At 72.2% G+C, this 115,343-nt stretch carries 99 protein-coding genes and 1 pseudogene (1 of these 100 running past the window's edge); 57 read left to right on the forward strand and 43 right to left on the reverse strand.

Annotation, left to right across the window (positions count from 1 at the left end):
- Window positions 1-121: 121 nt before the first annotated feature.
- The 9 genes from pssA to RM812_RS23195 form a co-directional block, all read right to left on the reverse strand.
- A complete protein-coding gene (gene pssA / locus RM812_RS23155; protein WP_031037634.1) occupies window positions 122-940 on the reverse strand; it encodes a CDP-diacylglycerol--serine O-phosphatidyltransferase in 819 nt (272 codons plus the stop codon).
- A 22-nt stretch (window positions 941-962) separates the two neighbouring features.
- Entirely contained in the window at window positions 963-1,619 is a 657-nt protein-coding gene (locus RM812_RS23160; RefSeq protein ID WP_311575162.1) for a phosphatidylserine decarboxylase, read from the reverse strand.
- A 168-nt stretch (window positions 1,620-1,787) separates the two neighbouring features.
- A complete protein-coding gene (locus tag RM812_RS23165; protein WP_311575163.1) occupies window positions 1,788-3,002 on the reverse strand; it encodes an acyl-CoA dehydrogenase family protein in 1,215 nt (404 codons plus the stop codon).
- Window positions 3,002-3,517, reverse strand: a complete 516-nt coding sequence (locus RM812_RS23170) for a MaoC family dehydratase (RefSeq protein ID WP_311575164.1) — start codon at window positions 3,515-3,517, stop codon at window positions 3,002-3,004. Before RM812_RS23170 ends, RM812_RS23165 begins: the two co-directional genes overlap by 1 nt.
- A gap of 5 nt (window positions 3,518-3,522) precedes the next feature.
- Complete coding sequence (locus tag RM812_RS23175; protein ID WP_311575165.1) at window positions 3,523-4,542, reverse strand: HpcH/HpaI aldolase/citrate lyase family protein; 1,020 nt, start codon at window positions 4,540-4,542, stop codon at window positions 3,523-3,525.
- The gene (locus tag RM812_RS23180; RefSeq protein WP_311575166.1) at window positions 4,539-6,566 is read right to left on the reverse strand and encodes a protein meaA; all 2,028 of its coding nucleotides are present in this window, start codon (window positions 6,564-6,566) and stop codon (window positions 4,539-4,541) included. The genes RM812_RS23175 and RM812_RS23180 overlap by 4 nt, the downstream gene beginning before the upstream one ends.
- 10 nt (window positions 6,567-6,576) lie before the next feature.
- The gene (ccrA, locus tag RM812_RS23185; protein ID WP_311575259.1) at window positions 6,577-7,914 is read right to left on the reverse strand and encodes a crotonyl-CoA carboxylase/reductase; all 1,338 of its coding nucleotides are present in this window, start codon (window positions 7,912-7,914) and stop codon (window positions 6,577-6,579) included.
- A 397-nt stretch (window positions 7,915-8,311) separates the two neighbouring features.
- A complete protein-coding gene (locus tag RM812_RS23190) occupies window positions 8,312-9,127 on the reverse strand; it encodes a TetR family transcriptional regulator (protein ID WP_311575167.1) in 816 nt (271 codons plus the stop codon).
- 136 nt (window positions 9,128-9,263) lie between these two features.
- Entirely contained in the window at window positions 9,264-11,069 is a 1,806-nt protein-coding gene (locus tag RM812_RS23195) for a 3-hydroxyacyl-CoA dehydrogenase family protein (RefSeq protein WP_311575168.1), read from the reverse strand.
- A 388-nt stretch (window positions 11,070-11,457) separates the two neighbouring features.
- On the opposite strand from RM812_RS23195, the gene RM812_RS23200 reads away from it, so the two are divergent.
- Window positions 11,458-12,051 (forward strand): adenylosuccinate lyase, encoded by a 594-nt coding sequence (locus RM812_RS23200; protein ID WP_311575169.1) that lies wholly within the window; start codon window positions 11,458-11,460, stop codon window positions 12,049-12,051.
- 16 nt (window positions 12,052-12,067) lie between these two features.
- Here RM812_RS23200 and RM812_RS23205 read toward each other — a convergent pair whose 3' ends face one another.
- From RM812_RS23205 to RM812_RS23220, 4 genes are all read right to left on the reverse strand, one after another.
- Window positions 12,068-12,571, reverse strand: a complete 504-nt coding sequence (locus RM812_RS23205; RefSeq protein ID WP_311575260.1) for a GNAT family N-acetyltransferase — start codon at window positions 12,569-12,571, stop codon at window positions 12,068-12,070.
- 20 nt (window positions 12,572-12,591) lie between these two features.
- A complete protein-coding gene (locus RM812_RS23210; RefSeq protein ID WP_311575170.1) occupies window positions 12,592-12,990 on the reverse strand; it encodes a RidA family protein in 399 nt (132 codons plus the stop codon).
- 72 nt (window positions 12,991-13,062) lie between these two features.
- Window positions 13,063-14,646 (reverse strand): alpha/beta hydrolase, encoded by a 1,584-nt coding sequence (locus RM812_RS23215; RefSeq protein WP_311575171.1) that lies wholly within the window; start codon window positions 14,644-14,646, stop codon window positions 13,063-13,065.
- 136 nt (window positions 14,647-14,782) lie between these two features.
- Complete coding sequence (locus RM812_RS23220) at window positions 14,783-15,844, reverse strand: Rv2578c family radical SAM protein (protein ID WP_311575172.1); 1,062 nt, start codon at window positions 15,842-15,844, stop codon at window positions 14,783-14,785.
- Between the two features lie 182 nt (window positions 15,845-16,026).
- Between RM812_RS23220 and RM812_RS23225 the strand changes: the two genes are divergently transcribed.
- The 7 genes from RM812_RS23225 (at window position 16,027) to RM812_RS23255 (ending at window position 24,964) form a co-directional block, all read left to right on the forward strand.
- Entirely contained in the window at window positions 16,027-16,470 is a 444-nt protein-coding gene (locus tag RM812_RS23225) for an SRPBCC family protein (protein WP_311575173.1), read from the forward strand.
- A gap of 150 nt (window positions 16,471-16,620) precedes the next feature.
- Window positions 16,621-19,032, forward strand: a complete 2,412-nt coding sequence (locus tag RM812_RS23230; RefSeq protein WP_311575174.1) for an MFS transporter — start codon at window positions 16,621-16,623, stop codon at window positions 19,030-19,032.
- 239 nt (window positions 19,033-19,271) lie between these two features.
- Window positions 19,272-20,105 carry a M55 family metallopeptidase gene (locus tag RM812_RS23235; RefSeq protein ID WP_311575175.1) on the forward strand — a complete coding sequence of 278 codons (834 nt, stop codon included), beginning with the start codon at window positions 19,272-19,274 and terminating at the stop codon, window positions 20,103-20,105.
- Between the two features lie 13 nt (window positions 20,106-20,118).
- On the forward strand, window positions 20,119-21,456 hold the full coding sequence (locus RM812_RS23240; protein ID WP_311575261.1) for a M20/M25/M40 family metallo-hydrolase: 1,338 nt from the start codon (window positions 20,119-20,121) through the stop codon (window positions 21,454-21,456).
- Between the two features lie 20 nt (window positions 21,457-21,476).
- Entirely contained in the window at window positions 21,477-23,444 is a 1,968-nt protein-coding gene (locus RM812_RS23245; RefSeq protein WP_311575176.1) for a prolyl oligopeptidase family serine peptidase, read from the forward strand.
- Window positions 23,441-24,364, forward strand: a complete 924-nt coding sequence (locus tag RM812_RS23250; protein WP_311575177.1) for a S66 peptidase family protein — start codon at window positions 23,441-23,443, stop codon at window positions 24,362-24,364. The genes RM812_RS23245 and RM812_RS23250 overlap by 4 nt, the downstream gene beginning before the upstream one ends.
- 33 nt (window positions 24,365-24,397) lie before the next feature.
- Window positions 24,398-24,964: a GNAT family N-acetyltransferase gene (locus RM812_RS23255; RefSeq protein ID WP_311575178.1), complete on the forward strand. Its 567-nt coding sequence runs from the start codon at window positions 24,398-24,400 to the stop codon at window positions 24,962-24,964.
- On the opposite strand, the gene RM812_RS23260 is transcribed toward RM812_RS23255, so the two are convergent.
- The 3 genes from RM812_RS23260 to RM812_RS23270 form a co-directional block, all read right to left on the reverse strand.
- Complete coding sequence (locus tag RM812_RS23260; protein WP_311575179.1) at window positions 24,936-25,283, reverse strand: DUF6204 family protein; 348 nt, start codon at window positions 25,281-25,283, stop codon at window positions 24,936-24,938. The two genes, RM812_RS23255 and RM812_RS23260, sit on opposite strands and share 29 nt — an antisense overlap.
- A 151-nt stretch (window positions 25,284-25,434) precedes the next feature.
- Window positions 25,435-25,782, reverse strand: a complete 348-nt coding sequence (locus tag RM812_RS23265) for a VOC family protein (protein WP_311575180.1) — start codon at window positions 25,780-25,782, stop codon at window positions 25,435-25,437.
- Between the two features lie 37 nt (window positions 25,783-25,819).
- Window positions 25,820-26,782, reverse strand: coding sequence for an LLM class F420-dependent oxidoreductase (locus RM812_RS23270; RefSeq protein WP_311575181.1), 963 nt, complete (start codon window positions 26,780-26,782; stop codon window positions 25,820-25,822).
- A gap of 169 nt (window positions 26,783-26,951) precedes the next feature.
- Here RM812_RS23270 and RM812_RS23275 point away from each other — a divergent pair, with 169 nt between their 5' ends.
- The 13 genes from RM812_RS23275 (at window position 26,952) to RM812_RS23335 (ending at window position 37,197) form a co-directional block, all read left to right on the forward strand.
- Window positions 26,952-28,892 (forward strand): NAD(P)/FAD-dependent oxidoreductase, encoded by a 1,941-nt coding sequence (locus RM812_RS23275; RefSeq protein WP_311575182.1) that lies wholly within the window; start codon window positions 26,952-26,954, stop codon window positions 28,890-28,892.
- Window positions 28,889-30,736, forward strand: coding sequence for a transketolase (locus tag RM812_RS23280; RefSeq protein ID WP_311575183.1), 1,848 nt, complete (start codon window positions 28,889-28,891; stop codon window positions 30,734-30,736). The genes RM812_RS23275 and RM812_RS23280 overlap by 4 nt, the downstream gene beginning before the upstream one ends.
- Entirely contained in the window at window positions 30,733-31,692 is a 960-nt protein-coding gene (ligD, locus tag RM812_RS23285; protein WP_311575184.1) for a non-homologous end-joining DNA ligase, read from the forward strand. Before RM812_RS23280 ends, ligD begins: the two co-directional genes overlap by 4 nt.
- Window positions 31,693-31,794: 102 nt before the next feature.
- Window positions 31,795-32,214 (forward strand): gas vesicle protein GvpO, encoded by a 420-nt coding sequence (locus tag RM812_RS23290; RefSeq protein ID WP_311575185.1) that lies wholly within the window; start codon window positions 31,795-31,797, stop codon window positions 32,212-32,214.
- Between the two features lie 80 nt (window positions 32,215-32,294).
- Window positions 32,295-32,732, forward strand: coding sequence for a gas vesicle structural protein GvpA (locus RM812_RS23295; protein WP_311575186.1), 438 nt, complete (start codon window positions 32,295-32,297; stop codon window positions 32,730-32,732).
- Complete coding sequence (locus RM812_RS23300) at window positions 32,729-33,502, forward strand: GvpL/GvpF family gas vesicle protein (RefSeq protein WP_311575187.1); 774 nt, start codon at window positions 32,729-32,731, stop codon at window positions 33,500-33,502. Before RM812_RS23295 ends, RM812_RS23300 begins: the two co-directional genes overlap by 4 nt.
- A gap of 9 nt (window positions 33,503-33,511) precedes the next feature.
- Window positions 33,512-33,775, forward strand: a complete 264-nt coding sequence (locus RM812_RS23305) for a gas vesicle protein GvpG (RefSeq protein WP_311575188.1) — start codon at window positions 33,512-33,514, stop codon at window positions 33,773-33,775.
- Window positions 33,772-34,452: a DNA primase gene (locus tag RM812_RS23310; protein WP_311575189.1), complete on the forward strand. Its 681-nt coding sequence runs from the start codon at window positions 33,772-33,774 to the stop codon at window positions 34,450-34,452. Before RM812_RS23305 ends, RM812_RS23310 begins: the two co-directional genes overlap by 4 nt.
- The gene (locus RM812_RS23315; protein ID WP_311575190.1) at window positions 34,452-35,582 is read left to right on the forward strand and encodes an SRPBCC family protein; all 1,131 of its coding nucleotides are present in this window, start codon (window positions 34,452-34,454) and stop codon (window positions 35,580-35,582) included. Before RM812_RS23310 ends, RM812_RS23315 begins: the two co-directional genes overlap by 1 nt.
- Window positions 35,579-35,905, forward strand: a complete 327-nt coding sequence (locus tag RM812_RS23320; RefSeq protein ID WP_311575191.1) for a gas vesicle protein — start codon at window positions 35,579-35,581, stop codon at window positions 35,903-35,905. The genes RM812_RS23315 and RM812_RS23320 overlap by 4 nt, the downstream gene beginning before the upstream one ends.
- Window positions 35,902-36,732: a GvpL/GvpF family gas vesicle protein gene (locus RM812_RS23325; RefSeq protein ID WP_311575192.1), complete on the forward strand. Its 831-nt coding sequence runs from the start codon at window positions 35,902-35,904 to the stop codon at window positions 36,730-36,732. The genes RM812_RS23320 and RM812_RS23325 overlap by 4 nt, the downstream gene beginning before the upstream one ends.
- Window positions 36,729-36,911: a gas vesicle protein gene (locus tag RM812_RS23330; protein ID WP_311575193.1), complete on the forward strand. Its 183-nt coding sequence runs from the start codon at window positions 36,729-36,731 to the stop codon at window positions 36,909-36,911. The genes RM812_RS23325 and RM812_RS23330 overlap by 4 nt, the downstream gene beginning before the upstream one ends.
- On the forward strand, window positions 36,886-37,197 hold the full coding sequence (locus RM812_RS23335) for a gas vesicle protein K (RefSeq protein ID WP_311575194.1): 312 nt from the start codon (window positions 36,886-36,888) through the stop codon (window positions 37,195-37,197). Before RM812_RS23330 ends, RM812_RS23335 begins: the two co-directional genes overlap by 26 nt.
- Window positions 37,198-37,255: 58 nt before the next feature.
- On the opposite strand, the gene RM812_RS23340 is transcribed toward RM812_RS23335, so the two are convergent.
- The 3 genes from RM812_RS23340 to RM812_RS23350 form a co-directional block, all read right to left on the reverse strand.
- Complete coding sequence (locus tag RM812_RS23340) at window positions 37,256-37,426, reverse strand: hydrophobic protein (protein ID WP_311575195.1); 171 nt, start codon at window positions 37,424-37,426, stop codon at window positions 37,256-37,258.
- Between the two features lie 54 nt (window positions 37,427-37,480).
- Window positions 37,481-38,302 carry a class I SAM-dependent methyltransferase gene (locus RM812_RS23345; RefSeq protein ID WP_311575196.1) on the reverse strand — a complete coding sequence of 274 codons (822 nt, stop codon included), beginning with the start codon at window positions 38,300-38,302 and terminating at the stop codon, window positions 37,481-37,483.
- 90 nt (window positions 38,303-38,392) lie between these two features.
- Window positions 38,393-39,898, reverse strand: coding sequence for a bifunctional phosphatase PAP2/diacylglycerol kinase family protein (locus RM812_RS23350; protein WP_311575197.1), 1,506 nt, complete (start codon window positions 39,896-39,898; stop codon window positions 38,393-38,395).
- 124 nt (window positions 39,899-40,022) lie between these two features.
- Here RM812_RS23350 and RM812_RS23355 point away from each other — a divergent pair, with 124 nt between their 5' ends.
- Complete coding sequence (locus RM812_RS23355) at window positions 40,023-41,642, forward strand: ABC-F family ATP-binding cassette domain-containing protein (protein WP_311575198.1); 1,620 nt, start codon at window positions 40,023-40,025, stop codon at window positions 41,640-41,642.
- 17 nt (window positions 41,643-41,659) lie between these two features.
- Here RM812_RS23355 and RM812_RS23360 read toward each other — a convergent pair whose 3' ends face one another.
- Complete coding sequence (locus RM812_RS23360; RefSeq protein ID WP_311575199.1) at window positions 41,660-42,781, reverse strand: baeRF2 domain-containing protein; 1,122 nt, start codon at window positions 42,779-42,781, stop codon at window positions 41,660-41,662.
- 59 nt (window positions 42,782-42,840) lie between these two features.
- Between RM812_RS23360 and RM812_RS23365 the strand changes: the two genes are divergently transcribed.
- A complete protein-coding gene (locus RM812_RS23365) occupies window positions 42,841-43,119 on the forward strand; it encodes a DUF6158 family protein (RefSeq protein ID WP_311575200.1) in 279 nt (92 codons plus the stop codon).
- A 113-nt stretch (window positions 43,120-43,232) separates the two neighbouring features.
- Here RM812_RS23365 and RM812_RS23370 read toward each other — a convergent pair whose 3' ends face one another.
- The 3 genes from RM812_RS23370 to RM812_RS23380 form a co-directional block, all read right to left on the reverse strand.
- Entirely contained in the window at window positions 43,233-43,775 is a 543-nt protein-coding gene (locus tag RM812_RS23370; RefSeq protein ID WP_311575201.1) for a type 1 glutamine amidotransferase domain-containing protein, read from the reverse strand.
- A 73-nt stretch (window positions 43,776-43,848) separates the two neighbouring features.
- Window positions 43,849-44,280 (reverse strand): CBS domain-containing protein, encoded by a 432-nt coding sequence (locus RM812_RS23375; protein ID WP_311575202.1) that lies wholly within the window; start codon window positions 44,278-44,280, stop codon window positions 43,849-43,851.
- 22 nt (window positions 44,281-44,302) lie between these two features.
- The gene (locus RM812_RS23380) at window positions 44,303-44,710 is read right to left on the reverse strand and encodes a DUF2795 domain-containing protein (RefSeq protein ID WP_311575203.1); all 408 of its coding nucleotides are present in this window, start codon (window positions 44,708-44,710) and stop codon (window positions 44,303-44,305) included.
- Between the two features lie 272 nt (window positions 44,711-44,982).
- On the opposite strand from RM812_RS23380, the gene RM812_RS23385 reads away from it, so the two are divergent.
- The 7 genes from RM812_RS23385 to RM812_RS23415 all read left to right on the forward strand — a co-directional run bounded on the left by RM812_RS23385 (window position 44,983) and on the right by RM812_RS23415 (window position 53,145).
- On the forward strand, window positions 44,983-47,382 hold the full coding sequence (locus RM812_RS23385; protein ID WP_311575204.1) for an excinuclease ABC subunit UvrA: 2,400 nt from the start codon (window positions 44,983-44,985) through the stop codon (window positions 47,380-47,382).
- A 61-nt stretch (window positions 47,383-47,443) separates the two neighbouring features.
- A complete protein-coding gene (locus tag RM812_RS23390; protein ID WP_311575205.1) occupies window positions 47,444-47,872 on the forward strand; it encodes a helix-turn-helix transcriptional regulator in 429 nt (142 codons plus the stop codon).
- Between the two features lie 5 nt (window positions 47,873-47,877).
- On the forward strand, window positions 47,878-48,294 hold the full coding sequence (locus tag RM812_RS23395; protein WP_311575206.1) for a VOC family protein: 417 nt from the start codon (window positions 47,878-47,880) through the stop codon (window positions 48,292-48,294).
- Window positions 48,295-48,684: 390 nt separating this feature from the next.
- The gene (locus tag RM812_RS23400; protein WP_311575207.1) at window positions 48,685-49,479 is read left to right on the forward strand and encodes an RNA polymerase sigma factor SigF; all 795 of its coding nucleotides are present in this window, start codon (window positions 48,685-48,687) and stop codon (window positions 49,477-49,479) included.
- 210 nt (window positions 49,480-49,689) lie between these two features.
- Window positions 49,690-50,736 (forward strand): hypothetical protein, encoded by a 1,047-nt coding sequence (locus RM812_RS23405; protein ID WP_311575208.1) that lies wholly within the window; start codon window positions 49,690-49,692, stop codon window positions 50,734-50,736.
- A gap of 52 nt (window positions 50,737-50,788) precedes the next feature.
- A complete protein-coding gene (locus tag RM812_RS23410; RefSeq protein ID WP_311575209.1) occupies window positions 50,789-52,081 on the forward strand; it encodes an aminotransferase class I/II-fold pyridoxal phosphate-dependent enzyme in 1,293 nt (430 codons plus the stop codon).
- Complete coding sequence (locus RM812_RS23415) at window positions 52,078-53,145, forward strand: MBL fold metallo-hydrolase (protein WP_311575210.1); 1,068 nt, start codon at window positions 52,078-52,080, stop codon at window positions 53,143-53,145. Before RM812_RS23410 ends, RM812_RS23415 begins: the two co-directional genes overlap by 4 nt.
- A 213-nt stretch (window positions 53,146-53,358) precedes the next feature.
- Here RM812_RS23415 and RM812_RS23420 read toward each other — a convergent pair whose 3' ends face one another.
- Both RM812_RS23420 and RM812_RS23425 read right to left on the reverse strand, forming a co-directional pair.
- Complete coding sequence (locus RM812_RS23420) at window positions 53,359-53,994, reverse strand: DedA family protein (RefSeq protein ID WP_311575211.1); 636 nt, start codon at window positions 53,992-53,994, stop codon at window positions 53,359-53,361.
- Window positions 53,991-54,764, reverse strand: coding sequence for an MBL fold metallo-hydrolase (locus RM812_RS23425; RefSeq protein WP_311575212.1), 774 nt, complete (start codon window positions 54,762-54,764; stop codon window positions 53,991-53,993). The genes RM812_RS23420 and RM812_RS23425 overlap by 4 nt, the downstream gene beginning before the upstream one ends.
- Before the next feature lie 94 nt (window positions 54,765-54,858).
- Between RM812_RS23425 and RM812_RS23430 the strand changes: the two genes are divergently transcribed.
- The 4 genes from RM812_RS23430 (at window position 54,859) to RM812_RS23445 (ending at window position 59,520) form a co-directional block, all read left to right on the forward strand.
- A complete protein-coding gene (locus RM812_RS23430; RefSeq protein ID WP_311575262.1) occupies window positions 54,859-55,260 on the forward strand; it encodes a hypothetical protein in 402 nt (133 codons plus the stop codon).
- Window positions 55,261-55,366: 106 nt separating this feature from the next.
- The gene (locus RM812_RS23435; RefSeq protein ID WP_311575213.1) at window positions 55,367-57,541 is read left to right on the forward strand and encodes a phage holin family protein; all 2,175 of its coding nucleotides are present in this window, start codon (window positions 55,367-55,369) and stop codon (window positions 57,539-57,541) included.
- A gap of 83 nt (window positions 57,542-57,624) precedes the next feature.
- The gene (locus tag RM812_RS23440) at window positions 57,625-59,019 is read left to right on the forward strand and encodes an amino acid permease (RefSeq protein WP_311575214.1); all 1,395 of its coding nucleotides are present in this window, start codon (window positions 57,625-57,627) and stop codon (window positions 59,017-59,019) included.
- A 75-nt stretch (window positions 59,020-59,094) separates the two neighbouring features.
- Entirely contained in the window at window positions 59,095-59,520 is a 426-nt protein-coding gene (locus RM812_RS23445; protein ID WP_311575215.1) for an OsmC family protein, read from the forward strand.
- Between the two features lie 136 nt (window positions 59,521-59,656).
- On the opposite strand, the gene RM812_RS23450 is transcribed toward RM812_RS23445, so the two are convergent.
- Complete coding sequence (locus tag RM812_RS23450; RefSeq protein ID WP_311575216.1) at window positions 59,657-60,835, reverse strand: hypothetical protein; 1,179 nt, start codon at window positions 60,833-60,835, stop codon at window positions 59,657-59,659.
- 193 nt (window positions 60,836-61,028) lie between these two features.
- On the opposite strand from RM812_RS23450, the gene RM812_RS23455 reads away from it, so the two are divergent.
- The gene (locus tag RM812_RS23455; protein ID WP_311575217.1) at window positions 61,029-61,514 is read left to right on the forward strand and encodes a SigE family RNA polymerase sigma factor; all 486 of its coding nucleotides are present in this window, start codon (window positions 61,029-61,031) and stop codon (window positions 61,512-61,514) included.
- The gene (locus RM812_RS23460) at window positions 61,511-62,320 is read left to right on the forward strand and encodes a hypothetical protein (RefSeq protein WP_311575218.1); all 810 of its coding nucleotides are present in this window, start codon (window positions 61,511-61,513) and stop codon (window positions 62,318-62,320) included. The genes RM812_RS23455 and RM812_RS23460 overlap by 4 nt, the downstream gene beginning before the upstream one ends.
- Window positions 62,321-62,380: 60 nt before the next feature.
- On the opposite strand, the gene narI is transcribed toward RM812_RS23460, so the two are convergent.
- The 7 genes from narI to RM812_RS23495 form a co-directional block, all read right to left on the reverse strand.
- Window positions 62,381-63,103 (reverse strand): respiratory nitrate reductase subunit gamma, encoded by a 723-nt coding sequence (gene narI, locus RM812_RS23465; RefSeq protein ID WP_311575219.1) that lies wholly within the window; start codon window positions 63,101-63,103, stop codon window positions 62,381-62,383.
- Window positions 63,100-63,594 carry a nitrate reductase molybdenum cofactor assembly chaperone gene (gene narJ / locus RM812_RS23470; RefSeq protein WP_311575220.1) on the reverse strand — a complete coding sequence of 165 codons (495 nt, stop codon included), beginning with the start codon at window positions 63,592-63,594 and terminating at the stop codon, window positions 63,100-63,102. The genes narI and narJ overlap by 4 nt, the downstream gene beginning before the upstream one ends.
- Window positions 63,594-65,198 carry a nitrate reductase subunit beta gene (gene narH, locus RM812_RS23475; protein ID WP_311575221.1) on the reverse strand — a complete coding sequence of 535 codons (1,605 nt, stop codon included), beginning with the start codon at window positions 65,196-65,198 and terminating at the stop codon, window positions 63,594-63,596. Before narH ends, narJ begins: the two co-directional genes overlap by 1 nt.
- Window positions 65,198-68,893, reverse strand: a complete 3,696-nt coding sequence (locus RM812_RS23480; protein ID WP_311575222.1) for a nitrate reductase subunit alpha — start codon at window positions 68,891-68,893, stop codon at window positions 65,198-65,200. Before RM812_RS23480 ends, narH begins: the two co-directional genes overlap by 1 nt.
- 104 nt (window positions 68,894-68,997) lie before the next feature.
- Window positions 68,998-69,813, reverse strand: a complete 816-nt coding sequence (locus tag RM812_RS23485) for an SAM-dependent methyltransferase (RefSeq protein ID WP_311575223.1) — start codon at window positions 69,811-69,813, stop codon at window positions 68,998-69,000.
- Between the two features lie 101 nt (window positions 69,814-69,914).
- A complete protein-coding gene (locus RM812_RS23490; protein ID WP_311575224.1) occupies window positions 69,915-70,778 on the reverse strand; it encodes a helix-turn-helix domain-containing protein in 864 nt (287 codons plus the stop codon).
- 96 nt (window positions 70,779-70,874) lie between these two features.
- A complete protein-coding gene (locus tag RM812_RS23495; protein ID WP_311575225.1) occupies window positions 70,875-71,690 on the reverse strand; it encodes a helix-turn-helix domain-containing protein in 816 nt (271 codons plus the stop codon).
- 120 nt (window positions 71,691-71,810) lie between these two features.
- On the opposite strand from RM812_RS23495, the gene RM812_RS23500 reads away from it, so the two are divergent.
- The 3 genes from RM812_RS23500 (at window position 71,811) to RM812_RS23510 (ending at window position 74,821) form a co-directional block, all read left to right on the forward strand.
- Window positions 71,811-72,116: a 4a-hydroxytetrahydrobiopterin dehydratase gene (locus tag RM812_RS23500; RefSeq protein WP_311575226.1), complete on the forward strand. Its 306-nt coding sequence runs from the start codon at window positions 71,811-71,813 to the stop codon at window positions 72,114-72,116.
- A 5-nt stretch (window positions 72,117-72,121) separates the two neighbouring features.
- Entirely contained in the window at window positions 72,122-72,862 is a 741-nt protein-coding gene (locus RM812_RS23505) for a class I SAM-dependent methyltransferase (RefSeq protein WP_311575227.1), read from the forward strand.
- 87 nt (window positions 72,863-72,949) lie between these two features.
- On the forward strand, window positions 72,950-74,821 hold the full coding sequence (locus RM812_RS23510; RefSeq protein ID WP_311575228.1) for a rhamnogalacturonan lyase: 1,872 nt from the start codon (window positions 72,950-72,952) through the stop codon (window positions 74,819-74,821).
- A 64-nt stretch (window positions 74,822-74,885) separates the two neighbouring features.
- On the opposite strand, the gene RM812_RS23515 is transcribed toward RM812_RS23510, so the two are convergent.
- Complete coding sequence (locus RM812_RS23515; protein WP_311575229.1) at window positions 74,886-77,543, reverse strand: cellulose binding domain-containing protein; 2,658 nt, start codon at window positions 77,541-77,543, stop codon at window positions 74,886-74,888.
- A 218-nt stretch (window positions 77,544-77,761) separates the two neighbouring features.
- Window positions 77,762-80,683, reverse strand: a complete 2,922-nt coding sequence (locus RM812_RS23520; RefSeq protein WP_311575230.1) for a glycoside hydrolase family 48 protein — start codon at window positions 80,681-80,683, stop codon at window positions 77,762-77,764.
- A gap of 508 nt (window positions 80,684-81,191) precedes the next feature.
- Here RM812_RS23520 and RM812_RS23525 point away from each other — a divergent pair.
- The gene (locus tag RM812_RS23525) at window positions 81,192-82,916 is read left to right on the forward strand and encodes a glycoside hydrolase family 6 protein (protein ID WP_311575231.1); all 1,725 of its coding nucleotides are present in this window, start codon (window positions 81,192-81,194) and stop codon (window positions 82,914-82,916) included.
- Window positions 82,917-83,062: 146 nt separating this feature from the next.
- Window positions 83,063-83,965, forward strand: coding sequence for a class I SAM-dependent methyltransferase (locus RM812_RS23530; protein WP_311575232.1), 903 nt, complete (start codon window positions 83,063-83,065; stop codon window positions 83,963-83,965).
- 83 nt (window positions 83,966-84,048) lie between these two features.
- On the opposite strand, the gene RM812_RS23535 is transcribed toward RM812_RS23530, so the two are convergent.
- The 3 genes from RM812_RS23535 to RM812_RS23545 form a co-directional block, all read right to left on the reverse strand.
- Window positions 84,049-84,885: an aldo/keto reductase gene (locus tag RM812_RS23535; protein WP_311575233.1), complete on the reverse strand. Its 837-nt coding sequence runs from the start codon at window positions 84,883-84,885 to the stop codon at window positions 84,049-84,051.
- Between the two features lie 83 nt (window positions 84,886-84,968).
- A complete protein-coding gene (locus RM812_RS23540; protein WP_311575234.1) occupies window positions 84,969-86,795 on the reverse strand; it encodes an AMP-dependent synthetase/ligase in 1,827 nt (608 codons plus the stop codon).
- 212 nt (window positions 86,796-87,007) lie between these two features.
- Window positions 87,008-87,946 carry a LysR substrate-binding domain-containing protein gene (locus RM812_RS23545; RefSeq protein WP_311575235.1) on the reverse strand — a complete coding sequence of 313 codons (939 nt, stop codon included), beginning with the start codon at window positions 87,944-87,946 and terminating at the stop codon, window positions 87,008-87,010.
- 178 nt (window positions 87,947-88,124) lie between these two features.
- Between RM812_RS23545 and RM812_RS23550 the strand changes: the two genes are divergently transcribed.
- Window positions 88,125-89,135 (forward strand): bile acid:sodium symporter family protein, encoded by a 1,011-nt coding sequence (locus RM812_RS23550; RefSeq protein WP_311575263.1) that lies wholly within the window; start codon window positions 88,125-88,127, stop codon window positions 89,133-89,135.
- 152 nt (window positions 89,136-89,287) lie between these two features.
- Here the strand turns inward: RM812_RS23550 and fdhD are convergent, their stop codons facing one another.
- Genes fdhD through RM812_RS23575 form a run of 5 tightly spaced genes read right to left on the reverse strand, consistent with a single transcriptional unit; the run spans window position 89,288 to window position 96,006 of the window.
- Window positions 89,288-90,136: a formate dehydrogenase accessory sulfurtransferase FdhD gene (fdhD, locus tag RM812_RS23555; protein ID WP_311575236.1), complete on the reverse strand. Its 849-nt coding sequence runs from the start codon at window positions 90,134-90,136 to the stop codon at window positions 89,288-89,290.
- A 54-nt stretch (window positions 90,137-90,190) separates the two neighbouring features.
- Window positions 90,191-91,051 carry a 2Fe-2S iron-sulfur cluster-binding protein gene (locus RM812_RS23560; protein WP_311575237.1) on the reverse strand — a complete coding sequence of 287 codons (861 nt, stop codon included), beginning with the start codon at window positions 91,049-91,051 and terminating at the stop codon, window positions 90,191-90,193.
- Complete coding sequence (locus RM812_RS23565; protein ID WP_311575238.1) at window positions 91,048-93,006, reverse strand: NAD(P)H-dependent oxidoreductase subunit E; 1,959 nt, start codon at window positions 93,004-93,006, stop codon at window positions 91,048-91,050. Before RM812_RS23565 ends, RM812_RS23560 begins: the two co-directional genes overlap by 4 nt.
- Complete coding sequence (locus RM812_RS23570; protein WP_311575239.1) at window positions 92,987-95,038, reverse strand: molybdopterin oxidoreductase family protein; 2,052 nt, start codon at window positions 95,036-95,038, stop codon at window positions 92,987-92,989. Before RM812_RS23570 ends, RM812_RS23565 begins: the two co-directional genes overlap by 20 nt.
- Window positions 95,035-96,006, reverse strand: a complete 972-nt coding sequence (locus tag RM812_RS23575) for a 2-dehydropantoate 2-reductase (protein WP_311575240.1) — start codon at window positions 96,004-96,006, stop codon at window positions 95,035-95,037. The genes RM812_RS23570 and RM812_RS23575 overlap by 4 nt, the downstream gene beginning before the upstream one ends.
- 228 nt (window positions 96,007-96,234) lie before the next feature.
- Between RM812_RS23575 and RM812_RS23580 the strand changes: the two genes are divergently transcribed.
- The 15 genes and pseudogenes from RM812_RS23580 to RM812_RS23650 form a co-directional block, all read left to right on the forward strand.
- Window positions 96,235-97,575, forward strand: coding sequence for an OFA family MFS transporter (locus tag RM812_RS23580; RefSeq protein WP_311575241.1), 1,341 nt, complete (start codon window positions 96,235-96,237; stop codon window positions 97,573-97,575).
- Window positions 97,544-97,687: an MFS transporter small subunit gene (locus RM812_RS23585; protein WP_311575242.1), complete on the forward strand. Its 144-nt coding sequence runs from the start codon at window positions 97,544-97,546 to the stop codon at window positions 97,685-97,687. Before RM812_RS23580 ends, RM812_RS23585 begins: the two co-directional genes overlap by 32 nt.
- A gap of 138 nt (window positions 97,688-97,825) precedes the next feature.
- On the forward strand, window positions 97,826-98,773 hold the full coding sequence (locus RM812_RS23590) for a beta-ketoacyl-ACP synthase III (RefSeq protein ID WP_311575243.1): 948 nt from the start codon (window positions 97,826-97,828) through the stop codon (window positions 98,771-98,773).
- A gap of 127 nt (window positions 98,774-98,900) precedes the next feature.
- A complete protein-coding gene (locus RM812_RS23595) occupies window positions 98,901-99,578 on the forward strand; it encodes a GntR family transcriptional regulator (RefSeq protein ID WP_311575244.1) in 678 nt (225 codons plus the stop codon).
- A gap of 227 nt (window positions 99,579-99,805) precedes the next feature.
- Window positions 99,806-100,987 (forward strand): ROK family transcriptional regulator, encoded by a 1,182-nt coding sequence (locus RM812_RS23600; RefSeq protein ID WP_311575245.1) that lies wholly within the window; start codon window positions 99,806-99,808, stop codon window positions 100,985-100,987.
- Between the two features lie 138 nt (window positions 100,988-101,125).
- The gene (locus RM812_RS23605) at window positions 101,126-102,643 is read left to right on the forward strand and encodes a sugar ABC transporter ATP-binding protein (RefSeq protein ID WP_311575246.1); all 1,518 of its coding nucleotides are present in this window, start codon (window positions 101,126-101,128) and stop codon (window positions 102,641-102,643) included.
- The gene (locus tag RM812_RS23610; protein WP_311575247.1) at window positions 102,640-103,659 is read left to right on the forward strand and encodes an ABC transporter permease; all 1,020 of its coding nucleotides are present in this window, start codon (window positions 102,640-102,642) and stop codon (window positions 103,657-103,659) included. Before RM812_RS23605 ends, RM812_RS23610 begins: the two co-directional genes overlap by 4 nt.
- 17 nt (window positions 103,660-103,676) lie before the next feature.
- Entirely contained in the window at window positions 103,677-104,723 is a 1,047-nt protein-coding gene (locus tag RM812_RS23615; RefSeq protein WP_311575248.1) for a substrate-binding domain-containing protein, read from the forward strand.
- Window positions 104,724-104,809: 86 nt separating this feature from the next.
- Window positions 104,810-106,084 (forward strand): Gfo/Idh/MocA family protein, encoded by a 1,275-nt coding sequence (locus RM812_RS23620; RefSeq protein ID WP_311575249.1) that lies wholly within the window; start codon window positions 104,810-104,812, stop codon window positions 106,082-106,084.
- A gap of 16 nt (window positions 106,085-106,100) precedes the next feature.
- Window positions 106,101-107,099: a sugar phosphate isomerase/epimerase family protein gene (locus RM812_RS23625; RefSeq protein WP_311575250.1), complete on the forward strand. Its 999-nt coding sequence runs from the start codon at window positions 106,101-106,103 to the stop codon at window positions 107,097-107,099.
- A gap of 264 nt (window positions 107,100-107,363) precedes the next feature.
- Window positions 107,364-111,080 carry a ThuA domain-containing protein gene (locus RM812_RS23630; protein ID WP_311575251.1) on the forward strand — a complete coding sequence of 1,239 codons (3,717 nt, stop codon included), beginning with the start codon at window positions 107,364-107,366 and terminating at the stop codon, window positions 111,078-111,080.
- Between the two features lie 136 nt (window positions 111,081-111,216).
- A complete protein-coding gene (locus tag RM812_RS23635; protein WP_311575252.1) occupies window positions 111,217-112,416 on the forward strand; it encodes an inositol-3-phosphate synthase in 1,200 nt (399 codons plus the stop codon).
- 191 nt (window positions 112,417-112,607) lie between these two features.
- Window positions 112,608-113,201 (forward strand): annotated as a pseudogene (locus RM812_RS43095) (SCO3242 family prenyltransferase); the annotation flags it as partial.
- Window positions 113,202-113,884: 683 nt separating this feature from the next.
- Complete coding sequence (locus RM812_RS23645; RefSeq protein WP_311575254.1) at window positions 113,885-114,799, forward strand: sugar phosphate isomerase/epimerase family protein; 915 nt, start codon at window positions 113,885-113,887, stop codon at window positions 114,797-114,799.
- A 14-nt stretch (window positions 114,800-114,813) separates the two neighbouring features.
- Window positions 114,814-115,343: the 5' portion of an EboA domain-containing protein gene (locus RM812_RS23650; protein ID WP_311575255.1), read on the forward strand. It continues 217 nt past the right edge of the window; the window shows 530 of its 747 coding nt (coding positions 1-530); the start codon lies at window positions 114,814-114,816; the stop codon falls past the right edge of the window.

Genomic DNA, 115,343 nt, shown 5'->3' on the forward strand with positions numbered 1-115,343 from the left:
GGTGGGCACAGGCCGGGGGTCTGGGGGCGGAGCCCCCAGCGAGGCCCCCACCGGAGCCGGACGCGGGCGAACGAAAGGGCCCCGAACCCAACCCGGGTCCGGGGCCCCACTCAGCGGAGCGCTACGGCAACTGCGCCGCCCGCGCCTCCCGCCGGTTGTCGCGGAAGTTGTTCACCCTGCGAGCCGTGGCGAACAGCGGAATCACCGCGCCCATCACCAGCTGCAGCGCACACCCGGTCTGCAGCAGCAGCTGCCCGCTCGGGGCGTCGAAGGCCCAGCCGGCCAGCAGCCCCATCGACAGGACGATCCAGGAGAGCATCGCCACCGCGAGGCGCCCCCGCGGCTTCGGGTACTCCACGCGGCTCACCATCAGCCAGGCGGTGCCGATGATCGCGAGGAGCGTCGCCACGAAGGGCAGCTCCAGCAGCACGATCGACACCACGGTCAGCGCCCCGAACGGCGACGGCATGCCCTGGAAGGTGCCGTCCTTGACCGTGACGCAGGAGAACCGCGCGAGTCTCAGCACCACCGCCAGCAGCACCACGATCGCCCCCACCGCCGCCACCCGCTGGTAGGCGTCGTCCGCGACCATGCCGTAGACGAGGACGAAGTACGCCGGCGCCAGCCCGAAGCTGATCAGGTCGGAGAGGTTGTCCAGCTCGGCGCCCATGGGCGAGCTGCGCAGCTTGCGCGCCACCAGGCCGTCGAACAGGTCGAAGATCGCCGCGCACAGCATCAGGATGACCGCCGTGGCCGCGCTGTGCCGGGCCATGCCGGACTCGTCGCTGCCCATGAGGTGCGGGATCAGGATGCCGGTGGTGGTGAAGTACACCGCCATGAAGCCGCACGTGGCGTTGCCCAGGGTGAGGGTGTCCGCTATCGACAGGCGGAGCGAGAGAGGCATCTCCTCCTCGTCGTCCACCTCGTCGGCCTCGGGCACCCACCCGGCCTGGGTCTGTGGATCAACCACGGTCAATTCGAGTCACCCCAGCCACCGTCTTCTGCCCCACCTCGACCGCGACCTCCACACCCTCCGGCAGGTACAGGTCGACGCGCGAGCCGAAGCGGATCAGGCCGACCCGGTCGCCCTGCTCGACCTTGGTGCCCTGGGGCACGTAGGGGACGATGCGGCGGGCCACCGCGCCGGCGATCTGGATCATCTCGATGTCGCCGAGCTCGGTGTCGAAGTGCCACACCACCCGCTCGTTGTTCTCGCTCTCCTTGTTGAAGGCGGGAACGAAGCCACCGGGGACGTGCTCGACCGACGTCACCGTGCCCGACAGGGGGGCGCGGTTGACGTGGACGTTGAGCGGGCTCATGAAGATCGCGACGCGGGTGCGGCCGTCCTTCCAGGGCATGATGCTCTGCACCACCCCGTCGGCGGGCGAGATGACCCGGCCCTGGGTGATCTCGCGCTCGGGGTCGCGGAAGAACCACAGCATCCCCGCCGCGAGCGCGGTGGCGGGGACGGCGACGGCCTTGGCGGCGCCGGAGCGACGGGCACGGAGGAGGCTGACGGCTGCGGTGGCGACGGTCGGCAGAAGCCACGGCGATGCTCCGCGCGCGAGGCGTACGCCGGCGAGGCTGTCGCGAGGTGCAGAGGTTTGGCTGTGGGGCATGGATGACCTTCGTAGGATGATGCCGCGCTCTGACGGGGGACGGCGGCTTTCCGGCGATCGTAGCGGCTCCGTGCCGCAACTGGGTAAGCCAGGAAGCCGAGTCGGCGGCCGAACAGTGCCTACGGGGTGTGACCTTGTTCTCCAAGAAAACACCCCGTATCCGGACATCTAACCCTGGAATCGATACTCTTCGAGCAGTCGGCGGCCGATGATCATTTTCTGGATCTCGGCGGTGCCTTCACCGATCAGGAGCATCGGGGCCTCGCGGTAGAGGCGCTCGATCTCGTACTCCTTGGAGAAGCCGTAGCCGCCGTGGATCCGGAAGGCGTCCTCGACGACCTCCTTGCAGTATTCGGAGGCGAGGTACTTGGCCATCCCTGCTTCCAGGTCGTTTCGTTCGCCCGAGTCCTTTTTGCGTGCAGCGTTCACCATCATCGCATGCGCCGCCTCCACCTTGGTAGCCATCTCCGCGAGCTTGAACTGAATGGCCTGATGCTGGGCGATCTGCTTGCCGAAAGTGTGGCGCTGCTGGGCGTACCGGACACCGAGTTCGAAGGCGCGCTGAGCGACGCCGCAACCACGTGCCGCCACATTGACGCGACCGACCTCGACGCCGTCCATCATTTGGTAAAAACCTCGGCCGGTGACGCCGCCGAGGACCCGGTCGGCCGGAACCCGCAGGTCGTCCATGATGAGCTCGGTCGTGTCGACGCCCTTGTACCCCATCTTGTCGATCTTGCCCGGGATGGTCAGTCCGGGGCGGACCTCGCCGAAACCGGGCTCCTTCTCCACCAGGAAGGTCGTCATCGACCTGTGCGGTGCCGCGGCCACCTCCGAAGGGGAGTGACCCTCGTCACTCTTCACCAGGACGGCCACCAGGGACGACGTGCCCCCGTTCGTCAGCCACATCTTCTGGCCGTTCAGGACGTACTCGTTGCCGTCCCGCACCGCCTTCGAGGAGATCGCCGCCACGTCGGAGCCCAGTGCCGGCTCCGACATGGAGAACGCGCCCCGGACGTCGCCGGCCGCCATCCGGGGCAGGAAGTGCTCCTTCTGCTCCTGCGTGCCGTGCTGCTTGAGCATGTACGCCACGATGAAGTGCGTGTTGATGATGCCGGACACCGACATCCAGCCGCGGGCGATCTCCTCCACGCACAGCGCGTAGGTGAGCAGCGACTCGCCCAGGCCTCCGTACTCCTCCGGGATCATCAGCCCGAACAGGCCCAGCTCCCTGAGTCCGTCGACGATGTCCTGCGGGTACTCGTCGCGGTGCTCCAGTTCCGTCGCGACCGGGATGATCTCCTTGTCCACGAAGTCCCGGACGGTGGTCAGGATCTCCTGCTGGATGTCGGTGAGACCGGCGGTCCGGGCGAGTCGCGCCATTACTGCTTCCCCTGTTCCTTCAGCTCCGGGCGGCCCGGCTGCTCGCCGCCGCGCTCCTTGACGTACGTCTCGGTCGGCACCATCACCTTGCGGCGGAACACGCACACGAGCGTGCCGTCCTGTTTGTAGCCCTTGGTCTCGACGTGGACGATGCCGCGGTCGCCCTTCGACCTGGACGGCCACTTGTCGAGCACGGTCGTCTGGCCGTAGACGGTGTCGCCGTGGAAGGTCGGCGCCACGTGCTTGAGCGACTCGATCTCCAGGTTGGCGATCGCCTTGCCCGAGACGTCCGGGACGGACATCCCCAGCAGGAGCGAGTACACGTAGTTCCCGACGACGACGTTGCGGCCGAAGTCCGTCGTCTTCTCCGCGTAGTTGGTGTCCATGTGGAGCGGGTGGTGGTTCATGGTGAGGAGGCAGAACAGGTGGTCGTCGTACTCCGTGACCGTCTTCCCGGGCCAGTGCTTGTACGTCGCCCCGACCTCGAACTCCTCGTAGGTGCGTCCGAACTGCATCGCCCTCAGCCCTCCGGGATCTCGAACTTGCTGGTGCGCCGCATGCCGGCGGCGCGTCCCTTGCCGGAGACGACCAGGGCCATCTTGCGGCTGGCCTCGTCGATCATCTCGTCGCCGAGCATCGCGGAGCCCTTCCTGCCGCCCGCCTCGGAGGTGTGGTAGTCGTACGCGTCCAGGATCAGCTCGGCGTGGTCGTAGTCCTCCTGCGAGGGCGAGAAGATCTCGTTCGACGCCTCGACCTGGCCCGGGTGCAGGACCCACTTGCCGTCGAAGCCGAGGGCGGCGGCGCGCCGGGCGACCTCGCGGTAGCCGTCGACGTTGCGGATCTGGAGGTAGGGGCCGTCGATCGCCTGGAGGTCGTTGGCGCGGGCGGCCATCAGGATCTTCATCAGGATGTAGTGGTAGGCGTCCGCCGGGTAGCCGGGCGGCTGCTCGCCCACGACGAGCGACTTCATGTTGATGGACGCCATGAAGTCGGCCGGGCCGAAGATGATGGTCTCGACGCGCGGGGAGGCCTGCGCGATCTCGTTGACGTTGTTGAGGCCCCGCGCGTTCTCGATCTGCGCCTCGATGCCGATCCGGCCGACCTCGAAGCCCATCGTCTTCTCGATCTGGGTGAGGAGGAGGTCGAGCGCGACGACCTGCTGGGCGTCCTGGACCTTGGGCAGCATGATGCAGTCCAGGTTCGGGCCGGCGCCCTCGACGACCGTCACCACGTCCCGGTACGTCCACTCCGTCGTCCAGTCGTTGACGCGCACGACACGGGTCTTGCCGGTCCAGTCGCCCTCGTTGAGGAACTTGACGATCGTGTGCCGTGCCTCCGGCTTGGCCAGCGGCGCGCAGGCGTCCTCCAGGTCCAGGAAGACCTGGTCCGCCGGGAGGCCCTGGGCCTTCTCCAGGAAGCGGGGGTTCGAGCCGGGCACAGCCAGGCAGGAACGCCGGGGGCGAAGGCGAGAGGTGCCGTCCCGCAGGGACGCCGTCTGAGGGTGGTGGTGGGAGACGGGCGGGCGGTTGACCGTGGTCATGCGGGGACCTCCAGGGGGTCGAGCTTGTTCGCGTTCCGGATCTCGTCGACGATCCGGCCGATGATGCCGGTGATGTCGAAGTCCTTCGGGGTGAAGACCGCGGCCACTCCCGCGGCCCGCAGTTCCTCGGCGTCACCGTTCGGGATGATGCCACCGGCGATCACCGGTATATCTGTGGCACCGGCCACACGGAGTCGCTCCAGCACGTCGGGGACGAGTCGGGCGTGCGAGCCGGACAGGACGGACAGGCCCACCGCGTGCACGTCCTCCGCCAGCGCGGCGTCCACGATCTGCTCCGGGGTGAGCCGGATGCCCTGGTAGACCACCTCGAACCCGGCGTCGCGGGCCCTGACGGCGATCTGCTCGGCGCCGTTGGAGTGCCCGTCCAGGCCGGGCTTGCCGACCAGGAACCGCAGCTTGCCGACGCCCAGGTCGCGAGCCGTCAGATCCACCTTCCGGCGCACCTCGGCCAGGGCCGACCCCTCCTCCGCGGCGACCGCGACCGGCGCCGAGGACACGCCGGTCGGCGCCCGGAACTCGCCGAAGACCTCGCGCAGCGCCCCGGCCCACTCGCCGGTCGTGACGCCGGCGCGGGCGCACTCCAGGGTGGCCTCCATGAGGTTGTCGGTGCCCTTGGCGGCCTCCTTCAGCTTCTCCAGCGCCTTGCACGGGCGCGGGTGGTTGAAGGGCGGCTGGTAGCGGGTGTCCCGCCAGTGCTGGAGCGCGGCGACGACGCGGGCCTCCACCGCCGGGTCGACGGTCTGGATCGCGGTGTCCAGGTCGGCGGTCAGCGGGTTCGGCTCGGTGCCCTCGAAGGCGTTGACACCGATGATCTTCTCCTCGCCGGACTCGATCCGGGCCCGGCGCTCGGCGTGCGAGGCGACCAGCCGCGACTTGAGGTAGCCGGATTCGACGGCGGCCATCGCGCCGCCCATCTCCTGGATGCGCTCGATCTCGGCGAGCGACCCGGCGACCAGCTCGTCCACCTTCGCCTCGACCACCTTCGAGCCCTCGAAGAGGTCGCCGTACTCCAGCAGGTCGCTCTCGTACGCCAGCACCTGCTGGATGCGCAGTGACCACTGCTGGTCCCAGGGCCGGGGCAGGCCCAGCGCCTCGTTCCAGGCCGGCAACTGCACGGCACGCGCGCGGGCGTCCTTGGAGAGGGTGACCGCCAGCATCTCCAGCACGATCCGCTGGACGTTGTTCTCCGGCTGGGCCTCGGTCAGGCCGAGGGAGTTGACCTGGACGCCGTAGCGGAAGCGGCGGTGCCTGGGGTTCTCGATGCCGTACCGCTCGCGGGTGACACGGTCCCAGATGCGGCCGAAGGCGCGCATCTTGCACATCTCCTCGACGAAGCGGACGCCCGCGTTCACAAAGAAGGAGATGCGGCCGACCACGTCGCCCATGCGCTCCTCGGGCACCTGGCCGCCGTCGCGCACCGCGTCGAGCACCGCGATCGCGGTGGACATCGCGTACGCGATCTCCTGCACCGGCGTGGCACCCGCCTCCTGCAGGTGATAGCTGCAGATGTTGATCGGGTTCCACTTCGGCATGTGGGAGACCGTGTACGCGATCATGTCCGTCGTCAGGCGCAGCGACGGCCCCGGCGGGAAGACGTGCGTCCCCCGGGACAGGTACTCCTTGACGATGTCGTTCTGGGTCGTGCCCTGGAGCCGGGTGATGTCGGCGCCCTGCTCCTCGGCGACGACCTGGTAGAGCGCCAGCAGCCACATGGCCGTGGCGTTGATGGTCATGGAGGTGTTCATCTGCTCCAGGGGGATGTCCTGGAGCAGCCGGCGCATGTCACCGAGGTGCGCGACCGGCACGCCGACCCGGCCGACCTCGCCGCGGGCGAGGACGTGGTCCGAGTCGTAGCCGGTCTGGGTCGGCAGGTCGAAGGCGACCGACAGACCCGTCTGCCCCTTGGCGAGGTTGCGCCGGTACAGCTCGTTGGACGCCTCGGCCGTGGAGTGACCGGCGTACGTGCGCATGAGCCACGGCCGGTCCTTCTGACGTTCGGTCATGCGGCGCTCCTCAGATGTTCCGGAAGCGGTTGATGGCGTCGACGTGCCGGGCGCGCATCTCCTCGTCGCGCACGCCCAGGCCCTCCTCGGGGGCCAGGCACAGCACGCCGACCTTGCCCTGGTGGAGGTTGCGGTGGACGTCGTACGCCGCCTGGCCGGTGTCCTCGAGGGAGTACACCTTGGAGAGCGTCGGGTGGATTCTGCCCTTGGCGAGGAGCCGGTTGGCCTCCCAGGCCTCACGGTAGTTGGCGAAGTGGGAGCCGATGATGCGCTTCAGGGACATCCACAGGTAGCGGTTGTCGTAGCTGTGGTCGTAGCCGGAGGTCGAGGCGCAGGTGACGATGGTGCCGCCCTTGCGCGTGACGTAGACGGAGGCGCCGAAGGTCTCCCGGCCCGGATGCTCGAAGACGATGTCGACGTCCTCGCCGCCGGTGAGTTCGCGGATGCGCTTGCCGAAGCGCTTCCACTCGCGCGGGTTCTGGGTGTGCTCGTCCGCCCAGAACCGGTAGTCCTCGGCGTTGCGGTCGATGATCAGCTCGGCGCCCATGCGCCGGCAGATCTCGGCCTTCCGCTCGCTGGAGACGACGCAGATCGGGGTGGCGCCGCCGGCCAGCGCGAACTGGGTGGCGTAGGAGCCGAGGCCGCCGCTCGCGCCCCAGATGAGGACGTTGTCGCCCTGCTTCATCTGGGCGCCGTTGCGGGAGACCAGCTGGCGGTACGCGGTCGAGTTGACCAGGCCCGGGGCCGCGGCCTCCTCCCAGCTGAGGTGGCCCGGCTTGGGCATCAGCTGGTTGGACTTGACCAGCGCGATCTCGGCGAGGCCGCCGAAGTTCGTCTCGAAGCCCCAGATGCGCTGCTCGGGGTCGAGCATCGTGTCGTTGTGGCCGTCGGAGGACTCCAGCTCGACGGAGAGGCAGTGCGCGACGACCTCGTCGCCCGGCTGCCAGGCGTTGACGCCCGGGCCGGTGCGCAGGACGACACCGGCCAGGTCGGAGCCGATGACGTGGTAGGGCAGGTCGTGGCGCTTGGTGAGCTCGCTGACCTTGCCGTAGCGCTCCAGGAAGCCGAACGTCGACAGCGGCTCGAAGATCGAGGTCCACACCGAGTTGTAGTTGACCGAGGAGGCCATGACGGCCACCAGGGCCTCGCCGGGGCCCAGCTCGGGCACCGGCACCTCGTCCAGGTGGATCGACTTGCGGGGGTCCTTGTCGCGGGTGTCGAGGCCCGCGAACATCTCCGTCTCGTCCTTGTGCACGGTGATCGCGCGGTACGACTCGGGGAGCGGCAGCGCGGCGATGTCGGCCGGCGTGGATTCGGGTGACTGGATCGCGTCCAGGATGTCCTTCACGGTCACGGTGTTGCCTCCGGCGGTGAGCGCCCTGAGGGAGGGGCGCTGAGGGGTGCGTCGGTGCTGCTGAGGGTGGGATGAGGAGGGCCGTCGGTTCGGCGGCGGTGCTGGTTCGGCAGCGCGTTTGTGGCGCGGGAGGGTGCCTGTGACGCAGGCGCCGGGCACGCAGGCGATGGCTTGCGGGGACAGCCCGGACACCTTCAACGTATGGCACCGCGTGTCACCCCGCAAGGCACTGGGTGCCAGAACTTGCTCTCAGATGAAAACTTTACGTATCAGATGAGCGATGATCGATCGAATGCGGGTCGGAGAGAGTGGGAAAAGGGGCGTTGACACGCAAAAACGGCCACCCGTCGGGTGGCCGTCGTCACAGGTCCTCACAGGGGAAGAGGTCGGGTCAACGTTCCTTCAGCGCCTGCTCGATGGCGCGCATCACCTCGTGCAGTGGCGCGTCGGTGCGTGCGACCGTCACCAGCACCTCACCCTGTACGGAGGCCGAGGAGGCGGCCGGCTGCGCCGAGGAGGCCGTGGAGCGCCCGGCCCCGATGCCCGTGCCGAACGTCTTGCGCACGATCCCGAAGGCGTGGTCGAGCTGGGCCTCCACGTCTCCCTGCCCGCCCGCCCGCAGCCAGCGCCGCAGCACGTGGTTGTGGGCGGTGACCACGGCGGACGCGGCGACCTCCGCCAGCAGCGGGTCGTCGTTGGCGTCGTCGTCGTGCGCGTGCTCGTCGAAGTGGCCGAGCAGATAGCGGGTGAAGAGACGCTCGTAGCGGGCCACCGACGCGATCTCCGCCTCGCGCAGGGTGGGCACCTCGCGCGTCAGCTTGTAGCGGGCGACCGAGATCTCCGGCCGGGCCGCGTACATCTTCATGACCTCCTTGATGCCGCGGCACACCGTGTCGAGCGGATGCTCGTGCGCCGGTGCCGCGTTGAGCACCGCCTCGGCGCGCACCAGGGTGTCGTCGTGGTCCGGGAAGATCGCCTCTTCCTTGGAACGGAAGTGACGGAAGAAGGTGCGGCGGGCGACCCCGGCGCGGGCCGCGATCTCGTCGACGGTGGTCGCCTCGTACCCCTTGGTCGCGAACAGCTCCATGGCCGCCGCCGCCAGTTCCCGGCGCATTTTGAGCCGCTGGGCGGCGGCCCGGCTGCCGGCCGCGCTCTCCGGCGCGTCGGTCGTGGCTGGTGTACGTGAGGACTTGGCGGGCTGGGACATGACCCGAACGTACTGCATGTTCGCGCCATCATGCGCGTGACCGGGGATTCCCCCGCCCGTGCGGGGCGGGGGAGACCCGCCCGGATCGAGCAGTCCGCCCCAGTCCTCCTCGGACCGGAACCAGTCGCCCGGTCGCTCAGCGGCGGGCATGTTCGCGGAAGCCGCGGCCCGTCTTGCGGCCGAGGCAGCCCGCGGCCACCAGGTGCTCCAGCAGGGGCGCCGGGGCCAGGCCCGGGTCCCGGAACTCGCGGTGCAGGACCTTCTCGATGGCGAGCGAGACGTCCAGTCCGACCACGTCCAGCAGCTCGAAGGGGCCCATCGGGTAACCGCCGCCCAGCTTCATCGCCGCGTCGATGTCGTCGAGCGTCGCGTAGTGCTCCTGGACCATCTTCACGGCGTTGTTGAGGTACGGGAACAGCAGCGCGTTGACGATGAACCCGGCCCGGTCGCCGCAGTCCACGGCGTGCTTGCGGACCTTGGCGCAGACCTCCCGGACGGTGGCGTGCACGTCGTCCGCCGTCAGCACCGTGCGGACCACCTCGACCAGCTTCATCACCGGCGCGGGGTTGAAGAAGTGCATGCCGATGACGTCCTGCGGGCGCGAGGTGGCGCGGGCGCAGGCGACGACGGGCAGGGAGGAGGTGGTGGTGGCGAGGACCGCGCCGGGCTTGCAGACCTTGTCCAGCGTGGTGAAGAGCTGCCGCTTGACCTCCAGGTCCTCCGCGACCGCCTCCACGGCCAGATCGACGTCGGCGAAGTCGTCGTACGTCCCCGTCGGCGTGATCCGCTCCAGCGTCGCGGCGGCGGCCTCGGCGGTGAGCCTGCCCTTGTCGACGCCGCGCGCCAGGGACTTGCCGACGCGGGCCTTGGCCGTGCTCGCCTTCTCCGCGCTGCGGGCGGCGAGGACGACCTCGTACCCGGCCTTGGCGAAGACCTCGGCGATGCCGGACGCCATGGTGCCCGAACCGGCGACGCCCACCGCGCGCACGGGACGGCCGGGGACCGGGACGTCGCCCGGACGCGGGGTGAGGGCGTCCGGCACGACCGTCGCACTGCCCGGCGCCTCGTAGGTGTAGAAGCCGCGCCCGGCCTTGCGACCCGTCAGGCCCGCCGCGCCGAGCTGGCCGAGGATGGGCGCGGGGGCGTGCAGACGGTCGTGGGAGGCGGCGTACATGGCCTCCAGGACGGTGCGCGCCGTGTCCACGCCGATCAGGTCCAGCAGGGCCAGCGGGCCCATGGGCAGACCGCAGCCGAGCCGCATCGCGGCGTCGATGTCCTCGCGGGAGGCGTAGTTCGCCTCGTACATCGCCGCCGCCTGGTTGAGGTAGCCGAACAGCAGCCCGTCGGCGACGAACCCGGGCCGGTCGCCGACCGCGACCGGCTCCTTGCCGAGCGCCAGGGCGAGGTCGGTGACCGCCGCGACCGCGCCCGGCGCGGTCAGCACCGAGGAGACGACCTCCACCAGCTTCATCGCCGGGGCCGGGTTGAAGAAGTGCAGGCCGAGCACCCGCTCCGGGCGCGACGAGTCGGCGGCCAGCCGCGTGACGGACAGGGCGTTGGTGCCGGTCGCCAGGATGGTGCCGGGGCGCACGATCCCGTCCAGCTCCCGGAAGATCTGCTGCTTGATCTCGTACGACTCCGGAGCCACCTCGATCACCAGGTCCGCGTCGGCCGCCGCGCGCAGGTCGGTGGAGGTGCGGACGCGGGCGAGGACGTCGGCGCGTTCCCGCCCGGTGAGTCGTCCGCGCTCGACGGCACGGGCGGTGGAGGACTCCAGCGCGGCGACGGCCGTCGCGGCCTGCGCCTCACTGACGTCGATGCCGACGACGTCGCGTCCGGCCCGGGCGAGGACTTCGGCGATGCCGGTGCCCATCGTGCCGAGGCCGACCACGGCGATGGTCCGGAGCGGGGACAGAGGGGCGTCGGACAGGGGAGTGGCCATCGCGGGACTCCAGGAATGAGGGTGACGACGGGAAGCACGCCCCGCTGCGCCGAGCGGCGCACCGGATGCGTGAGGAAGGATGCGGGTGTTGCCGGGCTGACGTGCGCACACGCCCGGCGCCGTCGTGGAGGGCGTGCACACGCCCGCACGGCGGCGGTGTCCGACCGGCCCTGTCCCGAGGCCGAGCCGTACCGCGGTAACCGGCACCGGAGGTACCGAACCGACTTGCTCCGCGCTCTCGACGGCCGCGTCACCAGACCGTCGAGAGGAGTGCCGCGAGTGGGTAACTCGCTCGTCTGATATTAACTCGCGAGTAACGAGCGCGCCAGCCCCCGGCGTTCGTGAGCTACGTCCCACCCGCGGGCCGGCGCCCCCTAACCTCGATGTCATGGACGAAGAGTTGCGATCGCTCACGGAACGCTTACGGGCCGAGTCGAGCGCGTCGGGCACGCCCGGCGCCCCCGCGGCGTACGACCGTCTCGTGGCGACCGGGGACCTCGATGAGCTGGCCGCGGTGCTCACGGAGCCCGGACGCCCCCTGTGGGCCCGGGAACTGGCCGCGTTCCGGCTGGGGCTGGCCGGGGACCGGCGGGCCTTCGAGTCCCTCGTGCTGCTGCTGAACCACCGGGACCCGCCGCGCTGTGCCTCCGCCGCCCACGCCCTCGCCCGCCTCGGCGACCCCCGCACCGCCCGCGCCGCCGCCGCCCTCGCCACCAACGAACTGCGCGTCGCCTACGCCCTGCACCCGGTGCGGCTGCTGGTCGAGCTGCGGGCCCCCGAGGCCGTGCCCGCGCTGATCACCACCCTGCGGCGCCGGCTGCGCCCGCACGACCCCTACCGCCGCGTGGCGCTCGCCTGCGTCGAGGGGCTCGGTGCGCTCGGTGACGGCCGGGCCGGTCCCGTCCTGAACGAGGCCCTGGCCCATCCGGCGCTCGCGGAGGCGGCGGTGCGGGCGCTGGCGCGGATCCCGGGGCAGCGGTGAGCCGTCGCCCGCGTCCTCAGCCGGCCAGTGCCCTCGCGTACCGCACCTCGGGCACACTCACGCCGTCCACCTCGGACGCCTCCTCGGCGCCGTCGGCGGCGAAACCCGCCCGCTCGTAGAAGCGCCGGGCGCGGGTGTTGCCCCTGAGCACCCACAGGAGCATGCGCCCGTGCCCGGCGGCAGAGCACCGGCGTACCGACTCCTGGAGCAGGGCCTGCCCGACGCCGGTGCCGAAACGCCCCGTGTCGACGTAGATGGCGTACAACTCGGCGTCCGCGGTGAGCCGTTCGCCGTCCCGGTACGGGCCGTGGCAGGCCCAGCCGACGACTTCGCCATCCGGATCCTCGGCGACCAGGTTCACCATGTGGGCCGGAGCCCGGGTGAAGAGGGAGCGGCGCCGCTCGGCGTCCTCGGTGACGCTCAGCCCGTCGAGGTACGGCTGCGGCATCAGGCCCCGGTACGCCGACTGCCAGCCCCGGACGCGGATCTCGGACACGCGGTCGCAGTCGGCGAGCGTCATCTCCCGCACGGCCGGCCCGCTCACGGGGCCACGACCGCGAACGCCTCGACCTCCATCAGGAACTCCGGCCGGACCAGCCCGGCGACCCGCACCGCCGAGACGGCCGGGAGCCGGTCGTCGGGTATGTGCTCGGCGCGGGCCGCGCGGATCGCGGGCATGTGCGCCATGTCCGTGACGAAGAAGGTCATCTTCACCACGTCGTCGAAGGTCGCGCCGGCCGCCGACAGGCACCGGCGCAGGTTCTCGAAGACCTGGCGGGCCTGCGCCGCCGGGTCGCCCGCGCCGACCAGCCTGCCGTCCTCGTCCAGGGCGAGCTGGCCGGAGACGGCCACGAACCGCCCCGAGCCGAGGACGACATGGGTGTACTGGGCGGCGGGCGCGACACCGTCGGGGGCGGGGATCCTGGTCAGCTCACTCATGCGTCCATCGTGGACCACGGGACTGACAACGCCCCCGGCGGGCCTCGAATGCGCCGCCCCTGGGCAGGGCAGCTACCTCCGGTGGCCGAGCAGCCCGTGCAGCGTCGAGCCGCGCGAGGACGTCGACGCGGCCTTGGACTTCAGCGGTTCCGGACCGGGCAGCGCCGCGCACACCGCGTCCGCCCCGCCGTTGCCGCCGCCGCTCGGCACGGTCCCGTCGGCCAGGTACGCGGCCAGGTGCCGGTCCAGGCAGTTGTTGCCGCTCAGGGTGACGCCGTGGTTACCGCCGCCCTCCTCGACCACCAGGCTGGAACCGCGCAGCAGCCGGTGCACGGTGACGCCGCCCTCGTAGGGGGTGGCCGCGTCGCCGGTCGCCTGGAACAGCAGGGCCGGCGGCAGCTCGCTGTTGGTGACGTCCACGGGTTGCCGCGGGGCCGTGGGCCAGAACGCGCACGGCGCGTTGTACCAGGCGTTGCTCCAGGCCATGAACGGCGCCTTCCCGTACACGCCCCAGTTGTCGTCGCGCCACTCGTCCCAGTCGCTCGGCCAGCCGGCGTCGCGGCACTGCACCGCCGTGTAGACGCTGTACGCGTTGTCGCCCGCGGCGTCCACGGCCCCGAAGTTCTGGTACGCCTCGACGAGCGGGCCGGTGTCCTCGTCGTTCGCGTACGCCGCGAACGCCTCCGCCAGGTAGGGCCAGTAGCCGTCGTAGTAGCCGCCGGGGATGAAGGTGTCCTCCAGTTCCGAGGCGCCGACCTTCCCGCCGGCCGGCTGCTTCGCCAGCGCGCTCCGCATGGCGTACCACCGGGTCTCGACCCGCTCCGGGTCGCTGCCGAGCCCGTACGCCGCGTCGTGCCGCGCGACCCAGGCCAGGAAGGCGCGGTGGCGGTCGTTGAAGGCGTGGTCCTGGCTGAGGTTGGCGTCGTACCAGACGTCGGTCGGGTCGACGACGGAGTCCAGCACCAGGCGTCGCACCCGGTCCGGGTGGAGCTTGGCGTAGACGGCGCCCAGGTAGGTGCCGTACGAGTAGCCGACGTAGTTGATCCTCTCGGCGCCGAGCGCCCTGCGGATCGCCTCCAGGTCCTGTGCGGCGCTGACCGTGTCGATGTACGGCAGCACGTCCGCGTACTTCTCGCGGCATGCTTCGGCGAAGGACCTGGCGCGCGTGACGTTGGCCTGCTCGACGGCCGGGGTGGCCGGCACGGAGTCGGGGCGCACCGGGGCGAAGTGGCCCGGCAGGCAGTCCAGGGAGGGTTTGCTCTCGCCCACGCCACGCGGGTCGAAGCCGATGACGTCGTACTGGGCGGCCACGTCCTTCGGAAGCGAGGACGCCACGAACCCGGCGAGCGTCAGCCCGCTGCCGCCGGGGCCGCCCGGGTTGACCAGCAACGGCCCCTGGTACTTCTTCGCGGTGTGCGGGATGCGGGACAGCGCCAGCGTGATCCGCCTGCCACTCGGGCGGGCGTGGTCGAGCGGCACCTCGAGGGAGGCGCACTGGAGCGTCGGGTAGTCGTCGGTGCCACACTTCTTCCAGCTGGGGCCCGCGGCGTGCGAGGTGCCCGCGGGACGCGGTGCGCTCGCCTCGGCGGGGACGGCCGTGAGGGCCCCGGCGGCGATGACGGCGGCGCCGCACAGCACGGCTGCGCGTTGTCTCATGGAGTCCTTCCAGGACGGGGAGGCGGCGGTCCGCGTGGGTCGCGGTCCTCGCCGCATCGTCCCGGGGGACACCCTCGAACGAACGCGTTCTGTCCGTACTTGACCCGATTGGGTCGTCGGATGCGCTCGAATGCTCTCAGATGAGGGAAAGCTGGACCGGCTCGGATGCCGTGGGTTCCTCCGGTCCGGGCCTCTCCGGTCCGGGCCTCTCCGGCTCATCGCCCCTGTGCGGCATCCCCGCCCGCGTGGGGCCGACGCCGTACTCCCGGGCCAGGTCGTGCACCTGACGCGTGATCCGGCGCTGGTACCACTTCGGGGCGTAGGCACCCTCCGCGTACAGCCGCTCGTAGCGGCGCACCAGATGAGGGTGGTGCCGGCCGAGCCAGGCCATGAACCACTCCCTGGCGCCCGGCCGCAGGTGCAGCACGAGGGGAGTCACCGAGGTGGCGCCGGCGGCGGCGACGGCCCGTACCGTCGCGCGCAGTTGGGCCGGTTCGTCGCTCAGGAACGGGATGACCGGCGCCATCAGCACACCGCATCCGATGCCGTGCTCGCCGAGGGTCCGTACGACCTCCAGGCGCCGCTCCGGCGCGGGCGTCCCCGGCTCCACGGTGCGCCACAGCTCGGGGTCGGTGAAACCGACCGAGACGGAGATCCCCACGTCCGTCACCCGCGCCGCCCGCGTGAGCAGCTCCAGATCGCGCAGGATCAGCGTGCCCTTGGTGAGGATCGAGAACGGGTTCGCCCGCTCGGTGAGCGCCGTGATGATGTCCGGCATCAGCCGGTAGCGGCCCTCGGCGCGCTGGTAGCAGTCGACGTTGGTGCCCATCGCGACGTGTTCGCCCTGCCAGCGGCGTGAGGCCAGCTGGCGGCGCAGCAGCTCGGGCGCGTTCACCTTGACGACGATCTGGGAGTCGAAGCCGAGTCCCGTGTCGAGGTCCAGGTAGCCGTGCGTCTTCCGGGCGAAGCAGTAGACGCACGCGTGCGTGCAGCCCCGGTACGGATTGACCGTCCACTCGAACGGCATGCGCGAGGCCCCCGGCACCCGGTTGAGGATCGAGCGGGCCCGCACCTCGTGGAAGGTGATGCCGCGGAACTCGGGCGTGTCGAACGTACGGGTGGTCACCGCGTCCGCGCCGAACAGCGCGGGGTCGGCGGCCCGGGCGTGGTCGGTGTCCGTGAGGTTGTCCCAGCGCATTGACGCCTCCTCGGTAGTGCTCGGCCCACACAATAGAACACACGTTCCCATGATCGTGCGGGTGGGACGCCCGGTACCGCGTCCCACCGCTCACGGGCCGCTTCGCGCCCCCCGATTTGGTGGCCGGGCGGTGGGGTGGTTGGCTTGCCCCGAACCCGAGAAACAGCCCCTGGAGGGACCCGATGGCGCAGGTCGAGTCGACGACGGAGCGGATCGTCGCGGCGGACGCGGAGACGGTGTTCGACACCCTCGCCGACTACAGCGGTACGCGCGCGAAGCTGCTGCCCGAGCACTTCAGCGAGTACGAGGTCCGCGAGGGCGGCGACGGCGAGGGCACCCTCGTGCACTGGAAGCTCCAGGCCACCAGCAAGCGCATCCGTGACTGCCTGCTGGAGGTCACCGAGCCGGCCGACGGGGACCTCGTCGAGAAGGACCGCAACTCCTCCATGGTCACCACCTGGCGGGTCACCCCGGCCGGTGAGGGCAGGTCCCGGGTCGTGGTCACCACCACCTGGCAGGGGGCCGGCGGCGTCGGCGGCTTCTTCGAGAAGACGTTCGCGCCCAAGGGGCTCGCCCGGATCTACGACGCGGTGCTCGCCAAGCTCGCCGCCGAGGTCGAGAAGTAGCCAAAAGGCAGTTCCCCGGGGGGTGTTGGGGCCCTCACCGGTTCGAGTGATCTGCATGAGATCCGGCCGCACGCCGTAACTCGTCGCACTGGTTCGTGGTTGTCCGCCGCAGGTGGCAATGGTGAGCAGGTGCGACGAGGGGAGCGGCACGTGGGCGGGATCACTCTGGTGCAGGAGGAACCGGTCGCCGCACCCCCGGCGCCTCCCGAGCCCCCCGCGCCCGCGCCGCAGCGGGAGCGGGAGCCGGGGAAAGGGTTGAGCCCGCGCCGGGTGCGACTGGTCTTCGTCGCACTGATGCTGGCGCTGCTGCTCGCCGCCCTGGAGCAGATGATCGTCGCCACGGCGCTGCCGAAGATCGTCGGCGAGCTGCACGGTCTGGACAGGATGTCCTGGGCGATCACCGCCTACCTGCTCACCTCCACGGTCGGACTGCCGATCTACGGCAAGCTCGGCGACCTCTTCGGGCGCAAGGGCGTCTTCCAGTTCGCCATCCTGGTGTTCGTCGTCGGCTCGGCACTCGCCGGCCGGGCGCAGACCATGGACCAGCTGATCGCCTTCCGCGCCGTGCAGGGCGTCGGCGCGGGCGGCCTGATGATCGGCGTGCAGGCGATCATGGCGGACATCGTGCCGCCCCGCGCGCGCGGCCGGTTCATGGGCCTGATCGGCGCCGCCTTCGGACTCGCCTCGGTCGCGGGCCCCCTGCTGGGCGGCTACTTCACCGACCACCTCTCCTGGCGCTGGTGCTTCTACGTCAACGTGCCCTTCGGCCTGATCACCATGGCCGTCGTCGCCGTCGTCCTGAAGCTGCCCAGGCCCGACGTCAGGCCCCGCCTCGACATCCTCGGCGCCCTGCTGCTCGCCGCCGCCTCCACCTGCCTGGTGCTGCTGACCAGCTGGGGCGGCACCGAGTACGCCTGGGACTCCCGGGTCATCCTCGGCCTCGGCGCCGGAGCCGCCGCGGCCACCGCCCTCTTCCTGGTCGCCGAGCACTTCGCGCCCGAACCCCTGATCCCGCTGCGGCTGTTCCGGGACTCCGTCTTCAACGTCACCGGCCTGGTCGGCCTCGTCATCGGCGTCGCCCTGTTCGGCGCCGCCAGCTATCTGCCGACCTTCCTGCAGATGGTCGACGGCGCCACCGCCACCGAGTCCGGCCTGCTGATGCTGCCGATGATGGGCGGCATCGTGGGCACCTCGATCATCTCCGGGCAGCTCATCAGCCGCACCGGTCACTACCGCAGCCACCCGATCCTCGGCAGCGCGCTGTCCGTCGTCGGCATGTGGCTGCTCTCCCGCCTCGACACCGACACACCCCGGCTGCACTACAGCATCTGGATGGCCGTCCTCGGCGCCGGCATCGGCATGGTGATGCCGGTCCTCGTCCTCGCCGTGCAGAACTCCGTGCGCCCCGCCGACCTGGGCACCGCCACCAGCGCCAACAACTACTTCCGTCAGATCGGCGGCAGCGTCGGCGCGGCCGTCTTCGGCACGCTCTTCGCCGACCGGCTCACCGACTCCCTGGCCGACCGGCTCCCCGCCGAGGCGGGCGCCGGGCTGCCCGACGCCGATGCCGTCACCCCACAGCTCATCCACTCCCTGCCCCCGGCGCTGCGCGACGCCTACATCGGGGCGTACGCCGACGCCATGCCGCGGATCTTCCTCTACCTGGTGCCGGTGCTCGTCCTCGGGCTGCTCATCGCCTTCTTCCTCAAGGAGAAACCCCTCGTGCCCCACAACGGCCACGCAACCGAGCCGGAGACCGCGCACCCCACCGTCCACGTCCCCCAGGCCCGATCGCCGTACGCCGCCGGCATCCCGGTCTGCGGCACGGTGCAGCACCCCGACGGCACCGTCGTGCCCCGCGCCGCCCTCACCCTCATCGACGTCGGCGGACAGCAGATCGGCCGGGGCGCCAGCGGCGACGACGGGCGCTACGCGCTGGCCACGCCGGGCGCGGGATCGTACGTCCTGATCGCCGCGGCCGGCGGTCACCAGCCGCAGGCGGTCTCCGTGACCGTCGGCGAGCGCCCGGTGGAACTGGACGTGGTCCTCGGCGGCGCCGGCCGCCTCGCCGGCAGTGTCCTCACCGCGGACGGCAGCCCCGTACGCGACGCGACCGTCACGCTCACCAACGTCCACGGCGAGGTGGTCGCCACCACCCGCAGCGGCCGGGAGGGCGGCTACGTCATCACGGAGCTGGTGGCGGGCGAGTACACCCTCGCCGCCAGCGCCCCCGCCTTCCGTCCGGCCGCGCTGCCCGTCAGCGTCCAGGCCGCCCGGGAGACCCGCCAGGACGTCGAACTGGCCGGGGGTGCCGTACTGCGCGGCATCGTGCGCGCCAGTGGCGGGCGGGCCGTCGAGGACGCGCGCGTGACGCTGCTCGACGCGGCGGGCAACGTGGTGGACACGCTGACCACCGGGCCGGACGGCGCCTTCCGGTTCATCGACCTGTCGTCGGGCGAGTACACCGTCATCGCCGCCGGCTACCCGCCCGTCGCCACGGTGCTCCAGGTGGCCGGCGGCGGCCGCACCGAGCGCGACCTCCAGCTCGGGCACGAGGACTGAGACGGGCCGGCGGCGCGCGTTCGCGCGCCGCCGGTTCCCCCGCGCGGCACTTGGTCACCGGCCACCGCCGTACGAGCGCGGTGCTGGAGGGTCGTTGGCTCGACGTGACGCATCGGACAGGGGCGGTGGCCTGCCCGAAGCTCACGGAACCGATGTCGACAACCGATGCCGGCGGTATGGACCTGTGGTAGTTGTGTGGGTCCTGGCCCGCGTGTTCGGCGGCATGTAGCGTCATGCGCATGAAGATCCTCATCAGCGCCGACATGGAGGGCGCCACCGGTGTCACCTGGCCGGCCGACGTGCTGCCGGGGACACCGCAGTGGGAGCGGTGCCGGTCGATGTTCACCTCGGACGTGAACGCGGCGGTGCAGGGCTTCCTCGACGGCGGAGCCGACGAGGTGCTGGTCAACGAGGCCCACTGGACCATGCGCAACCTGCTCCTGGAGCGGCTCGACGAGCGGACGCAGATGCTCACCGGACGGCACAAGGCGCTGTCCATGGTGGAGGGCGTCCAGCACGGCGACGTGGACGGCATCGCGTTCATCGGGTACCACGCGGGCGCCGGCATGGAGGGCGTCCTCGCGCACACCTACCTCGCCAACCAGATCACCGGCGTGTGGCTGAACGGCGTACGGGCCAGTGAGGGTCTGCTCAACGCGCACGTCGTCGCCGAGTACGGGGTGCCGGTGGTGCTGGTCACCGGGGACGACGTGGCCTGCGAGGACGCGCTCGGGTACGCGCCCGGGGCGCTGAAGGTCGCGGTCAAGGACCATGTGTCGCGGTACGCGGCCGTGTGCCGTACGCCGGCCAGGACCGCCGCCGACATCCGGGCGGCGGCCAAGGAGGCGGCGGCGCTCGCCGTGCGGCACGAACCGGTGAGCGGCGGGCCGTTCACCGTCGCGGTGGAGTTCGACGCCGAACACCTCGCGGCGGCCTCGACCGTCGTGCCGGGGGTGGACCGCGTCGGGGAGCGCAAGGTGGCGTACACCCACGAGACCATGTTCGAGGCGATCCGCACCTTCAAGGCGGTCACCACGATCGCCTCGGCCGCGGTGGAGGAGCAGTATGGCTGAGCAGTCCGGGACCATGACCCGCGCCACCACCGGTGGCACGTCCGAGAGCGTGGACGCGCGGGCACTGGACGAGGTCGTCCGGTTCACCTCCGAGCTCATCCGGATCGACACGACGAACCGGGGCGGCGGCGACTGCCGGGAGCGCCCCGCCGCCGAGTACGCCGCCGCGCGCCTCGCCGAGGCGGGGATCGAGCCCACGCTGCTGGAGCGCACCAAGGGCCGGACCAATGTCGTCGCCCGCATCGCGGGCACCGACCCGTCGGCCGACGCGCTGCTCGTGCACGGACATCTGGACGTGGTGCCCGCCGAGGCCGCCGACTGGAGCGTGCACCCGTTCTCCGGGGAGGTCCGCGACGGCGTCGTGTGGGGACGCGGCGCGGTCGACATGAAGAACATGGACGCGATGATCCTGGCCGTCGTGCGCGACTGGGCCCGGCAGGGGGTGCGCCCCAGGCGGGACATCGTGCTCGCGTTCACCGCGGACGAGGAGGCCAGCGCCGAGGACGGCTCCGGCTTCCTCGCCGACCGGCACGCCGCGCTGTTCGAGGGCTGCACCGAGGGCGTCAGCGAGTCCGGGGCGTTCACCTTCCACGACGGCGCCGGCCGGCAGTTCTACCCGATCGCCGCAGGTGAGCGCGGCACGGGCTGGCTCAAGCTCACCGCGCGGGGGCGGGCCGGGCACGGCTCCAAGGTGAACCGGGAGAACGCGGTCACCCGGCTCGCGGAGGCGGTCACCCGCATCGGCGCCCACGAGTGGCCGCTGTGCCTGACCCCGACGGTGCGCGCCGCCCTGACCGAACTCGCCGCCGTCTACGGCATCGAGACCGACCTGAGCGACGTCGACGCGCTGCTGGACAAGCTCGGGCCCGCCGCCGAGCTGGTCGAGGCCACCGTCCGCAACAGCAGCAACCCGACCATGCTGGACGCCGGTTACAAGGTCAACGTCATCCCCGGCCAGGCCGTCGCGTACGTCGACGGACGGTTCCTGCACGGCAGCGAGGACGAGTTCCGCAGCACCCTCGACCGGCTCACCGGACCGGACGTGGACTGGGAGTTCGCCCACCGGGAGGTCGCCCTCCAGGCGCCGGTGGACTCGGCGACGTACGCCGGGATGCGCGCCGCCGTCCAGGAGTTCGCCCCGGAGGGACACGTGGTGCCGTACTGCATGTCCGGCGGCACGGACGCCAAGCAGTTCTCGCGGCTCGGCATCACCGGCTACGGCTTCGCGCCGCTCAGGCTGCCCGAGGGCTTCGACTACCAGGCCCTCTTCCACGGCGTCGACGAACGCGTCCCCGTCGAGGCGCTGCACTTCGGCGTCCGGGTCCTGGACCGGTTCCTGCGCACGGCCTAGACGAGGAGACGGAGAAGAGAGTGGGGCAGCCAGTGCAGACCCTCGCGTACGGATCGTGGCCCTCGCCCATCGACGCCGCGCTCGCCGCCGCGCACGACGGGCGTCCGGAGGACGTGGGTTTCGTCGGCGAAGAGGTGTGGTGGACCGCGCCCCGGCCCACCGAGGGCGGCCGGCGCACGCTGGTGCGCCGGCGGGCCGACGGGACGCAGGAGCCCGTGCTGCCCGCACCGTGGAACGTGCGCAGCCGCGTCATCGAGTACGGCGGCCGGCCCTGGGACGCGCTCATGAAGGACGACGGGCCGCTGCTGGTCTTCGTGAACTTCGCCGACCAGCGGTTGTACGCCTACGAGCCGGGCGGCGGCGAGCCGCGTCCGCTGACACCGGTCTCCCCGGTGGGCGGCGGGCTGCGCTGGGTGGAGCCGCACCTGCGCGCCGGACACGGCGAGGTGTGGTGCGTCCTGGAGGAGTTCACCGGCGACGCACCCACCGACGTGCGCCGGGTCCTGGCGGCGGTGCCGCTGGACGGCTCGGCGGCCGACGACCGGGACGCGGTGCGTGAACTCACCGACGACCGGCACCGGTTCGTCACCGGACCCCGGCTCTCGCCCGACGGCCGGCGTGCGGCCTGGCTCGCCTGGGACCACCCGCGCATGCCCTGGGACGGCACCGAGCTGATCGTCGCCGAGGTCGGCCCCGAGGGTGGCTTCCAGGACGCCCGGACCGTCGCGGGCGGGCCCGAGGAGTCGATCGCCCAGGTCGACTGGGCCCCCGACGGTGCCCTGCTGTACGCCTCCGACCGCACCGGCTGGTGGAACCTCTACCGCGACGGTCAGCCGCTGTGCGCCCGCGAGGAGGAGTTCGGCGGCCCGCTGTGGAAGCTCGGCCGGCGCTGGTTCGCGCCGCTGGACAGCGGCCTGGTCGCGGTCCTGCACGGCCGTGGCGACGCCACCCTGGGGATACTCGACCCCGAGACCGGCGAGGTCGTCGACGCGGTGGGTGAGTGGACCGAGTTCGCGGCCACGCTCGCCGCCCACGGCGAGCGGATCGTGGCCGTCGGCGCCGGCCCGCGCAGCGCCTACGAGGTGGTGGAGCTGGACGCCCGTACCGGCCGGACCCGGGTGATCGGCGCCCCGCACGAGGACGCCGTGGACCCCGCGTACTACCCGCAGCCGCAGGTCCGCACCTTCACCGGCCCCGACGGCCGCGACATCCACGCCCACCTCTACCCGCCGCACCACCCCGGCTGTACCGGCCCCGACGGCGAGCTGCCGCCGTACGTCATCTGGGCGCACGGCGGACCCACCAGCCGGTCGCCCCTGGTGCTGGACCTGGAGATCGCCTACTTCACCTCCCGCGGCATCGGCGTCGCGGAGGTCAACTACGGCGGCTCCACCGGACACGGCCGGGAGTACCGCGACCGGCTGCGCGAGCAGTGGGGCGTGGTCGACGTCGAGGACTGCGCCGCAGTCGCCCTCGCCCTCGCCGAGGAGGGCACCGCCGACCGGGAGCGGCTCGCCGTGCGGGGCGGCAGCGCGGGCGGCTGGACGGCCGCCGCCTCACTGGCCACGACCGACGTCTACGCCTGCGGCACGGTCATCTACCCGATCCTCGACCTGACCGGCTGGGGCACGGGGGAGACGCACGACTTCGAGTCGCGCTACCTGGAGAGCCTCATCGGCCCGTACGCAGAGGTGCCCGCCCGGTACGCCGAGCGGTCGCCCACCGAGCACGCCGACCGCGTCACCGCGCCGTTCCTGCTGCTCCAGGGCCTGGATGACGTGATCTGCCCGCCCGTACAGTGCGAGCGGTTCCTCGCCCGTATGGCGGGCCGGGGGGTGCCGCACGCCTACCTGGCCTTCGAGGGCGAGGGACACGGTTTCCGCCGGGCCGAGACCATGGTGCGCGCGCTGGAGTCCGAACTCTCCCTCTACGCGCAGGTCTTCGGCCTGTCCCCGCGCGGCATCCCGACCCTGGAGCTGACCGAGTGAGGGACCTGACCCGGCCCGCCCGGCTCGCCCCCGGTGCCCGGGTGGCCGTCGTCGCGCCCAGCGGTCCCGTGCCCGAGGAACGGTTGCAGGCGGGCCTGGACGTGCTGCGCGGCTGGGACCTCGACCCGGTCGTGGCGCCGCACGTCCTGGACCGGCACGACACCTTCGACTACCTCGCGGGCGCCGACGCCGACCGGGCCGCCGACCTCCAGGCCGCCTGGTGCGACCCGTCGGTGGACGCGGTGCTGTGCGCCCGCGGCGGGTACGGCGTCCAGCGCATGACCGACCTGCTCGACTGGGAGGCGATGCGCGCGGCCGGACCGAAGGTGTTCGTCGGCTTCAGCGACATCACCGCGCTGCACGAGGCGTTCGCCACCCGGCTGGGTCTGGTCACCCTGCACGGGCCGATGGCCGCGGGGATCGACTTCCTGAAGAACGCGCGGGCGCAGGAGCACCTGAAGGCCACCCTGTTCGCGCCGGACACGGTCCGCGTGATCGCCTCCGGCGGTACGCCGCTGGTGCCCGGCCGGGCGCGGGGCGTCACCCTCGGCGGCTGCCTCGCCCTGCTCGCCGCCGAACTGGGCACCCCGCACGCCCGTCCCTCGGCGCGCGGCGGGCTGCTGTGCCTGGAGGACGTGGGGGAGGAGACGTACCGGCTGGACCGCTACCTCACCCAGCTCCTGCGCGCCGGCTGGCTCGACGGGGTCGGCGGCGTGCTGCTCGGGTCGTGGCACGAGTGCGAGCCCTACGAGCGGCTGCGGCCGATGCTGGCGGACCGGCTCGGCGGCCTCGGCGTGCCGGTCGTCGAGGACTTCGGCTTCGGCCACTGTGCGGGGGCGCTGACCGTCCCGTTCGGCGTAACGGCGGAACTGGACGCGGACGCGGGCACCTTGACGCTGGACCGACCGGCACTGCGCTGACCGGGACGGGGCGGCACGTCGTAGGCTGGCGGAATGCCGCACAACGCATCCCGTCACCTCGCCGAGGGCCCCCGCGTGGGCGTACGGCACTTCACCTACGAGGACGGCGCCGAGTTCACCGCCCGGGTCCGCGAGAGCAAGGACCTGCACCACCCGTGGCTCTTCCCGCCGGACAGCCTCCAGGCGTACGACGCCTACGCGGCCCGGCTGATCGAGGATCCCACCAAGGCCGGGTTCCTGGTGTGCGAGAAGGACGCGGAGGGGACGAGCGAGGGCGCCATCGCCGGGTTCGTCAACATCAACAACATCGTCCAGGGCGGATTCCTCAGCGGGGCGCTGGGCTACGGCGCCTTCGCGCACGCGGCGGGCCGCGGGCTGATGCGCGAAGGGCTGGACCTCGTCGTGCGGTACGCGTTCGGACCCATGCGGCTGCACCGGCTGGAGATCAACGTGCAGCCGGGCAACGCCGCCTCGATCGCGCTGGCCCGCGCCTGCGGCTTCCACCTGGAGGGCTTCTCGCCGAGGATGCTCTACATCGACGGGGCCTGGCGCGACCACCAGCGGTGGGCGATCACCGCCGAGACCGTGACTTCCGGTTGATCTTCATCGTGTCCAGGTCCGTCACCGTCGACCGCAGGTCGCGGAACCCGTGGCCGAGTTCGCGCAGCGTCGTCTCCGCCCGGTCCTCGGCGATCGCACCGGCCATCTCCTCGCCGTCCGCCGCGTCCGACACCACGACGTACCGCATCGAGAAGTGCTTCAGCGGCGACGCCTCGTACGACAGCGAGCCCTCCTCGGTGAACCGCATGCTCGCCATCCCGTGGTCGGCGGCCTCCGCGAGCAGGCGGGAACGGGACTCCTCGGTCAGGCCCTCCCAGGTACCCCGGACGATCACCCGGTAGGTGTGCTGCTCACTCACGTGCCGCTCCTTCTCGCCTGCCGCCGACGGCCCGACTCTACGCGGGTCGCCGGGCGCCGCCCATCGAGTATCGACGCCGCGCCCGGCGAGGGGGCCGGACGGGGCGGACGGGGGTGAGCCCGCCCGGTCCGGCCGCCCGGTCCGGCCGTCCCTACGCCCGCCGGTCCACGTACTCGTAGATCGCCCCGTCCGGGTGGCGGGCGATCAGGTTGCGGCCCGCGGGTGTCGGGACCGGGCCCGCGATGACGTCCGCGCCCAGCGAGGTGAGGACGCGATGGGTCTCCTCGACGTCCGTCACGGCGATCGTCGCGGCGACCTTGCGCAACACCTCGAGCTGGGACTCGGGCCCGCTCATCAACAGGAAGCAGCCGACCGCGGCGACTTGGACGCCGCCGCGCTCGAAACGCAGGGCCCGGCCGCCGGCCAGACCTTCGTAGAAGGGGATCGCCTTGTCCAGGTCGTCGACGTAGACACGCAGTGTGGCTCCCAGAATGTCCATGCGGACGAGCCTAGTTGGGCGTGGCACTGTCCGTGGGTCAGGTCTCCGGCTGGAGCTGCGGCAGCACCTTCGTGCGGTAGAAGTCGAAGAAGCCGCGCAGGTCGGGGCCGATCTGGTTGACGTAGATCCGGTCGAAGCCGGCGTCGGCGAACTCCTTCAGCTCCGCGACGTGCTCGTCCACGTCGTCGCCGCACACCCGGTTGCTCCGGACCATGTCCTCGGTGACCAGGGTCTGCGCCTGCTCGAAGTGCTTGGGCGAGGGCAGCACCTGGCTCAGCTCGCCCGGCAGCAGCTCGTTGGCCCACAGCCGGTGCACGGTCCGTACCGCCTCGTCCCGGTCCGTGTCGTAGCAGACCTTCGTGCCCCCGCTGACCAGCTTCCCGCCGCCCCCGCCCTTGCGGTACTGCTCCACCAACGAGGCGTCCGGCACCATCGTGATGTAGCCGTCGCCCACCCGTGACGCCAGCTTGGTCGCCGTCGGGCCGAAGCCGGAGATGTCGATCGGGACGGGCTCGTCCGGAACGGTGTAGAGACGGGCGTTCTCCACCGTGTAGTGCGTGCCGTGGTGGTTGACCTCCTCGCCGTCGAGCAGCCGGCGCATGACCAGGATGGCCTCCTCCAGCATCTCCAGGCGTACGTGCGCGGCCGGCCAGGCGTCACCGAGGATGTGCTCGTTGAGCGCCTCGCCGGTGCCGACGCCGAGCCGGAAGCGGCCCTGGGTCATCACCGCGCTCGTCGCCGCCGCCTGGGCCACCACCGCCGGGTGGATGCGCACGGTCGGGCAGGTCACGGCCGTCTCGACGGGCAGGGACACCGCCTCGGACAGGGCGCCGATCACCGACCACACGAAGGGACTCTGGCCCTGCTCGCCGTTCCAGGGGTGGTAGTGGTCCGAGATCCACAGTGCCTGGAATCCGGCCTGCTCGGCCATCCGCGCCTGCTCGATCAGCTCCGCGGGGCCGTACTGCTCGCACGAGAGGAAATAGCCGTACTCGGGCATGGGGGTTGCCTCCGGGACATCGAGCGGGTGGGTCCCGGCACGAGTTGCCCGGGCGCCCGGCCGGAAACCGGCGGGCCGGGCCGCCGTGCGGGGCCGGGCGGACGTTTGGGCGCCCTGGCCAGGGGGACGCGGAAGGCTCACGAGGTACGCGACAGCCCGGAGGCGAACCGTGAGCCGACCCCGCATCGTGATCGTCGGTGCCGGCTTCGCCGGGTACCGGACGGCCCGCACCCTGTCCCGGCTCACCCGGCACCAGGCCGACATCACCCTGCTCAACCCGACCGACTACTTCCTCTACTTGCCGCTGCTGCCGCAGGTCGCCGCCGGGATCCTGGAACCGCGCCGGGTCAGCGTGTCGCTGTCGGGGACCCTGCCGCGGGTACGGCTGGTGCTCGGCGAGGCGGACGGCATCGACCTCGACGGGCACACCGTGCACTACACGGACCCGGAGGGCGGCGCGGGCACCCTGCCCTTCGACCGGCTGGTGCTCGCCGCGGGCAGCGTCAACAAGCTGCTGCCCATCCCCGGCGTGGCCGAGCACGCCCACGGCTTCCGCGGGCTGCCGGAGGCGCTCTATCTCCGCGACCACGTGACACGGCAGGTGGAACTGGCCGCCGCGACCGGCGACCGCGCGGAGTGCGCCGCGCGGTGCACCTTCGTCGTGGTCGGCGCCGGATACACCGGCACCGAGGTCGCCGCGCACGGCCAGATGTACACCGAGGCGCAGGTGCGGGGGCATCCGATGCGGACCGGCATGCGGCCGCGCTGGATGCTGCTGGACGTCGCGCCCCGGGTGCTGCCCGAGATGGACGAGCGGCTCTCCCGCACCGCCGAGCGGGTGCTGCGGCAGCGCGGCGTCGACGTGCGGATGGGGATCTCCGTGAAGGAGGCCACGCACGAGGGCGTCCTGCTGACCGACGGTTCGACCGTCGACACACGCACGCTGGTGTGGTGCGTGGGGGTGCGGCCCGACCCCTTGGTGGAGTCCCTCGGGCTCCCCCTGGAGCGCGGCCGGCTGCTCGTCGACCCGCACCTCCAGGTGCCCGGGCGGCCCGAGCTGTTCGCGTGCGGTGACGTGGCCGCGGTGCCCGACCTGGAACGGCCCGGCCAGTACACGCCGATGACCGCGCAGCACGCATGGCGGCACGGCAAGGTCTGCGCGCACAACGTCGCGGCGTCGCTGGGCCTCGGGGAGCGGCGTGCCTACCGCCACCGGGACAGGGGGTTCGTCGTGGACCTGGGCGGCGCGAAGGCCGCCGCCAATCCGTTCGGCGTCCCCCTGTCCGGCCCGGTGGCGGGCGCGGTCACCCGCGGCTACCACCTGGCGGCGATGCCGGGCAACCGCGTCCGGGTCGCCGCGGACTGGCTGCTCGACTCGGTGCTGCCCCGCCAGGCCGTGCAGCTGGGCCTCGTGCGGTCCGGGTCCGTGCCCCTGGAGTCGGCGTCGCCGGAGCTGGCGCGGATGCCGGGGAGCCCGACGACCGGCGAGAAGGACGGCGGGGCGGGAGGGGGAGGGAAGGGTCCGGACGCGGCGAGGGACCACAAGCCGGACACCGCGTCTGTCGCGAGCCGGCCCGATGGGGGCGGCTCCGGCCGCGAACCCGGGAGGGGACGGCCGGGTGGTGACCCCGGCAAGGGGCTGCCCGCTGGTGAGCCCGCCAAGGGCCGGCCGGGTGGTGAGCCGGCCAGGAACCAGCCGGGTGGTGAGCCCGCCAAGGGTCAGCCGGGTGGTGAGCCCGCCAGGAACCAGCCGGGTGGTGAGCCCGCCAAGAGCCGGCCCGGTGGTGAGTCCGCCAAGAGCCGGCCCGCCGGGCCTCGTACCGCCGGTGCACCCGCCGAACCCCGTACCACCGGGAGGCCCGCGAAGCCCCGGTCCACCGGGGCGTCCGCGAAGCCCCCGGCCGCCGGGCCGTCCGGCGGAAGGTCACGGTCGGACCGGCCGCACGGCACGCCGCGGTCCGCCGGTACCCCCGCCCCGACCCGGTCCGCCGGCGTACCACCCGGCGACCCCGGACCCGAACCCCCGGCGGACCAGCCGCCGCCCGGACCCGACATCGCCCCCGGCCCCGTCAGGCGCACCGACGGTCGTGCCGCGGAAGGAGACTCATGAACACCGGTGAACTCGTCGACCTCGGACAGCAGCTGCGCGTCGACAGCGTACGGACGTCCGCCGCCGCGGGCTCCGGACACCCGACGTCCTCGATGTCCGCCGCGGACCTGATGGCCGTACTCCTGGCCAACCACCTCCGCTACGACTTCGAGCGCCCCGCCCACCCCGGCAACGACCGCTTCGTCCTCTCCAAGGGGCACGCCTCGCCCCTGCTGTACTCCGCCTACAAGGCGGCCGGCGCCATCGACGACGACGAACTGCTCACCTTCCGCAAGCTGGGCAGCCGCCTGGAGGGACACCCCACGCCGCAGCGGCTGCCGTGGGTCGAGACGGCCACCGGTTCGCTCGGCCAGGGGCTGCCCGTCGGAGTCGGCATCGCACTGTCCGGCAAGCGGCTGGACCACAGCGACTACCGCGTCTGGGTGCTGTGCGGCGACAGCGAGATGGCCGAGGGCTCGGTGTGGGAGGCCGCGGAGCACGCCGGGTACGAGCACCTGGACAACCTCACCCTGATCGTCGACGTCAACCGGCTGGGCCAGCGCGGCCCGACCCGGCACGGTCACGACCTCGACGCGTACGCACGCCGTTTCCGGGCCTTCGACTGGCACACGGTCGAGATCGACGGCCACGACGTCGACGCGATCGACCGCGCCTACGGCGAGGCACTCTCCACCAGGGGACAGCCCACCGCGATCATCGCCCGCACCCTCAAGGGCAAGGGCGTGCAGGCCGTCGAGAACCGTGAGGGACAGCACGGCAAGCCGCTGCCGGACGCCGACGAGGCGATCGCCGAACTGGGCGGTCCGCGCGACCTGGGCGTACGGGTGCAGGAGCCGCCGGCCGCGCGGGCACTGCACTCGGCCGGCACCGGGCAGATCGAGCTGCCCCGCTACGACAAGGGCGACGAGGTGGCCACCCGCAACGCCTTCGGAGAGGCGCTCGCCGCACTCGGCACCGCCCGCGGCGACGTCGTCGCCCTCGACGGCGAGGTCGGGGACTCCACCCGCGCCGAGTTCTTCGCCAAGGAGCACCCCGAGCGCTACTTCGAGTGCTACATCGCCGAGCAGCAGATGGTCGCCGCCGCGGTGGGGATGGCGGCGTGCGGCTGGGTGCCGTACGCGACCACGTTCGCCGCCTTCCTGACCCGCGCCCACGACTTCGTGCGCATGGCCTCGATCAGCGGTGCCGGCATCAACCTCGTCGGCTCCCACGCGGGCGTCGCCATCGGCCAGGACGGGCCCAGCCAGATGGGCCTGGAGGACCTCGCGATGATGCGGGCCATCCACGGCTCGACCGTGCTGTACCCGTGCGACGCCAACCAGACCGCCCGCCTCGTCGCCGAGATGGCCGGCCTCGAAGGCATCCGCTATCTGCGCACCGCGCGCGGCGAGAGCAAGGTGATCTACGGCCCCGACGAGGAGTTCCCCGTCGGCGGCAGCAAGGTGCTGCGCTCCACGGACCGCGACCGGCTCACCGTCGTCGCCGCCGGCGTCACCCTGCACGAGGCGCTCGCCGCGGCCGACGCCCTCGCCGGTGACGGCGTCCCGGTCCGGGTGATCGACCTGTACTCGGTCAAGCCCGTCGACCGGGCCACCCTGCGCCAGGCCGCCGAGGACACCGGCTGCCTGCTGACCGTGGAGGACCACCACCCGGAGGGTGGCATCGGGGACGCGGTCCTCGACGCGTTCGGCGACGGACGGCCCGTGCCGCGGCTGGTCCGGCTCGCCGTCCGGACGATGCCCGGCTCGGCGTCCCCGGCGGAGGAACTGCACGCCGCGGGGATCGACGCGGAGGCCATCGCGTCGGCGGCACAGATGCTGGTGGAACAGGCGATCGTGGCGTGAGCGGTGACGCCGCGCGGACCGTCCGGGCCGGCCGGCACACGGTGGAGGTCCACCGGCCCGGCAAGGTGCTGTTCCCCGCAGCGGACGGAGACGGACGAGACGGAGACGGACGAGACGGAGGAGCGAAGGAGTACACCAAAGGGGATCTCGTCGACTACTACCGGGCCGTCGCCCCCTTCATGCTGCCGCACCTGCGGGGCCGCCCGCTGATGCTGGAGCGGCATCCGGACGGCGTCGACGGCCCGCGGTTCATGCAGAAGAACACCCCGGCGCGCTACCCCGACTGGATCAGCCGCGTCGAGGTCGCCAAGGAGGGCGGCACCGTCTGCCACACCGTCTGCGACGACACCGCCACCCTCCTCTACCTCGCCGACCAGGCCGCCCTCACCCTGCACCGCTGGCTGTCCCGTGCCGGGCAGGTCGACCGGCCGGACCGGATGGTCTTCGACCTCGACCCGGCCGACGACGACTTCGGGGCGGTCCGGGAGGCCGCGGGCCTGCTGGGCGAGCTGCTCGAGGAGCTGAGACTGCCCTCGGGACTCATGACCACCGGGTCCCGGGGGCTGCATGTGGTGGTACCGCTGACGGCACACCAGGACTTCGACGACGTACGGGATTTCGCCCGGGACGTCGCCGACACCCTGGCCGCGGCCCACCCCGACCGGCTCACCACCGCCGCCCGCAAGAAGGACCGCGGTGACCGGCTCTACCTGGACGTCCAGCGCAACGCCTACGCGCAGACCGCCGTGGCCCCCTTCACCGTCCGCGCCCGGCCCGGCGCGCCCGTGGCCACGCCCCTCTCCTGGGACCAGCTCAGGGACCCCGCCGTGGACGCCCGGCGCTGGACGATCGCGGACGCCGTCGAGCAGGCACGCACCCGGCCCTGGGAGGGAGTCATGAGCCGCGCCCGGGGCCTGGGCCCCGCCCGGCGGAGGCTCAACGCCCTACGCGGCTGACCCGCGCCGGAGGGCGAGCCGGGCGCGTCGGCGCGCGGCACATGCACGCGCCCGCGGAGGTTTGGCGAACACACTTGCGGCCACACGGAGAGAGAGGTGGCCATGTCGAACACGAACAACACGTCCGAATCGCAGGGCTCACAAAAGATACAGAAGCCACAAAAGTCACAGGCACAAGAATCACAGCAATCACATAAGCCGCGCGAGGCACAAAAGTCGCGGGAGTCACACGAGTCACATGCACCGCGTCGGCCCCGGCCGATGGAGGTTCTGCGCGACGCGCGCGCCCAGTTCGCGGAGCTCACGGGCATGACCGCGGAGTCCGTGTCGTCCTTCGAGCAGGCGGAGGAGGGCTGGGCGCTGGAGGTCGAGGTTCTCGAGCTGGAGCGGGTGCCCGACACGATGAGTCTGATGGCGAGCTACCAGGTGGAGATCGACTCCGAGGGGCAGCTCACCGGCTACCGGCGCGTCAGGCGATACGAGCGGGGCCGGGCAGAGGCGCGCGGTGCCGGCGGCCGCTAGGCCGCCCGACCGGACCCGTCACTCACAGGGAGATCACCCACCGACAGATCACCCACCGCCAAGAGGGAGGAACAGCAGGTATGACTGTCGTACCGGCACAACAGACCGGCGGCGGAGGCGGCACCAGCGGCCTTTACGACGTGCTTGAGCTCGTTCTGGACAGGGGACTCGTCATCGACGCGTTCGTGCGGGTCTCCCTGGTCGGCATCGAGATCCTGAAGATCGACGTCCGCGTCGTCGTCGCCAGCGTCGACACCTATCTGCGCTTCGCCGAGGCGTGCAACCGGCTCGACCTGGAGGCCGGGCCGCGCAAGGAGCCGGGCCTGCCCGACCTGGTCGGCGAGATGACCGAGTCCGGCGCCCGCGGCAAGTCCAAGGGGGCCCTGTCCGGCGCCGCCGAGACCATCTCCGACGCGTTCAAGCAGGCCCGTGACGAGGGCGGCTCCGAGCGCGAGACCGATGCGCGCCCGCGTGCCCGCAGGGCCGCGCCCTCGCGCCGGAAGGAGGAGCAGGAGTGAGTACGTACGTCTACGGCATCACCGCAGGCTCGCACCCGCCGCTCCCCGAAGGCGTGGGCGGCGTCGGCGACCCGCCGCGCACCGTGCGGATCCTGAAGGAGGGCGAGCTGGCGGCCGTCGTGAGCGACGCGCCCGAAGGGCTGCGCCCCAAGCGCAGGGAACTGCTCGCCCACCAGAACGTGCTGGGCGAGGTGGGCGAGGCCGGCTGTGTGCTGCCGATGCGGTTCGGCAGCGTCGCCCCCGACGACAAGGCGGTCACCGCGGTGCTCGCCGAGCGGGCCGAGCACTACAGGGAACGCCTGGGGGCGCTGGACGGTCGTGTCGAGTACAACATCAAGGCCAACCACGTCGAAGAGGCCGTCCTGCACCACGTCATGGCGGAGAACCCGGAGATCCGCGCCCTCGCGGAGTCCAACCGGCGGTCCGGTGGAGGCAGCTACGAGGACAAGATCCAGCTCGGCGAGCTGGTCGCGGCCGCGGTCAAGGGCAAGGAGGCCGAGGACGCCACCGCGCTGGAGCGTGCCCTGGAACCGAACGCCGAGGCGGTGAGCGTGGGCCCCGAGTCCACCGGCTGGCTGGCCAACGTGTCGTTCCTGGTCGGCAGGGACTCGGCCGAGGAGTTCCTGGCCGCGGTGGAGCGGGTGCGCCGGGAGATGCCGCACCTGGAGGTGCGCGTGAACGGACCGCTGCCGCCGTACAGCTTCGTCGAGCCCGGACCGTCCGAGCCGGCGGGCACCGCGGCCGGCGGCGGGGACACCGGAGTGGGATGAGGTGACGACGTGGGACTGATCTCGGAGGTCCTGCTGCTGCCGTTCGCCCCCGTGCGCGGCAGCGCCTGGGCCGTCAGACAACTGCTGAACGAGGCCGAGCGGATCTATTACGACCCCGCGACGGTCCGGGCCGAACTGGCCCGACTGGAGGAGCGGTTGGAAGCCGGTGAGATCACCGAGGAGGAGTTCGACCGACAGGAGGACGGGCTTTTGGACCGGCTGGAGTTCGCTTCGCGCAACAGCGCGGGATTGGGCAACGGGACGGCACCATGAATCGAGCTGGACTCGGCCTCGCGGTAGGGGCCGGCTATCTGCTGGGACGTACGAAGAAGCTGAAACTCGCGGTCGCCGTGGGCACCATGGTGGCCGGCCGGAAGATGAACCTGTCCCCGAAGGGCATCGCGGAGCTGGTTTCCACCCAGTTGCAGAACAACCCGCAGGTCAAGGAGATCGGGGACCAGCTGCGCACGGACCTGCGCGGGGCGGGCAAAGCCGCCTCGGGTGCCATGGTCGAGCGGCAGATCGACGCGCTCGCCGACCGCCTCCACGGGCGCACCGCCCAGGTGCGCGACCAGCTCTCCGGCGTGGCGTCCCAGGCGCCGGGCGTCGGATCAGACGACTCCCGCGACTCCCGCGACTCCCGCGACGCCCAGGACTCCGAGGCCTCGGAGGACTCGGAGCCGGACGCGGATCACGAGGACGAGAGCGAGGAAGAGCGCGAGGAGCGGCGCGAGCCGCGGCATGAACGGGCCGCGAAGAAGGCTCCGCCCCGGGCCCGGAAGGCGGCCAAGAAGGCACCCGCCAAGAAGGCGGCCGCCAGGGCTCCCGAGAAGAGGGCCGCGGCGAAGCGGACGCAGCCCGCCAAGAAGGCGGTCGGCAAGAAGACGGCCGCTGCCAGGAGCGCTGCCCGCGGCGTCGGGCCCCGGCAGTCGAAGCGCGGTGGTGAGTGATGACCGACACCCTGGGTTCCGCGACCTCCACGGCGGACAAGGCGGCGAAGACCAGCCCGCTCGCCGACGTGGCCCACAGCGAGGCCGCCGACCGCCTCAAGGCGGAGATGCAGGAGTACCTCGCCGCGCAGGCCACGCGGCTGCTGACCGGAGTCGGCCGCAAGCTCGGCGAGACCACCGGCAAGCTCAACGACATGGCCGAGGGCAACAGTCCCGGCCTCGCCAAGCTCGCCCTCGACGGCGGCCGCAAGCTCGCCGAGGGCAAGAGCCCGATGCGGGCCGCGCTCGAGGTCGGCGCCGGCAAGGTGAAGGACAACGTGGTCGGCGCCTTCAAGAACCTCGGTGGCGGCAAGGGCAGGAAGAAGGGCGGCGGCGGTCAGAAGCCGACCGTCATCATCGAGTACGTCGACGTCGGCGTACCGCTGCGCACCGCCTACGACCAGTGGACCCAGTACCAGGACTTCAGCACCTTCGCCAAGGGCGTCAAGAGCGCGAAGCGCGCCGACGACACGACGTCCGACTGGCAGCTGAAGGTCTTCTGGTCCAACCGCAGTTGGAAGGGGAAGACCACCGAGCAGGTGCCCGACGACCGGATCTCCTGGACGTCGGAGGGAGCCAAGGGCACGACCAAGGGCGTCGTCAGCTTCCACCGGCTCGCCGACAGCCTGACCCGCGTGATCCTGGTCATGGAGTACTACCCCAACGGCCTGTTCGAGAAGACCGGCAACATCTGGCGCGCCCAGGGCCGCCGGGCCCGCCTCGACCTGAAGAACTACGTCCGCCACATCACCCTCAAGGGCGAGGCGGAGGACGGCTGGCGCGGCGAGATCCGCGACGGCGAGGTCGTCCGCAGCCACGAGGACGCGCTCGCGGAGGAGCAGGAGCACGAGCGGGAAGACGAGGAGAGCCGGGAGGAGGGCGAAGAAGCGCAGGCCGAGCACGACGGGGAGCCCGAGGACGAGTACGACGAGGAACCGGAGGACGAGTACGACGAGGAGCCCGAGGACGACTACGACGACGAACCGGAGGGCGAGTACGAGGGCGAGTACGACCAGGAGAGGGAAGCCGACGAGGACGAGTACACGTCCCGTGACGAGTACGAGCACGCCGACCGCGGGGGCCGTCGATGACCACACCCGGCCGGCTGCCCGAACCCTATGGCCAGGGGCAGAGCGCCAACCTCGCCGACATCCTGGAGCGGGTGCTCGACAAGGGAATCGTCATCGCCGGTGACATCCGGATCAACCTGCTCGACATCGAGCTGCTCACCATCAAGCTGCGGCTCATCGTCGCCTCCGTCGACAAGGCCAAGGAGATGGGCATCGACTGGTGGGAGACCGACCCCGCGCTCTCCTCGAGCGCCCGGCGCGACGAACTGACCCGGGAGAACGCCGCGTTGCGCGAACGCCTGCGCGAGCTGGATCCGGGCCGCGTACCGAGGGAGGCACCGTGACCGGACACGGACTGCGGTACGTCTACGCCGTCTGCCGCCCCTTCGGCGCCGCCCTCCAGACCCAGCTGACGGGGGTGGCGGGCGACCCGCCCCGCCTGCTGGCCCACCGCGACCTGATCGCCGTCGTCAGCCATGTGCCCGAGGCCGACTTCTCCGAGGAGGCGCTGCGCGCCCACCTGGAGGACCTGGACTGGCTCGCCGGCACCGCCCGCGCCCACCAGCAGGTCATCGACGCGCTCACCGCCGTCACCACCCCGCTGCCGCTCCGGCTGGCCACCGTGTTCCGGGACGACAGCGGCGTACGCGTGATGATGGAGGAGCGGGAGGCGGCCTTCCTGCGCACGCTCGACCGGCTGGACGGGCGGGTCGAATGGGGCGTCAAGGTGTACGTCGAGGCGGAGCCCGAGCGGGCCGCGGGGCCGGCCGAACCCGCTCCGAAACCGGCGTCGGGCCGGGACTACCTGCGGCAGCGGCGCAGGCAGACACGGGCCGACGAGGACCTGTGGTCCAGGGCCGAGGAGTTCGCCACGCGCCTGCACGGGACGCTGTCCGCCCGGGCCGACGACGCGCGGCTGCACGCGCCCCAGAATCCCAGCCTTTCCGGGGCCGCCGGCCGGAACGTTCTCAACGCCGCCTATTTGGTGCGGCGGGACGTCTCCGAGGAATTCGTGGAAATGGTGGACCGGACGAAGAACGACACCCCCGGAATTCGCGTGGAACTCACCGGACCATGGGCGGCTTATTCCTTCGCCGGTGGGGACGCGGGCGGTGGGGAAGCGCGCGGCGGGGAAGCCGTCGGCGGGACGGGCACGGGGGAGGGAACATGACCGTCGTCGAACGCCGTGAGATCGCCCTCGTGGACCTGCTCGACCGGCTGCTGGCCGGCGGCGTCGTCATCACCGGCGACGTCACGCTGCGCATCGCGGACGTCGACCTGGTCCGCATCGACCTCAACGCGCTGATCAGCTCGGTCAACCGCAATGTCTCGTCGCCGTTTGGGGAGTGATGTGACCGAACGCCGCAAGAGCCTCGACCTCGAACCCGACACGGTCGAGCGCGACCTGGTCAAGCTGGTGCTCACCGTCGTCGAACTGCTGCGCCAGCTCATGGAGCGCCAGGCGCTGCGCCGGGTCGACGAGGGCGACCTGAGCGAGGAGCAGGAGGAGCGGATCGGGCTCACCCTGATGCTGCTCGACGACCGCATGACCGAACTGCGCGACCGCTACGGTCTGCGGCCCGAGGACCTGAACCTGGACCTCGGGCCGCTGGGACCGCTGCTGCCCCGGGAGTGAGCCTCCCGGGGCAGCAGCCTCGTCGCGGTCGGTTCACCGTCCGCGTTCCCTCACCGGCTCACCACCGGTACCAGCGGCCCCGGCCGCCGCCTGCCGTCGTCCCGCGGGCCAGGAAACCCAGCACCCACAGGACCAGGACCGCCAAGGCAATCCACCAGAGAATCTTCACGGCGAATCCGGCGCCGAAAAGAACAATCGCGAGAAGCAGTACGAGCAGAAGTGGAACCATAATGTTGAACCTCCTGTCGTACTGGTTTCCCGGAATTCACCGATCAGACGTACGTCAGGCTTCCTTCCGGCACAGAATTTCTCCGTGCAGGACGCTGAACCAGCCCTCCGGCCGCTCTCCCCACTCCCGCCACGCCGCCGAGACCGCGCGCAGCTGTTCCGCCGTCGCGTGGCCGCCCCCGGTGGCGCGCTCGGCGTAGGCCGAGGCCACGGTGCGGTCGGCCCACAGGCCGCTCCACCACTCCCGCTCCTGCGGTGTCGAGAAGGTCCAGGTGGCGGACGTCGCCGTGATGTCCGCGAACCCCGCCCGCAGCGCCCAGTCCTTCAGCCGGCGTCCGGCGTCCGGCTCGCCGCCGTTGGCGCGGGCCACCCGGCGGTACAGGTCCAGCCAGTCGTCCATGCCCGGGGACGCGGGGTACCAGGTCATGGCACCGTAGTCCGCGTCGCGGACGGCGACGAACCCGTTCGGCTTCGTGACCCGCTTCATCTCGCGCAGCGCCTGCACGGGATCGCCCACGTGCTGGAGCACCTGATGGGCGTGGACCACGCAGAACGTGTCGTCCGGATAGTCCAGCGCGTGCACGTCCGCGACCGCGAAGTCGGTGTTGGCCAGCCCGCGACCGGCGGCCGTGGCCCGGGCCCGCTCCACGATCTCCGGAGCCCGGTCCACGCCGGTGACGTGCCCGTCGGGGACCAGTTCCGCCAGGTCCGCGGTGATGGTGCCCGGACCGCAGCCGATGTCCAGGATCCTCATGTGGGGCTTCAGGGAGCCGAGCAGGTACCCGGCGGAGTTGGCGGCGGTGCGCCAGGTGTGCGAGCGCAGCACGGACTCGTGGTGCCCGTGCGTGTAGACGGCGGTCTCCTGCGGCTTCGGCATGGTGGGTCCCCTCTCCCGATTGGTGTGTTCACGGTACGCCCGCATGCCGAATGGTGAGACCCGCGTTTCGCAGTATGGACTGATGGAGCGTCAGGAGGGGAGCCCGTCGCCGGTGAGCGGGCGGTACACCGTGAGCGCCTCGAGCAGCTTCTCCAGCGTCAGATCGCCCCGCGTCTCGGTCAGCTCGCCGTCGAACGCCAGCAGGGTGCCAGGCGCGACACCGGACAGGCGCAGACGGGGCACCTGCACCGCCGCGTGGGCGGGGGAGCGGGTCAGCGGACCGGCGAGGGCGGCGGACAGCAGGCGCACGGCCGGCCAACGGCCACCGTGGACCACCCGCACGTCCAGCTGCCCGTCCGCCAGGTCCAGTCGGCGGCCCGAGGCGATGCCCCTGCGGTGGTACGTGCCGTTGCCCGCGAACAGCATCCACAGAGGGCGCTTGCGGCCCCGGACCTCGGCCTCCAGCGGGTGCCGGTCGGCGCGCAGCACCCGCACGGCCGCGACCACCCCGGCCGGCCAGCCGCCGATCCGGGGCGACCAGCGCTCCCGCTCACGCACCAGCTCCGGGTAGACGCCGAGGCTGAAGGTGTTCAGGAAGATGCCGCGCTGCCCGCCGGAGGCGAACCGGCCCACGTCCACGCGCACGCCCTCACCGCGCTCCAGTGCCCGGCAGAGATCCCGTACGTCCTCCACCCCGAGGTCGTAGGCGAAGTGGTTGAGCGTGCCGCCGGGCAGCACCGCCAGCGGCAGTCCGCGGCGCAGCGCGAGCGCGGCGGCGGCGTTCACGGTGCCGTCGCCGCCGCACACGCCGAGCACCCGGGCGCGGTCCGCCGCCTTCTCCAACTCCGCCGGCACGTCCTCCGGCTCGCACTCCACGACCTCCGCGTGGGGCAGCGCGTCGCACAGCGCCCGCACCCGGTCCGAGGTGCCCGAGCCGACGTTCGCCACCATGACGAGCCCCTCGCCCCCGGCCAGCGCCGGCACGTCGGCGCGCGGCCGGGCCGGCGGCGTGTGCTGGGCGCGCGTGGGCACCATCCCCCGCACGGCGAGGGCGGCCCCCGCCCCGAGGGCCGCACCGGCCAGCACGTCGCTCGGGAAGTGGACGCCGGTGTAGACCCGGGAGAGGGCGACCGCGGCGGCCACCGGCGCCACCGCCGCGCCCCACGCCGGGGACTCCAGCGCGACACCGGTCGCGAACGCGGCGGCGGAGGCGGCGTGCCCCGACGGGAAGGACGTCGTGATCGGCTGCCGCTTCAACTGCCGGACCAGCGGCACCGGGTCGAGTACGGGGCGGGGACGGCGGACCGAGCGCTTGCCGAGGGTGTTGATCGTCAGCGAGGCCAGACCGAGCGAGGCGAGGCCCCGGGCGGCGGCGCGACGGGCCCTCGGCGTGCGGGACGCGGCCAGCGCGGCGGCGGCCGCGAACCACAGCACACCATGGTTGGCGCCACGGCTCAGGCGGGGCAGCAGCGGGTCGGCGCCGGGCCAGGTCCGGGCGGCGACGGCCTCGAACACACGCTGGTCCAGCCGTAGGAAACCATTGCGGACCGGATGCGGGCCGGGTGTCGGGGCGGTGAGGTCTACGTCGGGGCTCATGCCTGCCGCCTACCCTGCCGACGGCGTTTCCAGCCGGTGGCGCGTCCCGCGCGCAGGCGCGCCCGACCGCGGCCACGGAAATGGGTTTGCCCGGGACCCGCCCGGAGCCGCAGAATCCGGTCCCATGGGTCATCTCGAAGCCGCGCACCTGGAGTACTACCTCCCCGACGGGAGGGCGCTGCTCGGCGACGTCTCCTTCCGGGTGGGGGAGGGGGCCGTCGTGGCCCTCGTCGGACCCAACGGGGCCGGCAAGACCACCCTGCTCCGCATGCTGGCCGGGGAGCTCAAACCGCACGGCGGGACCGTCACCGTCGGCGGCGGCCTCGGGGTGATGCGCCAGTTCGTGGGGTCCGTCCGGGACGAGACGACCGTGCGCGACCTGCTCGTCTCCGTGGCGCCGCCCCGCATCCGCGAGGCCGCCCGGGCCGTCGACGCCGCCGAGCACGCGATCATGACCGTCGACGACGAGGCCGCCCAGATGCGCTACGCGCAGGCCCTCGCCGACTGGGCCGAGGCACAGGGCTACGAGGCCGAGACCCTGTGGGACATCTGCACCACGGCCGCACTGGGCGTTCCCTACGAGCGCGCCCAGTGGCGGCAGGTGAGCACGCTCTCCGGCGGTGAGCAGAAGCGTCTCGTCCTGGAGGCGCTGCTGCGCGGCACGGACGAGGTGCTGCTGCTCGACGAGCCGGACAACTACCTCGACGTGCCCGGCAAGCGCTGGCTGGAGGAGCGGCTGAAGGAGACCCGCAAGACGGTCCTCTTCGTCTCCCACGACCGGGAACTCCTCGCCCGCGCCGCCCAGAAGATCGTCTCCCTGGAGCCCGGCCCCGCGGGCGCCGACGCCTGGGTGCACGGCGGCGGCTTCGCCACCTTCCACGACGCCCGGCGCGAGCGCTTCGCCCGCTTCGAGGAACTGCGCCGCCGCTGGGACGAGAAGCACGCCCAGTTGAAGAAGCTGGTGCTGACGCTGCGTCAGGCGGCTGCGGTCAGCCACGAGATGGCCTCCCGCTACGCCGCGGCGCAGACCAGGCTGCGCAAGTTCGAGGAGGCCGGACCGCCGCCCGAGCCGCCGCGCGAGCAGGACATCAGGATGCGCCTGAAGGGCGGCCGCACCGGCGTACGCGCCGTCACCTGCGAGCAACTCGAACTCACCGGTCTGATGAACCCCTTCGACCTGGAGGTCTTCTACGGCGAACGGGTCGCCGTCCTCGGCTCCAACGGCTCCGGCAAGTCGCACTTCCTGCGGCTGCTCGCCGGTGACGACGTGGCGCACAGCGGGAACTGGAAGCTCGGCGCGCGCGTGGTGCCCGGACACTTCGCGCAGACCCACGCCCACCCCGAACTGCTGGGCCGCACCCTCCTGGACATCCTGTGGACCGAGCACTCCCAGGACCGGGGCGCCGCCATGTCGAGGCTGCGCCGCTACGAGCTGACCCAGCAGGCCGAGCAGACCTTCGACCGGCTCTCCGGCGGCCAGCAGGCCCGCTTCCAGATCCTGCTGCTGGAACTCCAGGGCGTCACCGCCCTGCTGCTCGACGAGCCGACCGACAACCTCGACCTGGAATCGGCCGAAGCCCTCCAGGAGGGCCTGGAGGGCTTCGAGGGCACCGTCCTCGCGGTCACCCACGACCGCTGGTTCGCCCGCTCCTTCGACCGTTACCTCGTCTTCGGCAGCGACGGACGCGTCCGTGAGACGCCGGAGCCGGTCTGGGACGAACGGCGGGTGGAGCGGGCCCGCTGAAGCGGCCGGTCACCGGGTCACTTCCAGCGCAGCAGCGCGCCGAGGCCGCCCACCGGCGTCTTGTCCGCCGCCTCGGACGGCAGGGCCGGCGTCACCGAGATCGCGGGGGCGCCGGTCATCACCGCCGAACGCAGCAGGGCGTCGTCCGCGCGGGCGGCCCAGGAGTTCTGCTCGCCGAGCGTCTTCAGCTCCGTACGGCGCACCGCCAGCTGGTCGGCGTCCTCGCCGATCCACACCTCGCGGTGGGTGTCCGGGGCGTCCGGGATGATCAGCAGCTCGTCGATGCGGTGTTCCCGGGCGGCCTCGACCAACGCGGGCACGCCCTCCGCCGCCCCGGCCCGGCCCTCACCGTCCGGCGTCCGGGCGGCCAGGAACCGGTCCAGGTCCTCCCGCGCGCGCGAGCGGACGTGGTCGTCGCGCAGCCGCTCCACCTCGTCGTCCAGCAGCCTGCTGCCGGCGCCGCGAGAGGACTCCGCGATCCGGTCCTGCAGCCGCTTGGGCAGCCGCTCGTGCACGGACCGCCGCTCCCGGTCCTCGCCCACGAGGATCAGCAGGTCGGCACCCGTCTCCTCCTGGCACACGGCGAGCGCGTCCGCGATCTCCGCCGCGTTGTGCTCCCAGGTGTTCTCCACCCGCAGCTGGAAGTGGCGCTCCGACCAGTCGACGCTGCTCGTGCGGTGCACCGGCCACTGCCGGCCGGTCACCCCGCCCGCGTCCGAGCTGCCCAGCGCGCTGCGCAGCTCGAAGTCGGCGCCCTTGCGGTCGATGTACGCCACCACGCACACCGGGTCCTCCCCGGCGAGCTCCAGCAGCGGGGCGACGTGCGGCAGGGGCGCCCAGTCGGCGGTGGTCCCGCCGTACGGTGGCCGGGCCAGCGGCGGATCGAGGATCACCCGTCCGGCACACGCGAACAGTGCCCGGCCGTGCGGGTCGGTGGCGTGGCGCAGCCCGTCCACCGCCTCCTGCACGGCCCGGCAGGTCGCGTCGTCCGCGCCCTGCTCCGCCAGCTCCCGGGCCACCGCCGCGGCCGTCAGCTCACGTTCGTGAGGGGTGTCCTCCGTATGCCGGGACAGGTCGACGTACACGGAGGCCCAGGGCCCCTGATGTTCGTAGAGGGGATGCAGAAACGCGAGATCCATGGCTCCCTCCCGGGTGCCGCTCGGGGGTGGTAGTGCTTCGGGGCGGGTACCCGGACCGCATGAACGAACACGACACACGGGACGACACCATGACCGGCGTGGACCCGGGTCGCCTGGACGACCAACAGCTCATGAAGGAGCTGGAGACCATCCACCGCACGCGCCACGACACCCTGCTGTACGGGTCGAACGACGCGCTGCGGGCGCACAACGGGCGTATGGCGCAGCTTGAGGGCGAATGGCTGCGCCGCAACCCGCGGCGCCCGGTGGCGGCGGGCCGCACCCGCGAGGGCGCACGGGAGCGCGGCTGCGGGAACGGTGCCACCCCCGGCACCTGAGCGAAGGCGCGGGCCCGGAGTACCGGTGCGCTCGGGACGCACCGGTACTCCGGGCCCGCCCGGGGCCTTCGCCCGGCTCTGCGGACACCTCTGCGGACGCCCGCCTCGGTGTCTCAGCCGCCCGCCTTGGCGAACTCCGCGAGATAGGTCTCGCAGAACGCGTCGAGGTCGTCCGGCTTGCGGCTGGTCACGAGGACGTTGCCGCCGTGGTCGCAGACCTTCACCTGTTCGTCCACCCAGGTGGCGCCGGCGTTGCGGAGGTCGGTGCGCAGGCTGGGCCACGAGGTCATGACCCGGTCGCGTACGACGTCCGCCTCGACCAGCGTCCACGGGGCGTGGCAGATGGCGGCCACCGGCCGGCCCTGCTCGAAGAAGCCCTTGACGAACGCGACGGCCTTCTCGTCGGTCCGCAGGAAGTCCGGATTGGCCACGCCGCCGGGCAGGACCAGCCCGCCGAACGAGTCGGCCGACGTGTCGCCCACCACCTCGTCCACGGGGAACGTGTCCGCCTTGTCGAGGTGGTCGAAGCCCTGGATCTCACCGGACTGCGTGGAGACGAGCACCGGCTCGTGCCCCGCGTCCTTCGCCGCCTGCCACGGCTGGGTCAGCTCCACCTGCTCCACGCCCTCGGGCGCGGCCAGAAATGCGATGCGCATGTGGTCCGTGTCCTTTCCCAGCGCGCCGGCCGGTGTCTCGCCGCCCGGCGCGCGTGTCTCGTTCGGTCCCGTCTCAGCCGCTGTCCCGGGTGTCCGGCTCCGCACGGCTGATGTCGGCGAGCGCCGAGGCGGGATCCCGGGCCTCGGCCAGATCGCCGAGGCTCACCATTCCGACCGGCAGTCCGTCCTCCACGACGGGCAGCCGGCGCACGGCGTGCTCGCGCATCAGCGCGACCGCGTCCGCCACCGGGTCGTCGGGGGCGACCGTCAGCGGACCGGGGGTGCAGACCGACCGGACGCTCACCGCCATCGGATCGAGGCCTTCCGCCACCACCCGCACCGTGATGTCACGGTCGGTGAGCAGGCCCACGACATCCTGCCCCTCCGCGACCACCACATCACCGATGTTCTGCGTGCGCATCAGCCGCGCCGCCTCGACGAGGGAGGAGTCCGGGCGGACCGCGGTCACACCCGGGGTCATGACGTCCTTCACGTACTCGGTCATCGGAGCCCGCCCTTCCCGGCGGCTACGCGCTCTCGGGCCCGGAGGACCCGGACCCGCCCCTCTCGGTCAGGGCCACCGCCAGTTCCTGGACGTTGTCGTAGCGCGCCTTGTGCGGCAGCCGCTCCAGCCCCTCGACGAGGGCGTCCGGCGCGTTGCCGCGGCGCAGTGCGCGGGACAGTTCCCGCGGGCTCGCGGGAAAGGTGCCCCGGGTCAGATTCCGGGCCAGTTCGAGCCGGAGAGCTTCCAGGTACGTGGGTCCGCGGCCGGGGGTCACCGGGCCGTACATGACGGCCGGGTCGTCCTCGGCGGCCGGTTCCGGGTCGTGCCACTCCTCGGTGCGGGTGGGGTGCCCGGACCTGAGCAGGCCCTGCAGTTCGTGCTTCATCTCGTCGTCGCGGTGGACGCTCATCCGGTCACTGCCTCGCTGCATGTCTCCCTCCACATCCTCAGGGGGTGCCGACCGCGTACCCGGACACCGCGGGCCGACACGGATTCACCTGGACGGGCCCGGCCCGATTTCCTCCGCCGCCCTCCGACGGCCCCGAGGCGACCGTGGGCGACCGTGGGCGACCGGACCGGTCGGTGGCCGAGTGCCGGCCGGGCCGATCAGTAATCGAGAAGCGCGCGCCGCCGCGCGCCCTCTAGCGTGTACCGCGCCGACGGAGACCACGACCGCGGCCCCGCCGAACGTATGGAGACACGATGAGCAGCGCCAAGAGGACGGACACGCGGTCGCCCGCGCCGCACGTTGCGGACAGCCACGACATGATCCGCGTGCACGGCGCCCGCGAGAACAATCTGAAGGACGTCAGCATCGAGATCCCGAAGCGCCGTCTGACGGTGTTCACCGGCGTCTCCGGCTCGGGCAAGAGCTCACTGGTGTTCAACACGATCGCCGCCGAGTCGCAGCGGCTGATCAACGAGACCTACAGCGCCTTCGTGCAGGGCTTCATGCCGACCCTGGCGCGGCCCGAGGTCGACGTCCTCGACGGACTGACCACCGCGATCATCGTGGACCAGCAGCGGATGGGCGCCGACCCCCGCTCCACCGTGGGCACCGCCACCGACGCCAACGCGATGCTGCGCATCCTCTTCAGCCGGCTCGGCGACCCGCACATAGGCCCGCCCAGCGCCTACTCCTTCAACACCGCCTCCGTCCGCGCGAGCGGCGCGATCACCGTCGAGCGCGGCAACAAGAAGGCGGTGAGGGCGACCTACGAGCGCACCGGCGGCATGTGCACGAACTGCGAGGGCCGGGGCACGGTCTCCGACATCGACCTCACGCAGCTCTACGACGACTCCAAGTCGCTCGCCGAGGGAGCGTTCACCATCCCCGGCTGGAAGTCGGACAGCCAGTGGACCGTGCAGGTCTACGCCCAGTCCGGCTTCGTCGACCCGGACAAGCCGATCCGCGAGTACACCGAGAAGGAGCTGCGCGACTTCCTCCACGGCGAGCCGGTCAAGGTCAAGGTCAACGGTGTCAACCTCACCTACGAAGGCCTGATCCCGAAGATCCAGAAGTCGTTCCTGTCCAAGGACAAGGAGGCGATGCAGCCGCACATCCGGGCGTTCGTGGAGCGGGCGGTCACCTTCACCACCTGCCCCGAGTGCGAGGGCACCCGGCTCAGCGAGGGGGCGCGGTCGTCGAGGATCGGGAAGATCAGCATCGCCGACGCCTGCGCGATGGAGATCCGGGACCTGGCCGAATGGGTCCGGGATCTTGACGAGCCGTCGGTGGCGCCGCTGCTCACCGCACTGCGGGACACCCTCGACTCGTTCGTGGAGATCGGCCTCGGCTACCTCTCGCTGGACCGGCCGGCGGGCACGCTGTCGGGCGGCGAGGCGCAGCGCGTCAAGATGATCCGCCACCTCGGCTCCTCGCTCACCGACACCACGTACGTCTCCGACGAGCCCACCATCGGCCTGCACCCCCACGACATCCAGCGGATGAACGACCTGCTGCTGCGACTGCGGGACAAGGGCAACACGGTGCTCGTCGTCGAGCACAAACCGGAGGCGATCGCGATCGCCGACCACGTCGTCGACCTCGGCCCCGGCGCCGGCACGGCCGGCGGCACCGTCTGCTACGAGGGCACCGTCGAGGGTCTGCGGGCCGGCGGCACCCTCACCGGCCGCCACCTCGACGACCGGGCCGCGCTCAAGGAGACGGTGCGCAAGCCCACCGGCGCGCTGGAGATCCGCGGCGCGACGACGCACAACCTCCAGGGTGTCGACGTCGACGTCCCCCTCGGGGTGCTCTGTGTGGTCACCGGCGTGGCGGGCTCCGGCAAGAGCTCGCTGATCCACGGCTCGATCCCCGCCGGCGCGGACGTCGTCTCGGTCGACCAGAGCGCCATCAAGGGTTCGCGGCGGAGCAACCCGGCGACGTACACGGGACTGCTCGACCCGATCCGCAAGGCCTTCGCCAAGGCCAACGGAGTCAAGCCGGCCCTGTTCAGCGCCAACTCCGAGGGCGCCTGCCCCACCTGCAACGGCGCCGGAGTCGTCTACACCGACCTGGCGATGATGGCCGGCGTGGCCGCACCCTGCGAGGACTGCGAGGGCAAGCGGTTCCAGCCCGCGGTACTGGAGTACCGCCTCGGCGGACGCGACATCAGCGAGGTGCTCGCCATGTCGGTGGACCGGGCCGAGGAGTTCTTCGGCACCGGCGAGGCGCGCACCCCGGCCGCGCACAAGATCCTCGAGCGGCTCGCCGACGTCGGGCTCGGCTACCTCACCCTCGGCCAGCCCCTCACCACGCTCTCCGGCGGCGAGCGGCAGCGGCTGAAGCTGGCCACGCACATGGGCGAGAAGGGCGGCGACGGTTCCGTCTTCGTACTCGACGAGCCCACCACCGGCCTGCACCTCGCCGACGTCGAGCAACTGCTCGGCCTGCTCGACCGCCTGGTCGACGCCGGGAAGTCGGTCATCGTCATCGAGCACCACCAGGCCGTCATGGCGCACGCCGACTGGATCATCGACCTCGGCCCCGGCGCCGGTCACGACGGCGGACGGATCGTCTTCGAGGGCACGCCCGCCGACCTGGTCGCCGACCGCTCCACCCTCACCGGCGAGCACCTCGCGAGGTACGTCGGCGCCTGACCGCCGCCGGGGCCCACGGCGCCGGTACCGGTGGTGTCCGGCGCTGTGGGATCGTGGTGGGGTGACGACGTTGGAGGACCTGGCCCGGCTGCGCCGCGCCCGTGACCTGATGGACCGCGAGTACGCCAAGCCGCTCGACGTCCCGGCGCTGGCGCGCGTGGCCCTCATGTCGGCGGGCCACTTCTCCCGCAGCTTCCGCGCAGCCTACGGGGAGACGCCGTACAGCTACCTGATGACGCGCCGGATCGAGCGGGCCAAGGCGCTGCTGCGGCGCGGCGACCTGACCGTGACGGAGGTCTGCTTCGAGGTCGGCTGTACCTCGCTGGGCTCCTTCAGCTCGCGGTTCACCGAACTCGTCGGCGAGAGTCCGAGCGCGTACCGGGCCCGCGACCACGGTGACGGCGCCGCCGTCCCGGCCTGCGTCGCCAAGATGTACACGCGACCGGTCAGGAACGGAGAAGCGAGGCCCGCGCCCCCGCCCGTAGCGTGAAGCACATGGACATCAACCTCTCGCAGTGCTTCATCGCCGTCGACGACCACGACAAGGCGCTCGCCTTCTACCGGGACGTTCTGGGACTGGAGGTGCGCGACGACGTCGCGTTCGAAGGGATGCGCTGGGTCACCGTCGGCTCGCCGGCCCAGCCCGGGGTGGACATCGTCCTGGAACCCCCGCTCGCGGACCCCAACGCCTCAGCCGCGGACAAGGAGGCCATGGCGGAGCTGCTGGCGAAGGGCCTGCTGCGCGGCGTCATCTTCACGACCGACGACGTCGACGCCACCTTCGAGCGCATCCGCGCCGCCGGCGCCGAAGTCCTCCAGGAACCGGTCGACCAGCCCTACGGTGTCCGCGACTGCGCCTTCCGGGACCCGGCCGGCAACATGCTGCGCTTCAACCAGCCGCGCCGGCGGTGACCCCGGGGCGCGCGGCTGCCCCGCGAGGGCTCGGGGCGAGGTGTCCCCGGGCCCGGGTGGTCCTGGTGTCCGGCGGCGGTGCGGGTGCGGGTGGTTCGGGGGCTGCCGGAGAGCAGTGGAGTGTTTGCCGCTCGGGGTCCGGGGCAGGTGCACAGGCAGTGCTTCGGACAGGAGGCACGTCCGTGGGAGCGGCGTGAGGCCGCGGTGGACGCGTCCGTCCGGACCGGACGTCCTCCCACGGTGACCGCCCGACCCAAGGGCCGTGTCGTCGCACGGTGACGCCCGCCCCGCGCCCCGGTGAGCCGTCGAGCCCCGGGTGCCGCCCGCGCCGACCGGGCCACCGCCCGGCGCGACGACAGGACCCCGCGCTCCGAGGGAGTTGCGACGCACATGCCGATCCACGCCAGCGTGAAGCACCCGCACGACGACGCCCCCGACACCGCCGACGCCTTCCGTCGGCTCACCACCCTTCCCGCCGGCCCGGAGCGCGACGCGGTCCGCGACCGGATCGTCGAGGCCTGGCTGCCCATGGCCGAACGGCTGGCGGGACGTTTCCGCAGCCGGGGCGAGAGCTACGAGGACCTGCGCCAGGTCGCGGCCCTCGGCCTGGTCAAGGCCGTCGACCGGTACGACCCCGAGCGCGGCAACGCCTTCGAGAGCTATGCCGTGCCGACCGTCACCGGCGAGATCAAGCGCCACTTCCGCGACCACATGTGGACCCTGCATGTGCCGCGCCGGGTCCAGGACCTGCGCAACCGCGTCCGCTTCGCCGGCCAGGACCTGTCGCAGACCATCTCGGGCCGCCGGCCCACGGTCGCCGAGATAGCCGAGCACGCCGACCTCAGCGAGGAGGACGTCCGGGTGGGCCTGGAAGCCCTGGAGAGTTTCACGGCCCTGTCCCTGGACGCGGAAGTGCCGGGCAGCGAGGACGGCTACTCGCTCGGCGACGCCCTCGGCGCCCCCGACCCGGCCCTCGACACCGTCGTCGACCGCGAGGCCGTCAAGGAACGCCTGGCCGCGCTGCCCGAACGGGAACGCGCCATCCTCTACATGCGGTTCTTCGACGACATGACCCAGAGCCGCATCGCCGAGCAACTCGGCATCTCCCAGATGCACGTCTCCCGCCTGATCAGCCGGTGCTGCAACCGGGTCCGCGAACAGGTGCTCAGGGACCCGGCGGCCTGACCCGGCGGCCCGACCCGGAGCAGAGCCTGATCGGGCGGAGACCTCACCGGTGGGGCCGGTTCGGGAGGTGAAGCCGGCCCTCACCCGCTCGGGCGCCCCGTTCGTGCGAACGGCGCACGGCGGCGCGCGTCCCCGTGCCGGGCGGGCTGTGATGGCTGCGGGGGCGCGAGTGCCGTGCCCCCGCAGCCGTCGCTCGAAGGAGCCCGCCCCATGCGCCGCACCGCCCGCGCCCTGTCCGTGGCCGTCCTGGCCAGTGCCGCCCTCGGCGTCCTCGCGGAGCCCGGGTCGGCCGACTCGGGCGTCCCGGCTCCCGTCGGCGCCGGCGAACCCGCCGCGGGGGCCGCCCCGGCCGACGCCGCCACGGTCGCGCGCGCCTGCGCCCCGGCCCACGCAGCCGCGCCCTCGACGCAGGGCGACGACGCGACGACCCCGCGCACACCTCCCGCCGAGGGCTTCGGCGAGGACCCGGAAGCAGTGGATCCCGAGGGCGCATGGAGCCCCGACGGCACCGGGGGCACCTGGACGCCCGACGGTACCGGGGGCGACGAGGGCGTCGGGCGTACGGACGGCACCGGGGGAACCGAGGGCGTCGGGCGTACGGACGGTACCGACGGTACCGGGGGCGACGACGGCGCCGGGCGTACGGACGGTACCGAGGGAACCGGGGGCGACGACGGCGTCGGGCGTACGGACGGTACCGGGGGAACCGGGGGAACCGGGGGCGCCGGGCGTACGGACGGCACCGGGGGAACCGGAGGCACCGGACGCGCTGAAGGCGCCGGGGGCACCGACGGCACCGAAGGCCCCTGCCCGTCGTCGGCAGCCGGCGACGGGGGCGAGGCGTGGGGCGCGACGAAGACCGTACCCGGAGAGGGGGGCGACGTCGCCGCACCCCCGTGTCCCGAACCCGGCCCGCGGGGCGAAGCGTGCGGCGGCAACGAGCCGGAGTGCGCCGAGCCCACCGCACAGGGGAAGTCCTGCGGTGGCGCGATCGCGGAGCACGGCGTGCGGGCCGGCGTGGGCGGGTCCTTCAGCGACTCGGTGCCCGCCCTGGTCGCCGGTGGCGTGCTGATCGCGGGCGCGTGCGGCGCGGCCGCGCACCGGCTGCGGCTCCGCCTGCGCGGGGAGGACGGGGAACACCGACCCCGCCGGCGCCGGTCCGCGTGGGAACCGGGCAAGCGGGGCCGGAGCCATGACCGGGCGGCACGGTGGGTACCTGGATCAACGGCCGAGGACGGCAGCCCACGGCATCGCTGAGACAACGGATGTCACGGACATCACGAACGTCACTGACCGCGCGGAGGTGCGCATGCGGCGGACGGACCCCGTAGGTCACGACCCTGTGGGCCGTCATCCCGCGGGCCATGACCCCGTGGGGCACGGACCCGTCCGTTACGGCCCGCACCTCCCCGACGACGGGCTGCCGGTGCTGCCCGAGCTGTCCGCCGTACTCGCCGCCGCCGCGGGCCGCGGCCACGAGGAACCGGCCGGTGGCGCCCCCGCCCTCCTGGACACCGCCTGCGCCTACTGGGACCGGCGCGGCCTGCCCACCGAGCCCGGCCACGTGGCCGCCGCCCCCGGCGCGGGCGCCCTGCTGCTCGCGCTCACCGCCGCCCTCGACGGCGACGTCCTGGTGCCGCGCCCCTGCGCCGCATGGTGGGCGCCGTACGCCCGCCTGCTGGGCAGACCCGTCTTCCACGTCCCGACCCCGGCCGAGTCCGGCGGCGTCCCCGACCCGTACGCCTTCCTGGAGACCATCCGGCGGGTCCGGGCCGAGGGCGGCGCCCCCCGCCTGCTCGTGCTGTCCGTCGCCGACGACCCCACCGGCACCGTAGCGCCGCCCGAGCTGCTGCACGAGACCGTCGAGGCCGCCGCCGGCGAGGGACTGCATCTGGTCAGTGACGAGACCTGGCGCGACACCCTGCACGACCCGCACGCCACCGTGCTGCTCAGCCCCGCGGAGATGTTCCCCGAACGGGTCACCGTCGTCACCGACCTGGCCGGCGCGCTGCTGCCGCCGGGCTGGCCGGCCGCCGTCGCCCGCTTCCCCGCGTCCGCCGCCGGGGACGGCCTGCACGCGCGCGTGCTCGACGTGCTCACCGCGCTCGGCGCCCGCGTCGCCGCGCCCGTCGCCGCGGCGGCCGGCTACGCGCTGGCCGAACCCGAGCCGGTCACCGAACGCCGGTCGGCCGCCGTGCGCCTGCACGCGCGCGTGGCCACCGCCGTGCACACCGCCGTCGTCGCCGCGGGTGCCACCGCCCGCCCCCCGCAGGCCGGCCGCCACCTGTACGCCGACCTCGGTCCACTGCGCGACGCGCTCGGCGCCCGGGGCGTCGGCGACGCCCAGGATCTGGAGGAGTACCTCGCCGCCCGGCTCGGCATGCCCGCGCCGGGCGGCCATCGCTTCGGCGACGACCTCCAGGCGCTGCGCGTCCGGCTCTCCACCGGTCCTGTGGTGGGCGGCGGTACCGTCGAGCAGCGCGCGGCATGCCTCCTGTCCCCGGATCCACTGGAACTGCCACACGTGCAACGCGCGCTGATCGGACTGAAGTCGGTCTTCGACGATCTCCGCGACGCTCAGCGATGGGAGCCTCCTCGATGACGCACCAGCCCCGGTCGACCACGAGCACGCCCACGCCCGTCCAGGACGAGGACACCGGCGCTCCGGCGGCCACGTCGCCCTCCGCGCCCTCGTTCCCGCCGCTGGCCGATCCCCGGCCGCCGGCCGAGCACCGGGTGTGGCCGCGGACCTTCCACGACCGGCTGACCGCTCCGCTGCCCGGGCTGAGGGCCTTCGCCAGATTCGCCCGCGAGGGCGCGGTGAGACCCGGCCGCGAGGGCCTGGCCGACGTCCCCCGGCTGCCGTACGCCCCCGGCCCGCTGCCGCGCGTGGGCGCCGACACCGTCGCCGTCACCTGGGCGGGACACGCCAGTTGGGTGGTGCACATAGGCGGGCTCACCGTGCTCACCGACCCCGTCTGGTCCCGCCGGATCCTCGGCACCCCGGCCCGCGTCACCCCCGTCGGCGTCCCCTGGAGCGCCCTGCCGCGCGTCGACGCCGTGGTCATCAGCCACAACCACTACGACCACCTGGACGCCCCCACCCTGCGCCGGCTCCCGCGCGACACGCCCGTCTTCGTCCCGGCCGGGCTCGGCCGCTGGTTCCACCGCCGCCGCTTCACCCGGGTCACCGAGCTGGACTGGTGGGAGGCGACCGAGCTGGGCGGGGTCCGGTTCGACTTCGTACCGGCCCACCACTGGTCCAAGCGCACCCTCACCGACACGTGCCGCACCCTGTGGGGCGGCTGGGTCCTCACCGACCCCGGCGGCCACCGTGTGTACTTCGCCGGAGACACCGGGTACGGCCACTGGTTCACCCGCATCGGCCGCCGCTACCCCGGCATCGACCTGGCCCTGCTCCCCATCGGCGCCTACGAGCCCCGCTGGTGGCTCAGCGACGTGCACTGCGACCCGGAGGAGGCGGTACGGGCCGCCCAGGACGTCGGGGCCCGCCGGATGGCGCCGATGCACTGGGGCACCTTCGTCCTGTCGGCGGAGCCGGTGCTGGAACCGCTCACCCGTGTGCGCGCGGCCTGGCGCCGGGCGGGCCTGCCCCGGGAGAACCTGTGGGACCTCCCGGTCGGCGGCTCCCGGGTGCTGGAGTAGCCGGGCGGGGCGGGAGGCGCCCGCGCGGTGGCCCTGGGCCCCGGCACCTTCGGCGTGCGCGGGCACCGTCGTCTGCCCGGCCCCTGTCCCGTCGGCCGGGCACCGTCGTCTCCCGGCCCCTGTCCCGTCGGCCGGGCACCGTCGTCTCCCGGCCCCCGTCCCGCCGACCGGACTCCGCCGTTCCCCGGCCCCCGCCCCGCCGGCGGGCCACGCCTACGCCTTCGCCGGTCCCCGCAGTCGCCGCCACACGCTGGGCGCGCCGCTGACCAGCACCGTCAGGGCGATCGCCGCGGCCACGCCCTCCCACGGCCTGCTGAACAGCGAGCCGCTCAGTATCCCGATCAGCTGGTACGTCACCGCCCAGGCCAGGCAGGCCGGAAGGTTGCCCCGGGCGAAGCGGCGCAGCGGCCACTCGGCGAGCAGACAGGCCAGCATCACCGGTATGCGCCCCGCCGGGACCAGCCGGGAGAGCACGAGCACGGCGACGTCGTGCTCGACGAGCTTGTGCTGCGCCTGCTCCAGCCGGTCCTCGGGCGCCCGCGACCGGATCGCCTCCAGCCAGCGTGAGCCGTTCTTCGAGCCGACCCCGCGCCGCCCCAGCCAGTACAGCGCCATGTCCCCGCAGAACGCGGCCAGCGACGCCGTCGCGAACACCATCAGCAGGGCGAACGGCAACGTCTGGTGCATCGCCACCACGGCCGCCGAACTCACCAGCGCGCCCGTCGGCACCACCGGCACCAGCGCCCCGATCAGCACCAGCAGGAACAGCGACGGATAGCCGAACGCCTGCTGCGTCGGTTCCGTCGGAATACTCGTCATGCTCGTCGAGGCGGCCCCCAGCCAGCTCACCGCACGACCTCCACCCGCACGCTCTCGCCGTGCCCCAGCCGGTGCACCGCCACCCCCGGCGCACGCAGCGCCGACAGGCGCACGAACTCCTCGCCCGGCGTGTGGAACTCGTGGGGGCGCACGGCGTCCATCCCGATCGGCCAGTACGTGCCGTAGTGCACCGGCACCGCCGCGCGCGGCGCCAACCGGGCCAGCGCCTCGGCCGCCCGCCCCGCGTCCAGGTGCTCCGCACCCAGGTACGGTCCCCAGCCGCCGACCGGCAGCAGGGCCGCGTCGACCGGCCCGACCTCCTTCTCCATACCGTCGAACAGGCCGGTGTCCCCGGCGAAGTACGTCCGTGCCTCGCCCTCGACGACATAGCCCAGCGCGGGGGAGCGGTGCGGTCCGAGCGGCAGCCGCCGCCCGTCGTGCAGGGCCGGAACCGCCCGTATGCGCAGGTCCCCGACCACCGTCAGGTCGCCGGGCGACACCTCGCTCAGCTCCAGGTGCCCGAGCCGGCGCAGCCCCGGCACCGCCCGTCGTGCGCCCCGGGGCACGAGCAGGCGCGTGCCCGGCGCGAGCCGCGCGAGCGACGGCACGTGCAGGTGGTCCGCGTGCAGGTGGGACACCAGCGCCACGTCCGCGCGCCACGCCTCCGGCGGCGGCACCGCGCCCCGCCTGCGGCGCAGATGGGCGAGCCTGCGGACGAACAGAGGGTCGGTGAGTACGCGCATGTCCGAGTCCTCGACCGTGCAGGTGGCGTGACCCCACCACGTGAGCTCCACCGGCACCTCTTTGCCTCCTTCGCGCGACTCCCCGAAGCCTACGTCCAGGAGTAGGGTCGGCGGCGAAAACGGGAGGTGACGGGAGGTGAGGGGGGACACCATGGGGCCGGTGCGGGTGACGGCGATCGCGAGTCTGACGCCGCTGGAGCAGTTGGACGACGACCCTTTCCTTGTCGACTCCCGCAGTCAGCACGCCATGTGCGCCCGCTGGGCCGAGGAGCACGGCTACGTCGTCGCCCGGGAACTGCTGGTACGCGGTCTGCGGCCCGACCACGAAGCCCTGTGGGACGGCGTCCGCCCGGGGCGCGACCTGTTCGTGGCGCCCAGCCGACGCGTGCTGGAGAGCGCGCTGTCGTCCGTGGCGGAGTTCACAGCCGAGTGCGCGCGGCGCGGGGTCCGCGTCGAGACGGTCGGCCGTGCGGAGCCGTCCTACGACGCCAGGATGAAGGCGTGTGTGCACCGCAGGCTGTCGATGCCGACGGCCGGGTACGACGGCCGCTGACCCCCGGCGCGGGGTGTGAACCGGACCCGGGGGGACAAACAGGTGCTCCGGGCCGTTGTGACAGGGTGGGGGAGGCCCGCGCGGACGACGGGCCGGGACGTGAGGTGTGCGGAGCGTGGGTGGAGGGCGTTGGCGCCGGGTCGCCAGTCAGGTCGGGCGGAGTGTCACGGTGTGGGCCGTCTCCACGCTCACCATGCTCGTGCTCGCCGGGATCCTGCCGGACTTCCGGCTCCAGTCCCCCGACGGTGACAGCGCCACGGACATCGCCGTCACCGCCGCGTTCGGCGCCGGTGCCTTCGGCCTGCTGTCGGCCCTGGCGTGGCCGCTGCTGGTCCGCCTGCTGCTCCTGGTGCCCGCGCTCGTCCTCGGGCTGCTGGTCTTCTTCCTCAACGGCGGGCTGCTGCTCCTCGCGATCGACGTGAACCCGGCCGGGCGCGGCGGCGTCGCCCCCGAGACGGCGGTCGTGGTGGCCGCCGTCATGTCGGCCGTCGCCTCGGCGACCGGCGGTGCGCTGGCCGTGCGTGACGACGACGCCTACCGGCGCCGGCTCTACCGCCTCGCCGACCGCCGCCGCAGATCCGGCCCGCCCTGCCCGGCCGGTCCCGGCACCGTCTTCATACAACTGGACGGCGTGGGTCACGACGTCCTGGTGGACGCCGTCGACAGCGGCGCCATGCCCACCGTCGCCCGCTGGCTCGGCCGCGACGGCACGTCCGCGACCCACCGGCTCGCCCCGTGGCGCACCGACTGGTCCAGCCAGACCGGCGCCAGCCAGCTCGGCATCCTGCACGGCAGCAACCACGACGTCCCGGCGTTCCGGTGGTACGAGAAGGACAGCGGCGAGGTCGTGGTCTGCAACCGTCCGACCAGCGCCGCCGAGCTCCAGTACCGCGCCGTGAGACGCACCGGCGACGGCGGACTGCTCAGCCTCGACGGCGCCAGCCGCGGCAACCTGTTCGGCGGCGGCGCCGACGAACAGGCCCTCGTCCTGTCCATCGCCACCCGCCGCCGCAGCCGCGAGACCCGGTCCCGGTCCGGATACTTCGCCTACTTCTCCGACCCGGCCAACGCCGTCCGCACCGCGATGTCCTTCGTCGCCGAGGTGTGCCGGGAGATCGGCCAGTCCACCCGCGCCCGCGTCCACAAGGTCCGCCCGCGCGTCTCCCGCGGCGGTCTCTACCCCTTCGTCCGCGCCTTCGCGACCGTCGTCGAACGGGACGTCGTCGTGGCCGCGGTGATGGGCGACATGCTCGCCGGACGCACCGCCGTCTACGCCGACCTGGTCGCGTACGACGAGGTGGCGCACCACTCCGGGCCGGGCGGCCGGGACGCCGCGAAGGTCCTCCAGCGGCTCGACCGGTCCCTCGCGCTGATCGAGAAGGTCGCCGACCACGCGCCCCGCGCGTACCGGATCGTCGTCCTGTCCGACCACGGCCAGAGCCCCGGCGAGACCTTCCGCGCCCGCTACGGCCTCACCCTCGGCGACCTGGTGCGGGCCGGCTGCGGACTGCCCGTGCCGCGCCGGGCGGTGGGGGTCCCCCCAGGCCTTGAGCACTGGGGGAGCACCCGCAGCGGCGCCGAGGCGCGCAACACCGTACGGGCCGCCCTGCACCGGCCCGTCGAGGAGGGCGCCGCACAGCAGCGCCCCGCCGACACCCCCGCCGGACGCCGCTCGGAACCGATCGTGCTGGCCTCCGGCAACCTCGGCCTGGTCTCGTTCCCGGACGTGCCGCACCGGATGACCAAGGAGGAGCTGGACGCCCGCCACCCCGCCCTGCTGCCGACCCTCGCCAACCATCCCGGCATCGGGTTCCTGCTGGTCCGCAGTGAGGAGCACGGCGGCGTGGTGCTCGGCGCGCGTGGCGCGGAGGTACCCCTGGACCGGCTCGACGAGGAACCCGGCCCGCTCGCGCCCTTCGGCCCCGGCGCCGCCGACGCCGTCCGCCGCACCCACTCGTTCCCGCACACCGCCGACATCATGGTCAACTCCTTCCACGACCCGGCCGACGGCGAGGTCCTCGCCTTCGAGGAGCAGATCGGCTCCCACGGCGGACTCGGCGGCGCCCAGTCACGTGCCTTCCTGCTGTCGCCGCTCGCCCTGTCCGCACCGGTCGACCAGGGGTCGGAGATCGTCGGCGCCGAGCACGTCCACCGGGTGCTGCGCCGCTGGCTGCGCGAGTCGAACGGCCCGCAGATACCCGTGGACGATTCACGGCGGAGCATCGTCGAGGGCGCACCTTTTCCCGTCGCGGAGGGGTTCGTACAGGACAAAAGCGCCTGATTTGGAGCGGTGCCGGATCGTGCCCGACCATGGGCGCCGTCCGGCGATCCCGGACACCCGTTCCATGAGAGGCGCACCACCCCATGCACGTCACCGGGACCGTCCCCCCACCGGCTCCGGCCCCGCAGGAGACCCCCGCGGCCCCCGGCTCCGCTCCCGCCCCCGACACCAGCAGGCACGCCCGCCGCTTCGGGCTGCCCGTGGCCACCGCCCTGGTCATGGGCAACATCATCGGCGGCGGCATCTTCCTGCTCCCGGCCTCGGTCGCCCCGTTCGGCACCGTCAGCCTGGTCGCCTTCGGTGTCCTGACCGTGGGCGCCATCGCGCTGGCCCTGGTCTTCGGCCGGCTCGCCGCCCGCGACCCGCGCACCGGCGGCCCCTACGTCTACGCCCGCGAGGCCTTCGGCGACTTCGCCGGCTTCCTCGCCGCCTGGGCGTACTGGATCACCACCTGGGTGTCCAACGCCGCGCTCGCCGTCGCCGCCGTCGGTTACCTCGACGTCCTGATCCCGGTGAACGACCACCGCTGGACCGCCTGCCTCGCCGCGCTCGTCATCCAGTGGCTGCCCGCCCTCGCCAACTTCGCCGGCAGCCGCTACGTGGGCGCCGTCCAGCTGGTGTCCACCGTGCTGAAGTTCGCGCCGCTGCTGCTGGTCGCGGTCGGCGGGCTGTTCTTCTTCGACCCGGGCAACCTCGGCCCGTTCAACGCGAGCGGCGGCAGCGGCATCGGCGCGGTCTCCGCCGCCGCCGCGATCCTGCTCTTCTCCTACCTCGGTGTGGAGTCCGCCGCCGTCAGCGCCGGTGAGGTGAAGAACCCGCGGCGCACGGTCGGCCGCGCCACGGTCATCGGCACCGCGGGAGCCGCCCTCGTCTACCTGCTGGGCACCCTGTCCGTCTTCGGCACCGTCGCCCACGACCGCCTGGTGACCTCGACAGCGCCCTTCTCCGACGCCGTGAACGCCATGTTCGGCGGCTCCTGGGGCGGCTGGGCCGTCGCGCTCGCCGCCCTGGTGTCGATGACCGGCTGCCTCAACGGCTGGACCCTGCTCAGCGCCCAGACCCCGTACGCCGCCGCGAAGGACGGCCTCTTCCCCGCCGCCTTCGCCCGCAGGCGGCGCGGCGTGCCCACGGTCGGCGTCGGCGTCACCGTCGTCCTCGCCTCCCTGCTCACCGTCTACAACTACACGTCCGGCTCGGCGAAGGTCTTCGAGGTGCTCGTCCTGGTCACCACCTTCACCGCGACCGTGCCCTACCTGCTGGCCACGGCGGCGCAGATCTTCCACCTGGTCTCCGGACAGGGGGAGAAGGTCGACCGGGCGCGGCTCGTACGGGACGGAGTGATCGCGGCCGTCGCGGCCGGTTTCTCCCTCTGGCTGGTCGCCGGCGCCGGCTACGCGGCGGTGTACCAGGGCGTGCTGTTCCTGTTCGCCGGCGTACTGGTCTACGCGGTGATGGCCGCCCGCCGGGCCAGAGTGTGATCGGATGGGGGGTGAGGAACCCGGACACGGGCTCCCACCACCCAGGTACAGCAAGTGAATTCGAGAGGATTCGACGTGGCAACCACGCGCTCCGCACACACCGTCTGGGAAGGCAACCTGCTCGAGGGCAACGGTGTCGTCACCTTCGACTCGTCCGGCATCGGCGAGCAGCCGGTGTCGTGGCCGTCGCGCGCCGAGCAGGCGAACGGAAAGACCAGCCCGGAAGAGCTGATCGCCGCCGCCCACTCCAGCTGCTTCTCCATGGCGCTGTCGCACGGCCTGGCCGGCGCCGGCACCCCGCCCACCAAGCTCACCACCTCCGCCGACGTCACCTTCCAGCCCGGTGAGGGCATCACCGGCATCCACCTCACCGTGGAGGGCACCGTCCCCGGCCTCGACAACGACGCGTTCGTCGCCGCCGCCGAGGACGCCAAGAAGAACTGCCCGGTCAGCCAGGCTCTGGCCGGCACGAGCATCACCCTGACGGCGAAGCTCGCCTGACCTCGGCGCCCTCTTCCACCGGCGTCCCATGCGCCCGCGTCCTCCAGCACGCTCACGTCCCGTGCTGGAGGACGGGGGTGCTCGGGCGGGACGGCACCGTCATCCGCCGCCGTCCCGCCGGTGTGCGGCTCGGCGGTCAGCGCCCGCCGGTCAGCAGCAGCGGGTTGGGCAGGCCCGTCGCCCCCGCGTCGTACCCGACGGCAGTGATGCCCTGCGGGGTCCAGGCCGCTCCCATCAGGAACCGTCTGCCGTCCGTGCCGCCCTGCGGCACAGCCGGCGTCGACCACCGGCCGTCGCGCAGCCGCCTCACGTACGGTGTGCCGTCCCGCTGTTCCCCGACGACCGCCACTCCTCCGGGCGCGAGGGTCAGGTCGTTCACACGGCCGGCGTCAGCGGGCGCCGGCACCTGCTTCCAGGAGCGGCCGTTCCAGTGCGCGAGCAGCGCGTGTCCGGTGTCCTCGTCGTCGTTCAGCTTCCGGCCCGCCGCCCAGACGTCGTTCGCCCCGCGGGCCTCCAGGTCGATGAGTTCGCCGTTGACCCCGTCGTAGGGGACCGGTACGCGGGACCAGGAACTGCCGTCGTAGTGCAGCATCACGGGCTTGTCCTCGGAGGTGTAGCCGGAGACCCACACGTCGTCGTCGGCGAGGGCGGTGACGGAGTACGTCCACAGTGAGGTCTCGTCCGGTACGGGTACGAGGTGCCACGCCTCGCCGTCCCAGTGCTGGATCATCGCCTCCGCGTGCGTCTCCTGGATCGTTCCCCCGGGCTTGTCCGGATGGGGTACCTCACTGTCGACGACGATGAGCCAGCCGACCGCCCACACGTCGTCGGAGGCCCGTGCCGACACGTCCAGCAGTCCGGCGCCGGAAAGCTGCTTCCCCTCGGGCGCCGGTGCGTCGACCACCTGCCACTCGGTGCCGTCCCAGTGCTGGGTGAGGAAGGCGCCTCGTGCCTCCTCGTACAGTCCGACCGCCCATGCGTCGTCCTCGGACACGGCGCTGATCGCGCTGATCTGGTTGGAGCGGTCGGTGAACGCCGGCATCGGTATCCGCCGCCAGGACTTCTCGTCGTCGTCGCGGGCGAGCAGCAGCGGTGTCCTGGGCTGGGTCTTGCCCTCCTGGCTGACCCCTACTCCGTAGGCCCAGGTGGTGTCGCCGTCCACCCGCGTGACGCCGGTCAGCGCGGCGTCGCCCACACCCGTCAGGTCCGCGGCGGTCCATCGGGCATCGGCGTGCGCCGTGGCGGCCGACATGGCGACCGCGGCCACGGCCAGGGCCGCGACGGCGGTTCTCGTTCGTACGCGTACTGCACTCATGCTGGGTTCTCCTGGTGCGTTCTCGGTGATCGACGTCTGCACTCCTTCTCAATGCGGTGGCGGGAGCCGGAGGTTGCGGCGTCCGGAAACTTTCTGCCGCCGGATCCGGCTGCCCGCGCCGCAACCCGGAGCGCGGTCCACCGCACTGGAAGGGTGAGACTGTCCGCACGGGCGGACGGGGAAAGGGGGCGGGATGGATCGCGGTGAGGACGCGTTGCACGACTTCGTCCGCGACAGACGCCTGGCGCTCTTCCGGAGCGCCTATCTGATGTGCGGCAACCGCGAAGAGGCGGAGGACCTGGTCCAGACGACGCTGGTCAAGGTGGTTCTCGGCTGGCGGCGCCTGCAGCGGCTGGACAACGTCGAGGCCTACGCCCGCAAGACGCTGTTCAACACGTTCATCGCGGGCAAGCGCCGGTTCTGGCAGCGCGAGCAGGCGTACGGGGAGATGCCCGAGCGGGCCGCTCCCGAGTCCGACTCGGAGACCGGGATGGTCGTGCGGTCGGCGCTGGCCCGCATCACACCGCGTCAGCGGGCCGTGCTGGTGCTGCGTTACTGGGAGGACCAGAGTGTCGAGGCGACCGCCGCGGTGCTCGGAATGCGGGAGAACACGGTGAAGAGCCACACAGCTCGCGGGCTGGCGGCGCTCCGTGCCGAGGTGGGGAAGGAATTCGTATGAGCGATGCCATGAACGACGAGGTGCGCGACCTGCTCGCCCGGGCCGCCGAGGGGGCCGGCGGTCCCTCGTTCGGCACGGCAGCGGTGTTCGCCGAGGCATCCAGGGTGCGCCGAAGGCGGCGCGTGGTGGTGGCCGGTGCGGCGTTGGCCGTCGTGGCCGGCGGTCTGGTCACCGTGCCGGCCGTGTCCTCCGGCGGGGCCGACCGGACTCCCGCCGCGGCGTCCTCTTCGGCCTCGTCGATGCACACGGAGCTGACCGGCGGCTCCGGGCGGGAGCAGAAGCTCGCCGGGCTGCTGCCCGCTGAGGCCAGGAACGTGGAGGAGATCTCCTGGGCCGTGCTGATCAAGGACGCGGACGTGGAGACCGCCACCAGCGAGAAGACCGAGGGCGCGCTGGACGGCGGGTACGCCGTCCGCCGGGACGGCGGCGTCGGCTACCTCGGGATCGCCCTGCGCGACCAGAGGTACCTCGAGGCCAAGTTCTCCGACGAGAAAGGTCTGGCCACGGACCTCTGCGCGCAGACCGGGACCGACGCCCCCCGCGTCGACTGCGTGCGCGAGGAACTGGCCGGCGACCGGGTGCTGACGATCTGGCGGCAGCCGCGGGATCCGGACGGGGGCAGCCTGGAGTGGGGCGAGGAACTCACCGGGCGGCTCATGCTTCCCGACGGCCGGGCCCTGATCGTCCGCGACAGCGCGGGCTACCGCGGCCGCGGACAGCTCGGCCCCCTGCTGCGGACCCCGCCCCTGAACCGTGAGCAGCTCCGCGCCCTGATGCTGCGACCGGAACTGCTGGCGGCGGGGTAGCGGGCGGGGTCGGAGCGGCGGGCTGGTACGCAGGGTTCACACCCCGCTTCCGCGCACGAGTCAGGAGTCCGTGCGCTCCCAGCCCCGCCGGTCCGGGCGCGGCCCCAGCTGCCTGGGGTCGCGCGCCCGGTACACCACGTACGGCCGGACCAGGTACTGCACCGGCGCGCTGAACATGTGCACGAGCCGGGTGTAGGGCACCAGGGCGATCAGCACCATCCCGATCACCGCGTGCACCTGGTACAGCACGGGGACCCCCGTCATCAGCTCCGTCTTCGGCTGGAGGGTGAACAGGCTGCGCGACCAGGGCGCGATGGTGTGCCGGTAGTCGTAGCCGGTGCCGGAGGAGTGCGCCAGCTTGGCCACCATGCCCAGGACGATCGCCCCGAGCAGCAGGACGTACATGCCCTTGTCGTTGGCGGTCGTCGCCCGGAAGACGGGTGCGTTCGTCCGTCGCCGGTAGATCAGCATCAGGATGCCGGCGACCGCCAGCACCCCGGCAGCCGTGCCGCCGTACAGCGACAGCAGGTGGTAGGCGTGCTCGCTCACGCCCAGCGCGTGAGTCCAGGACTCGGGAACGAACAGGCCGATGAGATGGCCCACCAGCACGAACAGGATGCCGTAGTGGAACACCGGCGACGCGATGTTCAGCAGTCGGGACTCGTAGACCTGCGAGGACCGCGTCGTCCAGCCGAAGCGGTCGTAGCGGTGCCGCCAGATCAGGCCGGCGACCAGCAGGGCGAACGCGGCGTAGGGCAGGACTCCCCAGAGGAAGACGGTCACGGGCGGGCTCCGGTGGATGCGGGCGGCAGGGTGGCGCACACGGCGTCCAGGACGCACGCGTAGGGCGTGCCGAAGGCGGTGAGCCGGGAGCGGAGCTGGTCCAGGGCGGCCCGGTGCTCGGTGAGCATGCCGATGTCCCCGGTGCGGGAGACGAACTCCAGCACCGCCGGCAGGAAGTCGGGCAGTTCCTCGCCGGTGAACTCCAGGCCGTGGGCGCGGTACAGCTCCTTGAAGCGGACCAGTGACATCCCGCGGTTGCGGGTGTCGCCGTCGGTCCACCAGCTCAGGTACAGGCTGTGCCGGTTCCTGAAGTCGAAGACCTCCACGTAGTGCGCCTGGAGCTCGCCCTGCGCGGTCACGGCCGCGTGGTCGGTGAAGCCGCGCAGCTGCGGCGCGGCCTCGCGCAGCAGGGGCAGCCGGGCGCGGAAGTCGTCGTCGGGGTAGGTCAGACAGAGCGCCGCCGCCTGGTACAGCACCTCGAACCCGGGCATCAGACCTCCCTCTCGTCGTCCGCGGTCTGCCGGCGGCGCAGGATGTGGAAGTTCTCCACCGGCACCAGCGGCAGCCTCTTGCGTCCCGAGTCCTGGCCGAAGGGGCCGTCGCCGCCCATGCCGGGGCCGCCGTCTGTGTCGAGACTGCACGAGTCCGGGACGCCCTGAAGCGCCGACGCCTCCAGCCGGTGCGCGTCCCCGACGGCGGCCGTCGGAATCACGTACCGCTCCTCGTACTTGGCGAGCGCCAGCAGCCGGTACATGCCCTCCATCTCCTCGGGGCGCATGCCGACGCCCGCGCAGACGGCCGGGTCGGGGTCCTCGCCGAGGTTGATCGCCCGCATGTGCGCGCGCATCGCCGCCAGCTTCTCCAGCGACGCCCGCACCGGGCCCACGTCACCCGCCGTGAACAGCTCCGCCAGGTACTCCAGCGGGATGCGCAGCGTGTCGATCGCGCCGAAGAGGTTGTCCGCGTCCTCGCCGTCGTGCCCGGTCTCCGTCAGCGCGTCCACCACCGGCGACAGCGGCGGGATGTACCAGACCATCGGCAGGGTGCGGTACTCCGGATGCAGGGGCAGCGCCACCCGGTACCCGGTGACCAGCGCGTGCACGGGGGAGCGCCGGGCGGCCTCCACCCAGTCGTACGGGATCCCCGCCTCCTCGGCCGCCCGCCGCACCGCCGGGTCCTCCGGGTCGAGGAAGACGCCCAGCTGGGCCTCGTACAGATCCCGGTCGTCCGGGGTGGAGGCGGCCTCGGTCACCTTGTCGGCGTCGTACAGCACGACCCCCAGATACCTGAGCCGTCCCACGCAGGTCTCCGAGCAGACCGTCGGCTGGCCCACCTCGATGCGCGGGTAGCAGAAGGTGCACTTCTCGGCCTTGCCGGTGCGGTGGTTGAAGTACACCTTCTTGTACGGGCATCCGGTCACGCACATCCGCCAGCCCCGGCAGCGGTCCTGGTCGACCAGGACGATGCCGTCCTCCGACCGCTTGTACATCGCGCCGGACGGACACGAGGCCACGCACGACGGGTTCAGGCAGTGCTCGCAGATGCGCGGCAGATAGAACATGAAGGTCTCTTCGTACGCGAACCGCACCTTCTCCGAGGCCTGTCGACGCGTGCGTTCCACCATCGGGTCGAGGTCGCCGTAGGCGGGCGCGCCGCCGAGGTCGTCGTCCCAGTTCGAGGACCAGCCGATCTTCATCGGCTTGCCGTCGAGCTGCGAGACGGGCCGGGCGACGGGGTAGTCGCCGCCGAGCGGGGCGTCGGTGAGGTTCTTGTAGTCGTACGTCCAGGGCTCGTAGTAGTCCTTGATCTCCGGGAGCTTCGGGTTGGAGAAGATCCCGGCGAGCTTCCGGAACCGGCCGCCCGCCTTCAGCTTCAGCGCGCCCCGCCGGTTCAGCTCCCAGCCGCCCTTCCACTTCTCCTGGTCCTCGTAGCGGCGCGGGTAGCCCTGGCCGGGGCGGGTCTCGACGTTGTTGAACCAGACGTACTCCATGCCCCGCCGGTTGGTCCACGCCTGCTTGCAGGTGACCGAGCAGGTGTGGCAGCCGATGCACTTGTCGAGGTTCATGACCATCGCGACCTGGGCCATCGGACGCATCAGTACTCGACCTCCTGGCCGCGGCGGCGGATCACCGTCACCTCGTCGCGCTGGTTGCCCGTCGGACCCAGGTAGTTGAACGCCCACGACAACTGGGCGTAGCCGCCGATGAGATGGGTCGGTTTGAGGATCAGCCGGGTGAGCGAGTTGTGGGTGCCGCCGCGCCTGCCGGTCGTCTCCGCCAGCGGCACGTTGACCGTGCGCTCCTGCGCGTGGTGCATGTACACGGTGCCGGGCGGCATGCGGTGGGAGACGATCGCGCGGGCCACCACTACGCCGTTGCGGTTGACCGCCTCGATCCAGTCGTCGTCGGCGACACCGATGGCGTCGGCGTCCTGCGGTGACATCCAGATGCTCTGGCCGCCCCTGGACAGCGCCAGCATGAACAGGTTGTCCTGGTACTCGGAGTGGATCGACCACTTGTTGTGCGGGGTGAGATAGCGGACCGTCACCTCGCGGTGTCCGTCGGGGCCGAGTCGTGGCTCGCCGAACAGCCGGCTCATGTCCAGCGGCGGCCGGTACACCGGCAGCGCCTCGCCCAGCTCGTGCATCCAGTCGTGGTCGAGGAAGAAGTGCTGCCGGCCGGTGAGGGTGTGCCAGGGCTTGAGGTGCTCGGTGTTGAGCGTGAACGCCGTGTAGCGTCGCCCGCCGGCCTCGCTGCCCGACCACTCCGGCGAGGTGATCACCGGCACGGGCGCCGCCTGCGTGTCCGCGTACGTGACGCGCCTGCCCTCGTGCTCGGCGGCGAGGTGGGCCATCTCCTGCCCGGTCCTGGCCTCCAGCGTGTGGAAGCCCTGGGTGGCCAGGCGCCCGTTGGTCGTGCCGGACAGCGCCAGGACGGTGTTCGCGGCCTTCACCGCCGTGTCCAGCGCGGGCCGCCCGTCGGCCGGGCCGCCGCGCACCGCGCCGTTCATGTGCCGCAGCCGCTCGACCTCCTCGTCCGGCTTCAGGGTGATGCCCTTGGCGGGCAGGCCCTTCGCCTCCACCAGCGGCCCCAGCGCCGCGAACTTGGCACCGATCGCCGTGTAGTCGCGCTCCACGACGACGAGGTTCGGCAGGGTCTTCCCCGGCTCGGGGGCGCACTCCCCGCGCCGCCAGTCCCGCACGACGCCGCCCGGCTGGGCGATCTCGCCCGGTGTGTCGTGCTGGAGCGGCGCCGCCACCAGGTCCCTGCGCACCCCGAGGTGCCCGACGGCCAGCTCGCTCAGCTTCTCCGCGAGCACCTTGAACGTGTCGAAGTCGGTCCGCGCCTGCCACGGCGGACTCACGGCCGGGGAGAAGGCGTGCACGTAGGGGTGCATGTCCGTGCTGGACAGGTCGTGCTTCTCGTACCAGGTCGCGGCGGGCAGCACCACGTCCGACAGCAGCGTGGAGGAGGTGTGCCGGAAGTCCAGCGACAGCAGCAGGTCGAGTTTGCCCTCGGGCGCCTCCTCGTGCCACACCACGTCCCGGGGCCGCTCGCCCGGTGCGGCCTCCTCGGCGCGCAGCGAGGAGTGCGTGCCCAGCAGGTGTTTGGTGAAGTACTCGGTGCCCTTCGCCGACGAGCCCAGCAGATTGGCCCGCCACAGGGTCAGGATGCGCGGCCAGTTCTCCGGCGCGTCCGGGTCCTCGCAGGCGAACTTCAGCGTCCCCGCGCGCAGTTCGGCCACCGCGTTGGCCACCGGGTCGCCGAACGTCTCGCCCAGCTCCAGCGGGTTGCGGTCGAAGGTCGGGTACGACGGCATCCACCCCGTACGCGCCGACAGCGCCAGGCAGTCCGCGCCCGTCATGCCCGCCAGCCGCCCCTCGCCCAGCGGCGAGGCCAGCACGTCGGCGCCGAACCGGTCGTAGCGCCACTGGTCGGTGTTCAGATACCAGTACCCGGTGCCGATCATCTGACGCGGTGGGCGCGACCAGTCCGACGCGGCGGCCAGCGTCGCCCAGCCGGTCACCGGGCGGCACTTCTCCTGGCCGACGTAGTGCGCCCAGCCGCCGCCGTTGCGGCCCTGGCAGCCGGTGAGCTGGAGCAGGGCCAGGAAGGTCCGGTAGATCGTCTCGGAGTGGAACCAGTGGTTGGTGCCCGCGCCCATCAGGATCATGCAGCGGCCCCCGGACCGCTCGGCGGTCCGCGCGAACTCGCGGGCGATCCGCACACAGGCCGCCGCCGGGACCGAGGTGTGCGTCTCCTGCCAGGCCGGGGTGCCGGGCGCGTCCGCGTCCTCGTACGACGCCGGCCAGTCGCCCGGCACCCCGGGGCGCGCCACGCCGTACTGCGCCAGCAGCAGGTCGAACACCGTGGTCACCAGCGGCCCGTCCGGCCCGCCCAGCCGCGTCGCCGGCACACCCCGCCGTACGACGTCCCCTCGGCCCTGCCCGTGCACGCCGCCGTCGGTGTCGAAACGGGGCAGCAGCAACTCGACGCCTGCCGCCGTGTCATGGCCGTGCAGGCTCAGCCGGGGCCGGACGTCACCCAGGTCGAGGTTCCACCGCCCCTGGTCGGCCTCGTTCCAGCGGAAGCCGACCGAGCCGTTGGGGACCACCGCGCGGCCCGTCGCGTCGTCCAGCACGACCGTCTTCCAGCGCGCGTCCTCGCCCTCCTGGCCCAGGTCGGCCGCGCGCAGGAACTTCGCCGGGACGAACGCCCCGTCCCGCTCGGTCAGGGTCACCAGGAACGGCAGGTCGGTGAAGCGCCGCACGTAGTCGTCGAAGAACGGGGTGACGCGGTCGACGAAGAACTCCCTGAGCACCACGTGCCCCATCGCCAGCGCCAGCGCGGCGTCCGTGCCCGGATGCGGGTGCAGCCACTGGTCGGCGAACTTGGTGTTGTCGGCGTAGTCGGGCGACACCACCACGACCTTCTGGCCCCGGTAGCGGGCCTCCGCCATCCAGTGCGCGTCCGGCGTCCGGGTCACCGGGACGTTCGAGCCCCACATGATCAGATACGCCGCGTCCCACCAGTCGCCCGACTCCGGCACGTCCGTCTGGTCGCCGAAGACCTGCGGGGACGCCACGGGCAGGTCGGCGTACCAGTCGTAGAACGACAGCATCGGGGCGCCGATGAGGGAGTGGAAGCGGGCGCCCGCCGCGTGCGACACCATGGACATCGCCGGGATGGGGGAGAACCCGGCGATCCGGTCCGGCCCCTGCGTCCCGATGGTGTGGACATGGGCGGCGGCGACCATCTCGACGGCCTCGTCCCAGCTCGCCCGGACCAGTCCGCCCTTGCCGCGCGCCTGCTGGTAGCGGCGCCGGCGGACGGGATCGCCCTGGATGTCGGCCCAGGCCGCCACCGGGTCCGACAGGCGCTGCCGGGCCTCCCGGTACATCTCGAGGAGCACCCCGCGCACATACGGGTAGCGGACCCGGGTCGGCGAGTAGGTGTACCAGGAGAACGCCGCGCCCCGGGGGCAGCCGCGCGGTTCGTACTCGGGGCGGTCCGGGCCGACCGACGGATAGTCCGTCGCCTGGGTCTCCCAGGTGATGATGCCGTCCTTGACGAACACGTTCCAGCGGCACGAGCCGGTGCAGTTGACGCCGTGCGTGGAGGTCACGACCTTGTCGTGGCTCCAGCGGTCCCGGTAGAAGGCGTCCGCCTGCCGGCCGCCGACCAGCCCGATGCTGTGCAGGTCCGGCGCGGCGGTGCCGGGCCGGAAGAACCGCCCGGCGCGCAGCAGTGCCGCGCCCGGCTCGGTGGGCGGTGTCCGCGTGTCCGTCACGTGCGCTCCCTTGATCGCCCTGGGTTAGAACCTAGGGGCGGGCGCGGGAGCGCACCCGTTCGCGGCGCCCGTACGGGTCAGGGCCGGCCGCTCGGCGTCCGCCGTCAGGGCTTGCGCGCCACCCCCGCGTACACCGGCACGATGCCCTCAGACTGGGCCGCCACGTCCTCCGGGTCCGGCCGCCACCCGGTGACGGGGATGACGCCCGGGCCCAGCAGCTCCAGTCCGTCGAACAGGCGCGAGAACTCGCCGAGCGAGCGTGGGTAGAACGGTGTGCCGCTGCGGGCGAACAGACCGGCCGCCTTGCCCACCGCCTCGGGGTTCAGGTCGGGTGTGACCTGGGACAGGACCAGGTAGCTGCCCGGCGCGAGGGCGTCGACGTACCGCTTCAGCAGGCCGTGCACGTCGTCGCCGTCGACCGCGTCGCCGAGGTAGTGGGTCAGCGCCACCAGCGACAGGGCGAGGGGCCTGTCGAAGTCGAGGGACTCGCCCGCCAGCCTGAGGATCAGATCGGGATCCCGGACGTCCGCGTGGACGTAGTCGGTGGCACCCTCCGCCGAGCCGTGCAGCAGGGCCTCGGCGTGCCGGAGGACGATCGGGTCGTTGTCGGCGTAGACGACCCGCGCCTCGGGCGCCACGGCCTGGGCGACCTGGTGCAGGTTCGGCTCGGTGGGGATGCCGGTGCCGATGTCGAGGAACTGGCGGACCCCGGCCTCGGCGATGGTACGGACGGCCCGGTGCATGAACCTGCGGTTGGCTCGCGCCCCGCGGACCGCGGTGCTGTCCGCGGCGAGGATCTTGCGGGCCAGTTCCTCGTCCACCGGGTAGTTGTCCTTGCCGCCCAGCCACCAGTCGTAGACCCGCGCCGGGTGCGGCCGGCTGGTGTCGATGGGCGCGGGGGTGGCGTCGGATCCGGTCATGCGGTGTCGTCTCCTTGTGGCCTGGTGCGTAGGGGCCCGGTGCGTAGGGGCCTGGTGTGTCGGGACCTGCGGTGTCGGGGCATGGGTGTCGGGTCGCCGGGTCAGAAGGTCTCGCGGTACTCGCGCAGGATCTTCTCGGTGCGCTGGGTCGACGCGGCACGCGCGGTCATGTGGTCCAGGACCTCCAGGTGCGCGGAGACCTCCGTGCGGGAGTCCAGGTACAGGGCACCGGTCAGATACTCGGTGAAGACCATGTCGGGCAGCTCCGGCTCCGCGAACCGGAACAGTGTGAACGGCGCGTACGTCCCGGGGTGCGGCCCGTCGTCGAACTCGGCGACCTGGAGCGTCACCCGGTCGCGGGTCGCGAACTCCAGCAACTTGTCCGTCTGTTCGCGCATCACCCGGCCGTCGGCGCTCACCGGGCGCCGCAGCACCGTCTCGTCCATCACCACCCACAGGTGGGGCGGGTCCGCCCGCTCCAGCAGCCGCTGCCGCTCCATGCGCAGGGACACGTGACGCTCGACCGCGTCCGGACCCGCGTTCCCGATCGTCCCGGCGTCCAGGACCGCGCGCGCGTAGTCCTCCGTCTGCAGCAGCCCCGGGACGAAGTGCGGCTCGTAGGAGCGGACGATCCGCGCGGCGCCCTCCAGGCTCACGTACATGCTGAACCAGTCCGGCAGCACGTCGTGGTACCGCTGCCACCAGCCCGGCTCGTTCGCCTCCTCGGCCAGCGCGACGAACGCCGAGACCTCCTTCTCGGGCACACCGTACGCCGTCAGCAGTATCTGGACATACGGTATCTTCAGCGCGACCTCGGCCATCTCCATGCGCCGCACGGTCGCCTGGGCCACCCGGAGCACCTGGGCGGCCTCCTCGCGTCTGAGGCCCGCCCGCTCCCGCAGTTCCTGCAACCGCCTGCCCAGGACCACCTGACCCACGGTGGGTGCGGCCCGCCGTTCACTCACGCCACGCCTCCCCAACGCGCCCAAGTCTGCCCGCAGTCTGTCATGTTCCTCTGTCAGTCTCACAGAGGCGGTCGGGGACCAACCTCGTCACGTGCCTCACGGCAGCAGCGTGTGCAGGTACCTGACCGTCGCCGGGTCGGCCGGGAGCAGCGTCTCGATGGCCAGCTCGGCGACCGTCACGTCCATCGGGGTGTTGAAGGTGGAGATGGAGGAGATGAACGACAGGGTCCGGCCCTCGTGTTCGATCTGCATCGGCAGCGCGAAGTACGGCACCGGCTCGTTCGGCCCGACGCCGGAGGAGCCGTCCGGGACCGGATAGGCCGACACCTCCTCGTACAGCGCCCGCAACGGCTGCGAGCGGTGCAGCGCGATCTGCCGCTCCATCTGCTCCAGCAGATGCCCGCGCCACTCGCGCAGGTTGCGGATGCGCGGCGCCAGACCCTCCGGGTGCAGGGTCAGCCGCATCGCGTTCAGCGGCGGCTCGAGCAGATGCTCCGGCAGGCCGTCCATCAGCATCAGGATGCCCCGATTGGCGGCCAGCACCCGGTACGTCGCGTCGACGACCAGCGCGGGATAGGGCTCGTAGCCCCGGATCAGCCGCTCCATGCCCTCGCGCAGGGCGTCCAGCGCCGGGTCGTCCAGCGGTGTCTCCGGGTAGTGCGGGGCGTAACCGGCCGCCAGCAGCAGCGCGTTGCGTTCCCGCACCGGGACGTCCAGGTGCTCGGCGAGCCGCAGCACCATCTCCTCGCTCGGCCGGGAGCGGCCCGTCTCGACGAAGCTGATGTGCCGGGCGGAGGAGTCGGCGCGCAGCGCCAGCTCCAGCTGGCTGACCCGCCGCCGCTCCCGCCAGGCCCGCAGCAGCGGGCCCACGCCCTGGGCGGTGGGGGCGGTGGTGGACGCGAGTGCGGTCATGCCCGAACGGTAGTCGACGGCGGGCCGCGCCGGGACCGGCCGGCGTCCCCGGCCAGCGCTCCGGCGGCCGTGCTGTGGCAGGCTGAGAGGGACCCGCAACCCAGGTGAGGAGCGCAGTCCATGCCCGTCGAACCGCTGTCGCCGAAGGAGGTCGAGGAGCGGCTGGCCGAGCTGCCGGGCTGGTCCCTCGACGCCGGCCGTCTCACCCGTTCCTACCGCCTCGGCTCGCACTTCGCGGCGACCGCGATGGTCGTCCACATCGCCCAGGTGCAGGAAGAGCTCGACCATCACTCCGACCTGACCCTCGGCCACAAGTGCGTCGCCCTGGCCGTGCACACCCACAGCGCGGGCGGCGCCGTCACCGAGAAGGACGTGGAGCTCGCCCGCAGGGTGGAGGACCTGGCCGCCGGCCACGGTGCACACTGAGGGACGTGCTCGACTACGACAACGAAGCGGAACGCTACGACGCCTCCCGCGGCGGCGAACCCCGGGCCGAGGCCGCCGCGCAGGCCGTACTGAGCCTCGTGCCCGACCGGGCGCGCAGCCTGCTCGACGTGGCCTGCGGCACCGGCATCGTCACCCGGCGGATCGCGGCCGGACGGGACGCCCTGCGCGTGACCGGCGCCGACCTCGCCCCCGCCATGGCCCGGCGCGCCGCCGCCCGGCTGCCCGGCTCCGTCGTGCTGGCGGACAGCCGCCGACTGCCCTTCGCGGACGGGGAGTTCGACGCCGTCAGCAGCGTGTGGCTGCTGCACCTGAGCGGCAGCGCCGAGAACGCGCGGGCGATCGTCGGCGAGTGCGCCCGCGTGCTGCGGCCCGGTGGGGTGTACGTGACCACCGTCGACAAGGGCGCCTCGCACAACGTGGGCAGCGACATCGACGCCGTGCTCGCCTCCCGCCCGCCCAGTAGGGCCCACGACGCCGCCGACCTCGTCGCCTCGTACGCCCGCGCACACGGTCTGGTCCCGGCCGGCCGGGCCCGCTTCGCCGGCCGGGGCCAGGGTCGCAGCCCCCGCCGCACGGTCGCCGACCTGCGTCGCGGATGGTTCGTCACGCTGCCCCCGGGCGACCCCCTCGCGGAGGACTTCGCCGCCCGGCTGGAGGCCCTGCCGGACCAGGACCGGCCCCGGCCCGACCCGGTGTTCACGCTGAGCGCGTTCAGGAAGCCGTGAAACGGTGGCCACGGGGCGGCAACCTCCGTGCCACCGGGGGCGACTGAGAGGCGGAGATTCCCCCCGCCCTCTCAGGAGGCACCCCACATGAAGCTTTCCCCCGGGCACCGCAGACGCCGTGTCGCCCTGCCCGCCCTCGCCGTCGCTGCGGCCCTGGTCGGCACCGGCCTGACCCTCACCACCGACACCGCCGAGGCCGCCACCGCACGGCAGGTCGAGGCCCTCGACCGGGGCGTGGTCAGCGTCCACACCGGTGACGGCAACCTGGTCGGCTGGCGCTGGCTGGGCACCGACCCGGACAACGTCGCGTTCAACGTCTACCGGGCCGGCACGAAGGTCAACTCCAGTCCGATCACCGGCTCCACCACCTACTTCCACTCCGGCGCCCCCTCCCACGCCGACTACACCGTCCGCGCCGTCGTGAACGGCACCGAGCAGGGCGACTCGGTCCACGCCGTCCAGTTCCGGTCGGGGTACAAGGACGTGCCGATCACCCCTCCCGCCGGCGGCACGACCCCCGACGGCGTCTCCTACACCTACGAGGCCAACGACGCGTCCGTCGGCGACCTCGACGGCGACGGCGCGCTGGACATCGTCCTCAAGTGGCAGCCGACCAACGCCAAGGACAACTCCCAGTCCGGTTACACCGGCAACACGATCGTCGACGGCGTCAAACTCGACGGCACCCGGCTGTGGCGCGTCGACCTGGGCCGCAACATCCGCTCCGGCGCCCACTACACCCAGTTCCAGGTGTACGACTACGACGGCGACGGCAAGGCCGAGGTCGCCATGAAGACCGCCGACGGCACGAAGGACGGCACCGGCGCGGTGATCGGCAGCTCCTCGGCCGACCACCGCAACTCCTCCGGCTACATCCTCTCCGGTCCCGAGTACCTGACCATGTTCAACGGGCAGACCGGCAGGGCCATGGGCACCGTCGACCACGTCCCCGCCCGGGGCACCGTCTCCTCCTGGGGCGACTCCTACGGCAACCGTGTCGACCGCTTCCTGGCGGGCACGGCCTACCTGGACGGCTCCCGCCCCTCCCTGATCACGGCCCGCGGCTACTACACGCGCTCGGTGATCGCCGCCTGGGACTGGCGCGGCGGCTCCTTCACCCGCCGCTGGACCTTCGACACCAACTCCTCCACCAACGCCGGCAAGGGCTACGACGGCCAGGGCAACCACCAGTTGTCCGTCGCGGACGTCGACGGCGACGGCAAGGACGAGATCGTCTACGGCGCGATGGCCGTCGACGACAACGGCAACGCCCTGTGGACCACGAGGAACGGCCACGGCGACGCCATGCACGTCGGCGACCTCGACCCGTCCCGTGCGGGCCTGGAGGAGTTCAAGGTCGACGAGGACGGCTCGAAGCCCTCGTCGTGGATGGCGGACGCGCGCACGGGCCAGATCATCTGGTCCACTCCGGCGAGCGGCGACAACGGCCGGGGCGTCTCGGCCGACATCTGGTCCGGCAGCGCGGGCGCCGAGTCCTGGTCGTCGGCCGAGAGCGGCATCCGCAACCCGAAGGGCACCGTGGTGAACAGCCGCAAGCCCTCCAGCGCCAACTTCCTGTCCTGGTGGGACGGCGACCCCGTCCGCGAACTCCTCGACGGCACCCGCATCGACAAGTACGGCACCTCCGGCGACACCCGCCTCCTGACCGGCTCCGGGGTGGCGTCCAACAACGGCACGAAGGCCACGCCGGTCCTATCCGGCGACCTCCTCGGCGACTGGCGGGAGGAGGTCGTCTGGCGGACGAGCGACAACAAGGCGCTGCGCATCTACTCCACCCCGTACGACACGGACACCCGCATCACCACCCTCCTCCACGACACCCAGTACCGCACGGCCCTGTCGTGGCAGAACACCGCCTACAACCAGCCGCCGCACCCGAGCTTCTTCGTCGGCAGCGGGATGCCGACGCCCCCGAGGCCGACGGTGTACACGCCCTGACCGACGGCCACGCCGTCAGACGGCCGGGTCACCGGCGGGGGCTTCCCGCCGGTGACCCGGACGGTCATGCCCGGGTGCAGACCCGGCCGCCCAGCCTGAACGTCGTCGGCTCCGTGTTCGTCCCCGACCACTCGCCCGTGAAGCCGAAGCCCACCGACGAACCGGGGGCCACGGTGCCGTTCCAGCCGACGTTCCTCGCGGTCACCGTCGTGCCCGACCGGGTGTGGTCGGCGTTCCACATCTGGGTCACCTTCTGGCCGTTCGCGAAGGGCCAGTCGAGAGCCCAGCCGTTCCAGGGGGACGTGCCGGTGTTGGTGAGCCGGACGTCCGCCTGGAAGCCGCCCGACCACTGGTTCGTGATCGTGTACGTCACCTCGCAGGCGCCGGTGGGCGTCGGGTCGGGCCCCGGGCCCGGGTCGGTGCCGCCGCCGCCCGCCGTGTCGCCGTAGACGACGCCGCGCCCGTTGGTCGCCACGTACACCCGCCCGTACACCCGCGGGTCGCCGGTGATGGCCGCGCCCGTCCAGCCCCACTGGTGGGCGTCGTCGTTGACGCGGGTCCAGCTCGCTCCCCGGTCGGTGGAGCGGAAGATGCCGCGGACGCCGCCGATCTCCGCGCTGGTGAAGAGGGTCTGGTACGAGGCGCCCGGCGCCGCCTTGCCGAAGCCGATGGTGTCGGCCGCGTCGACGTTCGGGAGCTTGGAGAACGTCGCGCCGCCGTCCGTGGAGTGCCACAGGCCGTACGCGCCGTCGGTGGCCCCGCCGGCCAGCCAGATGTCGCCCTTCCCGCCCGGCAGCGCCTTGAAGCGGACGCTGTCACCGGCGGGCAGACCGGCTGCCGCCGACGCGGTGAAGGTCGCCCCGCCGTCGGTGGAGACGTAGAACTTCCCGGACTTGAAACCGTAGAAGGTCTTCGGATCGACCCGGTCGGACTCGACGACCGCTCCCGCCGGGATGCCGCTGGAGGCCTGCCAGGAGGTGCCGAAGCCCGTCGTGTACTGGACGCCGGCGCCCTGCGGGCTCCACACGAAGCGGCTGCCGTCCGCGCCCGCCGCGACCGTACCGCCGCCGCTCACCCCCGCGGGGTCGCTCCCGCCGAACCAGTTGGCGCCGTTGTCCGTGGAGAACGCGATGTGCGGGCCCGTGTCGAGGTTGCCGGCCCGGACGACCGTGTCCGGGTCCGCCTCCGCGAAGTCCAGGCTGGTGGTGGAGGTGAAGTTCGGGGAGGTGTACATCATCGACGGCACCTCGGTCAGGCTCGTGTGCCGGAAGCCGCCGACGTCGCCCAGCGCGCTGAGCAGCGGGGCACCGGACGGGGGAGAGGCCAGGTCGTTCACCGCCGTCTCCTCCAGGCCCCGCACCATCGGTTCGATGGCGAACGTGCCGCCGTCGTCCCAGTTCGTGAGGTTCTCGGTGCCGTAGATCGTCGCGCCGGTCCCGTACATCATCCGGTCCGGGTCGAACGGGTCGATCTCCAGCGACTCCGTCATCCAGCCCAGCTTCGGGGTCTGTTCGGGCGGGGAGGGGTGCGCGCCCCAGGTCAGCCACGGGGACGACGAGACGTCCATCGTGTAGCGGTTCTCGCGGGTGGGATACGACGAGTAGCCCCACGCCTGCGTCCACGTCGCGCCGCTGTCCGTCGAGCGGAAGATCTGCGTGTCCGGCCACCAGGAGCTGTACGCCGTCGCCATCACCGTGCCGGGGTTCTGCCGGTCGACGGTCAGGCCGCTGAACCCGTAGTAGGTGTCCGCCTCCGCGACCGGGCTGATGTCCGTCCAGGTGCCCGTCGCCGTCGCGTACCGGTACAGCCGCCCCTTGCCGCCGTCGTACGGGCCGCCCGTGTCGCTGTAGGCGAGGTAGAGGTGGCCGTTCTCCGCGTCCAGCACGCCCTTGTGGGGCAGGTACCCCGTCGGCTGGCCGGCGATGCGCTGCCAGGTCGCGCCGGCGTCCGTCGAGCGGTAGACGGCGTTCTCCTTGTCGGCCACCCCGACGTAGACCGTCTTCGTGGCCGCGCCCGCGGTGCCCGTGGACTCGTCGAAGGTGACCCAGGTGATGCCCTGGTTGTCGGAGGCGTACCCGCTCGTGTCGCTCGGGTCCTGCGCGTAGTTGCCGGGGTTCGGGAAGGCCGTCACCTCGGACCAGGTCACGCCCGCGTCGGTCGACCGCCACAGGCCCCTGCCGCTGGGCGCGCCGAGGTACAGCACGTCGTTGTCGTGCGGGTCGACGGCCAGGCGCTCGCCCATGCCGCGGCCCGGCATGTTGCCGCCCAGCTTGAACGGCAGGTCCGTCTTCTGCCAGCTCGCGCCCCGGTCGGCGGAGCGCAGCACCGCGCCGTTCGTCGGATCCCAGTCGTTGGTGTACGTGCCGACCGCCGCGTACACCCGGTCCGGGTCGACGGAGTCGGAGGCGATGCTCACCACGCCCGTGTGACCCCAGTCGTCCCAGCCGACGTGGTCGAGCAGTGGCGTCCAGGTGTGGGACGACTCCTGCCAGCGGTAGGCGCCGCCGATGTCGGTGCGGGCGTAGGCGAGGTCCTTCTCGGCGCGGTTGAAGACGATGCCGGGGACGAAGCCGCCGCCGTCGATCCGGGCGTTCTTCCAGGTGTAGGTGTCGGCGGCGACGGCCGCCTTCGGCGTCTCGGCGGCCAGCGCGGCGGGCGGGCTGCCCGCGAGGAGGCCGGCCGCGAGCGCCAGCACGGCTGTGAGGATCCGGGTTCTTCGCACGGTGGGGACCGTCCTTCCGTCAGGAACAGAACACATGCGAGGACCGGGCGACCCCAGGCGTGGGCAGGGGCCGCCCGGTCGGTTGGTCCCGTCGTCCGGTGACAGGACCGAGCACACGGAGCCTCAAGCACCCCCTCGGGGCTGCGGGGAACTGCGCGGCCGGCCACGCACCGGCCCGCAGCCGAGAACCCGCTCTCCCGCGGAGCGCTTCGCGGGGACTATTCGAGCAGCTCCGCGTACGAACCCATGGCGAGGGCTATGTCCGCCTGGGCCCAGAACCGGTGGTACGTGAACGTGGGCACGGCACCGCCCTGGAGATAGCTCTCGATCTTCGACCAGGCCGGGTCGTCCTGGTAGAAGGAGCGGATCGAGGAGAAGGTCGACGAGGCGTCGATCCTGTCGCCGTTCGGCATGGTCCCGGTCCAGCCGTTCGGGACGTACACCGGGTCGTCGAAGCGGTTGTAGTCGGCGCGGGTCTCCGGGACGGCGATGCCGAGCGCGTCCTGGTTGTTCTCCCACATGCCGTCGAGCAGCGCCTTCGCCGTGGCCGCGGCCTCCGTGTCACCGGAGCGGTCGGCGTAGTACGTCAGCGTCTTGGCGTACGCCGCCGCCACACCGACGTCGTTGGTGTAGTCCACGACGGTGACGTGCAGGTCGCCGTTGTCACCCGGGGTGGAGGCGTTCCAGGTGTCGGGCTTGCCCGACCACTGGAGCGTCGACGGGATCCGGAAGCTGCCGTCCGGGTTGACCGTCGTCTCCGACAGGGCCCAGTCGACCCACTTGTCCAGGACCTCCTTCGCCCGGGCGTCACCGCTCTGCTGGTAGTACTCGGCGACCCGCTCCATGGACCACGCCTGGAAGCCGAACCACTGGTTGGACGGCGGGTCGTGGTACACGGGCTTCTCGTCGTAGTACATGCCGTAGAAGGTCGGCGTACCGGCCGGCGGCACGGCGTACCGGCCCGCCCAGCTGTTGGTCGCGCCGCCCGCGATGGCGCCCTCGTCGGACTGCAGCCAGCGGTAGAACTCGATCTGCCGGTCGAGGGACTTGGCCCAGTCCGACGCGCCCGTGGCCGACTTGGGCTTCAGGTCGGCGTAGGTGCTCAGCGCGTAGGCGGCCAGCGGGTTCTGGTAGCCGCCGTGGGTGTGGCTGGAGCCGATGCGCCAGGCCCAGCCCGCGGAGGTGTCCACCGCGCCGCCCCAGGCGTAGTACCAGGAGAGCAGGTAGTGCGAGGAGTCCTTGCCGGTACCGGCGGGGCAGCTCGACGGTCCCACGCAGTTGCCGACCTTCTTGAAGTACTTGTCGAACATCGCGTAGCGCAGGTAGTCGCCCATCTTGGCGGCCTTGTCGAGGGTGCCGGCGATCTCGTCGCCCTTGCCCTGCTCCTCGGCCCACTTGTCCGCCCAGTACGCGGCCTGCACCGCCCGCGCGTCGGCGTCCGGGGCGTTGGTGAACTTCCACTGCTTCGCGTAGGACGCGTCGCCGGTGAAGAGGTCCAGGTAGCCGTTCTTACCGCCGTACTTGAAGGCGTCGCAGGTCGGCTGCGGCACCGTCTCCCACACCGACTCCTGCGCGCCGCGCTGGAAGGTGTTGATGTAGGACGGGCCGGTGTCCGACGGGCCCGCCTCGCACTTGCCGGGCGAGTTGCCGTAGCCGTAGGTGTTGTCGACGTCCTGGAGCCAGTGCATGCCGTACACGTCGTCCGTGCCGTACGCCGACTTCAGCTCACCGGCGATCGGGTCCGGACCCGCGGCGACCGAGCCGTCCAGCTTCGCCGGGTACTCGTTCGGCGTGTCCAGCTCGGGTGCGTAGGTCGCCGGCTTCGAGGCGTTGTAGGCGGAGTTGGTCGGCTGGTCGGCGTGGGTGGGGATCATGTACGTCTCCATGATCTCCCAGGCGTTGTTGAACCTGGACCAGTCGCCGGTCACCTTGCCGTACATGGCCTGGAGCCACAGGAGGTAGCTGTACGCCTCGGACGTGGTCTCGTGTCCGTGGTCCGGCGCCTCGACGATCAGGGTCTCGACCGAGTGGTACGGGATGCCCTCGGGGGAGAAGTAGCCGTTCGCCGGGTCGGTGATCTTCCCGTAGAGCTCCAGGAAGCGGGCGTCGTAGTCCTTCGCGGCCGCCAGCTGGGTGACGGTGACCGTGGCCTTGCCGTGGCCGGGGGCCGTCGACTCGAAGACCGCGGAGCCGGTGCCGGAGGCGTCGGCGGCCACGGTCACCTTCTGGGCGGTGCTCCAGTTCGACGGGGTGAAGGTGAGGCTCGCCCCGCCGGTGAGCGTCAGGCCCGTGTTGCCGCTCGCCCGGGACGTCGTGACGGTCACGTTCGCGGCCGGCTGCTTCGACAGCTTGACCTCGTACGTTCCCGACTTGCCCTGCTGGACGCCCAGTTGGGCCGGAGTGGCGACCACGGTCGGTCCCGAGGCGATCGTGATGCCGACCGGTGTCGAGTCCGCGGCGGCGCCGGTGCTGTCGTATCCCTTCGCCACCAGCGAATGACTGCCCACGGTCAAGCCAGAGGCGGAGTACGTGTAGGGCGCGCTGGTGTCGGTGCCCAGCAGGGTGGTGTCGTCGTAGAACTCCACCTTGCTGATCGTGGCACCGTCGGCCGCGGCCGCCGTGGCCGCCAGGGGCACCGCCTCGCCCTGCGAGTACACGGCGCCCGCCTGCGGGCTGGTCAGCACGGTGATCGGCGGCTGGTGCGCCCCGGCGCAGACGGTGCCGTTGACGGAGAAGCTCGTCGGTGCGGCGTTGGTGCCGCTGTAGGTGAACTGCCCGCCGGTGGAGACGGCGGCCCCGGCGGCGATCCGCGCGTTGTACGAGGCGTTCTTCACGGTGACCGTACGGCCCGACTGCGACCAGGTCCCGTTCCAGCCGTTCGTCAGCTTCTGGTCGCCCGCGTAGGCGTACGACAGGGTCCAGCCGTCGATGGCGTCGCTGCCGCGGTTGGTGAGCGTCAGCTCGGCGGTGAAACCGCTGCCCCAGTCGTTGGTCCTGTAGTCCACGCTGCACTGAAGTGCAGCCGCCTGGGCGGGAGTCGAACCGGTGCCCAGCATGGTCAGGGGGAGTGCGAGGGCCGCCAGCGCGGCGGTCCACAGCCGCCGCGCGGTGCGGCGTCTGGGTCTGTGTCCGGAGTGCATGGTGCTGGTTCCTCCTTGCGGCTCGGGGAGGGGAGTGGGGAGGAGCAACAAGCCTTGAACCAGTGGGAGCGCTCCCATAGTGAAGAGGGGGTCCTGGGCGGTCAAGGTCTGTGAAGAGTCGAAAAGATTCGACGGCTGTTGCGGAGAGAAAGTCGGTTACTCCTCTGTTCTTTGCCGTCACTTGGCGCTACCTTCGCTGCACCAGTGGGAGCGGTTCCACCAGTCGACGCGTCCGTCACGGCGCGCCCGAGCTGCAAGGAGTCGCTCATGCGCCACCCCCCGCTCCACCTTCCGTGTTCAGGACTTATAGCCGCCGGTGCGGCCCGTCCGACGCGGCTTCGGCCGGTGCGCCGGCTCGCACGCCCCCCGGGCGCTCTCACAGTGCCCGCAGGTCGCTCCTGACCTTCGAACACGACGGCACCCCCATGCCGTTCGACAGCGGGCCGCGCTCGGCAGAACGCGCGGTCCGGCACGACAGCGCACCCCACAAAAGAAGGAACCCGCACTCATGACCCGTACCAGAACCGCGATGCTCGCTGCCCTGACGCTGGTCGCCGGCGCCTCCGGCACGGCCCTCGCCGCACACTCCGCGAACGCCGGCGCGGCGGCCCCCGCCTGTACCGTCGACTACAAGGTGCAGAACGACTGGGGCAGCGGCTTCACCGCTGCCGTGACCGTCACCAACAACGGCGCCGCCACGTCCAACTGGTCGGTGGGATGGACGTACGCCGGCAGCCAGAAGGTCTCCAACAGCTGGAACGCGAAGGTCAGCCAGAGCGGTGCCGCCGTCACCGCGGCCAACGAGTCCTACAACGGGACCCTGTCCACCGGCGGTTCGGCCAGCTTCGGCTTCCAGGCCACCTACAGCGGCAGCAACGCGATCCCGGCCACCTTCACCCTCAACGGCGTGACCTGCAACGTCGACGGCGGAGGCGGCCCGACCGACCCGCCGGACCCGACGGACCCGCCGGAGCCGGGCGCCAAGGTGAACAACCCGTACGACGGCGCCAAGGTCTACGTGAACCCGGAGTGGTCCGCCAAGGCCGCCGCCGAACCGGGCGGCAGCCGCATCGCGAACCAGCCCACCGGTGTGTGGCTCGACCGGATCGCCGCGATCAACGGCGTGAACGGCGGCATGGGCCTGCGCGACCACCTGGACGAGGCACTGGAACAGAAGGGCTCCGGCGAACTCGCCATCCAGCTCGTCATCTACAACCTGCCCGGCCGTGACTGCGCGGCCCTCGCCTCCAACGGCGAGCTGGGCCCGACGGAGATCGAGAAGTACAAGACGCAGTACATCGACCCGATCGCCGCGATCCTCGCCGACCCGAAGTACGCGGGCCTCAGGATCGTCACCACGGTCGAGATCGACTCGCTGCCCAACCTGGTCACCAACGTCACGCCCCGGCCGACCGCCACGCCGAACTGCGACGTGATGAAGGGCAACGGCAACTACCAGAAGGGCGTCGGCTACGCCCTGAACAAGCTCGGCGACATCGGCAACGTCTACAACTACGTCGACGCCGGCCACCACGGCTGGCTCGGCTGGGACGACAACTTCGGCGCCTCGGCCGACATGTTCAAGACGGCCGCCACCACCGAGGGCGCGACCGTGGGCGACGTCCACGGCTTCATCGTCAACACCGCCAACTACAGCGCGCTGAAGGAGAACAACTTCAAGATCACGGACAGCGTCAACGGCACGTCCGTGCGCCTGTCCAAGTGGATCGACTGGAACCGCTACACCGACGAGCTGTCCTACGCCCAGGCCATGCGCGACAAGCTGGTCTCGATCGGCTTCGACCAGAACATCGGCATGCTGATCGACACCTCCCGCAACGGCTGGGGCGGCACGGCCCGGCCCGCCGGTCCCGGCCCGCAGAGCAGCGTCGACGCCTACGTGGACGGGGGCCGCTACGACCGCCGCATCCACCTCGGCAACTGGTGCAACCAGTCCGGAGCCGGCCTCGGCGAACGCCCGCAGGCCAGCCCCGCCGCCGGGATCGACGCGTACGTGTGGATGAAGCCCCCGGGCGAGTCCGACGGCGCGAGCGAGGAGATCCCGAACCCTGAGGGCAAGGGCTTCGACCGGATGTGCGACCCCACGTACGAGGGCAACGCGCGCAACGGCAACAACCCGTCGGGCGCCCTGGGCAACGCCCCGATCTCCGGGCACTGGTTCTCCGCGCAGTTCCAGGAGCTGATGAAGAACGCCTACCCGCCGCTGCCGTAAGCGGACTCCCGGCCAGGTGACGCCGTCGGGGTCCGGTCCTTCGGGCCGGGCCCCGGTGGTTCTTTTTGCGGTTACGGCAACATGACTTGCCCCGACGCGGTGAGTCGTCGCAGGCTGACGGCACCGCTAACGGGAGGCTGACCACCATGGCACACGACCACCACCAGCACGACGCCGGACACCGGCACGGCCATGACCACGACCACTCCGACCTCGACTGGGCCGAGGTGGCCCCGCTGCTCGAGGCCCAGGCCGAGCTGTACGCGCCGCTGTACCGGCGGGCCATGGACTGGCTGGCACGCGACGTGCCCGAGCCCGGGCTGGTCGTCGACGTCGGCAGCGGACCCGGCGTCGTGTCCGGCCTGTTCGCCGAGGCCTTCCCCGGTGCCCGCGTCGTCGCCGTCGACGGTTCCGGACCGCTGCTGGAGCGGGCCCGCGACCGCGCCGCCCGGCTGGGCGTCGCCGACCGTGTCGGCACCCTCGCCGGCGACCTGCCCGGTGTGCTGGCCGAGCTCGACTACCCCGCCGACCTGATGTGGGCGAGTCAGAGCCTGCACCACCTCGGCGACCAGCGGGCGGCCCTCGCCGCTCTCGCCGGGCACCTCGCACCCGGCGGCACGCTGGCGGTCCTGGAGGGCGGGCTGCCCGCCCGGTTCCTGCCCCGTGACCTCGGCATCGGGCGACCCGGGCTGCAGGCCCGGATGCACGCGGTGGAGGAGGACTCGTTCGCCGAGATGCGCGCGAGCCTGCCCGGCTCCGTGGCCGAGACCGAGGACTGGCCCGCGATGCTGACCGCCGCCGGCCTGAAGCACACCGGCACCCGCAGTTTCCTGCTGGACCTGCCCGCTCCCGTCTCCGACGAGGCCCGGGCGTACGTCACCACCACCCTGTCCCGCCTGCGCGACCGGATCGGGGACGGCCTCGACGCCGTCGACCGGGCCACGCTGGACCGGCTGCTCGATCCCGGGGACGAGGCGGGCGTGCACCGGAGGCAGGACGTGTTCGTGCTGGTGGCGCACACGGTCTACACGGCCGTACGACCGGCCTGACACGGACGAAGGGGCCCGGTCACCGACCGGGCCCCGGCCTGTCCGGCCATTCCTGGTCGGACAGGCCCTGAGCGGGCGTCCGCTCACTCCCCGTTGAGCTCCGCCGGGTCCGGACCCAGGCGCCGGTCCTCGTTCAGCGCGCTGATCGCCGCGAGGTCCTCGGTGTCCAGGGCGAAACCGAACACGTCGATGTTCTCCTTGATCCGGGACGGCGTCACGGACTTCGGGATCACCACGTTGCCGATCTGGAGGTGCCAGCGCAGCACGACCTGGGCCGGGGTGCGGCCGTGCTTCTGGGCGATCGCCACGATCGCCGGGATCTCCAGGATGCCCTTGCCGGAGCCGAGCGGGGACCAGGCCTCGGTGGCGATGCCCTGCTCCGCGTGGTACTCGCGGGCGACGTGCTGCTGGAGGTGCGGGTGGAGTTCGATCTGGTTGACCGCCGGGATGACCGACGTCTCGCCGATCAGCCGCTCCAGGTGCTCCGGGAGGAAGTTGGAGACGCCGATGGCCCGGATCCGGCCGTCGGCGTGCAGCTTCTCGAACGCCTTGTACGTGTCCACGTACCGTTCCTTGGCCGGCATGGGCCAGTGGATCAGATACAGGTCCACGTACTCGAGACCCAGCTTCTCCAGCGACGTGTCGAACGCCCGGAGGGTGGAGTCGTACCCCTGGTCCTTGTTCCAGAGCTTGGTGGTGACGAAGAGGTCCTCGCGCGCCACGCCCGAGGCGGCGATCGCCTTGCCGGTGCCCTCTTCATTGCCGTAGATCGCCGCTGTGTCGATGCTGCGGTACCCGGCCTCCAGGGCCTGGGCGACGGCCGTCTCGGCCTCGTCGTCCGGCACCTGCCATACGCCGAAACCCAGCTGGGGCATCTCGACGCCGTTGTTCAGGATGATCGGGGGGACCTTGCTGCTCACGAGCTCTTGATCCTTCGGTTGTCGTCAGGTGGTACTCCCATCGTCAACGATCACGAGCCGTGATGCATTCCTGACCGGCGAACTCACGCCGTGTACAGCGCCTCGACCTCCGCGCCGTAGGCCTTCTCGATGGCCCTGCGCTTGAGCTTCAGCGACGGCGTCAGCAGACCGTGCTCCTCGGTGAAGGGCTGGGCCAGGATGCGGAAGGTGCGGATCGACTCGGCATGCGACACGAGCGTGTTGGCCGTGACGACCGCGCGCCGCACCTCCGTCTCGAGATCGGCGTCGTGCACCAGGTCCGCCGGGGACGTCCGCGGTTTGTTGCGCATCGTCAGCCAGTGCTCGACCGCCTCCTGGTCGAGGGTGACGAGGGCGGCGACATAGGGGCGGTCGTTGCCGACGACGATGCACTGGTTGACCAGGGGGTGGTCCCGTACGCGCTCCTCCAGCAGGCCCGGCGAGACGCTCTTGCCGCCGGAGGTCACCAGGATCTCCTTCTTGCGGCCGGTGATGGTGAGGTAGCCGTCCTCGTCGAGCGAGCCGAGGTCGCCGGTGGCCAGCCAGCCGTCGCGCAGGGCGTCGTCGGTGGCCTTGGGGTTGTTGAGGTAGCCCTGGAAGACGTTGTCGCCGTTCAGCAGGATCTCGCCGTCGTCCGCGATGCGCACGGTGACGCCCGGGACGGGGCGGCCGACCGTGCCGTAGCGGGTGCGCCCGGGCGGGTTGGCGGTGGCCGCCGCCGTGGACTCGGTCAGGCCGTAGCCCTCGTAGATCTGCACGCCCGCGCCCGCGAAGAACAGGCCGAGCCGCCGGTCCATCGCCGAGCCGCCCGACATGGCGTTGCGGATGCGTCCGCCCATCGCGGCCCGCACCTTGGAGTAGACGAGCTTGTCGAAGAGCTGGTGCTGCACGCGCAGGCCCGCCGACGGGCCGGGGCCCGTGCCCCAGGCCTTCGCCTCCACCGCCTCCGCGTACTTCACGGCCACGTCGACGGCCTTCTCGAAGGGACCGGACCTGCCCTCCTTCTCGGCCTTGCGCCGGGCCGCGTGGTACACCTTCTCGAAGATGTAGGGCACCGCCAGGATGAAGGTCGGCCGGAAGGCGGCCAGGTCGGGCAGCAGCGCGGCGGCGTTGAGCTGCGGCTGGTGGCCGAAGCGGACCCGGCCGCGGATCGCCGCGACCTCCACCATCCGCCCGAAGACATGGGCGAGCGGCAGGAACAGCAGGGTCGCCGCCTCGTCGCCCCTCCTGGAGTGGAACACCGGCTCCCAGCGCTCGATGACGGTGTCCGCCTCGTACATGAAGTTGCCGTGCGAAATGACGCAGCCCTTGGGGCGGCCCGTGGTGCCGGAGGTGTAGATGACGGTGGCGACCGTGTCCGGCGTGACCGCCTTGCGGTGCCGGTGCACCACCTCGTCGTCGAGGTGGGCCCCCGCGTCGTACAGCTCCTGGACGGCGCCGGAGTCGAGCTGCCACAGGCCGCGCAGGTGCGGCAGCCGGTCGATGACGGTGGCGATCGTCATCGCGTGGTCCTCGTGCTCCACGACCGCCGCCGTCACCTCGGCGTCGTACAGCATCCAGAAGCACTGCTCGGCCGAGGAGGTCGGGTAGACGGGCACCACCTGGGCGCCGATCGCCCACAGGGCGAAGTCGAAGAGCGTCCACTCGTAGCGGGTGCGGGACATGACGGCGACCCGGTCGCCGAAGCGGACGCCCTGGGCGAGCAGGCCCTTGGCGAGGGCCAGCACCTCGTCGCGGAACGCGCCGGCGGTCACGTCCCGCCACTGCCCGGCCTCGTCCTTGCGGCCCAGCGCGATGTGCCGCGGGTCCTCCTCGGCATGCCGGAAGACCACGTCGGCCAGACCGCCCACCGGTGGTGCCGACGTCGACGGAGGACTGGTGTACTCGCGCAAACCCCGCTCCCCGCTCCTGGTGACGCCCCCGCACAGCGCGGTGAAAGCTACCCCACGCCCGGCGGGGGCGGCAGGGGCGTCACCTGCGCACAGCGCTCGTGTTCGCGCTGGTCAGCGAGAGGAAATGCGCTCACAAGGGGAAGGGTCGGACAGTTTCCTGACGGTTGGGTAAGGATGGCCGCCGTAATCTCCACCGAATCTGTACGACGTGGTTACCGCCGGTACGGGGGCGCTGGGACGGCTCGCTCGTCCCGGGGCGAGCAGCTCACCTGTCCGAGGCCCGTGTGCTGAGGACGGTGCAGGCGGTCGCCGCCCGCCAGGATCGCCGACGCCAGGGCGTCCGCCGCGTCCTGGGCCGAGGCCCGGCGCCGGCCGTGCACCAGCACGAAGTCGACCCGGCCCAGTTCCGGAAGTCCGGCCCGGTCCGGCACCCGCACCAGGCCGGGCGGAACGAGTCCCCGTGAGTGCGCCATCACGCCGAGGCCCGCGCGGGCCGCCGCGATCAGGCCGTTCAGGCTGCCGCTGGTGCACGCGATGCGCCACTCGCGGCCCTGCCGCTGCAGGGCCTCCAGCGCGAGCGCACGGGTGATGCCCGGTGGCGGATAGACGATGAGCGGCACCGGGCGGTCCGGGTCGACGCGCAGCCGCTCGGCGCCGATCCACACCAGCCGGTCGCGCCAGACCGGCTCGCCCCGCGGGTCCTCGGGCCGCCGTTTGGCCAGCACCAGGTCGAGCTTCCCGGCGGCCAACTGCTCGTGCAGCGTGCCCGACAGCTCCACCGTCAGTTCCAGGTCGACCTCCGGGTGGTCGTGCCGGAAGCCCTCCAGGATCTCCGGCAGCCGGGTCAGCACGAAGTCCTCGGACGCCCCGAACCGCAGCCGCCCCCGCAGGCGGGTACCGGTGAAGAAGGCCGACGCCTGCTCGTGCACCTCCAGGATCCGCCGGGCGAAACCGAGCATCGCCTCGCCGTCCTCGGTCAGCTCCACGGAGTGCGTGTCGCGGGTGAACAGCTGCCGGCCGGTGGCGTCCTCCAGCCGCCGCACGTGCTGGCTCACGGTCGACTGGCGCAGCCCGAGCCGCCGGGCGGCCTGCGTGAAGCTCAGCGTCTGGGCCACCGACAGGAACGTACGCAGGTGGGAGGGGTCGTACACGAGGCTCACCGTACACCCGGTCATCGCGCGTCGTGATGACAGTGAGAGCGGTGTACCGGATTCCCGATCGCGACAGGAGGGAGCAGGATGGAGAGGGGAGCCGTAATCGGACCACAAGTGAACGAGTAAGCGAACGAGCAAGTGGAGCACCGTGATACGCCTGCGCCTGCCGCGTCGGATGCCGATCGACCCGTACATCCTGCTGCTGCTCGGGACGGTGGGCCTCGCGGCGCTGCTGCCGGCCCGCGGCACGGGCGCGGACGTCGCCTCCGGCGCCTCCACCACCGCGATCGCCTTCCTCTTCTTCCTCTACGGCGCCCGGCTCTCCACCCGTGAGGCGATGGACGGGCTGCGGCACTGGCGGCTCCACGTCACCGTGCTGGCCTGCACCTTCGTCGTCTTCCCGCTGCTGGGCCTCGCGTCCCGCGGGCTCGTCCCGGTCTTCCTGACCGACCCCCTCCACCAGGGCCTGCTCTTCCTCACCCTGGTCCCGTCGACCATCCAGTCGTCGATCGCCTTCACGTCCGTCGCCCGCGGCAACGTCCCCGCCGCGATCTGCGCGGGCTCCTTCTCCTCGCTGGTGGGCATCGTCGTCACGCCGCTGCTGGCCGCCGCCCTGCTGGGCAGCGGCGGGGGCGGGTTCTCCGCCGACTCGGTGGTGAAGATCGTGCTGCAACTGCTGGTGCCGTTCGTCGCCGGGCAGGTGCTGCGCCGCTGGATCGGGGGCTTCGTCGCCCGGCACAAGAAGGGGCTCGGGCTCGTCGACCGCGGTTCGATCCTCCTCGTCGTCTACACCGCGTTCAGCGAGGGCATGGTGCGGGGCATCTGGCACCAGGTGAGCCCCGTCCGGCTGGCCGGCCTGCTGGCCGTGGAGGCGGTACTGCTCGCTGTGATGCTGCTGCTGACCTGGTACGGGGCCAAGGGGCTGGGCTTCGGCCGGGAGGACCGGATCGCGATCCAGTTCGCCGGGTCGAAGAAGTCCCTCGCCGCCGGTCTGCCGATGGCGAGCGTCCTGTTCGGTGCGCACGCCTCACTGGCCGTGCTGCCGCTGATGCTCTTCCACCAGATGCAGCTGATGGTGTGCGCGGTCATCGCCAAGCGCCGGTCGCACGACCCGGAGGCGGTCGCGTCGGACGAGCGGGACGCTGCCGCGCACACGACCGTGGGCAGCGGGTCACGGCCGGCCTGAGCCCGGCCACCGCCGGCAGCGGTCGGGCCGGGCCGGGTGACGCGGCGGCGACGGCGGGGTCGGGACGACGGCGGGGTCGAGACGGGGCCCCTGCGGCGCAGGGGGCGCTCCCCGCCGGCCGGGGCCCCGTCGCCGTGCCGCGGGCGACCGGGTCAGCCCTGGGCGGCCGCGGCCCGCAGGGCGACGCGGTCCTCGCCCGCGTACACGTTCATGGAGGTGCCCCGCAGGAACCCCACCAGCGTCAGTCCCGTCTCGGCGGCCAGGTCCACCGCCAGCGAGGACGGCGCCGACACCGCGGCCAGCACCGGGATGCCCGCCATCACGGCCTTCTGCGCCAGCTCGAAGGAGGCCCGGCCCGACACCAGCAGGACGGACCGGGACAGCGGCAGGTCACCGTTCTGCAGGGCGCGGCCCACCAGCTTGTCGACCGCGTTGTGCCGGCCCACGTCCTCCCGTACGTCGACCAGTTCCCCGTCCTCGGTGAACAGGGCCGCCGCGTGCAGCCCGCCGGTCCGGTCGAAGACCCGCTGGGCGGCACGCAGCCGGTCGGGCAGGTCCGCCAGCAGCTTTGGGGTGACGCGGACCGGGGGAGTGTCGGCGATGGGCCAGCGGGCCGTCGTGCGCACCGCGTCCAGGCTCGCCTTGCCGCACAGCCCGCAGGACGAGGTCGTGTAGACGTTCCGCTCCAGCGTGATGTCGGGGATCGGCACGCCCGAGGCGGTCTTCACGTCCACCACGTTGTACGTGTTGGAACCGTCGACCGTGGCGCCCGCGCAGTAGACGATGTTCTGGAGATCGCCCCGCTCGGCGAGCACCCCCTCGCTGACCAGGAACCCGGCCGCCAGGGCGAAGTCGTCGCCCGGCGTGCGCATCGTGATCGCGAGCGGTCTGCCGTTCAGCCGGATCTCCAGCGGTTCCTCGGCGACGAGCGTGTCCGGGCGGGTGGAGACCGCACCGTCCCGTACGCGGATCACCTTGCGTCGTTCCGTGACTCGTCCCATGTCGCGTGTCCCGTGTCCTGTCCCGTGTGCCGTGTCCCGCGTTGCGTGTTCCGGTCAGTCCCGGTTCTGTACGTGCTGGTAGCCGAAGCGGCCCTTGATGCACAGGTTGCCGTGGGTCACCGGGTTGTCGTGCGGCGAGGTGACCTTCACGATCTCATTGTCCTGCACGTGGAGGGTGAGGTTGCAGCCCACTCCGCAGTACGCGCACACCGTCGTCGTCCCGCTCTGCCGCGCCTCGTCCCAGGTGCCCGCCGCGCGCATGTCGAACTCCGACTTGAACGACAAGGCCCCCGTGGGGCAGACCTCGATGCAGTTGCCGCAGTAGACACAGGCCGAGTCGGTCAGCGGGGCGTCGTGCTCGACCGCGATCCGGGCGTCGAAGCCGCGGCCGGAAACAGAGATCGCGAAACTGTTCTGCCACTGGTCGCCGCAGGCGTCCACGCACTTGTAGCAGAGGATGCACTTGCCGTAGTCGCGCACGTACAGGTCGTTGTCGACGCGCGGCTCCTCGTCGACACGGGCCGCCTCCGGGCCGAAGCGGTCCGGTTTCGCCTCGTACTCCTTGATCCACTGCGCGGCCGAGGGGGTCGTGGAGAGGTCGACCGAGGACGCGAGCAGTTCGAGGACGACCTTGCGGCTGTGCCGGACGCGCTCGGTGTCCGTCCGCACCACCATGCCCGGCTCCGCCCGGCGCGAGCAGGCGGGGGCGAGGGTCCGGGCGCCCTCGACCTCCACCACGCACACCCGGCAGGCGTTCTTCGGGGTGAGGGTGTCGCCCTGGCACAGGGTCGGGACGTCCGTACCGGCGGCCCGGCAGGCGTCGAGGATCGTCGCCCCCTCGGGGACCCGGGCCTCCTGCCCGTCGAGGGTGAAGTCCACCGGACGGCGCGGTACTCCGAGCGGTATCGCGGTCATTCGTAGGCCCCCAGTCGGTCGATGGCGGATTCCACGGCGTTCCACGCGGTCTGCCCCAGACCGCAGATCGAGGCGTCCCGCATCGCGCGGCCGACCTCCCTGAGCAGCACGATGTCGTCGGCGGCGGCCGCCCCCGCGCGCTCCACGATCCGGTGCAGCGCCTCCTCCTGGCGCACGGTCCCGACCCGGCACGGCACGCACTGCCCGCACGACTCGTCGCGGAAGAACTCCGCGATGCGCAGCAGCAGACGCGGGAGCGGGACGGTGTCGTCGAAGGCCATGACGACGCCGGAACCGAGGGTCGTGCCGGCCGCCCGGGTTCCCTCGAAGGTGAGGGGGATGTCGAGTTCGTCGGGCCGTACGAAGCCGCCGGCCGCCCCGCCGAGCAGCACCGCCCGCAGCCCGTCCCGCACTCCGGCCAGGGCGAGGAGCTCGCCCAGCGTCGCACCGAAGGGCAGCTCGTACACGCCGGGGCGTGCCACGCTCCCCGAGACGCAGTACAGCTTCGGGCCGGTGGAGGCCTTCGTGCCGGTCGCGGCGTACGCCGGTGCGCCCAGCGTCAGGATCGGCAGTACGTTGACCAGCGTCTCGACGTTGTTCTCCACCGTCGGCTTGCCGAACAGGCCCTTCTCCACGGGGAACGGCGGCTTGGACCGCGGCTCGCCGCGGTAGCCCTCGATGGAGTTGAACAGGGCCGTCTCCTCGCCGCAGACGTACGCGCCGGCGCCCCGCCGGATCTCGATGTCGAAGGCGTAGCCCTGCCCGAGGACGTCGTCGCCGAGCAGGCCCCGGGTGCGCGCCTGCTCGATCGCGTGGCGCATGCGGTGCGTCGCCCGCGGATACTCGCCGCGCAGGTACAGGTGGCCCTTGTGCGCGCCGGTCGCGTACGCGGCGATCGTCATCGCCTCGACCAGCGCGTACGGATCGCCCTCCATGAGGACACGGTCCTTGAAGGTGCCCGGCTCGGACTCGTCGGCGTTGCAGACGAGGTGGTGCGGGTGGTCGGGCTGGGCGGCCGTGGCCTGCCACTTGCGGCCGGTGGGGAACGCGGCGCCGCCGCGGCCGAGGAGGCCGGAGTCGGTGACCTCGCGGATCACCCCGGCGGGGCCCAGCTCGAAGGCCCGGCGCAGGGCCGTGTAGCCGCCGTGGGCGCGGTAGTCGTCGAGGGAGGCGGGGTCGGTGGTGCCGATGCGTGCGAGGAGGATCAGGGCGGGGTCGCCCGCCTGGGGGACCGCTGCGGCGGGCGGGGGTTCGGTGGCGGCGGACTCGGGGGCGGTGGCGGCGCGGACAGCGGTGTCGGCGGTGGCGGGGGCGCAGACGGCGGTGGCCCGAAGGGTGTTCCGCCCCCGCCGCTCCTGCCCCTTCCCGGCCCCGGGGGCCGTGCCCCCGGACCCCCCTTCGGCCCGGACGGCCTCGTCCTCGATCGCCGGACGGGCCGGATCGTCCCCCGCCGCCGGAAGGGCCGGGGGCTTTCCCGCTCGTATCGCCAGGGTCGCCGGTGCGCGCTCGCACAGACCCAGGCACGGGCCGCGCTCGACCCGTACCCCGCTCTCCGGGCCCAGGCGTGCCTCGACGCCCGCGCACAGGTCTCTCGCTCCGGCCGCCGTGCACGCCAGGTCGGTGCAGACGTGCAGCACCGTCGCGGGGCGTGGGCGGACCGAGAACATGGAGTAGAAGGTGGCGACCCCGTACGCCTCGGCCGGCGGGACCGTCAGGCGCCTGCACAGGTAGTCCAGGGCGCCCTCGCTGATCCAGCCGACCCGGTCGTTGACCGCGTGCAGCCCCGGCAGCAGCAGGTCGCGGCGGTCCCGGGCCTCCCGCCCGCCGCGCGCCCACCGCAGGTCGGCGTCGGTGCGGTCGGCGCCCTCCCAGGACGACTCGGGAGGGCCGAGCAGGGCGTCCACGGCCGCGCGTTCCTCGTCCGTCGGCTTGCTGTCACCGAAGCGCAGGTCCACTGGTGCTCACCTTCTCGATCCGGATCGCCGAGGCCTTGAACTCCGCCGTCCCGGCGATCGGGCAGTTGGCCTCGATGGTCAGCTGGTTGGTGTCCACCTCGTCGGGAAAGTGGAAGCTCATGAAGGCGAGCCCCGGCCGCAGCGCGGTGTCGACCCACACGGGCGCGACCACCGACCCGCGACGCGAGGTCACCCGTACCTCCTCACCGACCGCCACCCCGTACCGCTCGGCGTCCTCCGGGCACAGCTCGACGGACTCGCCGCGCCGCAGCGGGGACGAGTAACCCCCGCTCTGGACCCCCGTGTTGTAGGAGTCGAGCCGTCGGCCCGTGGTCAGCCGGATCGGGTACTCCTCGTCGGTGAGGTCCACCGGCGGGTCGTGCCGGACGATCCCGAAGGGTGCGCGGGGGCCCCGCCTGACCGGGTCCGTCTCCCACAACCGGCCGTGCAGATAGGTCGGTTCGAGCGCCTCCGTGCTCGGGCACGGCCACTGGAGGCCCTGGTGCTCCTCCAGGCGCGCGTACGTCATCCCGTGGTGGTCCGGCGACAGGGAGCGCAGCTCGTTCCAGACGGCCTCCGCGTCCGGGTACTTCCAGACGTGGCCGAGGCGGGCCGCCAGGTCGCAGAGGATGTCGATGTCCTCGCGGGCCTCGCCGGGCGGGGTGACGGCCCTGCGGACGCGTTGGACGCGCCGCTCGCTGTTGGTGGTGGTGCCCTCGGTCTCCGCCCAGCCGGCCGTCGCCGGCAGGACCACGTCGGCCAGTTCCGCGGTTCTGGTGAGGAAGATGTCCTGGACGACGAGGAAGTCCAGCGCCTTCAGGCGGCGCACGGCCTGTTCGCTGTCCGCCTCCGACTGCGCCGGGTTCTCGCCGATGCAGTAGACGGCCCGCAGGGTGCCCTCCTCCATGGCCTCGAACATCTCCGTCAGGGTCAGCCCGTGCCGCGGCTGCATGACGGTGCCCCAGGCCGACTCGAACTTCAGCCTGACCTCCGGGTCGAGGACGTCCTGGAAGCCGGGCAGCCGGTTGGGGATCGCGCCCATGTCGCCGCCGCCCTGCACGTTGTTCTGGCCCCGCAGCGGCTGCAGCCCGGAGCCGTAGCGGCCGACGTGGCCGGTGAGGAGGGAGAGGTTGATCAGGGCGCGGACGTTGTCGGTGCCGTTGTGGTGCTCGGTGATGCCGAGGGTCCAGCAGAGCTGGGCACGCTCGGCGCGGGCGTAGGCGTGCGCCAACTGGCGGATGGCGGCGGCCGGTACGCCGGTCACCTTCTCCGCGAGGGAGAGGGTCCACGGCTCGACGAGCGCCCTGTACTCCTCGTAGCCGGTGGTCGCCCGCTCGATGAACGCCTCGTTGGCCAGCCCCGCGTGGATGATCTCGCGGCCGATCGCGTGCGCCATCGGGATGTCGGTGCCGACGTTCGGGCCGAGCCAGCTCTCCGCCCACTCGGCCGTGGAGGTGCGGCGCGGGTCGACCGCGTACATCCGGGCGCCGCCCCGGATGCCCTTCAGCACGTGCTGGAAGAAGATCGGGTGCGCGAAGCGGGCGTTGGAGCCCCACATCACGATCACGTCGCTGTGCTCGATCTCCTCGTACGACGACGTCCCGCCGCCCGAGCCGAAGGCGGCCGAGAGGCCCGCGACGCTCGGCGCGTGGCACGTGCGGTTGCAGGAGTCGACGTTGTGGGTGCCCATGACGACCCGGGCGAACTTCTGCGCCACGTAGTTCATCTCGTTGGTCGCGCGGGCGCAGGAGAACAGCCCGAACGCGCCGCGCGCGGCCGCCAGGCCCCGGGCGGTCCGGTCCAGGGCCTCGTCCCAGGTGGCCCGGCGCAGGGGCGCGTCCCGCGAGTCCCGGACGAGGGGATGGGTGAGGCGGGTGTAGGTCTTCGGGCTCCGGTCGCGCCCGTCGCGGCCCTTGCGCCCGTCGCGGTCGGTTCGGTCGCGGTCGCTTCGGTCGCGGTCGGATCGGATTCGGTCGGATCGGATTCGGTCGGGTCGGGTTTGGTCGGGTCGGTTTCGGTCGCGTTCGCTCATGCGGCACTCCTCAGCGCGAGCAGGTCCGACAGGGCGTGCACGGTGCGCAGGGTGGGCACCGGGACCCCGGTGATCTCCGCCAGTTCGACGACGGCCGCGAGGAGGACGTCGAGCTCGAGCGGCTTGCCGCGCTCCAGGTCCTGGAGCGTGGAGGTGCGGTGGTCGCCGACCTTCTCGGCGCCCGCGAGCCGGCGTTCGATGGAGACGCCGACCTCGCAGCCGAGGGCCCCGGCGACCGCGAGCGTCTCGGTCATCATGGTCTCGATGACCCGGCGGGTGCCGCCGTGCCGACACATCTGCCGCATGGTGGCGCGGGCCAGGGCGCTGATCGGGTTGAACGAGATGTTGCCCAGCAGCTTCAGCCAGATGTCGCCCCGCAGGTCCGGTTCGACCGGGCACTTCAGGCCGCCGGCCCGCATCGCCTCGCTGAGGGCCAGGCACCGGGCGGAGACACCTCGGCCGGGCTCGCCGACCGAGAAGCGGGTGCCTTCCACGTGCCGGACCACGCCCGGCTCCTCGAGTTCGGTGGCCGCGTAGACGACGCAGCCGACGGCCCGTTCCGGCGCGAGCACCGCACTGACCGCGCCGGCCGGGTCCACACTTTCCAGTCGGCGCCCGTCGTACGGGCCGCCGTGCCGGTGGAAGTACCACCAGGGGATGCCGTTCTGGGCGGCCACGACCGCCGTGGTGTCGTGCAGCAGCGGCTCGATCAGCGGCCCGCACGCCGCGTACGAGTGGGCCTTCAGCCCGAGGAACACGTAGTCGGCCGGGCCGACTTCGGCCGGGTCGTCGGTGGCGTGGGGGTGCGCGGTGAAGTCGCCGCGCGGGCTGCGCACCCGTACTCCGCACTGCCTCATGGCCGCCAGGTGCGGTCCACGGGCGATGAGATGGACGTCGGCGCCCGCGCGGTGGAGCGCGGCGCCGACGTAGGCGCCGATCGCCCCGGCACCGAGGACTGCGACTTTCATGGCGAGGGAGCTCCGTTCGGTCGAGGGATACCGAGGAACTGCCGACTGGACTCCGATACGACGGATACGACGGATACGACGATGCGGCGGATACGGCGGTACGTTGTTCTGTCGACGAAATATTGTCTACAGTATGGGAGTTGCCCCAGCAAGGCTTTGTGCAGCACCGGTGGTTGTCTGCTCAACCGACTTCTCAACCGTCTCCCGCGTCCCTACGGTTGGGGACTCATGAGTCCCCCCGTCGCACCCCCCGGCTGGAGCCGCTGGCTCGTTCCCCCCGCCGCGCTCTCGGTCCACCTCTCCATCGGCCAGGCGTACGCCTGGTCCGTGTTCAAACCGCCCCTGGAATCCGCGCTCGGCCTCAGCGGCACGCAGAGCGCGCTGCCCTTCCAGCTCGGCATCGTCATGCTCGGGCTGTCGGCCGCGTTCGGCGGCACGCTCGTGGAGCGCCACGGGCCGCGCTGGGCGATGACCGTCGCCCTGGTCTGCTTCTCGTCCGGCTTCCTGCTCTCCGCGCTGGGCGCGGCCCTCGAGCAGTACTGGCTGATCGTCCTCGGCTACGGCTTCGTCGGCGGGATCGGCCTCGGCATCGGCTACATCTCGCCCGTCTCGACGCTGATCAAGTGGTTCCCCGACCGGCCCGGCATGGCCACCGGCATCGCCATCATGGGCTTCGGCGGCGGCGCGCTCATCGCCTCCCCCTGGTCGGCGCAGATGCTGGAGTCCTTCGGCACCGACAGCCCGGGGATCGCCCTCGCCTTCCTCGTGCACGGACTGACGTACGCCGTCTTCATGCTGCTCGGCGTGCTGCTGGTGCGGGTGCCGCGCCCGAAGGGGCGGGCGGACGGCGAGCCGGACGCACTCGAGGGCGTCCAGGTGTCCGCGCGGGGAGCGGTGCGCACCCCGCAGTTCTGGCTGCTGTGGATCGTGCTCTGCATGAACGTCACCGCCGGCATCGGCATCCTGGAGAAGGCCGCACCGATGATCACGGACTTCTTCGCCGACACCTCCACGCCGGTGACGGTGACCGCCGCCGCCGGGTTCGTGGCCCTGCTGTCGGCGGCCAACATGGCGGGCCGGATCGGCTGGTCCTCGGCCTCCGACCTGATCGGACGCAAGAACATCTACCGGGTCTACCTCGGCGCCGGCGCGCTGATGTACGCGCTGATCGCCCTGTTCGGCGACTCCTCCAAGGTGCTCTTCGTCCTGTGCGCCCTCGTCGTCCTCTCCTTCTACGGCGGCGGCTTCGCCACGGCCCCCGCCTACCTCAAGGACCTCTTCGGCACCTACCAGGTCGGCGCGATCCACGGGCGGCTGCTCACCGCCTGGTCCACGGCCGGCGTCCTCGGACCGCTGATCGTGAACTGGATCGCCGACCGGCAGGAGGAGGCCGGACGGCACGGCTCGTCCCTGTACGGGCTGTCGTTCGTCATCATGATCGGGCTGCTGGTCGTCGGCTTCGTCGCCAACGAACTCGTGCGGCCGGTCCACGTCCGCCACCACGTGTCCACCGCTCCGGAGCCGAAGGAGGCCACCGATGCCCGACGACAGCAGCCAGAGTCCGCCTGACCTGCCCGACCGCCGGCCGCTGATCGCGTTCACCTGGCTGTGGGTGGGCGCGCCGCTCGCCTACGGGCTGTACGAACTTGTCCGGAAGGCGACCCAGCTGTTCACCGGGTGACGCCTCCAGGTGCGTCCGGGATGCTGACCGAAGCCGACAAGGCGGGCACCCGTTCTCTGTCGCTTCACCTGCCGTCGTACCCGTCGGTCACTCATCACACTGGTGGACCCCGTACCCGAGGCAACGAGGAATCCACTCATGCACGGCTCCCGCATCACCGCCGTCGGCCACTACCAGCCCACCGGGATTCTCACCAACGAGGACCTGGCGGGCATGGTCGACACCAGCGACGAGTGGATCAGGAGCAGGGTGGGCATCCGGTCCCGCCGCATCGCCGGGCCCGACGAGCCGGTCGACGAGCTGGCCGGCCACGCCGCGGCCAAGGCCCTCGCGTCGGCCGGCCTGACGCCGGCCGACGTGGACCTGGTGCTGGTCGCCACCTCCACCGCGATCGACCGTTCCCCGAACACCGCCGCCCGCGTCGCGGCCCGCCTCGGCATAACGGAACCCGCCGTGCTGGACCTCAACGTCGTCTGCGCGGGCTTCACCCACGCCCTGGCCACCGCCGACCACGCCGTCCGGGCCGGCTCGTCGAGCAGGGCCCTTGTCATCGGCGCGGACAAGATGTCCGAGGTGACCGACTGGACCGACCGCACCACCTGCGTGCTCGTCGGCGACGGGGCGGGGGCCGCCGTCGTGGAGGCCTGTGCCCCGGGCGAGGAAGCGGGGATCGGCCCCGTGCTGTGGGGGTCGGTGCCCGAGATGGGCAACGCGGTCCGCATCGAGGGCACGCCCCCGAGGTTCGCGCAGGAGGGGCAGAGCGTCTACCGCTGGGCCACCACGCGGCTGCCCGCCATCGCGCGCCAGGCCTGCGAGCGGTCCGGACTGGAACCGGCCGACCTGGCCGCGGTCGTCCTGCACCAGGCGAACCTGCGCATCATCGAACCCCTCGCCGCGAAGATCGGCGCCGTCAACGCCGTCGTCGCCCGGGATGTCGTCGAATCCGGCAACACCTCGGCGGCGAGCATCCCGCTCGCCCTCTCCAAGCTGGTGGAGCGCGGCGAGATCACCACCGGGGACCCGGTCCTGCTCTTCGGCTTCGGCGGAAACCTCTCCTACGCCGGGCAGGTCGTCCGCTGTCCCTGACCGGCCCCGGTGAGCCGTGGTGTGACGTGGACTACTCCCGGCCTCCGGTTTCCCGTGCGCCGTAGACTGTAGACGAAAGACAATCGATACTCGGCGTACCGGCCGTACCGCCTCCGAGGGGGGACCGATGTTGTCCGCAGGACTGCCGCAGGGCGCGGTGCCCAGGCTGGAACGGCCGGGCCCGCTGCGCGACCGGGTCTACGAGGCGCTGCTCGAACTCATCACCACGCGTGCCCTCCAGCCCGGCCAGCACCTCGTCGAGAGCGAACTCGCCGGTCACCTCGGTGTGTCGAGGCAGCCCGTGCGCGAGGCCCTGCAGCGGCTCAACACCGAGGGGTGGGTCGATCTGCGCCCCGCGCAGGGGGCGTTCGTGCACGAGCCGACGGAGGAGGAGGCCGACCAGCTCCTGACGGTGCGTACGCTCCTGGAGGCCGAGGCCGCCCGGCTCGCCGCCGCCAACGCGGGCAGCGCGGGCGTGACCGCCCTGGAGGAGCTGTGCGAGGAGGGCGAACGGGCCGTCGCCGCCGACGACGTGGACGCGGCCGTCGCCTCCAACGCCCGCTTCCACGCGAAGGTCATGGAGCTGGCCGGCAACGCCGTCCTCGCCGAACTGGCCGCGCAGGTGGACCGCCGGGTGCGCTGGTACTACACGCCCATCGCCCGGCAGCGCGGCCGGCAGTCCTGGATCGAGCACCGCCAGTTGATCGCGGCCATCACCGACCGGGACGAGCAGGCGGCGACGCGGCTGATGCGCGAGCACACGGAGCACACCCGGCGCTCGTACCACGCGCGTTCCACCTCCTGACGCCCGGACCGTCCCGTTTCCGGCTGGTCCGCCCCGACCTGGCGTGACCCGGCCCGGCCGGTGGCCGACCTCCTTTGTCCTCTCAGTGGAGAAAGTTCGCAGCAATTCATGCGCGACTTCTTCCCACACCCGACGCCCGCTGCTACGTTCCCTCCGAAAGCAAGCCACGGACGCGACCGAAACCGGCGCGCTCAAGCCATTGAGGCGGGGAGGGGCTCGTGAGACGCATGACGGCACGACCCGCGAACGCCCACCAAGCCCGACTGCTCCAGCTGTTGCGCGACGGTGGCCCCAACTCCCGGGCCCAGCTCGGCGACCAGGTGGACCTCTCCCGGTCCAAGCTGGCCGTGGAGGTGGACCGGCTGCTGGAGACGGGGCTGGTCGTGGCCGACGGACTCGCCGCCTCGCGCGGCGGGCGCCGTTCCCACAACGTCCGCCTCAACCCCGAACTGCGCCTGCTCGGCGTCGACATCGGCGCGACCTCGGTCGACGTCGCCGTCACCAACGCCGAACTGGAGATCCTCGGGCACATCAACCAGCCCTTGGACGTACGCGAGGGACCGGTCGCGGTCTTCGAGCACGTACTGTCCATGGCCGCCAAGTTGCGGGCCTCGGGTCTGGCGGAGGGCTTCGACGGCGCCGGCATCGGCGTCCCGGGACCGGTCCGCTTCCCCGAGGGCGTGCCGGTGGCTCCGCCGATCATGCCGGGCTGGGACGGCTTCCCCGTGCGGGAGGCGCTCAGCCAGGAACTCGGCTGCCCGGTCATGGTCGACAACGACGTGAACCTGATGGCGCTGGGGGAGCAGCACGCGGGCGTCGCCCGCACCGTGCCCGACTTCCTCGTCGTCAAGATCGGTACCGGTATCGGCTGCGGCATCGTCGTCGGCGGTGACGTCTACCGGGGTACGACGGGCAGCGCGGGCGACATCGGGCACATCCAGGCCGTGCCCGACGGACGCCCCTGCGCCTGCGGCAACCGGGGCTGCCTGGAGGCCCACTTCAGCGGCGCGGCACTGGCCCGCGACGCCACGGAGGCCGCCCAGCAGGGCCTGTCGGCCGATCTCGCGAACCGGCTGGAGGCGAACGGGGGCCTCAGCGCCGCCGACGTCGCCGCCGCTGCCGCCGCGGGCGACGCCACCGCACTCGAACTGATCCGGGAAGGCGGCCGCAGCACCGGTCAGGTCATCGCCGGCCTGGTCAGCTTCTTCAACCCGGGTCTCGTGGTGATCGGCGGCGGGGTGACCGGCCTCGGCCACAACCTGCTCGCCGCGATCCGCACCCAGGTCTACCGCCAGTCGCTGCCGCTGGCGACCGGCAACCTGCCCATCGTCCTGGGGGAGTTGGGCCCCACCGCCGGAGTCATCGGCGCGGCCCGGCTGATCAGCGACCACCTGTTCTCACCCGCGTAGACACCGTTCGGTTCCCGAGCTCACCAGCACAGCGCTCCACCCGGCCCTGCCCTGCTCCGTACCGTCACGCCCTGCTCCGCCCTGTCCTGCTCTGCTCTGCCCTGACACCGGCCCGCACGCCCGCCGAGGGGACCACACATGGCACCAGAATCACCGCTGCTCAGCATGTCCGGCATCACCAAGTCCTTCCCCGGCGTCCGGGCCCTGGACGGCGTCGACCTCGACGTCCAGGCCGGCGAGGTGCACTGCCTGCTCGGCCAGAACGGCGCCGGGAAGTCCACCCTCATCAAGGTGCTGGCCGGTGCCCACCAGCCCGACACCGGCACCATCCGGTGGCGCGGCGAGGACGTCACCCTGCGCTCGCCCATCGCGGCCATGCGCCTCGGCATCGCCACCATCTACCAGGAACTCGACCTGGTGGAACACCTGTCGGTCGCCGAGAACGTCCACCTCGGCCACGAGCCGACCGCCGCCGGCTTCGTCGTACGGGCAAGGGCGGCCAAGGCGTCGACGGCCCAGCTCCTCAGGCGACTCGGGCACCCGGAAGTCGATCCGGGACGGCTGGTCGGGGAACTCTCGGCGGCGCAGCAGCAGATCGTGTCCATGGCGCGGGCGCTCTCGCACGACGTACGGCTGATCGTGATGGACGAGCCGTCCGCCGCGCTCGACCCGGACGAGGTCGACAACCTCTTCCGCATCGTCGCCGACCTCACCGCCGACGGAGTCGCCGTCGTCTACATCTCGCACCGCCTGGAGGAGATCCGCCGCATCGGCGACCGGGTCACCGTCCTCAAGGACGGCCGGGCCGTCGCCGGCGGGCTGCCCGCCAAGTCGACGCCGACCCGGGAGGTGGTGGCGCTGATGACCGGACGCAACGTCGAGTACGTCTTCCCCGACCGGCCGGCCTCGCCGCCCCGGGGTGAGCCCGTGCTGAGCGTGCGGGGACTGACCCGGGACGGCGAGTTCGCCCCCCTCGACCTGGAGGTCCGCCCCGGCGAGATCGTCGGCCTCGCCGGACTCGTCGGCTCCGGCCGCTCCGAGATCCTGGAGACGGTCTACGGCGCCCGCAGGGCGAGCGCCGGCCAGGTCCTCGTCGACGGCAGTCCGCTGCGGCCGGGCAGTGTGCGCGCCGCCGTCCGCGCCGGGCTCGGGCTCGCCCCCGAGGAACGCAAGGCGCAGGCCCTGCTGATGCTGGAGTCCGTCACCCGCAACGTGTCGGTCTCCGCCATGTCCCGCTTCTCGCGCGGCGGCTGGATCGACCGCGGCGCCGAACTGAACGCGGCCCGCACGGCGACCCGAGAGCTGTCGCTGCGGCCCGACAACCCCTCCGTGCCCGTGCGCACCCTGTCCGGCGGCAACCAGCAGAAGGCGGTCCTCGCCCGCTGGCTGCTGCGCGGCTGCAAGGTCCTGCTGCTCGACGAACCCACCCGCGGCGTCGACGTCGGCGCCCGCGCCGAGCTGTACGCGGTCATCCGCCGCCTCGCCGACGAGGGCCTCGCCGTCCTGCTGGTCTCCAGCGAGGTGCCCGAGGTGCTCGGCCTCGCCGACCGCGTGCTGGTGCTGCGCGAGGGCCACGTCGTGCACGAGGCCCCCGCCCGCGAACTCGACGAACACCGCGTACTCGACCTCGTGATGGAAGGAAGCCCGGCGTCATGACGCAGCACGTGTCCCCGCCACGGGGCGGCACCGGCAAGGCGGCACCGGTCGACGGTCCGCCCGCCTGGCGGAGCCTCACGGCCCGCGCCGACCTCCGCACCCTCACCCTGCTCGGCGTGCTCGCCGCACTGGTCCTCATCGGCGGCATCACCCAGCCCGACGCGTTCCTCGACACCCGCAACCTGCAACTGGTGCTCACCCAGGCGTCCGTGATCGGCGTCGTCACCGTGGGCATGACCTTCGTGATCGTCTCCGGCGGCATCGACCTGTCCGTGGGCGCCATCGTCGCCCTGTCGTCCGTGTGGGCGACCACCGTCGCCACCCAGGAGTACGGCTTCGCCGGCATCCTCTTCACCGCCGTGGTGGTCGGCGTGGGCTGCGGACTGGTCAACGGGGTGCTCATCGCGTACGGCGCGATGGTCCCCTTCATCGCCACCCTCGCCATGCTGGCCTCGGCGCGCGGTCTCGCGCTCCAGATCACCGACGGCCGGACCCAGGTCGTCACGGTCCCCAGCGTCCTGGACCTCGGCGAGCGCGATGCCTACGTGCTCGGCATCCCGCCCCTGGTCCTGGTGTTCGCGGCCGTCACCGTCATCGGCTGGCTGGTGCTCAACCGGACCACCTTCGGACGCCGCACGGTCGCCGTCGGCGGCAACGCGGAGGCCGCCCGGCTGGCCGGCATCGACGTCCGCCGCCAGCGGCTCTACCTCTACCTGCTCTCCGGCCTGTGCTGCGGCATCGCCGCCTTCCTGCTGATCGTCCTGGCCGGCTCCGGGCAGAACACCAACGGCAACCTCTACGAACTCGACGCCATCGCCGCCGCGATCATCGGCGGCACCCTGCTCAGCGGCGGGCGCGGCACCATCGTCGGCTCCGTGCTCGGCGTCCTGATCTTCACCACCATCACCAACATCTTCGCCCTGAACAACCTGCAGAGCGACGTCCAGCAGATCGCCAAGGGAGCGATCATCGTCGCCGCCGTGCTGGTCCAGCGCCGTACCGCAAGCACGCACTGAGGAAAGGGTTCACCGTCATGACGAAGCTCACGAGTCGCAGAGGACTGCTCTTCGGAGCCGCCGCCGTGTCCGCCGGTGCCGTCCTCACCGGGTGCACCAGCAACGACACCGACGACGGCGACGACAAGCCGACCGCCAACGACCAGCCGGCCGCCGACGACAAGCCGGGCAAGCAGGTCACCATCGGCTACGCCGGCCCCCAGGCCGACCACGGCTGGCTCAACGCCATCAACGACAACGCCAAGAAGCGCGCCGAGAAGTACTCCGACGTGACCCTGGAGGTCACCGAGGGCTCCAACGACACCGCGCAGCAGATCGGGCAGATCGAGACCCTCATCAACAAGAAGGTCGACGTCCTGGTGGTGCTGCCCGCCGACGGCAAGGCGCTCACCCAGGTCGGCCTGAAGGCCATGCGCGCCGGCATCCCGGTCGTCAACCTCGACCGCGTCTTCAACAGCCCCCAGGCCTACCGCTGCTGGATCGGCGGCGACAACTACGGCATGGGGCTCAACGCCGGTCACTACATCGGCGAGAAGCTCAAGGACAAGGCCGACGCCCGCGTGATCGAGCTGGCCGGCCTGGACAACCTGGAGCTGACCAAGCAGCGCACCCAGGGCTTCGACGACGCGCTGAAGAACTACCCCAACATCCAGAAGGTGGCCCGCCAGGCAGCCGACTTCACCGTCGAGTCCGGGCAGGCCAAGATGGCCCAACTGCTCCAGGCCCAGTCGAAGTTCGACGCCCTGTGGAACCACGACGACGACCAGGGCGTGGGCGCGTTGCGCGCCATCGAGCAGGCCGGGCGCGACGACTTCCTGATGGTCGGCGGCGCGGGCGCGCTCTCCGCCTTCGAGGCCATCAAGGCGGACCGCGGCGTACTGAAGGCGACCGTGCTGTACCCGCCGACCATGGCCGCCTCCGCGATCGACCTGGCCCGCGCCCTCGGTCAGGGCAAGGGCGTCGGCGGTCTCGCGGAGTTCGAGATCCCCTCGTCGCTGACCTGCTACTCGGCCGTCGTCGACAAGGAGAACGTCGACCAGTACATGTCCACGGGCTTCAAGTGAGGGCCCCCGCCCCGCGCGCGGCCTGACCAGCCCGCCGGGGCGGGGCCCACCCCCCACAGCGCCACCACGACGAGGAGGACATCCGCATGGGACAGCCGCAGCAGCCCGAGGGGGCCGGGGCTCAGGCAGCAGCCACCGGGACCGGGACCGAGAGCGGGACCGGGACCAGGGCGACGGGGGCGTCCGCGACCAGACCGCCGTTGCGCGTCGGCATGGTCGGCTACGCCTTCATGGGCGCCGCCCACTCCCAGGGCTGGCGCACCGCCGGCCGGGTCTTCGACCTGCCGCTGAACCCGGTACTGGCCGCGATCTGCGGGCGGGACGCCGACGCCGTCCGCGCGGCGGCCGACCGGCACGGCTGGGCGAGCACCGAGACCGACTGGCGGACCCTGGTCGAACGGGACGACATCGACCTCGTCGACATCTGCACCCCCGGCGACAGCCACGCCGAGATCGCCCTGGCCGCGCTCGCCGCCGGAAAGCACGTCCTGTGCGAGAAGCCGCTGGCCAACACCGTGGAGGAGGCGGAGGCGATGACCCGGGCCGCCGAGGAGGCGGGCGCACACGGCCGGTTGGCGATGGTCGGCTTCAACTACCGCCGGGTGCCGGCCACCGCGCTGGCCCGGCGGATGGTCGCCGAGGGGCGCATCGGCCGGCTGCGGCACGTGCGGGTGACGTACCTCCAGGACTGGCTGGTGGATCCGAAGGCCCCGCTGACCTGGCGGCTGCGCAAGGAACTGGCGGGTTCGGGAGCACTCGGCGACCTGGGCGCGCACATCGTCGACCTCGCGCAGTACCTCACGGGGGAGCACATCGCGGGCGTCTCCGCCCTCACCGAGACCTTCGTACGGGAGCGCCCGCTGCCCGCCGGCGCCGCGCGGGGCCTGTCCGCCGGCTCGGCGGACGGCGTCACGGGGCAGGTCACCGTGGACGACGCCGCCGTGTTCACCGGCCGCCTCACCTCCGGTGCCCTGGCCTCCTTCGAGGCCACCCGGTACGCCACCGGCCGCAAGAACGCCCTGCGCGTCGAACTCAACGGTGAACGCGGCTCGTTGGCGTTCGACCTGGAGCGCCTCAACGAGCTGTCGTACCACGACGGCACGGAGCCGGGGGAGCACGCCGGGTTCCGCCGGATCCTCGTCACCGAACCCGAGCACCCCTACCTGGACGCCTGGTGGCCGCCGGGCCACGGACTCGGCTACGAGCACACCTTCGTCCACCAGGCCCGCGACCTCGTCCACGCCGTCGCGGAGGGACGCCGCCCCGACCCCTCCTTCGCCGACGGGCTGCAGGTGCAGCGCGTGCTCGCGGCGGTCGAGGAGAGCGCCGAGAAGAACTCCGTCTACACCCCGATCGCCTGAGGAGGCTCGCAGCGACATGCCGCGCAACTTCACTCTCTTCACCGGCCAGTGGGCGGACCTGCCTCTGGAGGAGGTCTGCCGCCTCGCCCGCGACTTCGGCTACGACGGCCTCGAACTCGCCTGCTGGGGCGACCACTTCGAGGTCGACAAGGCCCTCGCGGACCCCTCCTACGTGGACTCCCGCCACCAGCTGCTCGACAAGTACGGGCTGAAATGCTGGGCGATCTCCAACCACCTGGTCGGCCAGGCCGTCTGCGACGCCATCATCGACGAACGCCACCAGGCCATCCTGCCCGCCCGCATCTGGGGCGACGGCGACGCGGAGGGCGTCCGGCAGCGCGCCGCGGCCGAGATCAAGGACACCGCACGGGCCGCGGCCCGCCTCGGCGTCGACACCGTCATCGGCTTCACCGGGTCGGCGATCTGGCACCTGGTCGCCATGTTCCCGCCCGCCCCCGAGTCGATGATCGAGCGCGGCTACCAGGACTTCGCGGACCGCTGGAACCCGATCCTCGACGTCTTCGACGCCGAGGGCGTGCGGTTCGCCCACGAGGTCCACCCCAGCGAGATCGCCTACGACTACTGGACCACGCGGCGCGCCCTGGAGGCGGTCGGCCACCGGCCCGCCTTCGGTCTCAACTTCGACCCCTCGCACTTCGTGTGGCAGGACCTCGACCCCGTCGGCTTCCTGTGGGACTTCCGGGACCGGATCTACCACGTCGACTGCAAGGAGGCCCGCAAACGTCTCGACGGCCGCAACGGGCGGCTCGGCTCCCACCTGCCGTGGGGCGACCCGCGCCGCGGCTGGGACTTCGTGTCGGCCGGCCACGGTGACGTCCCCTGGGAGGACGTCTTCCGCATGCTGCGCTCCATCGACTACCAGGGTCCCGTGTCGGTGGAGTGGGAGGACGCCGGCATGGACCGGCTGCAGGGCGCCCCCGAAGCGCTCACCCGCCTCAAGGCGTTCGACTTCGAACCGCCCAGCGCGTCCTTCGACGCCGCGTTCAACAGCTGATCCGAGCGCCCGACAGCAGGTCGGGGACGGGGGCCGGTACGTCCGCCGGTCCCCGGTCCGGCCTGCCCGAATCCCGCTTTGTCCTGCATTGGGGAAAAGTTAAATCATTCCTGACGCAAGGGGTGTTGGCCCCGGACGAACGCGGTTACCGTCCCTGAAGTGTTCAGGACACCCACACCTCCGGGGTGACGGCGCACCCCGGCGCCCGCACCGCACGTCTTCGCACCCATCCCGTACGGCCCATCCCGTTCCCGGAGGGACTTCGTGCACAGAAGCAGACTCAGAAGGACGACAACCCCGAGGCTTCGCACCACCCTCGCCCTGTTCACCGGCCTGGTACTGGCCGTGGGCACCCCGGCGACCGTCGCCGGCGCCCACCCCGGCCACCCGGAACACGACGAACCGGCAGCCGCCGCCGAGGGACAGTTCCAGCAGGTACCCCTCGCGAAGGGCGAGCCCGAGATGGGCGAGCCGATGTCGCTCGCCGTGCTCCCGGACCGCAGCGTCCTGCACACCGCCCGCGACGGCACACTGCGCCTCACCGACCAGGGCGGCGTCACCAAGGTCGCCGGCAAGCTCGACGTCTACAGCCACGACGAGGAGGGCCTGCAGGGCGTCGGCATCGACCCGGACTTCAAGAACAACCGGGCGATCTACCTCTACTACGCCCCGCCGCTCGACACCCCCGCGGGTGACGCCCCGGAGACCGGCACCGCCGAGGACTTCAAGAAGTTCGACGGCGTCAACCGCCTCTCCCGCTTCGTCCTCAAGGCCAACGGCACGCTGGACCTGGCCAGCGAGAAGAAGGTCCTGGACGTCGCGGCCTCCCGCGGCACCTGCTGCCACGTCGGCGGCGACATCGCCTTCGACGCCGAGGGCAACCTCTACCTGTCCACCGGCGACGACTCCAACCCGTTCGCCTCCGACGGCTACACGCCGATCGACGAGCGTCCGGACCGCAACCCGGCCTTCGACGCCCGCCGCAGTGCCGGCAACACCAACGACCTGCGCGGCAAGCTCCTGCGCATCAAGGTCGCCGAGGACGGTTCGTACACGATCCCCGAGGGCAACCTCTTCGCACCCGGCACCGAGAAGACCCGTCCCGAGATCTACGCGATGGGCTTCCGCAACCCGTTCCGCATCAGCGTCGACAAGAAGACCGGCACGGTCTACGTCGGTGACTACGGCCCCGACGCCGGCGCCGCCGACCCCAAGCGGGGCCCAGCGGGACAGGTCGAGTTCGCCAAGGTCACCAAGGCCGCCAACTTCGGCTGGCCGTTCTGCACCGGCGACAACGACGCCTACGTCGACTACGACTTCGCCACCAAGGCCTCCGGCGACAAGTTCGACTGCGACGCCCCGAAGAACACGTCCCCGCACAACACCGGCCTCACCGACCTGCCGCCCGCCCAGGCCGCCTGGATCCCGTACGACGACGGCTCCGTGCCCGAGTTCGGCACCGGCTCCGAGTCCCCGATGGGCGGCCCGGTCTACCGCTACGACCCGGACCTCGACTCCAAGGTGAAGTTCCCCGAGGAGTACGACGGCGACTTCTTCGCGGGTGAGTTCGGCCGCCGCTGGATCAAGCGGATCGAGCAGAACGAGGACGGTTCCGTCGCGAAGATCAACGACTTCCCGTGGACCGGCACCCAGATCATGGACATGGAGTTCGGCCCCGACGGCGCGCTCTACGTCCTCGACTACGGCCTCTCCTGGTTCCAGGGCGACAAGGACTCCGCCCTGTACCGGATCGAGAACGCCGAGGACGGCTTCTCCCCGATCGCCGAGGTGAGCGCCGACAAGACGTCCGGCGCGGCCGGCCTGAAGGTCGCCTTCACCGCCTCCGCCAAGGACGCCGACTCCCCGGACCTCACCTACGGCTGGGACTTCGGCGACGGCACCAAGGGCGAGGGGCTGACGCCCACCCACAAGTACAAGAAGATCGGCACCTACACCGCGACCTTCACCGCGAAGGACGCCGAGGGCAACACCGGCAACGCCAGCGTCCGGATCGTCGTCGGCAACACCGAGCCCAAGGTGAGGATCGACGTCCCGGGCAACGGCAGCCTGGCCGCCTTCGGCGAGCCCGTCCCCTTCAAGGTGACCGTCACCGACCCCGACGAGACCATCGACTGCTCCAGGGTCAAGGTCGCCTACAGCCTCGGCCACGACTCCCACGCCCACGAGCTGACCAGCGAGATGGGTTGTGAGGGCACCTTGAAGCCGCCCGCCGGGGACGGCGGTCACGACCCCAACGCCAACATCTACGGTGTCGTCGGCGCGAGCTACACCGACGGCGGGGCGAACGGCCAGGAGGCCCTGACCGGCACCGCCCGCACCGTGGTCCAGCCCCTGCACCGCCAGGCCGAGCACTTCACCGCCCAGTCCGGCGTGAACACCTTCGACAAGGCCGGCGCCAACGGTGGCAAGACCGTCGGCGACATCCACGACGGCGACTGGATCTCCTTCAGCCCCTACCGGTTCGACGGGCAGAAGAAGATGACCGTACGGGCCTCCTCCGGCGGCTCCGGCGGCTTCGTCGAACTGCGCACCGGCTCGCCCGACGGCCCGCTGCACGGCTCGGCGTACATCCCGCCGACCGGCGGCTGGGAGACCTTCCAGAACGTCGACGTGCCGCTGCGGGCCCTGCCCAAGCGCACCACGGAGATCTACCTGGTCTTCAGGGGCGGAGAGGGCGCGCTGTACGACGTGGACGACTTCGAGTTCTCCAAGGAGCCGTTCAAGGGCGGCAAGAGGGTCCTGGTCTTCTCCAAGACCGCCGGCTTCCGGCACGACTCCATCCCGGCCGGCATCGCCGCGCTGAAGGAGCTGGGCGCACCGGCCGGCATCACGGTCGACGCGACCGAGGAGGCCCGGCAGTTCACCACGGCCAACCTCGCCAAGTACGACGCCGTGGCCTTCCTGTCCACCACGGGTGACGTCCTCGACGCCGACCAGAAGTCGGCGTTCGAGAACTACGTCAGGAACGGCGGCGGCTACCTGGGCATCCACGCCGCGGCCGACACCGAGTACGACTGGAAGTTCTACGGCGGCCTCGTCGGCGCCTACTTCCACTCGCACCCGGCCATCCAGAAGGCCACCGTCCGCGTCGAGGACCACGACCACCCGGCCACCGCACACCTCGGTGACACCTGGGAGCACACCGACGAGCTGTACAACTACCGCACCAACCCGCGCGAGCAGGCCAAGGTGCTCGCCACCCTCGACGAGACCACCTACCAGGGCGGCACCATGAAGGGCGACCACCCGATCGCCTGGTGCCAGCCCTACGAGGGCGGCCGCTCCTTCTACACCGGCCTCGGCCACACCAAGGAGTCCTACGCCGACGAGACGTTCCGCGCCCATTTGCTCGGCGGCCTCCAGTACGCCACCGGACAGGTCAAGGCGGACTGCAAGCCGAGCAAGGACTACCGGAAGATCTTCAACGGCCAGACCCTGGACGGCTGGAAGCAGGCCGGCCCCGGCAAGTTCGACGTCAAGGACGGCACCCTGGAGTCCGACGGCGGCATGGGCCTGCTCTGGTACCAGGCCAAGGAGCTGAAGTCGTACTCCCTCAAGCTCGACTGGAAGATGCGGGGCGACGACAACTCCGGGATCTTCGTGGGCTTCCCCGCCTCCGACGACCCCTGGTCCGCGGTGAACAAGGGCTACGAGATCCAGATCGACGCCACGGACGCGCCCGACCGCACCACGGGCTCCGTCTACTCCTTCAAGTCGGCGAACACCAAGGCCCGTGACCAGGTCCTGCGTCCGCCCGGCCAGTGGAACTCCTACGAGATCAAGGTCCAGGGCGAACGCCTCCAGGTGTTCCTCAACGGAGTCAAGATCAACGACTTCACCAACAAGGACCCCGAGCGGAGCCTGACCGACGGCTACATCGGCCTCCAGAACCATGGCGCCGACGACCAGGTCTCCTTCCGCAACATCCAGCTGAAGGAACTGCCCACCTCGGGCGACTAGAACGGCGGCGGGCGGAGGACGCCGGACCTCCGCCCGCCGTCACCCCCCCGTGTGCCCACGACTGCTCGTGTGCCCACGACTGCTTGTGTGTGCGACCGCTCGTGTGTGTTCGACGCGCTCGACAAGGAGGCTGCCCATGTCCGCGTCCCCCTCTGGTCCCCGTGGTTCCCGTGGTTCCCGTACCGGTGTCTGGCTGATCGGGGCCCGTGGTTCCGTCGCCACCACGGTGGTGGCGGGCTGCGCCGCCGTGACCGCGGGGCTGCACCCGCCGACCGGCATGGTCACCGAGACCCCCGACTTCGCCGGCACAGGGCTGCCCGCACTGTCGTCCCTCGTCTTCGGCGGCCACGACACCGTGGACTGCCCCCTGCCCAAGCGGGCGGAGGCCCTGGCCGCCGGAGGCGTGCTGCCGCCCGGCCTGCCCTCCGCCGTGGAAGCCGAACTGGCCGCCGCCGACCGCGAGATCCGTCTCGGCGGCCCGCTGCCCGGTGACACCCGCGGCGAGGAGGAGCTGATCGCCGCCTTCGCCGCGGACATCACCGACTTCGTACGACGCTCGGGAGCGGACCGCGCCGTCGTGGTGAACGTGGCCTCCACCGAGCCCGCGCCCACCGGCCGCACCCTCCCGGCCAGCTCGCTGTACGCCGCGGCGGCCCTGCGCGCCGGCTGTCCGTACGTCAACTTCACCCCGTCGACCGGACTGCACCACCCGGCACTGGCGGCTCCGGCCGAGGCGAGCGGTCTGCCCTACGCGGGCCGCGACGGGAAGACCGGCCAGACCCTGCTGCGCTCGGTGCTGGGCCCGATGTTCGCGCAGCGGGCACTCACCGTGCGCGCCTGGTCCGGCACCAACCTCCTCGGCGGCGGCGACGGTGCGGCCCTGGCCGACCCTGCCGCCGCGGCGGCGAAGAACGCCGGGAAGGAGCGCGTCCTCGCCGACACCCTCGGTGCGGTACCCCAGGGCGAGGTACACATCGACGACGTGCCCGCGCTCGGCGACTGGAAGACAGCCTGGGACCACATCGCCTTCGACGGCTTTCTCGGCGCCCGGATGTTCCTGCAGACCACCTGGCAGGGCTGCGACTCCGCCCTCGCCGCGCCCCTCGTCCTCGACCTGGCCCGTTTGACCGCCCGCGCCCACGAGTCGGGCCGGTCCGGCCCGCTGGGCGAGCTGGGCTTCTACTTCAAGGACCCGGTGGGCGACGGTCCGGCGGGCCTCGCGGAACAGTACGCGGAGCTGACGCGCTTCGCGGCGGGGCTGCGGGACGCGGGCCCGGGGGGCCCGGCGGATCCCGACGCCCGAGCCGACCACCCCGGCGTCGGGGAGCAGCGGTGAGCCGCACGGTGGGGCCGGTGCCCTTGTCCCGTCCGGCCGCGGGGCCCGGCCCGGCCGCCGCGACGGCGCCCCGCGACGCCGAGGAGCCGGACCGGGGCGGCGCCGGTGCGGACGGGCGCACGCCCGGTACCCGTGCCCGTGCCCGCGCCCGCGCCCGCCTCAGGGCCGGGGCCGGTGCCTGGGCCGAACTCCTGCGCCTGCCCGCCCTGTTCACCGTCCCCGGCGACGTACTCGCCGGTGCGGCGGCGACCGGCCTTCGGGCCGGCCCCCGTACCCTGCTCGCCATCGGTTCCTCCGTCTGCCTCTACGAGGCCGGTATGGCCCTCAACGACTGGGCGGACCGCGCGGAGGACGCCGCCGAGCGCCCGCACCGCCCCATTCCGTCCGGTCGCGTCCGCCCCGCCGCCGCCCTCACGGCGGCCTGCGGTCTGACCGCGGCCGGCCTGGCCCTCGCGGCCCGCGCCGGCCGCCCCGCCGTCGCTGTCGCCGTACCGCTGGCGGCGACCGTGTGGGCGTACGACCTCGCCCTGAAGCACACGCCCGCCGGGCCCGTGGCCATGGCCGCGGCCCGGGGCCTCGACCTGCTGCTGGGCGCCGCGGCGACCGGCGGCGACGTCCGCGCGGCGGTGCCGTCCGCCGCGTTGCTCGGCACCCACACCCTCGCGGTCACGGCCGTGTCCCGGGAGGAGACCCGGGGCGGCTCCTCCCTCGCCCCCCTGGCGGCCCTCGCCGCCACCGGCCTCCTGGCCCGGCTGGCGGTCCGCCGCCCCACCCGACTCCCGGCAGGCCGACGGGAAGCAGCCACCCACGACCTGCCGGGCCCGACCTCCCACCACCCGGACCCCGGCGGTGCGCCCCGCCCGTCCGCCGCGTCCGGCCTGCCTGGCGGGAGTGGTCCGTCCGCCGCGTCCGGCCTGCCTGGCGGGAGTGGTCCGTCCGCCGCTTCTGGCCTGCCCGTCGGGTCCGGCCCGTCCGGCCTGCTGGGACGGACCGGCGTGACCGTCCCGCCGCTGGGGGGCACGTCCACTCCGTGGGGCGGGTCCGGGACGGGAGGCGGCCGGCCCCTTCCGGTTGGTCCATTCCGTCAGACTGACCCGGCTAGTCCGCTCGGCCCGTCTGGTCCGCTCGGTCGGTTGGGTTCGCTCGGTCGGTCGGATCGGCTCGGTCGGTCGGGTCCGCTCGGCCCGTCCGGCCCGGTGCCGGTTCCCCGACTCACCGCCGACCGGGCGACCGCGGCGCTCACCTCCGCCCTGACCGCCGCCTACGCCGTCACCGCCGCCCGCCCCTACTTCCACGCCGCCCTCAACTCCTCACCCCCGCTCACCCAGCGGGCCGTCGGCGGCGGGATACGCGCCACGATCCCCCTTCAGGCCACGCTCACCGCCCGTGCCGGCGGCCCGGCCACCGCCGCGCTGATCGCGGCCCTCGCGCCGCTGGGCCGGAAGTTCGCGAGGAAGGTGAGCATCACATGACCCCGCAGACCCCCGTCTCCCCCCGCACCCCCCTGCGTTTCGGCTACGGCACCAACGGCCTCACCGACCTCCGTCTCGACGACGCCCTCGCCCTGCTCGCCGACCTGGGCTACGACGGCGTCGGCCTGACCCTCGACCACATGCACCTCGACCCGCTCGCCGAGGATCTGGCCGCCCGCACCCGCCGGGTCGCGCACCGCCTGGACGCACTCGGTCTGGGCGTCACGGTGGAGACCGGCGCCCGCTATGTGCTCGATCCGCGCCGCAAACACGGCCCCTCCCTCCTCGATCCGGACCCGGTCGACCGCGCCCGCCGCGCCGACCTCCTCCTCCGCGCCGTCCGGGTCGCCGCCGACCTGGGCGCCCACGCCGTGCACTGCTTCAGCGGCACCACCCCGGCGGGCACGGACGAGGACACGGCGTGGAAGCGGCTCGCCGAGTCCCTCGCCCCGGTCCTGGACGCCGCCGCCACCGCGGGCGTCCCTCTGGCCGTCGAGCCCGAACCGGGCCACCTGCTCGCCACCCTCGCCGACTTCCATCGGCTCCGCCGAACCCTCGGCGACCCCGAGAACCTCGGCCTCACCCTGGACATCGGCCACTGCCAGTGCCTCGAACCCCTTCCTCCCGCCGACTGCGTGCGCGCCGCCGCGCCCTGGCTGAGGCACGTGCAGATCGAGGACATGCGCCGCGGCGTCCACGAACACCTTCCCTTCGGGGACGGTGAGATCGACTTCCCGCCCGTCCTGGAGGCCCTGGCCACCACCGGCTACCAGGGCCTGACCGTCGTCGAACTGCCCCGCCACTCCCACGCGGGTCCCCACTTCGCCGAACGCTCCCTCCCGTTCCTCCGCCGGGCCGCGGCAGCGTCCCACCACACGAACCGCTCGGGCGAGCCCTCCGCCACGCACTGAAGGGAGCCGCACCCATGACGCAGCCACACGCCACCCCCGTCAACGCCGTCACCCCCGACACCCAGGACACGGATGGCACCCCCGCCGTGCAGGACGTGCAGGGCACCACCCCCGCCCACGTCCCGCCGGCCGACCTGCGTGCCGCCCTCGCCGCCGAGCTCGGCGGAGCCGCCCGCGCCTGGCTGGACCAGGCCCTGGACGAGGCCGCCGCCCACCCCGGCACCCACGGCCCCCTCTCCGTGTGGGAGCTGCGCCTCGCCGAGGCCGGCCGTCGCTGCGGCCCCGCCCACGTCGACGCGGCCCGCGTCCTCGTCCTGCACGCGGCCCGGGCCGACACGGACGCCCTGACCCGGGTCTACTCCCAGGGCACCGCCGACGAACGCCGCGCCGTCCTGCACGCGCTGCCCCACCTCGTGCCCGGCCCCGACGCGCTCCCGCTCGTCGAGGACGCCCTGCGCACCAACGACACCCGGCTCGTCGCCGCCGCCCTCGGCCCGTACGCCGCCCGGCACCTCGACGCCCACCAGTGGCGGCAGGCCGTGCT

This window comes from Streptomyces lancefieldiae (assembly GCF_031845825.1).
Classification (GTDB): domain Bacteria; phylum Actinomycetota; class Actinomycetes; order Streptomycetales; family Streptomycetaceae; genus Streptomyces; species Streptomyces lancefieldiae.

Excerpts from the sequence above, each read along its gene's own strand:
- RM812_RS23160 (WP_311575162.1), bottom strand. The coding sequence starts at position 1,619 with ATGCCCCACAGCCAAACCTCTGCACCTCGCGACAGCCTCGCCGGCGTA.
- RM812_RS23165 (WP_311575163.1), bottom strand. The coding sequence starts at position 3,002 with ATGGCGCGACTCGCCCGGACCGCCGGTCTCACCGACATCCAGCAGGAG.
- RM812_RS23170 (WP_311575164.1), bottom strand. The coding sequence starts at position 3,517 with ATGCAGTTCGGACGCACCTACGAGGAGTTCGAGGTCGGGGCGACGTAC.
- RM812_RS23175 (WP_311575165.1), bottom strand. The coding sequence starts at position 4,542 with ATGACCACGGTCAACCGCCCGCCCGTCTCCCACCACCACCCTCAGACG.
- RM812_RS23180 (WP_311575166.1), bottom strand. The coding sequence starts at position 6,566 with ATGACCGAACGTCAGAAGGACCGGCCGTGGCTCATGCGCACGTACGCC.
- RM812_RS23190 (WP_311575167.1), bottom strand. The coding sequence starts at position 9,127 with ATGTCCCAGCCCGCCAAGTCCTCACGTACACCAGCCACGACCGACGCG.
- RM812_RS23195 (WP_311575168.1), bottom strand. The coding sequence starts at position 11,069 with ATGGCCACTCCCCTGTCCGACGCCCCTCTGTCCCCGCTCCGGACCATC.
- RM812_RS23200 (WP_311575169.1), top strand. The coding sequence starts at position 11,458 with ATGGACGAAGAGTTGCGATCGCTCACGGAACGCTTACGGGCCGAGTCG.
- RM812_RS23205 (WP_311575260.1), bottom strand. The coding sequence starts at position 12,571 with ATGACGCTCGCCGACTGCGACCGCGTGTCCGAGATCCGCGTCCGGGGC.
- RM812_RS23210 (WP_311575170.1), bottom strand. The coding sequence starts at position 12,990 with ATGAGTGAGCTGACCAGGATCCCCGCCCCCGACGGTGTCGCGCCCGCC.
- RM812_RS23215 (WP_311575171.1), bottom strand. The coding sequence starts at position 14,646 with ATGAGACAACGCGCAGCCGTGCTGTGCGGCGCCGCCGTCATCGCCGCC.
- RM812_RS23220 (WP_311575172.1), bottom strand. The coding sequence starts at position 15,844 with ATGCGCTGGGACAACCTCACGGACACCGACCACGCCCGGGCCGCCGAC.
- RM812_RS23225 (WP_311575173.1), top strand. The coding sequence starts at position 16,027 with ATGGCGCAGGTCGAGTCGACGACGGAGCGGATCGTCGCGGCGGACGCG.
- RM812_RS23235 (WP_311575175.1), top strand. The coding sequence starts at position 19,272 with ATGAAGATCCTCATCAGCGCCGACATGGAGGGCGCCACCGGTGTCACC.
- RM812_RS23240 (WP_311575261.1), top strand. The coding sequence starts at position 20,119 with ATGACCCGCGCCACCACCGGTGGCACGTCCGAGAGCGTGGACGCGCGG.
- RM812_RS23255 (WP_311575178.1), top strand. The coding sequence starts at position 24,398 with ATGCCGCACAACGCATCCCGTCACCTCGCCGAGGGCCCCCGCGTGGGC.
- RM812_RS23265 (WP_311575180.1), bottom strand. The coding sequence starts at position 25,782 with ATGGACATTCTGGGAGCCACACTGCGTGTCTACGTCGACGACCTGGAC.
- RM812_RS23270 (WP_311575181.1), bottom strand. The coding sequence starts at position 26,782 with ATGCCCGAGTACGGCTATTTCCTCTCGTGCGAGCAGTACGGCCCCGCG.
- RM812_RS23280 (WP_311575183.1), top strand. The coding sequence starts at position 28,889 with ATGAACACCGGTGAACTCGTCGACCTCGGACAGCAGCTGCGCGTCGAC.
- RM812_RS23290 (WP_311575185.1), top strand. The coding sequence starts at position 31,795 with ATGTCGAACACGAACAACACGTCCGAATCGCAGGGCTCACAAAAGATA.
- RM812_RS23295 (WP_311575186.1), top strand. The coding sequence starts at position 32,295 with ATGACTGTCGTACCGGCACAACAGACCGGCGGCGGAGGCGGCACCAGC.
- RM812_RS23310 (WP_311575189.1), top strand. The coding sequence starts at position 33,772 with ATGAATCGAGCTGGACTCGGCCTCGCGGTAGGGGCCGGCTATCTGCTG.
- RM812_RS23315 (WP_311575190.1), top strand. The coding sequence starts at position 34,452 with ATGACCGACACCCTGGGTTCCGCGACCTCCACGGCGGACAAGGCGGCG.
- RM812_RS23320 (WP_311575191.1), top strand. The coding sequence starts at position 35,579 with ATGACCACACCCGGCCGGCTGCCCGAACCCTATGGCCAGGGGCAGAGC.
- RM812_RS23330 (WP_311575193.1), top strand. The coding sequence starts at position 36,729 with ATGACCGTCGTCGAACGCCGTGAGATCGCCCTCGTGGACCTGCTCGAC.
- RM812_RS23335 (WP_311575194.1), top strand. The coding sequence starts at position 36,886 with ATGTCTCGTCGCCGTTTGGGGAGTGATGTGACCGAACGCCGCAAGAGC.
- RM812_RS23340 (WP_311575195.1), bottom strand. The coding sequence starts at position 37,426 with ATGGTTCCACTTCTGCTCGTACTGCTTCTCGCGATTGTTCTTTTCGGC.
- RM812_RS23345 (WP_311575196.1), bottom strand. The coding sequence starts at position 38,302 with ATGCCGAAGCCGCAGGAGACCGCCGTCTACACGCACGGGCACCACGAG.
- RM812_RS23350 (WP_311575197.1), bottom strand. The coding sequence starts at position 39,898 with ATGAGCCCCGACGTAGACCTCACCGCCCCGACACCCGGCCCGCATCCG.
- RM812_RS23355 (WP_311575198.1), top strand. The coding sequence starts at position 40,023 with ATGGGTCATCTCGAAGCCGCGCACCTGGAGTACTACCTCCCCGACGGG.
- RM812_RS23360 (WP_311575199.1), bottom strand. The coding sequence starts at position 42,781 with ATGGATCTCGCGTTTCTGCATCCCCTCTACGAACATCAGGGGCCCTGG.
- RM812_RS23365 (WP_311575200.1), top strand. The coding sequence starts at position 42,841 with ATGAACGAACACGACACACGGGACGACACCATGACCGGCGTGGACCCG.
- RM812_RS23370 (WP_311575201.1), bottom strand. The coding sequence starts at position 43,775 with ATGCGCATCGCATTTCTGGCCGCGCCCGAGGGCGTGGAGCAGGTGGAG.
- RM812_RS23375 (WP_311575202.1), bottom strand. The coding sequence starts at position 44,280 with ATGACCGAGTACGTGAAGGACGTCATGACCCCGGGTGTGACCGCGGTC.
- RM812_RS23380 (WP_311575203.1), bottom strand. The coding sequence starts at position 44,710 with ATGCAGCGAGGCAGTGACCGGATGAGCGTCCACCGCGACGACGAGATG.
- RM812_RS23385 (WP_311575204.1), top strand. The coding sequence starts at position 44,983 with ATGAGCAGCGCCAAGAGGACGGACACGCGGTCGCCCGCGCCGCACGTT.
- RM812_RS23395 (WP_311575206.1), top strand. The coding sequence starts at position 47,878 with ATGGACATCAACCTCTCGCAGTGCTTCATCGCCGTCGACGACCACGAC.
- RM812_RS23400 (WP_311575207.1), top strand. The coding sequence starts at position 48,685 with ATGCCGATCCACGCCAGCGTGAAGCACCCGCACGACGACGCCCCCGAC.
- RM812_RS23405 (WP_311575208.1), top strand. The coding sequence starts at position 49,690 with ATGCGCCGCACCGCCCGCGCCCTGTCCGTGGCCGTCCTGGCCAGTGCC.
- RM812_RS23410 (WP_311575209.1), top strand. The coding sequence starts at position 50,789 with ATGCGGCGGACGGACCCCGTAGGTCACGACCCTGTGGGCCGTCATCCC.
- RM812_RS23415 (WP_311575210.1), top strand. The coding sequence starts at position 52,078 with ATGACGCACCAGCCCCGGTCGACCACGAGCACGCCCACGCCCGTCCAG.
- RM812_RS23430 (WP_311575262.1), top strand. The coding sequence starts at position 54,859 with ATGGGGCCGGTGCGGGTGACGGCGATCGCGAGTCTGACGCCGCTGGAG.
- RM812_RS23440 (WP_311575214.1), top strand. The coding sequence starts at position 57,625 with ATGCACGTCACCGGGACCGTCCCCCCACCGGCTCCGGCCCCGCAGGAG.
- RM812_RS23450 (WP_311575216.1), bottom strand. The coding sequence starts at position 60,835 with ATGAGTGCAGTACGCGTACGAACGAGAACCGCCGTCGCGGCCCTGGCC.
- RM812_RS23455 (WP_311575217.1), top strand. The coding sequence starts at position 61,029 with ATGGATCGCGGTGAGGACGCGTTGCACGACTTCGTCCGCGACAGACGC.
- RM812_RS23460 (WP_311575218.1), top strand. The coding sequence starts at position 61,511 with ATGAGCGATGCCATGAACGACGAGGTGCGCGACCTGCTCGCCCGGGCC.
- narJ (WP_311575220.1), bottom strand. The coding sequence starts at position 63,594 with ATGCCCGGGTTCGAGGTGCTGTACCAGGCGGCGGCGCTCTGTCTGACC.
- narH (WP_311575221.1), bottom strand. The coding sequence starts at position 65,198 with ATGCGTCCGATGGCCCAGGTCGCGATGGTCATGAACCTCGACAAGTGC.
- RM812_RS23485 (WP_311575223.1), bottom strand. The coding sequence starts at position 69,813 with ATGACCGGATCCGACGCCACCCCCGCGCCCATCGACACCAGCCGGCCG.
- RM812_RS23495 (WP_311575225.1), bottom strand. The coding sequence starts at position 71,690 with ATGACCGCACTCGCGTCCACCACCGCCCCCACCGCCCAGGGCGTGGGC.
- RM812_RS23500 (WP_311575226.1), top strand. The coding sequence starts at position 71,811 with ATGCCCGTCGAACCGCTGTCGCCGAAGGAGGTCGAGGAGCGGCTGGCC.
- RM812_RS23510 (WP_311575228.1), top strand. The coding sequence starts at position 72,950 with ATGAAGCTTTCCCCCGGGCACCGCAGACGCCGTGTCGCCCTGCCCGCC.
- RM812_RS23520 (WP_311575230.1), bottom strand. The coding sequence starts at position 80,683 with ATGCACTCCGGACACAGACCCAGACGCCGCACCGCGCGGCGGCTGTGG.
- RM812_RS23525 (WP_311575231.1), top strand. The coding sequence starts at position 81,192 with ATGACCCGTACCAGAACCGCGATGCTCGCTGCCCTGACGCTGGTCGCC.
- RM812_RS23530 (WP_311575232.1), top strand. The coding sequence starts at position 83,063 with ATGGCACACGACCACCACCAGCACGACGCCGGACACCGGCACGGCCAT.
- RM812_RS23550 (WP_311575263.1), top strand. The coding sequence starts at position 88,125 with ATGCCGATCGACCCGTACATCCTGCTGCTGCTCGGGACGGTGGGCCTC.
- fdhD (WP_311575236.1), bottom strand. The coding sequence starts at position 90,136 with ATGGGACGAGTCACGGAACGACGCAAGGTGATCCGCGTACGGGACGGT.
- RM812_RS23560 (WP_311575237.1), bottom strand. The coding sequence starts at position 91,051 with ATGACCGCGATACCGCTCGGAGTACCGCGCCGTCCGGTGGACTTCACC.
- RM812_RS23570 (WP_311575239.1), bottom strand. The coding sequence starts at position 95,038 with ATGAGCGAACGCGACCGAAACCGACCCGACCAAACCCGACCCGACCGA.
- RM812_RS23575 (WP_311575240.1), bottom strand. The coding sequence starts at position 96,006 with ATGAAAGTCGCAGTCCTCGGTGCCGGGGCGATCGGCGCCTACGTCGGC.
- RM812_RS23580 (WP_311575241.1), top strand. The coding sequence starts at position 96,235 with ATGAGTCCCCCCGTCGCACCCCCCGGCTGGAGCCGCTGGCTCGTTCCC.
- RM812_RS23585 (WP_311575242.1), top strand. The coding sequence starts at position 97,544 with ATGCCCGACGACAGCAGCCAGAGTCCGCCTGACCTGCCCGACCGCCGG.
- RM812_RS23590 (WP_311575243.1), top strand. The coding sequence starts at position 97,826 with ATGCACGGCTCCCGCATCACCGCCGTCGGCCACTACCAGCCCACCGGG.
- RM812_RS23595 (WP_311575244.1), top strand. The coding sequence starts at position 98,901 with ATGTTGTCCGCAGGACTGCCGCAGGGCGCGGTGCCCAGGCTGGAACGG.
- RM812_RS23600 (WP_311575245.1), top strand. The coding sequence starts at position 99,806 with ATGACGGCACGACCCGCGAACGCCCACCAAGCCCGACTGCTCCAGCTG.
- RM812_RS23605 (WP_311575246.1), top strand. The coding sequence starts at position 101,126 with ATGGCACCAGAATCACCGCTGCTCAGCATGTCCGGCATCACCAAGTCC.
- RM812_RS23610 (WP_311575247.1), top strand. The coding sequence starts at position 102,640 with ATGACGCAGCACGTGTCCCCGCCACGGGGCGGCACCGGCAAGGCGGCA.
- RM812_RS23615 (WP_311575248.1), top strand. The coding sequence starts at position 103,677 with ATGACGAAGCTCACGAGTCGCAGAGGACTGCTCTTCGGAGCCGCCGCC.
- RM812_RS23620 (WP_311575249.1), top strand. The coding sequence starts at position 104,810 with ATGGGACAGCCGCAGCAGCCCGAGGGGGCCGGGGCTCAGGCAGCAGCC.
- RM812_RS23625 (WP_311575250.1), top strand. The coding sequence starts at position 106,101 with ATGCCGCGCAACTTCACTCTCTTCACCGGCCAGTGGGCGGACCTGCCT.
- RM812_RS23635 (WP_311575252.1), top strand. The coding sequence starts at position 111,217 with ATGTCCGCGTCCCCCTCTGGTCCCCGTGGTTCCCGTGGTTCCCGTACC.
- RM812_RS23645 (WP_311575254.1), top strand. The coding sequence starts at position 113,885 with ATGACCCCGCAGACCCCCGTCTCCCCCCGCACCCCCCTGCGTTTCGGC.